The organism is Micromonospora sp. MGP-C2 (assembly GCF_057766525.1).
The window spans coordinates 3,749,492-3,862,246 of record NZ_JBYMEN010000002.1; the positions used below are offsets into that span (position 1 = coordinate 3,749,492).

The 112,755-nt window shown below is 70.9% G+C and carries 111 protein-coding genes, 1 tRNA gene, 2 pseudogenes and 1 riboswitch (2 of these 115 only partly in view); of the genes and pseudogenes, 57 read left to right on the forward strand and 57 right to left on the reverse strand.

The annotated features are described in order from the left end of the window. On the forward strand, nt 1–684 hold the 3' portion of the coding sequence (locus AC3CF1_RS17080; RefSeq protein WP_488450819.1) for a GNAT family N-acetyltransferase. Its footprint begins 252 nt before the window's first position; only the last 684 of its 936 coding nucleotides appear in the window; the start codon falls outside the window, past its left edge; its stop codon occupies nt 682–684. A 78-nt stretch (nt 685–762) separates the two neighbouring features. Further along, nucleotides 763–1,011 carry a hypothetical protein gene (locus tag AC3CF1_RS17085; protein WP_088950419.1) on the forward strand — a complete coding sequence of 83 codons (249 nt, stop codon included), beginning with the start codon at nt 763–765 and terminating at the stop codon, nt 1,009–1,011. A 56-nt stretch (nt 1,012–1,067) separates the two neighbouring features. Here AC3CF1_RS17085 and groL read toward each other — a convergent pair whose 3' ends face one another. The 3 genes from groL to AC3CF1_RS17100 form a co-directional block, all read right to left on the reverse strand. After that, the gene (gene groL, locus AC3CF1_RS17090) at nt 1,068–2,690 is read right to left on the reverse strand and encodes a chaperonin GroEL (protein WP_030490078.1); all 1,623 of its coding nucleotides are present in this window, start codon (nt 2,688–2,690) and stop codon (nt 1,068–1,070) included. Between the two features lie 272 nt (nt 2,691–2,962). Continuing rightward, on the reverse strand, nt 2,963–4,099 hold the full coding sequence (locus AC3CF1_RS17095; protein WP_488450820.1) for a hypothetical protein: 1,137 nt from the start codon (nt 4,097–4,099) through the stop codon (nt 2,963–2,965). A 96-nt stretch (nt 4,100–4,195) separates the two neighbouring features. Next, nucleotides 4,196–4,399: a cold-shock protein gene (locus AC3CF1_RS17100; protein ID WP_088950422.1), complete on the reverse strand. Its 204-nt coding sequence runs from the start codon at nt 4,397–4,399 to the stop codon at nt 4,196–4,198. A 338-nt stretch (nt 4,400–4,737) separates the two neighbouring features. On the opposite strand from AC3CF1_RS17100, the gene AC3CF1_RS17105 reads away from it, so the two are divergent. Continuing rightward, nucleotides 4,738–5,268, forward strand: a complete 531-nt coding sequence (locus AC3CF1_RS17105; RefSeq protein WP_354981756.1) for a GNAT family N-acetyltransferase — start codon at nt 4,738–4,740, stop codon at nt 5,266–5,268. A gap of 171 nt (nt 5,269–5,439) precedes the next feature. On the opposite strand, the gene paaN is transcribed toward AC3CF1_RS17105, so the two are convergent. The 4 genes from paaN to AC3CF1_RS17125 all read right to left on the reverse strand — a co-directional run bounded on the left by paaN (nt 5,440) and on the right by AC3CF1_RS17125 (nt 11,024). Then, a complete protein-coding gene (gene paaN / locus AC3CF1_RS17110; RefSeq protein WP_172862118.1) occupies nt 5,440–7,113 on the reverse strand; it encodes a phenylacetic acid degradation protein PaaN in 1,674 nt (557 codons plus the stop codon). A gap of 99 nt (nt 7,114–7,212) precedes the next feature. Next, nucleotides 7,213–8,232, reverse strand: coding sequence for a GNAT family N-acetyltransferase (locus AC3CF1_RS17115; RefSeq protein ID WP_330465016.1), 1,020 nt, complete (start codon nt 8,230–8,232; stop codon nt 7,213–7,215). Between the two features lie 323 nt (nt 8,233–8,555). Next, a complete protein-coding gene (thrC, locus tag AC3CF1_RS17120) occupies nt 8,556–9,842 on the reverse strand; it encodes a threonine synthase (protein WP_210925457.1) in 1,287 nt (428 codons plus the stop codon). Between the two features lie 10 nt (nt 9,843–9,852). Continuing rightward, a riboswitch (SAM riboswitch) is annotated at nt 9,853–9,988 on the reverse strand. Nucleotides 9,989–10,055: 67 nt separating this feature from the next. Further along, nucleotides 10,056–11,024 carry a DMT family transporter gene (locus AC3CF1_RS17125; RefSeq protein ID WP_488450821.1) on the reverse strand — a complete coding sequence of 323 codons (969 nt, stop codon included), beginning with the start codon at nt 11,022–11,024 and terminating at the stop codon, nt 10,056–10,058. A gap of 91 nt (nt 11,025–11,115) precedes the next feature. Between AC3CF1_RS17125 and AC3CF1_RS17130 the strand changes: the two genes are divergently transcribed. Continuing rightward, the gene (locus AC3CF1_RS17130; RefSeq protein WP_088950428.1) at nt 11,116–11,421 is read left to right on the forward strand and encodes an ArsR/SmtB family transcription factor; all 306 of its coding nucleotides are present in this window, start codon (nt 11,116–11,118) and stop codon (nt 11,419–11,421) included. Between the two features lie 76 nt (nt 11,422–11,497). Here the strand turns inward: AC3CF1_RS17130 and AC3CF1_RS17135 are convergent, their stop codons facing one another. Next, the gene (locus AC3CF1_RS17135; protein ID WP_396683707.1) at nt 11,498–11,959 is read right to left on the reverse strand and encodes a DoxX family protein; all 462 of its coding nucleotides are present in this window, start codon (nt 11,957–11,959) and stop codon (nt 11,498–11,500) included. Nucleotides 11,960–12,413: 454 nt separating this feature from the next. On the opposite strand from AC3CF1_RS17135, the gene AC3CF1_RS17140 reads away from it, so the two are divergent. Next, nucleotides 12,414–13,112 carry a DUF4232 domain-containing protein gene (locus AC3CF1_RS17140; protein WP_355160292.1) on the forward strand — a complete coding sequence of 233 codons (699 nt, stop codon included), beginning with the start codon at nt 12,414–12,416 and terminating at the stop codon, nt 13,110–13,112. 9 nt (nt 13,113–13,121) lie between these two features. Here AC3CF1_RS17140 and AC3CF1_RS17145 read toward each other — a convergent pair whose 3' ends face one another. Further along, nucleotides 13,122–14,018, reverse strand: a complete 897-nt coding sequence (locus tag AC3CF1_RS17145) for an ABC transporter permease (protein ID WP_088950431.1) — start codon at nt 14,016–14,018, stop codon at nt 13,122–13,124. After that, nucleotides 14,018–16,882, reverse strand: coding sequence for an alpha/beta fold hydrolase (locus AC3CF1_RS17150; RefSeq protein WP_488450822.1), 2,865 nt, complete (start codon nt 16,880–16,882; stop codon nt 14,018–14,020). The genes AC3CF1_RS17145 and AC3CF1_RS17150 overlap by 1 nt, the downstream gene beginning before the upstream one ends. Before the next feature lie 373 nt (nt 16,883–17,255). Between AC3CF1_RS17150 and AC3CF1_RS17155 the strand changes: the two genes are divergently transcribed. The 8 genes from AC3CF1_RS17155 to AC3CF1_RS17190 all read left to right on the forward strand — a co-directional run bounded on the left by AC3CF1_RS17155 (nt 17,256) and on the right by AC3CF1_RS17190 (nt 26,527). Continuing rightward, a complete protein-coding gene (locus AC3CF1_RS17155) occupies nt 17,256–18,428 on the forward strand; it encodes a hypothetical protein (RefSeq protein ID WP_354981763.1) in 1,173 nt (390 codons plus the stop codon). Beyond that, nucleotides 18,415–20,982 carry a sensor histidine kinase gene (locus tag AC3CF1_RS17160; protein WP_488450823.1) on the forward strand — a complete coding sequence of 856 codons (2,568 nt, stop codon included), beginning with the start codon at nt 18,415–18,417 and terminating at the stop codon, nt 20,980–20,982. Before AC3CF1_RS17155 ends, AC3CF1_RS17160 begins: the two co-directional genes overlap by 14 nt. Next, entirely contained in the window at nt 20,979–21,452 is a 474-nt protein-coding gene (locus tag AC3CF1_RS17165) for a roadblock/LC7 domain-containing protein (RefSeq protein WP_088950435.1), read from the forward strand. The genes AC3CF1_RS17160 and AC3CF1_RS17165 overlap by 4 nt, the downstream gene beginning before the upstream one ends. Then, nucleotides 21,449–21,934 (forward strand): DUF742 domain-containing protein, encoded by a 486-nt coding sequence (locus AC3CF1_RS17170; RefSeq protein WP_088950436.1) that lies wholly within the window; start codon nt 21,449–21,451, stop codon nt 21,932–21,934. Before AC3CF1_RS17165 ends, AC3CF1_RS17170 begins: the two co-directional genes overlap by 4 nt. Next, nucleotides 21,912–22,673 (forward strand): GTP-binding protein, encoded by a 762-nt coding sequence (locus AC3CF1_RS17175; protein ID WP_355159298.1) that lies wholly within the window; start codon nt 21,912–21,914, stop codon nt 22,671–22,673. The genes AC3CF1_RS17170 and AC3CF1_RS17175 overlap by 23 nt, the downstream gene beginning before the upstream one ends. Before the next feature lie 38 nt (nt 22,674–22,711). Next, complete coding sequence (locus AC3CF1_RS17180; RefSeq protein WP_488450824.1) at nt 22,712–23,239, forward strand: hypothetical protein; 528 nt, start codon at nt 22,712–22,714, stop codon at nt 23,237–23,239. A gap of 36 nt (nt 23,240–23,275) precedes the next feature. Next, nucleotides 23,276–25,501, forward strand: a complete 2,226-nt coding sequence (locus AC3CF1_RS17185) for an AAA family ATPase (protein ID WP_488450825.1) — start codon at nt 23,276–23,278, stop codon at nt 25,499–25,501. 102 nt (nt 25,502–25,603) lie between these two features. After that, nucleotides 25,604–26,527, forward strand: coding sequence for an SMP-30/gluconolactonase/LRE family protein (locus AC3CF1_RS17190; protein WP_328533362.1), 924 nt, complete (start codon nt 25,604–25,606; stop codon nt 26,525–26,527). 65 nt (nt 26,528–26,592) lie between these two features. On the opposite strand, the gene AC3CF1_RS17195 is transcribed toward AC3CF1_RS17190, so the two are convergent. The 9 genes from AC3CF1_RS17195 to AC3CF1_RS17235 form a co-directional block, all read right to left on the reverse strand. Beyond that, nucleotides 26,593–27,102, reverse strand: a complete 510-nt coding sequence (locus AC3CF1_RS17195) for a GNAT family N-acetyltransferase (protein WP_355159303.1) — start codon at nt 27,100–27,102, stop codon at nt 26,593–26,595. Between the two features lie 149 nt (nt 27,103–27,251). After that, a complete protein-coding gene (locus AC3CF1_RS17200) occupies nt 27,252–28,139 on the reverse strand; it encodes a hypothetical protein (protein WP_355159305.1) in 888 nt (295 codons plus the stop codon). Then, nucleotides 28,108–28,707, reverse strand: a complete 600-nt coding sequence (locus AC3CF1_RS17205) for a DUF3618 domain-containing protein (RefSeq protein WP_210927095.1) — start codon at nt 28,705–28,707, stop codon at nt 28,108–28,110. The genes AC3CF1_RS17200 and AC3CF1_RS17205 overlap by 32 nt, the downstream gene beginning before the upstream one ends. Nucleotides 28,708–28,729: 22 nt before the next feature. Beyond that, the gene (locus tag AC3CF1_RS17210; protein ID WP_488450826.1) at nt 28,730–29,125 is read right to left on the reverse strand and encodes a phage holin family protein; all 396 of its coding nucleotides are present in this window, start codon (nt 29,123–29,125) and stop codon (nt 28,730–28,732) included. Beyond that, nucleotides 29,122–29,757: a hypothetical protein gene (locus AC3CF1_RS17215; RefSeq protein ID WP_488450827.1), complete on the reverse strand. Its 636-nt coding sequence runs from the start codon at nt 29,755–29,757 to the stop codon at nt 29,122–29,124. The genes AC3CF1_RS17210 and AC3CF1_RS17215 overlap by 4 nt, the downstream gene beginning before the upstream one ends. 177 nt (nt 29,758–29,934) lie before the next feature. After that, nucleotides 29,935–30,348, reverse strand: a complete 414-nt coding sequence (locus AC3CF1_RS17220) for a DUF3263 domain-containing protein (RefSeq protein WP_488450828.1) — start codon at nt 30,346–30,348, stop codon at nt 29,935–29,937. Between the two features lie 111 nt (nt 30,349–30,459). Next, the gene (locus AC3CF1_RS17225) at nt 30,460–31,476 is read right to left on the reverse strand and encodes a DUF2705 family protein (protein ID WP_406083040.1); all 1,017 of its coding nucleotides are present in this window, start codon (nt 31,474–31,476) and stop codon (nt 30,460–30,462) included. Next, a complete protein-coding gene (locus AC3CF1_RS17230) occupies nt 31,473–32,483 on the reverse strand; it encodes an ABC transporter ATP-binding protein (protein WP_488450829.1) in 1,011 nt (336 codons plus the stop codon). Before AC3CF1_RS17230 ends, AC3CF1_RS17225 begins: the two co-directional genes overlap by 4 nt. Before the next feature lie 121 nt (nt 32,484–32,604). Then, nucleotides 32,605–33,390 (reverse strand): DeoR/GlpR family DNA-binding transcription regulator, encoded by a 786-nt coding sequence (locus AC3CF1_RS17235; RefSeq protein ID WP_088950447.1) that lies wholly within the window; start codon nt 33,388–33,390, stop codon nt 32,605–32,607. 200 nt (nt 33,391–33,590) lie between these two features. On the opposite strand from AC3CF1_RS17235, the gene AC3CF1_RS17240 reads away from it, so the two are divergent. From AC3CF1_RS17240 to nagA, 3 genes are read left to right on the forward strand one after another with little or no spacing between them, the layout of a single operon-like run. Then, nucleotides 33,591–34,520, forward strand: coding sequence for an SIS domain-containing protein (locus AC3CF1_RS17240; protein ID WP_488450830.1), 930 nt, complete (start codon nt 33,591–33,593; stop codon nt 34,518–34,520). Nucleotides 34,521–34,575: 55 nt separating this feature from the next. Then, nucleotides 34,576–35,541 carry an ROK family protein gene (locus tag AC3CF1_RS17245; protein ID WP_488450831.1) on the forward strand — a complete coding sequence of 322 codons (966 nt, stop codon included), beginning with the start codon at nt 34,576–34,578 and terminating at the stop codon, nt 35,539–35,541. Continuing rightward, on the forward strand, nt 35,538–36,647 hold the full coding sequence (gene nagA, locus AC3CF1_RS17250; RefSeq protein WP_488450832.1) for an N-acetylglucosamine-6-phosphate deacetylase: 1,110 nt from the start codon (nt 35,538–35,540) through the stop codon (nt 36,645–36,647). The genes AC3CF1_RS17245 and nagA overlap by 4 nt, the downstream gene beginning before the upstream one ends. Nucleotides 36,648–36,945: 298 nt before the next feature. On the opposite strand, the gene AC3CF1_RS17255 is transcribed toward nagA, so the two are convergent. Beyond that, a complete protein-coding gene (locus AC3CF1_RS17255) occupies nt 36,946–38,157 on the reverse strand; it encodes a DUF4032 domain-containing protein (protein WP_371409795.1) in 1,212 nt (403 codons plus the stop codon). A gap of 132 nt (nt 38,158–38,289) precedes the next feature. Between AC3CF1_RS17255 and AC3CF1_RS17260 the strand changes: the two genes are divergently transcribed. After that, nucleotides 38,290–39,027: a phosphatase PAP2 family protein gene (locus AC3CF1_RS17260; protein WP_488452093.1), complete on the forward strand. Its 738-nt coding sequence runs from the start codon at nt 38,290–38,292 to the stop codon at nt 39,025–39,027. An 11-nt stretch (nt 39,028–39,038) separates the two neighbouring features. Next, on the forward strand, nt 39,039–40,277 hold the full coding sequence (locus AC3CF1_RS17265; protein WP_488450833.1) for an APC family permease: 1,239 nt from the start codon (nt 39,039–39,041) through the stop codon (nt 40,275–40,277). Nucleotides 40,278–40,304: 27 nt separating this feature from the next. Here AC3CF1_RS17265 and AC3CF1_RS17270 read toward each other — a convergent pair whose 3' ends face one another. From AC3CF1_RS17270 to AC3CF1_RS17310, 9 genes are all read right to left on the reverse strand, one after another. Continuing rightward, nucleotides 40,305–41,090, reverse strand: coding sequence for an ABC transporter permease (locus tag AC3CF1_RS17270; protein ID WP_088950453.1), 786 nt, complete (start codon nt 41,088–41,090; stop codon nt 40,305–40,307). Further along, nucleotides 41,087–42,076, reverse strand: a complete 990-nt coding sequence (locus AC3CF1_RS17275; protein WP_488450834.1) for an ATP-binding cassette domain-containing protein — start codon at nt 42,074–42,076, stop codon at nt 41,087–41,089. Before AC3CF1_RS17275 ends, AC3CF1_RS17270 begins: the two co-directional genes overlap by 4 nt. A gap of 30 nt (nt 42,077–42,106) precedes the next feature. Next, nucleotides 42,107–44,977 carry an AfsR/SARP family transcriptional regulator gene (locus AC3CF1_RS17280; RefSeq protein ID WP_488450835.1) on the reverse strand — a complete coding sequence of 957 codons (2,871 nt, stop codon included), beginning with the start codon at nt 44,975–44,977 and terminating at the stop codon, nt 42,107–42,109. A gap of 70 nt (nt 44,978–45,047) precedes the next feature. Next, a complete protein-coding gene (locus AC3CF1_RS17285; protein WP_328849004.1) occupies nt 45,048–45,569 on the reverse strand; it encodes a GNAT family N-acetyltransferase in 522 nt (173 codons plus the stop codon). Next, nucleotides 45,566–45,856 carry a type II toxin-antitoxin system TacA family antitoxin gene (locus AC3CF1_RS17290; protein WP_238683057.1) on the reverse strand — a complete coding sequence of 97 codons (291 nt, stop codon included), beginning with the start codon at nt 45,854–45,856 and terminating at the stop codon, nt 45,566–45,568. The genes AC3CF1_RS17285 and AC3CF1_RS17290 overlap by 4 nt, the downstream gene beginning before the upstream one ends. 81 nt (nt 45,857–45,937) lie before the next feature. Further along, complete coding sequence (locus tag AC3CF1_RS17295) at nt 45,938–47,161, reverse strand: tetratricopeptide repeat protein (RefSeq protein WP_488450836.1); 1,224 nt, start codon at nt 47,159–47,161, stop codon at nt 45,938–45,940. 49 nt (nt 47,162–47,210) lie between these two features. Beyond that, a complete protein-coding gene (locus AC3CF1_RS17300) occupies nt 47,211–47,342 on the reverse strand; it encodes a hypothetical protein (protein ID WP_488450837.1) in 132 nt (43 codons plus the stop codon). Between the two features lie 150 nt (nt 47,343–47,492). Then, on the reverse strand, nt 47,493–47,891 hold the full coding sequence (locus AC3CF1_RS17305) for a hypothetical protein (RefSeq protein ID WP_488450838.1): 399 nt from the start codon (nt 47,889–47,891) through the stop codon (nt 47,493–47,495). Nucleotides 47,892–47,956: 65 nt separating this feature from the next. After that, nucleotides 47,957–49,921, reverse strand: coding sequence for a potassium channel family protein (locus AC3CF1_RS17310; RefSeq protein ID WP_488450839.1), 1,965 nt, complete (start codon nt 49,919–49,921; stop codon nt 47,957–47,959). Between the two features lie 95 nt (nt 49,922–50,016). Here AC3CF1_RS17310 and AC3CF1_RS17315 point away from each other — a divergent pair, with 95 nt between their 5' ends. The 4 genes from AC3CF1_RS17315 to AC3CF1_RS17330 all read left to right on the forward strand — a co-directional run bounded on the left by AC3CF1_RS17315 (nt 50,017) and on the right by AC3CF1_RS17330 (nt 54,016). Next, entirely contained in the window at nt 50,017–50,499 is a 483-nt protein-coding gene (locus tag AC3CF1_RS17315) for an MSMEG_6728 family protein (protein WP_088950458.1), read from the forward strand. Nucleotides 50,500–50,530: 31 nt separating this feature from the next. After that, nucleotides 50,531–52,084 carry an FAD-dependent oxidoreductase gene (locus tag AC3CF1_RS17320; protein ID WP_488450840.1) on the forward strand — a complete coding sequence of 518 codons (1,554 nt, stop codon included), beginning with the start codon at nt 50,531–50,533 and terminating at the stop codon, nt 52,082–52,084. Nucleotides 52,085–52,151: 67 nt separating this feature from the next. Beyond that, complete coding sequence (locus AC3CF1_RS17325) at nt 52,152–53,360, forward strand: hypothetical protein (RefSeq protein WP_488450841.1); 1,209 nt, start codon at nt 52,152–52,154, stop codon at nt 53,358–53,360. A gap of 212 nt (nt 53,361–53,572) precedes the next feature. Further along, nucleotides 53,573–54,016, forward strand: coding sequence for an HNH endonuclease (locus tag AC3CF1_RS17330; protein WP_328369597.1), 444 nt, complete (start codon nt 53,573–53,575; stop codon nt 54,014–54,016). A 70-nt stretch (nt 54,017–54,086) separates the two neighbouring features. Here the strand turns inward: AC3CF1_RS17330 and AC3CF1_RS17335 are convergent, their stop codons facing one another. The 3 genes from AC3CF1_RS17335 to AC3CF1_RS17345 form a co-directional block, all read right to left on the reverse strand. Then, a complete protein-coding gene (locus AC3CF1_RS17335; RefSeq protein ID WP_488450842.1) occupies nt 54,087–55,616 on the reverse strand; it encodes a serine/threonine-protein kinase in 1,530 nt (509 codons plus the stop codon). 135 nt (nt 55,617–55,751) lie between these two features. Further along, nucleotides 55,752–56,519 (reverse strand): enoyl-CoA hydratase/isomerase family protein, encoded by a 768-nt coding sequence (locus AC3CF1_RS17340; protein ID WP_488450843.1) that lies wholly within the window; start codon nt 56,517–56,519, stop codon nt 55,752–55,754. 66 nt (nt 56,520–56,585) lie between these two features. Beyond that, entirely contained in the window at nt 56,586–58,973 is a 2,388-nt protein-coding gene (locus tag AC3CF1_RS17345; protein ID WP_488450844.1) for a M4 family metallopeptidase, read from the reverse strand. A 167-nt stretch (nt 58,974–59,140) separates the two neighbouring features. Here AC3CF1_RS17345 and AC3CF1_RS17350 point away from each other — a divergent pair, with 167 nt between their 5' ends. Then, the gene (locus tag AC3CF1_RS17350; protein ID WP_354981782.1) at nt 59,141–59,710 is read left to right on the forward strand and encodes a hypothetical protein; all 570 of its coding nucleotides are present in this window, start codon (nt 59,141–59,143) and stop codon (nt 59,708–59,710) included. Here the strand turns inward: AC3CF1_RS17350 and AC3CF1_RS17355 are convergent. The 4 genes from AC3CF1_RS17355 to AC3CF1_RS17370 form a co-directional block, all read right to left on the reverse strand. After that, complete coding sequence (locus tag AC3CF1_RS17355) at nt 59,698–60,342, reverse strand: histidine phosphatase family protein (protein WP_488450845.1); 645 nt, start codon at nt 60,340–60,342, stop codon at nt 59,698–59,700. The two genes, AC3CF1_RS17350 and AC3CF1_RS17355, sit on opposite strands and share 13 nt — an antisense overlap. Nucleotides 60,343–60,410: 68 nt before the next feature. Beyond that, entirely contained in the window at nt 60,411–61,082 is a 672-nt protein-coding gene (locus tag AC3CF1_RS17360; RefSeq protein WP_355159324.1) for a DUF998 domain-containing protein, read from the reverse strand. An 11-nt stretch (nt 61,083–61,093) separates the two neighbouring features. After that, entirely contained in the window at nt 61,094–61,513 is a 420-nt protein-coding gene (locus AC3CF1_RS17365; protein WP_088952055.1) for a VOC family protein, read from the reverse strand. A 35-nt stretch (nt 61,514–61,548) separates the two neighbouring features. After that, complete coding sequence (locus AC3CF1_RS17370; protein ID WP_355159326.1) at nt 61,549–61,950, reverse strand: helix-turn-helix domain-containing protein; 402 nt, start codon at nt 61,948–61,950, stop codon at nt 61,549–61,551. 132 nt (nt 61,951–62,082) lie between these two features. Between AC3CF1_RS17370 and AC3CF1_RS17375 the strand changes: the two genes are divergently transcribed. Continuing rightward, nucleotides 62,083–62,739 (forward strand): type 1 glutamine amidotransferase domain-containing protein, encoded by a 657-nt coding sequence (locus tag AC3CF1_RS17375; protein ID WP_231927158.1) that lies wholly within the window; start codon nt 62,083–62,085, stop codon nt 62,737–62,739. Here AC3CF1_RS17375 and AC3CF1_RS17380 read toward each other — a convergent pair. The 3 genes from AC3CF1_RS17380 to AC3CF1_RS17390 are packed head-to-tail and all read right to left on the reverse strand — an operon-like array spanning nt 62,732 to nt 64,247. Beyond that, complete coding sequence (locus AC3CF1_RS17380; RefSeq protein ID WP_488450846.1) at nt 62,732–62,857, reverse strand: hypothetical protein; 126 nt, start codon at nt 62,855–62,857, stop codon at nt 62,732–62,734. The two genes, AC3CF1_RS17375 and AC3CF1_RS17380, sit on opposite strands and share 8 nt — an antisense overlap. 17 nt (nt 62,858–62,874) lie before the next feature. Next, nucleotides 62,875–63,033, reverse strand: a complete 159-nt coding sequence (locus AC3CF1_RS17385) for a hypothetical protein (protein ID WP_328369570.1) — start codon at nt 63,031–63,033, stop codon at nt 62,875–62,877. Then, nucleotides 63,030–64,247, reverse strand: coding sequence for an MFS transporter (locus tag AC3CF1_RS17390; protein WP_488450848.1), 1,218 nt, complete (start codon nt 64,245–64,247; stop codon nt 63,030–63,032). Before AC3CF1_RS17390 ends, AC3CF1_RS17385 begins: the two co-directional genes overlap by 4 nt. A gap of 273 nt (nt 64,248–64,520) precedes the next feature. Here AC3CF1_RS17390 and AC3CF1_RS17395 point away from each other — a divergent pair, with 273 nt between their 5' ends. From AC3CF1_RS17395 to AC3CF1_RS17405, 3 genes and pseudogenes are all read left to right on the forward strand, one after another. Then, nucleotides 64,521–64,958, forward strand: coding sequence for a CGNR zinc finger domain-containing protein (locus tag AC3CF1_RS17395; protein WP_488450849.1), 438 nt, complete (start codon nt 64,521–64,523; stop codon nt 64,956–64,958). A gap of 325 nt (nt 64,959–65,283) precedes the next feature. Further along, nucleotides 65,284–65,337 (forward strand): annotated as a pseudogene (locus tag AC3CF1_RS17400) (hypothetical protein); the annotation flags it as partial. 74 nt (nt 65,338–65,411) lie between these two features. Continuing rightward, nucleotides 65,412–65,570, forward strand: a pseudogene (locus AC3CF1_RS17405) (IS481 family transposase); the annotation flags it as partial. Nucleotides 65,571–65,640: 70 nt separating this feature from the next. Here the strand turns inward: AC3CF1_RS17405 and AC3CF1_RS17410 are convergent. Next, the gene (locus AC3CF1_RS17410; RefSeq protein ID WP_488450850.1) at nt 65,641–66,069 is read right to left on the reverse strand and encodes a hypothetical protein; all 429 of its coding nucleotides are present in this window, start codon (nt 66,067–66,069) and stop codon (nt 65,641–65,643) included. Nucleotides 66,070–67,794: 1,725 nt separating this feature from the next. On the opposite strand from AC3CF1_RS17410, the gene uppS reads away from it, so the two are divergent. From uppS to AC3CF1_RS17430, 4 genes are all read left to right on the forward strand, one after another. Continuing rightward, a complete protein-coding gene (uppS, locus tag AC3CF1_RS17415) occupies nt 67,795–68,577 on the forward strand; it encodes a polyprenyl diphosphate synthase (RefSeq protein ID WP_488452094.1) in 783 nt (260 codons plus the stop codon). A gap of 261 nt (nt 68,578–68,838) precedes the next feature. After that, nucleotides 68,839–69,180, forward strand: a complete 342-nt coding sequence (locus AC3CF1_RS17420) for a hypothetical protein (RefSeq protein WP_488450851.1) — start codon at nt 68,839–68,841, stop codon at nt 69,178–69,180. A gap of 1,545 nt (nt 69,181–70,725) precedes the next feature. Continuing rightward, nucleotides 70,726–72,522, forward strand: a complete 1,797-nt coding sequence (locus AC3CF1_RS17425; protein ID WP_488452071.1) for an IS481 family transposase — start codon at nt 70,726–70,728, stop codon at nt 72,520–72,522. 126 nt (nt 72,523–72,648) lie between these two features. Further along, the gene (locus AC3CF1_RS17430) at nt 72,649–73,212 is read left to right on the forward strand and encodes an HD domain-containing protein (protein WP_488450852.1); all 564 of its coding nucleotides are present in this window, start codon (nt 72,649–72,651) and stop codon (nt 73,210–73,212) included. Here AC3CF1_RS17430 and AC3CF1_RS17435 read toward each other — a convergent pair. Both AC3CF1_RS17435 and AC3CF1_RS17440 read right to left on the reverse strand, forming a co-directional pair. Continuing rightward, nucleotides 73,200–73,670, reverse strand: coding sequence for an NUDIX domain-containing protein (locus AC3CF1_RS17435; protein WP_488450853.1), 471 nt, complete (start codon nt 73,668–73,670; stop codon nt 73,200–73,202). The two genes, AC3CF1_RS17430 and AC3CF1_RS17435, sit on opposite strands and share 13 nt — an antisense overlap. 4 nt (nt 73,671–73,674) lie before the next feature. Further along, a complete protein-coding gene (locus tag AC3CF1_RS17440; RefSeq protein ID WP_488450854.1) occupies nt 73,675–74,433 on the reverse strand; it encodes an XRE family transcriptional regulator in 759 nt (252 codons plus the stop codon). A 176-nt stretch (nt 74,434–74,609) separates the two neighbouring features. Between AC3CF1_RS17440 and AC3CF1_RS17445 the strand changes: the two genes are divergently transcribed. The 14 genes from AC3CF1_RS17445 (at nt 74,610) to AC3CF1_RS17510 (ending at nt 83,552) form a co-directional block, all read left to right on the forward strand. Continuing rightward, complete coding sequence (locus AC3CF1_RS17445) at nt 74,610–74,930, forward strand: hypothetical protein (protein WP_112681382.1); 321 nt, start codon at nt 74,610–74,612, stop codon at nt 74,928–74,930. A gap of 235 nt (nt 74,931–75,165) precedes the next feature. After that, the gene (locus AC3CF1_RS17450) at nt 75,166–75,594 is read left to right on the forward strand and encodes a DUF3307 domain-containing protein (RefSeq protein WP_328533118.1); all 429 of its coding nucleotides are present in this window, start codon (nt 75,166–75,168) and stop codon (nt 75,592–75,594) included. 35 nt (nt 75,595–75,629) lie between these two features. After that, nucleotides 75,630–75,812 carry a hypothetical protein gene (locus tag AC3CF1_RS17455; RefSeq protein ID WP_488450855.1) on the forward strand — a complete coding sequence of 61 codons (183 nt, stop codon included), beginning with the start codon at nt 75,630–75,632 and terminating at the stop codon, nt 75,810–75,812. 104 nt (nt 75,813–75,916) lie between these two features. Further along, nucleotides 75,917–76,855, forward strand: a complete 939-nt coding sequence (locus AC3CF1_RS17460; RefSeq protein ID WP_488452095.1) for a hypothetical protein — start codon at nt 75,917–75,919, stop codon at nt 76,853–76,855. Between the two features lie 83 nt (nt 76,856–76,938). Further along, nucleotides 76,939–77,808 carry an FtsK/SpoIIIE domain-containing protein gene (locus AC3CF1_RS17465; RefSeq protein WP_488450856.1) on the forward strand — a complete coding sequence of 290 codons (870 nt, stop codon included), beginning with the start codon at nt 76,939–76,941 and terminating at the stop codon, nt 77,806–77,808. Beyond that, nucleotides 77,805–78,014 (forward strand): hypothetical protein, encoded by a 210-nt coding sequence (locus tag AC3CF1_RS17470; protein ID WP_488450857.1) that lies wholly within the window; start codon nt 77,805–77,807, stop codon nt 78,012–78,014. The genes AC3CF1_RS17465 and AC3CF1_RS17470 overlap by 4 nt, the downstream gene beginning before the upstream one ends. Before the next feature lie 83 nt (nt 78,015–78,097). Further along, complete coding sequence (locus tag AC3CF1_RS17475) at nt 78,098–78,538, forward strand: DUF6197 family protein (protein ID WP_488450858.1); 441 nt, start codon at nt 78,098–78,100, stop codon at nt 78,536–78,538. Next, nucleotides 78,535–78,834: a hypothetical protein gene (locus AC3CF1_RS17480; RefSeq protein WP_488450859.1), complete on the forward strand. Its 300-nt coding sequence runs from the start codon at nt 78,535–78,537 to the stop codon at nt 78,832–78,834. The genes AC3CF1_RS17475 and AC3CF1_RS17480 overlap by 4 nt, the downstream gene beginning before the upstream one ends. A 20-nt stretch (nt 78,835–78,854) precedes the next feature. Continuing rightward, nucleotides 78,855–79,235 carry an RRQRL motif-containing zinc-binding protein gene (locus AC3CF1_RS17485; RefSeq protein WP_488452096.1) on the forward strand — a complete coding sequence of 127 codons (381 nt, stop codon included), beginning with the start codon at nt 78,855–78,857 and terminating at the stop codon, nt 79,233–79,235. 70 nt (nt 79,236–79,305) lie between these two features. Continuing rightward, nucleotides 79,306–80,007 carry a hypothetical protein gene (locus AC3CF1_RS17490; protein WP_488450860.1) on the forward strand — a complete coding sequence of 234 codons (702 nt, stop codon included), beginning with the start codon at nt 79,306–79,308 and terminating at the stop codon, nt 80,005–80,007. Beyond that, nucleotides 80,004–80,270: a hypothetical protein gene (locus AC3CF1_RS17495; RefSeq protein WP_488450861.1), complete on the forward strand. Its 267-nt coding sequence runs from the start codon at nt 80,004–80,006 to the stop codon at nt 80,268–80,270. The genes AC3CF1_RS17490 and AC3CF1_RS17495 overlap by 4 nt, the downstream gene beginning before the upstream one ends. Continuing rightward, a complete protein-coding gene (locus AC3CF1_RS17500; protein WP_488450862.1) occupies nt 80,270–82,081 on the forward strand; it encodes a replication initiator in 1,812 nt (603 codons plus the stop codon). Before AC3CF1_RS17495 ends, AC3CF1_RS17500 begins: the two co-directional genes overlap by 1 nt. Nucleotides 82,082–82,113: 32 nt before the next feature. Next, a complete protein-coding gene (locus tag AC3CF1_RS17505; protein ID WP_196929226.1) occupies nt 82,114–82,311 on the forward strand; it encodes a helix-turn-helix domain-containing protein in 198 nt (65 codons plus the stop codon). Then, nucleotides 82,311–83,552: a tyrosine-type recombinase/integrase gene (locus AC3CF1_RS17510; protein ID WP_488450863.1), complete on the forward strand. Its 1,242-nt coding sequence runs from the start codon at nt 82,311–82,313 to the stop codon at nt 83,550–83,552. Before AC3CF1_RS17505 ends, AC3CF1_RS17510 begins: the two co-directional genes overlap by 1 nt. Before the next feature lie 73 nt (nt 83,553–83,625). On the opposite strand, the gene AC3CF1_RS17515 is transcribed toward AC3CF1_RS17510, so the two are convergent. Next, nucleotides 83,626–83,702 (reverse strand) — tRNA-Thr (locus AC3CF1_RS17515). A gap of 351 nt (nt 83,703–84,053) precedes the next feature. On the opposite strand from AC3CF1_RS17515, the gene AC3CF1_RS17520 reads away from it, so the two are divergent. Further along, nucleotides 84,054–85,145, forward strand: coding sequence for an ABC transporter ATP-binding protein (locus AC3CF1_RS17520; protein ID WP_088950475.1), 1,092 nt, complete (start codon nt 84,054–84,056; stop codon nt 85,143–85,145). Between the two features lie 168 nt (nt 85,146–85,313). Next, complete coding sequence (locus AC3CF1_RS17525; protein ID WP_328849017.1) at nt 85,314–85,910, forward strand: hypothetical protein; 597 nt, start codon at nt 85,314–85,316, stop codon at nt 85,908–85,910. A gap of 49 nt (nt 85,911–85,959) precedes the next feature. On the opposite strand, the gene rlmB is transcribed toward AC3CF1_RS17525, so the two are convergent. Both rlmB and cysS read right to left on the reverse strand, forming a co-directional pair. Further along, the gene (gene rlmB / locus AC3CF1_RS17530; RefSeq protein ID WP_328849018.1) at nt 85,960–87,093 is read right to left on the reverse strand and encodes a 23S rRNA (guanosine(2251)-2'-O)-methyltransferase RlmB; all 1,134 of its coding nucleotides are present in this window, start codon (nt 87,091–87,093) and stop codon (nt 85,960–85,962) included. Continuing rightward, nucleotides 87,093–88,508 carry a cysteine--tRNA ligase gene (gene cysS / locus AC3CF1_RS17535; protein WP_179781235.1) on the reverse strand — a complete coding sequence of 472 codons (1,416 nt, stop codon included), beginning with the start codon at nt 88,506–88,508 and terminating at the stop codon, nt 87,093–87,095. The genes rlmB and cysS overlap by 1 nt, the downstream gene beginning before the upstream one ends. Nucleotides 88,509–88,571: 63 nt before the next feature. On the opposite strand from cysS, the gene AC3CF1_RS17540 reads away from it, so the two are divergent. Continuing rightward, on the forward strand, nt 88,572–89,369 hold the full coding sequence (locus AC3CF1_RS17540) for an IclR family transcriptional regulator (protein ID WP_354981790.1): 798 nt from the start codon (nt 88,572–88,574) through the stop codon (nt 89,367–89,369). Nucleotides 89,370–89,991: 622 nt separating this feature from the next. Here AC3CF1_RS17540 and AC3CF1_RS17545 read toward each other — a convergent pair. Continuing rightward, nucleotides 89,992–90,183, reverse strand: coding sequence for a hypothetical protein (locus AC3CF1_RS17545; RefSeq protein WP_488450864.1), 192 nt, complete (start codon nt 90,181–90,183; stop codon nt 89,992–89,994). Between the two features lie 186 nt (nt 90,184–90,369). On the opposite strand from AC3CF1_RS17545, the gene AC3CF1_RS17550 reads away from it, so the two are divergent. After that, on the forward strand, nt 90,370–90,993 hold the full coding sequence (locus AC3CF1_RS17550; protein WP_488450865.1) for an endonuclease domain-containing protein: 624 nt from the start codon (nt 90,370–90,372) through the stop codon (nt 90,991–90,993). Between the two features lie 182 nt (nt 90,994–91,175). Here AC3CF1_RS17550 and AC3CF1_RS17555 read toward each other — a convergent pair whose 3' ends face one another. From AC3CF1_RS17555 to AC3CF1_RS17565, 3 genes are all read right to left on the reverse strand, one after another. Beyond that, entirely contained in the window at nt 91,176–92,879 is a 1,704-nt protein-coding gene (locus AC3CF1_RS17555) for a S8 family serine peptidase (RefSeq protein ID WP_354981792.1), read from the reverse strand. A gap of 97 nt (nt 92,880–92,976) precedes the next feature. Beyond that, nucleotides 92,977–93,699, reverse strand: a complete 723-nt coding sequence (locus AC3CF1_RS17560) for an HAD family hydrolase (RefSeq protein WP_355159342.1) — start codon at nt 93,697–93,699, stop codon at nt 92,977–92,979. Nucleotides 93,700–93,778: 79 nt separating this feature from the next. Next, nucleotides 93,779–94,744 carry an EamA family transporter gene (locus AC3CF1_RS17565; RefSeq protein WP_355159337.1) on the reverse strand — a complete coding sequence of 322 codons (966 nt, stop codon included), beginning with the start codon at nt 94,742–94,744 and terminating at the stop codon, nt 93,779–93,781. An 85-nt stretch (nt 94,745–94,829) separates the two neighbouring features. Between AC3CF1_RS17565 and AC3CF1_RS17570 the strand changes: the two genes are divergently transcribed. Further along, on the forward strand, nt 94,830–95,375 hold the full coding sequence (locus AC3CF1_RS17570; RefSeq protein WP_354981794.1) for a CGNR zinc finger domain-containing protein: 546 nt from the start codon (nt 94,830–94,832) through the stop codon (nt 95,373–95,375). Here the strand turns inward: AC3CF1_RS17570 and AC3CF1_RS17575 are convergent. Together AC3CF1_RS17575 and AC3CF1_RS17580 are read right to left on the reverse strand one after the other, a co-directional pair. Further along, the gene (locus AC3CF1_RS17575) at nt 95,342–95,923 is read right to left on the reverse strand and encodes a GNAT family N-acetyltransferase (RefSeq protein WP_354981795.1); all 582 of its coding nucleotides are present in this window, start codon (nt 95,921–95,923) and stop codon (nt 95,342–95,344) included. The two genes, AC3CF1_RS17570 and AC3CF1_RS17575, sit on opposite strands and share 34 nt — an antisense overlap. Nucleotides 95,924–96,098: 175 nt before the next feature. Beyond that, nucleotides 96,099–96,422, reverse strand: coding sequence for a DUF397 domain-containing protein (locus AC3CF1_RS17580; RefSeq protein WP_354981796.1), 324 nt, complete (start codon nt 96,420–96,422; stop codon nt 96,099–96,101). 288 nt (nt 96,423–96,710) lie between these two features. Here AC3CF1_RS17580 and AC3CF1_RS17585 point away from each other — a divergent pair, with 288 nt between their 5' ends. Continuing rightward, nucleotides 96,711–97,001 carry a hypothetical protein gene (locus AC3CF1_RS17585; RefSeq protein WP_088950483.1) on the forward strand — a complete coding sequence of 97 codons (291 nt, stop codon included), beginning with the start codon at nt 96,711–96,713 and terminating at the stop codon, nt 96,999–97,001. 17 nt (nt 97,002–97,018) lie between these two features. Here the strand turns inward: AC3CF1_RS17585 and AC3CF1_RS17590 are convergent, their stop codons facing one another. The 5 genes from AC3CF1_RS17590 to AC3CF1_RS17610 form a co-directional block, all read right to left on the reverse strand. Then, on the reverse strand, nt 97,019–98,428 hold the full coding sequence (locus AC3CF1_RS17590) for a class II fumarate hydratase (protein ID WP_199176986.1): 1,410 nt from the start codon (nt 98,426–98,428) through the stop codon (nt 97,019–97,021). 35 nt (nt 98,429–98,463) lie between these two features. Beyond that, on the reverse strand, nt 98,464–101,445 hold the full coding sequence (locus AC3CF1_RS17595) for an AfsR/SARP family transcriptional regulator (protein WP_371409945.1): 2,982 nt from the start codon (nt 101,443–101,445) through the stop codon (nt 98,464–98,466). Nucleotides 101,446–101,702: 257 nt separating this feature from the next. Then, nucleotides 101,703–103,370: a fumarate hydratase gene (locus AC3CF1_RS17600; RefSeq protein ID WP_354981797.1), complete on the reverse strand. Its 1,668-nt coding sequence runs from the start codon at nt 103,368–103,370 to the stop codon at nt 101,703–101,705. 126 nt (nt 103,371–103,496) lie between these two features. Further along, nucleotides 103,497–104,942: an outer membrane protein assembly factor BamB family protein gene (locus tag AC3CF1_RS17605; protein ID WP_371409946.1), complete on the reverse strand. Its 1,446-nt coding sequence runs from the start codon at nt 104,940–104,942 to the stop codon at nt 103,497–103,499. Between the two features lie 70 nt (nt 104,943–105,012). After that, nucleotides 105,013–105,516 carry an Lrp/AsnC family transcriptional regulator gene (locus AC3CF1_RS17610; RefSeq protein ID WP_099849060.1) on the reverse strand — a complete coding sequence of 168 codons (504 nt, stop codon included), beginning with the start codon at nt 105,514–105,516 and terminating at the stop codon, nt 105,013–105,015. 139 nt (nt 105,517–105,655) lie between these two features. Between AC3CF1_RS17610 and hppD the strand changes: the two genes are divergently transcribed. The 6 genes from hppD (at nt 105,656) to AC3CF1_RS17640 (ending at nt 111,445) form a co-directional block, all read left to right on the forward strand. After that, nucleotides 105,656–106,861: a 4-hydroxyphenylpyruvate dioxygenase gene (gene hppD / locus AC3CF1_RS17615; RefSeq protein ID WP_488450867.1), complete on the forward strand. Its 1,206-nt coding sequence runs from the start codon at nt 105,656–105,658 to the stop codon at nt 106,859–106,861. Between the two features lie 11 nt (nt 106,862–106,872). Beyond that, a complete protein-coding gene (locus AC3CF1_RS17620; protein WP_354981799.1) occupies nt 106,873–107,580 on the forward strand; it encodes an RDD family protein in 708 nt (235 codons plus the stop codon). After that, on the forward strand, nt 107,577–108,605 hold the full coding sequence (locus AC3CF1_RS17625) for an RDD family protein (RefSeq protein WP_354981800.1): 1,029 nt from the start codon (nt 107,577–107,579) through the stop codon (nt 108,603–108,605). Before AC3CF1_RS17620 ends, AC3CF1_RS17625 begins: the two co-directional genes overlap by 4 nt. After that, complete coding sequence (hisC, locus tag AC3CF1_RS17630; RefSeq protein ID WP_099849068.1) at nt 108,602–109,705, forward strand: histidinol-phosphate transaminase; 1,104 nt, start codon at nt 108,602–108,604, stop codon at nt 109,703–109,705. The genes AC3CF1_RS17625 and hisC overlap by 4 nt, the downstream gene beginning before the upstream one ends. Before the next feature lie 296 nt (nt 109,706–110,001). Further along, nucleotides 110,002–110,394: a hypothetical protein gene (locus AC3CF1_RS17635; protein WP_488450868.1), complete on the forward strand. Its 393-nt coding sequence runs from the start codon at nt 110,002–110,004 to the stop codon at nt 110,392–110,394. 130 nt (nt 110,395–110,524) lie between these two features. Beyond that, a complete protein-coding gene (locus AC3CF1_RS17640) occupies nt 110,525–111,445 on the forward strand; it encodes a hypothetical protein (RefSeq protein ID WP_488450869.1) in 921 nt (306 codons plus the stop codon). A gap of 542 nt (nt 111,446–111,987) precedes the next feature. Here the strand turns inward: AC3CF1_RS17640 and AC3CF1_RS17645 are convergent. Then, nucleotides 111,988–112,755: the 3' portion of an outer membrane protein assembly factor BamB family protein gene (locus tag AC3CF1_RS17645; RefSeq protein WP_354981804.1), read on the reverse strand. It continues 489 nt past the right edge of the window; only the last 768 of its 1,257 coding nucleotides appear in the window; its start codon lies beyond the right edge, outside the window — the gene reads right to left on this strand; it ends in the stop codon at nt 111,988–111,990.

Below are 112,755 nucleotides of genomic sequence, written 5' to 3' on the forward strand. Positions count from 1 at the left end.
GCGGTCCGTGCGGATCAGCGCCGCCGGGGCGTCGGCCGGGCGCTGCTGCGGCGGGCCGAGCAGGTGCTGGCCGAGCGCGGAGCGACCGAGGTGCTGCTGGCCGGGAACCCGCCGTACTACGCGTGGCCGGGCATCGACGTCCGCTACACCCCGGCGGTCTGCGCCGCCCTCGCGCTCGGCTACCAGCAGGACCGGACCGCCTGGAACATGACCGCCGACCTGTCGTACGACGGGTCGGCGGCACTGCGGTCCACCGAGGCGGCGGAGCGGCGGCTGGCCGATCAGGGCGTGACGGTGCGCCGGGCGGCGCCGGCGGATCTCCCGGCGTTGACCGCGTTCGCCCGGTCCACCTTCGGCGGCACGTGGGACGGCGAGTTGGCCGGGTCGGTGGGTCGTGACGGCGCCGGCTGCCACCTGGCGGAGCGGGGCGGCGAGGTGCTCGGCTTCGCCGCGTACGGGTCGTCCCGGCCGAGCTGGTTCGGGCCGATGGGCACCGCGCCGGAGGCCGAGGGGTCGGGCATCGGTGGTGTGCTGCTGCGGCGCTGCCTGCGCGACCAGCAGGCGGCGGGGCTGACCAGGGCGGAGATCGGCTGGGTGGGGCCCGTGCCGTTCTACTCGGGCAGCGCGGGTGCCCGGATCGAGCGGGTTTTCTTCCTGTACCGGAGGACCCTGCCGGTGGCATAACCGGGGCAAAGGGGACATTGATCCATTCGCCCGCGTCGGTCATCGACGCCCCCTACCGTTTCGGTAGAGGAGGCAGCCATGACCACGGATGACGACCAGACCGAGGACGGCCCGCCGATCACCTGGAAACCGGTCGGCGAACTCCCCGGCCAACTGCCGTTCGACCGGCTCGACTACGGCGACGCCGAGCAACTGGCCGAGATGACCACCGACGACGGGTCGGCGGTCGTCGAGGAGTCACGGGAAATGGTGGACGAGCCGATCAAACTGCTTCCGCCGTACGACCGGGCACAGAAGCGGCGCAACCAGCGCCCACTGCCGACCTGACGACGAACGGGGCGGACCGCATCAGCGGCCCGCCCCGTTCCGTGTCGGAACTGGACTCAGAAGTCCATGTCCCCGCCACCCGGGCCAGCCGGGGCAGCCGGGGTCTTCTCCGGCTTGTCCGCGACAACTGCCTCGGTGGTGAGGAACAGCGCCGCGATGGAAGCGGCGTTCTGCAGCGCCGAGCGCGTCACCTTGGCCGGGTCGATGATGCCCGCGGCCAGCAGGTCGACGTACTCGCCGTTGGCGGCGTTGAGGCCGTGACCCGCTTCGAGGTTACGGACCTTCTCCACCACGACGCCGCCCTCAAGGCCGGCGTTGACGGCGATCTGCCGCAGCGGGGCGTCCAGCGCGACCTTGACGATGTTCGCACCGGTCGCCTCGTCGCCGACCAGGTCGAGCTTGTCGAAGGCGGTCTTGCCGGCCTGGACCAGCGCGACGCCACCACCCGGGACGATGCCCTCCTCGACGGCGGCCTTCGCGTTGCGAACGGCGTCCTCGATGCGGTGCTTGCGCTCCTTGAGCTCGACCTCGGTGGCCGCGCCGACCTTGATGACCGCAACGCCGCCGGCCAGCTTGGCCAGCCGCTCCTGCAGCTTCTCGCGGTCGTAGTCGGAGTCGCTCTTGTCGATCTCGGCCCGGATCTGGTTGACCCGGCCCTGGATCTGCTCGGCGTCACCGGCACCGTCGACGATGGTGGTCTCGTCCTTGGTCACCACGACCTTGCGGGCGCGGCCCAGCATGTCGAGGCTGGCGGCGTCGAGCTTGAGGCCGACCTCCTCGCTGATGACCTGGCCACCGGCGAGGATGGCGATGTCGGTCAGCATGGCCTTGCGGCGGTCACCGAAGCCCGGCGCCTTGACGGCGACCGACTTGAAGGTGCCACGGACCTTGTTGACCACCAGGGTGGCGAGGGCCTCGCCCTCCAGGTCCTCGGCGATGATCAGCAGCGGCTTGCCCGACTGCATGACCTTCTCCAGGATCGGGAGCAGGTCCTTCACCGACGAGATCTTGCTGTTGGCGATCAGGATGTACGGGTCGTCGAAGACGGCCTCCATACGCTCCGGGTCGGTCATGAAGTAGGCCGAGATGTAGCCCTTGTCGAAGCGCATACCCTCGGTGAGCTCCAGCTCCAGCCCGAAGGTGTTGCTCTCCTCGACGGTGATGACGCCTTCCTTGCCGACCTTGTCCATCGCCTCGGCGATGATCTCGCCGACGGTGCTGTCGCCAGCGGAGATGGAGGCGGTGGAGGCGATCTGCTCCTTGGTCTCGACGTCCTTGGCGAGCTTGGACAGCTCCTCCGAGACGCTCGCGACCGCGGCCTCGATGCCCCGCTTCAGGGCCATCGGGTTGGCGCCAGCGGCCACGTTGCGCAGGCCCTCGCGAACCAGGGCCTGGGCCAGGACGGTCGCCGTCGTCGTGCCGTCACCGGCAACGTCGTCGGTCTTCTTGGCGACCTCCTTGACCAGCTCAGCGCCGATCTTCTCGTACGGGTCCTCGAGCTCGATCTCCTTGGCGATGCTCACACCATCGTTGGTGATGGTGGGGGCACCCCACTTCTTCTCGAGCACGACGTTGCGGCCCTTCGGGCCGAGGGTCACCTTTACGGCGTCGGCGAGCTGGTTCATGCCCCGCTCGAGGCCGCGGCGAGCCTCTTCGTCGAAAGCGATCATCTTGGCCATACGGCGTTGTCCTCCTGGACACTCACGGGCCACCCGAGATGTGTGCCCCGGATGGGCCGCCTGGTGTGCGCACCTAGGGACGTCGCCACCTGGCGACGACGACGTCCTTCGGCCGGGCCGGATAGCCCGCGACGACCGGCCATGTGCTGCCCCGGTGTCTCCACACCGGCACAACCTGGCCCCACCGTCCCGACCGTTGGCACTCACGGTATGCGAGTGCCAATGACTTGTTTAGCACTCTCCCCTGCCGAGTGCAAGCACGATGGGGCCGCTCAGCCGAGTTCCGCGGCCAGTCCGGGAGTGTTCACCGGCGCCTCATGAGCGCGCTGCTCGGCGTACGTGACCAGCAGACCGATCATCTGGGAGAGGTGGGCCGGCAGGGCCAGCACCGCGGTGATCCCGATCACCACCACCGCCCCGACCGCGCTGTCCGGGGACGCGAAGGGATCCGTACCGAACGCCGAGGTGCCAACGCCCTCCAGCGCGCCGGGGATCACGGTGCCGACGATCACCGCCAGGGCAACCAGGGCCACCCGACCGAGCAGCAGGCCGAGCCGGTCGTGGAACATCCGGAACGACCGGCCGATCGGGTTGTGGCGCTCGAAGAGGTAGACCGGGCCGGCCATGCTCAGCGCGAACGCCAGGTAGATGCCGGGCAGGACGCAGAAGCAGGCACCGATGCCGACGAGCAGGCTGATCAGCAGGGTCCACCCCCACAGCCCGAGTGCCCGACGGATGCCGTAGCGCAGCGCGGAATCCAGGCTGCCCGGCTGACCGGCCGCCTGCTGGGTGATCACCCAACTGCCGGCAGCCCACCCGACGGCCTGCAACAGCCCGACCAGCACGCTGCCGCCGATCAGCAGGACCAGGAGGCTCACCAGCTCCACGGCGAAGTTGTCCGGCAGTGCGGCGGTCGTGCTCGTCTCGGCCTCGGCGGCCCACCTCGCCGACGGGTCCGCCCCGAGAGAGATCACCGAGAGCACCGCCGCGGGCAGCACCTGGGTGAGCAGCATGATGGGCACCAGTTGCCGCCAGCCCCGGCCCAGCGCTCCCCAGCACCGGCTGAACCAGCCGGCCAGGCCGGCACCGGGTGGAGTGACCAGGGGGTCGTTCGGGTCGTACCCGTAACCCGGCGGGTACCAGTTGACCGGCGGCCCCGGATGCCATGGCTGCGGACCGTAGGGCCCCGCTCCAGGCGGGTAGCCCCCGGTGGGCGGGAACACCCACCCCTGCTGCGGCTGACCGGCCGGGCCCCAGGCGCCCTGCGCAGGATCCCAACCAGCCGGCGGGACACCCGGCACGGAGCCAGGCGGCTGACCGGCCGGGCCCCACGCACCCTGCGTGGGGTCGGACGGGCCTGGCTCACCCTGCCCGTAGGGCGGGGTGGACGAGGGTGGCTGGTCGGTCATGAACGCTCCTCAGCATCGGCTGGAACGGTTCACGATCTTCCCGGCTGCGCGCCCGTGCCGCCAGCCCCCAAGGCGGCGGCCGACCGGTGCGAACGGTCAGGCGATGACGCGTACGTGCTCCGCCTGGGGGCCCTTCTGGCCCTGGGCAATCTCGAACTCGACCCGCTGGCCGTCGTCCAACGCCTTGTAGCCGTCCATCTCGATGGCGGAGAAGTGAACGAACACGTCCTGACCGCCGTCGACGGCGATGAAGCCGTAGCCCTTTTCGGCGTTGAACCACTTGACGCTGCCCTGTGCCACGGTGCCACTTCCCTCACTCTGCGCGGTGCTGCCTGACCCGGCGCACGGAGCGGCCGGGCGCCCTCGGACCACCGCCCCGGCAATCGATGACCGCCATTGAAACAGGTGACCGAAATCGCACGCTACACGAGGACTGACAGCCGCGCACGACCACAAATCGGGCATGGCCCTGATCGCTTCCACACCAGCTCCGGCCGCACCGGTCGACCCGACGCGGCGACCCGGCGGATTCATCGACGTGAGTGCCACCGGGGAAGGAGACGAGGCTGCGCCGCGAGCCGGTGAAGATCGGGCCCGACCCGAAAAATGCCGTTCACCCCCTGTGATAGGCATGCGGCATGACCACCGATACGGGCTCGACAGCCGTTCGTCGGGCGGAGATCCGCCGGGGCCGGCCGGAGGACGCCGCCCGGATGCGGGCGCTGCGCCTGGAGATGCTCGCGGACGCACCGTTGGCCTTCCTGGAGACCCTGGCGGACGCGGCGGCCCGACCGCACAACGAGTACGCCGCACGGGTCGCGTACACCTCGGCCGGCCCGAACAACGCGCAGTTCGTCGCGGACCCGGGCGGCCGGCTGGTCGGGCATGCCGGTGGCACGGTCACCCCGGACGAGCCCGGGCTGACCGTGATCTACGCCGTGTACGTCACGCCGACCTGGCGGGGCAGCGGCCTTCTCGGCGACCTGATCGACGGGGTGGCCGACTGGTCCCGGGCGTGCGGCCGACCGGAGCTGCTGCTGGAGGTCGTGGTCGGCAACGACCGCGCCTACCGGGCGTACCAGCGGCTGGGCTTCAAGGACACCGGCGTGCGAGTCCCCCACCCCAAAATCCCAGCCCTGAACGAGCTACAGATGCGCCGACCCGCCTAGAACAGAGAACTCATCCCAAGGCAGAGCCACTGAGATGCCCTAAAAAAGCCCGCAGCGACGTCACCGCCGTGCCCACAAAGGGTTTCCGGGGCAGCCCGACCCGCGCAGGGATCAAGCCTGACCGCCCGGAGCGGGTCGGGCTGCCCCGGAAACCCCCACCGCAACTAAAGATCAGACATGACGCCGAGACTGAACGATCCGGAACCGGTTGGCCACATAAGCCCCATCGGTCAACGCCGAGTTGGCCGCCGCGTTGGCCCCGCTGCCGTGGAAATCGGAGAACGCCGCCGACTGGTTCACGAAGACCCCGCCGGTGAGGTTGCAGGACAGGTGCACCCCGACCTCGACCGCGACCGCCTCGGTGGCGTCCAGCACCGCCTCGTCGGTGGAGTAGACCCCGGCGGTCAGCGCGCCCTTCTCGCCGACCGTCCGGCGCAGCAGCTCCAGGCTCTGCGCTGTGGAGTCGGTGGCGATGGCGAACGAGATCGGCCCGAACCACTCCCGGCCGTACGTCTCCGCGTCGTCCGCCGCCAGCTTCACGATCGTCGGGGTACGCACCACCGCATCGGCGTACGCCGGGTGCGCCACGACCCGCGACTCCAGCACCGGCTCGCCGACCTTGGTCACCTCGGCCAGCCGCTCCAACACTCCGTCGTTGACGATGGCGCCGGTCAGCTCCACGCCTCGCGCCGGATCGGCGGTGAGCTTGCCGACCGCTGCGGCGATCCCGCCGGCCACCTCGTCGAAGCTCTTGTGCCCCTGGTCGGTCTCGATGCCGCCGGCCGGGATGAGGATGTTCTGCGAGGTGGTGCACATCTGGCCGCTGTAGAGGGTCAGCGTGAAACCGAGGTTGCGGCACATGCCGGCGAAGTCGTCGGTGGAGTCGATGACGACCGTGTTCAGACCGGCCTTCTCCGTGTAGACCGAGGCCTGCCGGGCGTGCGTCTCCAGCCAGTCGCCGTACTCGGTGGAGCCGGTGAAGTCGACGATCTTCACGGAGCGGTGCAGGGCCAGGTCACTGGCGAGCTTCTCACCGGGCGCCTCGGCCGCCAGCATGATCAGGTTCGGGTCGAACCCGGCCTCGGCGAGCACCTCCCGGGCGTACTTCACGGTGATGGCCAGCGGTAGCACCGCGCGCGGGTGCGGCTTGACGATCACCGGGTTGCCGGTGACCAGCGAGGCGAACAGCCCGGGGTACGAGTTCCAGGTCGGGAAGGTGTTGCAGCCGATCACCAGCGCCACCCCACGCGGCACCACGTGGAACGTCTTGGTCATCCGCAGCGGGTCACCCTTGCCGGCGGCCTTCTCCCAGCCTGCCGTGCCCGGGTGCCGGGTCATCTCGGCGTACGCGTAGGCCAGCGCCTCCAAGGCCCGGTCCAGTGCGTGCGCACCGCCGGCCTGGAAGGCCATCACGAACGCCTGCCCGCTGGTGAACTGCACCGCGTTGGCCAGCTCGAAGATGTTCTTGTGCAGCCGGTCGAGGATCTCCAGGCAGACTCCCACCCGGGCCTGCGGGCCGGCGTCGCGCCAGGCCGGCAGCGCGGCGGAGGCGGCGCTCACCAGCTCGCCGGGGCCGGCGTGCGGGTAACGCACCGCGAGCTCCACCCCGAACGGGCTCGTCTCGGTGGCGACCCGGTCGCCAGCGCCCGGCTGGTCGAGCGGGAAGTCCCCACCGAGGTACGCCTCGAAGGCGGCCTTGCCGTCGGCGGCGGCGGTCTCGCCGTACACCCGGGGGCTGGGGGATTCGGGATAGGCGGACCAGTAGCCCCGCTCCGTGATCGCGGTCAGCGCACGGTTGAGGGTGTCGGCGTGCCTGTCGTACAGGGGCTGCGGGGTCTCCGTCATGCCCGCCATCATGCCTCAGCCAGGTCCGCGAGCAGTAGCGCGAATGCCCGGCTGCGGTCATGCACGAGGACCGGCCACCAGCAGTAGCGCCGATACCCGTCAGAGGGTGAGCTGCCAGTTGTTCCAGGCGTCCACCGGGCGGAAGCCGAGTTGCTCGTTGATCGCCACCATGTAGCTGTTGCTGGCGGCGTTGAAGGTGTCGATGACGCGGACCGTCGGCTCGTGGGTCAGCAGGTGGTGCAGGTTCTCCGCCTTGGCGATGAGACCGAGCCGGTGCCCACGGTGAGCCGGGTCGACGATGGTGATCTGCTGGTAGGAGTGCCAGTCGGTGGAGGCGCTCACGTCCAGCAGGGTCCAGGCGACCAACCGCCCGGACGCCTCGTGGCGCATCCCGAGGTGGTAGCGCCGCCGACCCCGGGCGTCCAGGGCGCGCTCGGTGCCACGGATGCGCTCGGCGTCCACCTGCTCCGGGTCCCACTGCACGTCGCCCATGGGCGCGTCCATGAGCAACCGGCCATCCAGGTAGGCGATGTCCGCCACGTACTCCTGCGGGGTGGAGCCCTGCCAGCAGACCGACTGATAGCCCTCCGCCCGCGGCCGGGCCTCGGCCAGCGCCGCGCGCAGGGCGATCCGGTCGATCGCGTCGACGTCGAGGCGGCGACGCACCTCGGGCAGCGCCGACTGGGCGCCGGTGGTGGCGGCGAACGCGTCTCCCGCCGCTGATCGCGCCGGCCCGTCGGGCAGCGCGGAGACGGTCATCGCGACGACCCGCTTGCGGCCGCGCTCGCGGAGCAGGCGTACGCCGTACTCGTGCAGCGCGCGACCGACACCCCGGCGCCGCAGCTCGGGATGCACCGTCAGCTCGGCGGTGGCGTTGTCGGTGTTGTCGAGCTGCGGCAGGTCCAGCTGGAGGTAGCCGGCCGGCGCGCCGTCCAGCCGGGCCAGCGCCCAGAGCGATTCGGTGCCGGGCATCGGCGTGTGGAACAGCGCGTCGAAGCGGCGTCGGCAGAAGGGTGGGAAGTCCGGCAGGTCGACCTCGGTGGCCGCCGCGCCGATCCGGTACGCCTCGTCGACCGAGGTGCGGTCGGCGCCGTCGAACGACGCGATGGTGATGCTCATGCGGTGAGCGTGCACCGTACAAAAGCGATCGGGCCAGCGAATTACTCGCTGGCCCGATCGAACGTTGGTCGGGAGGGACACTCGCACAACGCCTCCGGCGTTGGGTCGCAAGAACTTCAAAAGTCTTCGGCGAAATGCCCTCCCGCACGGAGCATCTTGCGCCGTCCGGTTCCTGCCGTCAAGTCCGTAGCGGCGGGTTTTCCACACTCACAGCTAAAACCCAGTTACGGAGTGATCGACTCGGTTTCACTGAAGTCGGGGTGTCCAGTCAGCCCGGACACCCCGATTTCCGTAAACCCGAGTGGATCAAGACCGGCAGCGGGTCAGCCCAGGAGGCCGGCGTCGCGGGCGGCGCGCAGCGACGGCTTGATGTGGTGGGTAGGCCCAACCTGACCGGCCACCGCGTCGATGGTCTTCAGACCCTCGCCGGTGTTGAACACCACGGTCTCCGCCGTCGGGTCGAGCCGGCCGGACTCGACCAACTTGCGCAGCACCGCCACTGTCACCCCACCGGCGGTCTCCGCGAAGACGCCGGTGGTGCGGGCCAGGTCGCGGATGCCCGCCCGGATCTCGTCGTCGTCGGCGTACTCCATCCAGCCGCCGGTGCGACGGACCGCCTCCAACGCGTAGAGGCCGGCGGCGGGGTCGCCGATGTTGAGCGACTTGGCGATGCCGGTGGGCTTGACCGGGGTGATCGTGTCGGTGTCGGCGTGCAGGGCCGTGGCGATCGGGTTGCACCCGGCGGACTGCGCGCCGAAGACCTTCCAGCCGCCGGCCGGCGCCTCGACCAGACCGATCTCCACCAGCTCGGAGAACGCCTTGTCAATCTTGGTGAGCAGCTCGCCGCTGGCCATCGGGATCACCACCTGCGCCGGGATCCGCCAACCGAGCTGCTCGGCCACCTCGTAGCCGAGCGTCTTGGAGCCCTCCGCGTAGTACGGGCGGACGTTCACGTTGACGAACGCGGTGTCCTCGAACTCGTCGGTCTCCACCAGCTCACCACAGAGCCGGTTGACGTCGTCGTACGAGCCGTCGATGGCGACCAGCTCGCCCCCGTAGACGGCAGTGGTGATGACCTTGCCCTGCTCCAGGTCACTGGGAATGAAGACCACCGAGGGCACCCCGGCGCGGGCGGCGTGCGCGGCCACCGAGTTGGCCAGGTTGCCGGTCGACGCGCAGGCGAACCGGGTGAAGCCGAGCGCCTTCGCGGCGGTGAGCGCCACCGAGACGACCCGGTCCTTGAACGAGTGGGTGGGATTGGCGCTGTCGTCCTTGACCCACAGCTGCGCGGTGATGCCCAGCTCGGCGGCGAGGTGCGGGGCCGCCACCAGCGGGGTCAGCCCCGGGTCGAGGGTGACCCGGCTGGCCGGGTCCTGACCGGCGGGGAGCAGTGCGGCGTACCGCCAGATGTTCTTCGGCCCGGCCTCGATCTGCTCGCGGGTGACCGTCGCCAGGGCGGCCGTGTCGTAGTCGACCTCCAGCGGGCCGAAACACTCGTAGCAGGCGTGCTGGGCGGCGAGCGGGTAGCGCGCCGAACAGGCGCGACAGACCAGGGCGCGGGCGGGGCTGGCGGAGGTGTCGATGCCGGAGGCGGCGAGCGTCGACGTCATGTCGAGAGTCCTCTCATCTTTCCCCGCATCGCACGGTGCGGCGGGGACGGAATTGGCACCTGCCCCGCGGGTCGCTCAGCGGTGAGCGCGCGGGGTGGTTGCCGGGGCGTCGTCGGGCCGTATCCCTCAGCCCCTCTGGATGAGGTATGCAGTTGTGTCGTCGAGTCTAGGCAAAGCCGGGCGCGGCCTCCAGGGCAGATCCCAGGTAGTGGGTCAGCGGACGCTCACCGCCGCGGGGTCGGTCACCGCGATCGGGTCCGTGACCGCTGTGGCCCGGGGCAGCGCCGAGCCTCGGGTCCGGGGCCGGGTGGCGAGGTTCGCGGCGACCAGGGCGGCGATCGTGATGGCGGCCCCGACCAGCTCGATCGGCTCCGGGCGGTAGCCGCGGGCGATCTGCACCGCGAACGTGGTCACCGGGACCAGGTTCATGAACAACGCGGCGTTGGCGGCACCGAGTCGCTGCACGCCGGTGTTCCAGGCCAGGACCGCGACCACGGCGCCCAGGATCACCGCGTACGCCAGTTGCGGGGTGACCGCCACGAGGTCGGCGGCGGCCGGAGCGTGCTGCCAGCCGACGGCGTCGGCGCCGATGCTCGCGGCCAGCATGGCGGCCGTGCCGGCGAGTGCTGTCAGCGTGGTGAAGCGCAGCGGCGACCACTCGCCGAAGCGGCTGGCACCGTGCGTGTAGATGCCCCAGCCGAGCACCGCGCCGATCATCATCAGCCCACCGAGACCGAACTGACCGAGCCCGCTCAGGCTCCCGCGGGTGATCACCAGGCCGACACCGAGGAGCGCCACCAGGGAGAGACCCAGCAGGAGCGGCTTCGGGCGTACGCCGTCACGGGCCCAACGGACCAGTTGGGTGATCACGGGGGTGGTGGCCACGAAGAGCGCGACCTGCTGCGGTGCGGCGTGTTCGAGGGCCAGGCTGGTGAGCAGGTTGAAGCCGGCGAAGCCGACCACTCCGAGCACCACCACCTCGGCCGTCCGGCCGCCCGACCGCAGCGCGCCGGCACCCTCACGGAGCAGGAGGACGGCGACCAGGATGACGGCGGCGAGAAGGTAGCGGGCAGTGGTCAGGTTGAGCGGGTCGACCCGGGTCAGCGCGCTGGCCAGGACCGGGAACATCACTCCCCAGGCGAGCACGGCGAGCAGCGGGTAGGCGGCGGCGCGGGATCGCATCGTCAGCTCCAATGTTCGAGTATCGTCGAACCAACGGAACCGACAGTAGGAGCTTGTTCGATAATTGTCGAACAAGGGTTACACTGGTCACATGGAGCCGCACGAACCCGAACTGACCGCCGTACCGGTCACCGCCGTGCTGGCCGCACTCGCCGACGACGTGCGGCTGCAGATCGTCCGGGCGCTCGCCGAGGGCGGCGAGGCGGCCTGCGGCAGCTTCGACTTCGGCGTCTCCAAGGCGACCCGCAGCCACCACCTCAGGGTGCTGCGCGAGGCCGGCCTGACCCGCACCCGCGCCGCCGGCACCAGCCGCCTGGTCCGACTCCGACGCGACGAGCTGAACAAGCTCTACCCCGGCCTCCTGGACGCTGTCCTCAGCCCTCGCCCGCCGGCCTGATCCCGCCACCACCGTCGCCGAGCGCGTCGCCGGAGCCCTCTCGTCGAGGCCCCGGCGACGCGCGGCGCGCGTGCGGTCAGACAGCCACCGAGCTGGGTTCGACCGCCGAGGCGGGCGCTGGTGCCGACGGGGAGTCGGTGCGACGCCGGGCGAGCAGCGTGTCGAGCGCCCAGGCGCCCGGACCGAGGGCCGCTATCAGCAGGAACGACCAGCAGAAGAGGGCGGACAGCTCGCCCCCGTTCTGCATGGGCAGCAGGTGATCCGGCTGGTGCACCACGAAGTAGGCGTACGCCATCGAGCCGGATGCCAGCAGAGCGGCGGGTCGGGTGAAGAGCCCGGCCAGCACCAGCGCGCCGCAGACCAACTGGATCAGGGCGGCCCACCAGCCCGGCCAGGTGCCGAGCGGTACCGCCTTGCCGGTCATCGGGTTGCCGCCGAACAACCCGAAGACCGAGGTCAGGCCGTGCAACGTGAACAGCAGGCCGATCACGATGCGGAACAGGGACAGGGTCGGCCCGCCGAGCCGAGAGACGTTCATGGGACCTCCATTGAGGTGAATGGATGGATCCCGTCCATCGTGACGCATGGTTACATCGAAGTTAATAACTTCCTTGCTGGTGGGAAGATCCCCGGTTGAAATATGTCGGCGCTACGCCCGCCAGCGACGAGCAGGCGGGCCGGCGAGTTCGTCGCGCCGAGGCTCTGAGCTGCGGCTGAGCAGGAAAACCGACCTCAGCAGGGCGTCGGTCGGTCCATGGGAGCGCTCCCGAATGACGGTACAGCCCACCAGGCCCTACGCGCAGCCCGCCAACCCGCCGCAGATGCGGACGGCCGACCGACCCCGATGATCCACTCGGCTTCCTCGAAAGCGCGGTATCCCGAGGCCAGGATGCCCCGGGTTCAGGGAAACCGAGTCGATCAAAAGCGGCTCGGCGGCCGGGGACGGGCAGGGTGGGCAGCGACGGGACGCCTCCATGCGCGAGGATCGGTGGATGATCTCCCGCGAGATGACAGCACGACGGGCCGGCCGGTCGCTCGCGGTGTTCGCGTCAGCGCTGGCGCTCGGCGCCTGCGCACCCGGCGATCATCGCGGCCAGTCCGGGGATCCCCCGAGCCCGCCGCCGAGCGCACCCGGTGTGTCGACGAGCCCGTCCGCGAGCACCGACCCGCTGGCCGAGTGCCCGGCCTCCGGCGTCCGGATCCGGTCGACCGGGTCGGACGCCGCGATGGGGCTTCGCGCCCTCGGCCTGGAGCTGGTCAACTGCGGCGACCGCCCCTATCAGCTCAACGGGTACCCGGTGCTGCACGTCTACGACGAGCAGCGCGAGCCGATCATGCTGCGCGTGGTCAACGGCGCCAAGGAGATCACCTCGGGCTTCGACCAGCCGCCCCGGAAGGTCACTCTCGCCCCGAACGAGCGGGCCACCGCCGTGGTGCTCTGGCGCAACCTGGTCACCGATTCGACAGTGGTGGCCAGCAACGGGGAGTTCCTGACGGTGGCACCCGCGGCCGGCCAACCGCCCCATGAGGTCGACCCGGACGGGCCGGTCGACCTGGGCAACACCGGCCGGATCGGCGTCAGCGCCTGGAAGAAGGCCGACCCGTCCACGCCGGCACCGACGCGCCCGGCCCCGCCGCCGCAGCCCAGTGCCGTGCCGTCGTCGGTGAGCCCACCCGACAGCCGGCTGTGAGCCGACCCGCTACGACGTGATGTCCTTGCGGGTGAAGCGCCAGAACGCCAACCCCCAGAACAGCGTCGCGTAGCTGATCGCCGAGATGCAGCCGCGTACCACGTCGTCGGTCTGCACCGGGGTCGAGAGCAACCCCAGCCAGGCGGTGCTGAAGTGGGTGGGCAGGAAGTCGCGTACCGCGCCCAGGGCGGTGATCTGGTCCAGGATGCTGGACAGGATCCACAGCAGCACCGCACCACCCACCGCGCCCAACGCGGCGTCAGTGGTCACCGACAGCAGGAACGCCAGCCCGGCCACCACCAGGAGTACGACCGCCAGATAGCCGAGCACCGCCAGCAACCGGAGCAGCCCCTCGGTGGGTTCCAGCTCGGCGGCGACAGTGCTGCGCAGCGGCGACCAGCCGTAGCGCAGGGTCCCCGCCAGCAGCGCGGTGCCGGCCAACAGGATCAGGGCCAGCCCCGAGTACGCGAGCGCGACCACCAGCTTCACCGTCAGCAACCTGGCCCGAGGCACCGGGATCGCCAGCAGGTAGCGCAGGCTGCCCCAGCTCGCCTCACTGGCGACGGTGTCGCCGCAGAACAGCGCGACCACCACCACCAGCAGGAACGACGCCGAGACGAAGATCGAGAACAGGGTGAAGTTGAGGCCACCCGAGGTGGCCAGCTCGACCAGGCTGGAGAACTCGTTGCGACCGTTGTCGTCGTCGCCGCCCGAGTCGAACTGGAACGCGATCAGGATGATCAGCGGCAGCAGCACCATGAACCCGAGCGCCAGCTGGGTGCGCCGCCGGGACGCCTGCCGCCGGAACTCCGCCGCGAAGGGCATGGTGGCCGACGGCCGGTAACCGCGGGCCGCACCGGCCGGGTCGGTCACGCCCAGCGGCGTCTCGACGGAAGAGCCTGCCATCACCGGTCACCGCTTCCCCGAGAGTTCTCGCCCACCAGGGCGAGGAACGCGTCCTCCAGGCGCCGCCGGGGCACCACCCGGTCCACTCCGATGCCGGCGCGCACCAGCTCGGCCACCACCTCGCTGCGGGCCGTGCCGTTGGTGTCGACCACCAACTGGCCGTCGCTCTCCGGCAGGACCCGGACCCCGTGCAGCCGGTCCAGCACCGCGCGCGCCGCCACCGGGTCGGTGACGTCGAACAGCACGCTCGGCGACTCGCCCACGATCTCCTCCACCGGCCCGGACGCCACGATCCGGCCCTTGTTGACCACCACCGCGTGCGTGCAGGTCTGCTCCACCTCGGCCAGCAGGTGGCTGGAGACCAGCACCGCGCGCCCGTCCGTGGCGTAGCGCTGGAGCACCCGGCGCATCTCGGCGATCTGCGGCGGGTCGAGCCCGTCGGTCGGCTCGTCCAACACCAGCAGCTCGGGAAGACCGAGCATGGCCTGGGCGATGGCGAGGCGCTGACGCATCCCGTGGCTGTAGTTCTTGATCTTCCGGTGCACCGAGTCGCCCAGCCCGGCGATCTCCAGCGCCGCGTCGAACTGCGCGTCCTCCCACGGCCGTCCGGTGGCCCGCCAGTACGCCTTGAGGTTGTCCAGACCCGACAGGTGCGGCAGGAAGCCGGGGCCCTCCACCAGCGCGCCGATCCGGGACAGCACCGGCGAGCCGGGCACCAACCGGCGACCGAAGACGTAGATCTCCCCGGCGGTCGGCTGGGTCAGCCCCATCAGCACCCGCAGGGTGGTGGTCTTGCCGGCGCCGTTCGGCCCGAGCAGACCCACCACCTGACCCGGGTGCACCTCGAAGTCCACGTTCGACACCGCGACGAAGCCGTCCGCGTACTCCTTGCGCAGTGCGCGCACGGCCAGCGGGGTGTCCGCGTACTCCGGGTGCACCGAGCGGTCCTGGCGGCGGTGCCGGCGGCGGACCACGGCGACGACCACGACGAGCCCGACCGCGATGGCGGCGAGCAGGCCGGCGAGCACCCAGCGCCAGAGCGTCGCGGCGGTGGGGATCGGCTCGCCGCTGACCGTGGGCAGGGTGACGGCGCCGTCCACCGCCACCGTGTAGACGGTGGGCTGGGCGGGCGTGGTGTACGCCTGGTCGGAGGTGGCCACGACGAGGCGCAGCCGGTGGCCGGCCTCCACCCGTCGGACGATCCCGGGCAGCGTCACGGTTACCGGGCGGGCGTCCTGCACCTGCTGCGGCAGGCCGGTGAGCCGGATCGGGGCGACCAGCCCGTTCGGCAGGGTGGCCGCGCCGTCCGGGTCGACGTCGTAGAGCTTGACGAACAGCACCGCCTCGCCGGTGGGTGACGCGGCCCGCACGGTGACGGTCGGCGTACCGGCAACGTCCACCGCCTCGGTCAGCGGCGTCGACTCGAACCGGGCATGCTGGCCGGGCACGTCACCGGCCACGCCGTCCAGCAGGGAGGCGAGCCCGCCGGCGAACGGGATCGAGGAGATCGCAGCCGGGTTGCCGTTGGGCGGGTTGGCGATCGGCTGGGCCGGGCCGGCGACCGGGATCTCCCGGCGGGCGTTGCCGGTCAGGCCCGGGTAGTCGGCGCGGCGGAAGCCGGTGGCGACGAGACCCCTGTCGAGCGCGTCGAAGCCGGCGATCCGCGACCAGGTGAAGTCGTCGCCGGGCGCGTCGCCCTCGCCCTTGACGTAGTGGTCGAGCCACTGGACGGTCAGGAACTTCACCCGGTCTTCGTCCGAGCGGGGTCCACTGCCACCGTCGTGCCCGCCGGTGAACCAGGCGACCCGCACCGGGGTGCCGGCGGCGGCGATGCCGCGCGCGTTGGCGTCCGCCTCAGCGAGCGGGAAGAGGGTGTCCGCCTCGCCCTGCACCAGCAGGGTGGGTGCCTTGATCCGGTCCAGGACACCCGCCGGGCTGGACCGGCGCAGCAGGTCCACGGCGGCCTGGTCGGCCTGACCGGTGGTGGCGATCCGCAGGTAAGCGGCGCACACGTCGGCGGCGAACCGGCCGCAGGACGGGTCGGCGGCACCGGCCGGGGCGCCACCGGGACCGGTGCCCGGGCCAGCGCCCGGTCCGGGGCTGGGCGGACCGGCCGACTCCGGGGCTCCCTGCGGCTGGGCGGCGGTCGCACCGGACAGCCCGGCCGGCCCGGAACCCACGTTGCCGCCGCCACCGAAGAACAGACCGGCCCAGCCCTTCTTGAACACGCCCTCGGTCGGCGCTCCGCCGGTGCTCTCCGGCAGGAAGGCGCGCGACAGGTCGTTCCAGGTGATCATGGGGACGATCGCGTCGACCCGACTGTCCTGGGCGGCCAGCAGCAGTGCCAACCCGCCGCCGTACGAGCCGCCGACCACACCGACCTGCGGGTCACCGGCGGCGTTGGTGCGCACCTCCGGCCGAGCGGCCAACCAGTCCAGCAGCCGTTGAGCGTCGCGCACCTCGTGGTCCGGGCTGTCCAGGTGGATCTCACCGCCGCTGCGGCCGAAGCCCCGGGCCGTCCAGGTGAGCACCGCATAGCCGCGCCCGGCGAACTCCTCCGCGTCGGAGCGCACCGACTCCTTCGTGCCGCCGAACCCGTGTGCCAACAGCACCGCCGGCACCTTCCGCCCGGACGACGCGTCGTCGGGCAGGTAGAAGGTCGTGTCCAGGTCCACCGGCTGGTCGCCGGACGGTCCGGAGCGGACGGTGAGCATCGCGCTTTCGGTGCGTACGCCCGGCCCCTGCGGCCACACCGCCCAGGTCACGGCGGCGGCCAGCAGCACGACGACCGCCGCTGCGGCGATCGCGCGACGGCGGGTGGGCAGGGCACGCCGGAACCACGCGGCCGGCGACGGCGATGTCATGCGGCACACGGTACGGCCCGCAGCCTGAGCGTTGGCTGAGATCCGCCGTACGTCCGTCCGGTTGCCCCGATCGGTGTCCAGATGGGTGCGAGCGCGCAACGTCGGACGCGGCACAGTGAGTTGACTTCGGATTCCGTGAATTCCGATCTATGCCGGATATCCACCTCGATCCCTCCATGTCACACCCATCGACGAAACAAAGTGGGCCGGAGGCGCGGACAAATGCTGACATTGCTCGAACTGACGCGAACCTGACTCGCCGACTGAGGTCTGACCGGTAGGCGGTTCGATTAGTTTTCCGGTCCGGTGCACGGGACTTTTCGGCTGACCCGAGACCGCGCCAATTCGCGCTTCCCCGCCGGAGGAGACACACATGACAGTCCCCGCGCCGCGGGCCCGTCGACGGCCGTCCACGCTGGGCCGACTGCTGCCGCTGCTGCTCGTCGGGGCACTACTGGCGCCCGTGGGTCTGCTCGTCACGTCTGCCTGGCGGCAGACCAGCGACGATCGGACCCTGGCCGCCCGCGAACGACTCGGCGTGCAGTACCTCGGTGCCCTGGCCGGGGTCACCGACGCCCTGGTCGAGGCCCAGTCGGCCGCGGTCAGCGGTCGCCCCGTCGCCCGGGAGCCGTTGGACCAGGCGGTCGAGAAGGCCGCCGCGGTGGACGCCCGCATCGGCGTCGAGCTGCTCAGCCAGGAGCGCTGGGCAGGGGTACGCGCCAAGCTGGAAGCACTGCGCGGCCGCAGCCCCGCCGACCCGGAGTCCGCCTACACCGCGTACGGCGAGGCTGCCGACCTGCTGCTGGCCCTGCACCGCAAGGTCCGGGAAAGCTCCGGGCTGGTACGCGACCCCGCAGTGGACTCCTTCTTCCTCCAGGACAGCGTCGGCGAGGAGCTGCCCGAGGCGGTGGTGGCCGCCGGCCGGCTCGCCGACCTGGGCACTCTGATCTCCCGCCGCCCCGCCGCCGAGCAACCCCGTGGCCTGATGGAGCTGACCGGCCTGCGGGTCACCGCCCTGGCGCCGGCCAACGACGTCGTGGACAACCTGCGCTCCGCCGTGGACGGCTCGGAGAGCACCGATCTCGGCGCCAACGTGCTGACCCCGCTCGACACCTACCAGCGCTCGGTGGAGGCGCTGGCCGCGTTCTCCACCCCCGGCGCCGGAGGCGTGGACCAGGGTCAGTTGGCTGCCGCCGGGCTCAACACGCACCGCGCGGCGCGCCAACTCCAGCCGGTCATCCTCGCCGAACTGGACGCCCTGCTGGTCGAGCGCATCGACGGGCTGGACCGGGACCGCTGGCTGACCATCGCCGCGGGGGTCGTCGCCGTGCTGTTGCTGGGCTGGCTCGCCGCGCTGCTGATCGGTGCGGGTCGCCGGGCCCGACGCCGGGCCGCCCTGGCCACGACCCACACGGAAGCCCCCGACACCCCGTCCCGGGCAGACCCCTGGCAACCGGCCGCCTCCGAACCGCGAGAGCTGCAGCCGACCGGCGCGCTCCGGGCCCCGGAGACCGCGCAGTGGGGGGCGTTCGATGCTGCTCGGTAGGCTCCGCATCCGCGGCAAGCTCGCTCTGCTCGTGGTGATCCCGCTGCTCAGCATGGTCGGCCTGGCCGTGCCCGTGATGCTCGACCGGGTGGCCGCGGCACAGCGGGCCGGCGACACCGCCGACCGGGTACGACTCGCCAGTCGCGTCGGCAGCCTGGTCCAGGACCTCCAGCAGGAACGCATCCTCTCCGTCGGTTTCCTGCTCGGCCGGGTCGACCGGAGTGAGCTGATCCGCAAGTCCGCCGACGTGGACGACCGGGTGGCCGACCTGCGGGCCGACGGGAGTGACGCGCTGACCGACCGCGTCGACCGCGCCCTGGACGGTGTGTCCAGCCTCAGCGACCTGCGCACGGCAGTGCTGGCCCGGGCCGCGAACCCCGGGCAGGTGATGAACGCGTTCGGTCCGGTCAACGTGGGCATGATCGACTCGCTGCGGCTGGCGTTCGGTGTGGACACCGAGACGCAGGCGGGCCGTCAGGTGCTCGCCCTCGACGGGCTGCTCCGCGCCGACGAGGGCCTGGGCGCCTGCGCCACCCTGAGCGTGCTCGTCAAGGTCATCGGCAGCCCGGACACCAGCGCGGCCTACGTGGCGTGCATCGCCGCGCTCCAGGTCGACAGTCGGCGCTTCCGCGCCCTGATCACGCCCGAGCAGCTCGCGGTGGCCCAGCTCAACGACGCGGCGGTGGCCGCGCGTACCAGCCCCGACTTCCTGGTCACCAGCGCCCGGGACCCGGCCGGCGCGGTCCGCGACGTGCCGATCGAGGCGCTCTTCCCGGCCGTCCGCACGATGATCCGACTCGGCCAGTTCGTCGAGAAGAAACTGGTCGCCGACGTGCTCACCGAGGTGACCGCCGAGCAGCGCCGGGCGCTGACCGCCGCGTACCTGGTCGGTGCCGCGACGGTGCTGATCCTGATGCTGGTGGTGATGCTCAGTGCGGCGGTCGCACGGACGGTGGCCCGACCGTTGACCCGCCTCACCCGCTCGGCCGACCGCGTCGCCCGGGTCGCCGAGGCCGAGCTGGTCCGGGTCGCCGACGACGAGACGGAGAGCCCACAAGCGGTCCGGCTGGAGCCGGTGGACGTCCGGGCCAACGACGAGATCGGCGACCTGGCGCGGGCCTTCGACCGGGTGCAGACCACCGCCGCGCGGCTGGTCGAGCGGCAGGTCGCCGGCCGACGCAACGTGGCGCAGATGTTCGGTCACGTCGGGCGGCGCACCCAGAACCTGGTGGGCCGGCAGATCGCCCTCATCGACCGGCTGGAGCAGCAGGAGGCCGACCCGGGCCGGCTGGAGCACCTGTACCGCCTCGACCACATCTCCAGCCGGCTGCGGCGCAACGCCGGCAGCCTGGTGGTGCTCTCCGGCGCGGCCGGGGCCGACGCGCACACCGCGCCGGTGCCGCTGGCCGACGTCGTCCGGTTGGCGCTGGGCGAGATCGAGGACTACACCCGGGTGGAGGTGCGGGTGCCGGCGGGCATCTCGGCCGCGCCGGCGGTGGTCGGTGACCTCATCCTGGCGCTGGCCGAGCTGATGGAGAACGCCACAGTCTTCTCCCCGCCGCACACCCGGGTGCTGGTTGCCGCCGAGGCGTCCGGCCTCGGCGCCCGGATCACCGTGGTGGACCACGGCATCGGCATGGGCGAGCAACGGCTGGCCGAGGAGAACGCCCGGCTCACCCGCCGGGAGCGGCTCGACCTGGCACCGACCGAGGTGCTGGGCCTGTTCGTGGTGGGCCGGCTTGCCCGTCGCCACGGCTGGGAGGTGGGCCTGACCGCCACCGGCGGCGGTGGGGTGACCGCACACCTGGAGATCCCGTCGGCGTCACTGGTGCTGCGCCGCGCCGACCGGGCCGGGGCCGCCGTGGCCCGGGCCGCCGTGCCGGCACGGGACCGACGTACGGCCACCCCGGCGGTCGACGACCACGACACGCGGTCCCTCGCGGCGGCCGTCGCCGCGCCGGCCCGCTTCGACTCGGACCTGCTCAGCCGAGCCACCCGCAGCCTGGAGGCCGGCCCGTCCTGGAACGCGTTCGGCCCCGGCCAGACGGAGCAGGTCGCTCCCGCACCCCAGGCGCCGGAGCCGTCGGGCACGCCGGCCGGACCGCGGGTCCGGCAGCGGGTGCCCGGGGCCAGCCTGCACGCCACCGCCGCGCCGACCCGGCCGGTGGACGCCACCGGCGCGGACCCCGCCGCCGCCCGCGCCCTGGTCGAGGCGTTCCAGGCCGGGGTACGCCGGGCCGAGGCCGCATCCGGTGTCCGGTCGACCATGCCGGACCCGAGCGTGACCGTCGACCTGCCGAGCACACCGGGCGGCGCCGGCCCGACGGTGACGGACAACGCGGGACCGTCGGATGGCACGTCGGGTCGGGGCCGGCTGAGCCGGCGGGTGCCGGGGGCGAACCTGACCGCCATCCCGGCCTGCCAGCCGCCCAGTACGCACCTCGGTGACCCGGCCGAGGTCCGAGATCAGATCAGCGAGTTCGAGGAGGGCGTCGCCCGCGCTCTCCGCGAAGTCAGCCCAGACCACCGGAACGAAGAGGGATCATCACGGTGACCAGCCCCTTCCTGCACGACAACGTCGACCAGAGCCCGACCGGCGCCATCGGGGACCTCAGCCCGGAGGCACGCACGTTCAACTGGCTGCTGGACTCCTTCACCTCCAGCACCGCCGGGGTGCTGGAGGCGATCGCGGTCTCCTCGGACGGCCTGCTGATGGCCATGTCGGCGATCAAGGATCGGTCCAACGCCGAGCGGTTGGCCGCCGTGGTCTCCGGAATGACCAGCCTCGCCGGTGGGGCGGCCAGTTGGTACGCGCTCGGCGGCCTGAACCGGGTGATCGTCGACATGGCCGACGGCTATCTGCTGATCAGCGCGATCAGCAGCGGTTCCGTGCTCGGGGTCGTCGCGGACCGGTCGGCCAACCTGGGCACCGTCGCGTACGAGATGACGCTCTTCGCCGGGCGGGCCGGTGGCGCCCTGACCCCGCGGTTGATCGTCGAGTTGAAGAACGCCGTCCAACAATGACCCCCGAGGTCGCCGGCGAGGATCCGGACCCGGACCCCCGGGTCCGGATCCGCCCGTACCTGCGCGCGTTCTCCCCGACCGGGGAGAGCGTGGCGGCACCGGCCCTGCCCGAGCCGGAGGAGGGTGGCGGTGGGCCGGCCGGTCCCCGTCCATTCGTGCTCACCTCAGGGCGGGTGGCGGGTGCCGATCCGGCGATCGGGCTGGAGACGCAGGTGACGGTCCGCCCGGACAGCGGCTGGTGGAGCAGCCCTCCCGGGGTCCTGATGGCACCGGAGATCCAGGCGATCATCGCGCTCTGCGCCGAGCCGATCTCGGTGGCCGAGATCTCGGCCCGGACCCGACTGCACTTCGGGGTGACGCGGGTCCTGGTCGGTGACCTCCGGGCGGCCGGGCACCTGGACGTGCACGTCACCGACACCGACGATGCTCTCGACCCCAACCTCATCCTGCGAGTGATTGATGGACTCCGTGCGATCTCCTGAATGGCCGGTCGCCCCGCTCGGCGGGGTCGCCGCGAACAGCGCCGCCGCCCGGTACGGCATGTCATCGGGCACCGGGCCGATCGTCGGTCGGGCCGGGCCGCCGTCGAGCGCTCCGCCGCCGCCGTACCAGCCTCCGTCCGCTACGCGGGCGTCATCGCCGCCGGCCGGAAGACCCGCCGCGCCGCCGGTCCCGGTCAAGATCCTGGTTGCCGGCGGCTTCGGGGTGGGCAAGACGACCACAGTGGGCGCGATCTCGGAGATCGCGCCCCTGACCACCGAGGCCGAGATGACCACCGCCGGGATCGGCGTGGACGACCCGGGCGCCCGATCATCCAAGACCACCACCACTGTGGCCATGGACTTCGGCTGCGTGACCATCGACCGCAGCCTCAAGCTCTACCTGTTCGGCACCCCGGGGCAGTCCCGGTTCGGCTTCATGTGGGACGACCTCGCCCGGGGTGCGCTCGGCGCCCTGGTGGTGGTGGACAGCGCCCGGCTGGACGACTGCTTCCCTGCGATCGACTTCTTCGAGCGGGCCGGGTTGCCGTTCGTCGTCGGGGTCAACGCCTTCGACGGGCGGCTGGCCCTGGAACTCGGCGAGATCCGCTGGGCGCTGGCCATCGGCGACCACGTTCCCCTGGTGCAGTTCGACGCCCGGGACCGGCTCTCGGTGCGGGACGCCCTGCTGGTCGTCCTGGACCGTGCGCTGGACCGGGCTACGCGGGACCGGAGGGCCTGAGCTGACCGGCTCCGGCCGTGGCGGGAAGGAGGTCTGTGGTGAGGGGTGACCTGGACGAGACGCTGGCCCGACTGGCCCGGCGCGAGGAGGCGCTACGCCGGCGGGTCAACGACCGTGCCGACACCACACCGCCCTCGGGTCAGCCCGAGCTCGCGCGCGGCGACGAGCGCGACGAGGTGCCGGGCAGCAATGGTCCCCGCCACGCGGGGGCGGACCCCTCGGCCGACGTGGCCGGTTGGGGGCCGGTCGAGGAGGTGGCCGAGGCGGTGCGTCAGATCGTCGGCGCCCACCCGGGGCTGGCGGTGACCGTGCACGTGGAGCACGCCGGGCGGACGTACCCGTTGCGGGTTTCCTGGGACGGGCCGGACGTCACGGTCGGGCCGGTGCCCCCGGCGGCACCGCCGGTGGCACCGGTGACACCTCCACCGACCTGGCCGCTGTCCGGCCGGACCGTTCCCGGCTGGGCGCCCGGCCCGAACGGGTTGACCCCGGACCCGGCGGCCCGGCTGGCCGAGCTGATCCGACGGGACCCGTCGCTGTTGGACGAGCTGGATCCGCGGCGCTGACCGGCAAGGCTGGCTGTCGGCGGCTACGGTCGGGCAGTGGCGCAACCCGACCTGACCTTGACGGCGAGCCTTCGGCCGGCCGCGCTGGACGCCCGACGGGGCATCGTCCGGCTGCACCCGGAGGCGCTGACCGCGCTGGGGCTGCGCCCCGGCGACCCGGTCCGGCTTGTCGGCCGCCGGGAGACAGCCGGGATCGTGGCGGCGGCGGCGCCGGGCGCGAGCAGCGCCCTGCTGTACGCCGACGACCTGATCCTGGGCAACCTGGGCCTGCGCGACGGCGGTCAGGTACTCCTCACCCCGGTGCCGCTGACCCCGGCGGGCCGGGTCGTCCTGGCCGGCCCGGTGGAGGTGGTCGCGGCGGTCAGCCCGGAGATGCTCCGGCTCGCACTGCTGGGCAAGGTGCTCACCGCGGGCGACGACGTGTCGCTGCTGCCGCAGGACGTGCTGCCGGACGCGTCGGTGCGCAGCCTGGTCGAGGCGGCTCGACGCAGCCTGGCCAACACGGTCGGCTTCGCCTGGACCAGCACCCTGCTCACCGTGGTCGCGATCGAACCGTCGGCCGGCGCTCTGGTCACCATGAACACGGTGATCGCCTGGGAGCATGGCGCGACCACCCACGGCGGGCCCACCCCGGTCGACACCGCGCCGGGCCGGCCGCGCGGGGCGACCGACGCGACGCCGGCGGCCGACGTGCCGGACGACGCGCCGGACGTCGACGAGCTGCCCGGGCTGCGGGCCCAGGCCGAGGAGCTGACCGAACTGCTCGACCTCGGCTTCCACCACCGGGAGGTGCTGGGCCGGCTGGGCACCACCATCTCGTTGGGCGTGCTGCTCGTCGGCCCGGCGGGCTCGGGAAAGTCGGCGCTGGTCCACGCCGTTGCCGCCCGGGTCGGGGCCCGCGTCCATCCGCTCTGGGCGCCCGAGGTGGCCGCGTTGACCAACCAGGCCGCAGCCGACCGGATGCGCGGCGCGGCGGCGAAAGCCCGGGACGGCGGGCCGGCCGTGCTGCTGGTCAGCGACGTCGAGGCGCTCGCACCGGCGGAGAGTCCCGGCCCGGTTGCGACGGTGTTCCGCCAGGTGCTCACCGAGTGCATTCGAGCCGGCGTCGCCGTGGTCTGCACCACCAGCCGACCGGAGGCGGCCGATCCCGCACTGCGTGCGCCTGACCTGCTGTCGCTGCGGATCAGCATCCCGCTCCCCGATCAGGCGCTGCGCCGCGAACAACTCACAGTGCTCACCCGGCAGGTGCCGTTGGCCGACGACGTCCGGCTGGACGAGGTGGCCGCGCGTACCCCCGGGTTCGTCGCGGCGGACCTGGCCGCGCTGGTCCGGGAGGCCGGGGTACGCGCGGCGCTGCGGCAGAAGTCCGCCGAGACGCCCACGGTGTCGATGGCCGACTTCAGCGCTGCACTGGAGGTGGTCCGACCGACCACGATGGCTGCGTCCACACTGGATCTGGCCTCGGTGACCCTCGACGACGTGGGTGGCCTGGACGAGGTCAAGCAGACCTTGACCGAGTCGGTGCTGTGGCCGTTGACCTACCCGGACACGTTCGCCCGGCTCGGGGTGCAGCCGCCACGCGGCGTGCTGCTCTACGGGCCGCCAGGCTGCGGCAAGACCTATCTGGTGACCGCGCTGGCCGGGTCGGGGCGGGCCAACGTGCTGTCGGTGAAGGGCGCGGAACTGCTCTCCAAGTGGGTCGGCGAGAGCGAGCGCGCGGTCCGGGAGCTGTTCCGCCGCGCTCGCGAGGCGGCTCCCACCCTGATCTTCCTGGACGAGGTGGACGCGCTGGCCCCGGTACGCGGCCAGGCCACCGACGGTGGCACCACGGACCGGGTGGTCGCCGCGCTGCTCACCGAACTGGACGGGGTGGAGACGCTGCGCAACGTGGTGGTGGTCGGCGCGACGAACCGGCCGGACCTGGTCGACCCGGCGCTGCTGCGACCAGGCCGGTTGGGACGGCTGGTCTACGTGCCACCGCCGGACGGGCCGGCCCGCTCGGAGATCCTGCGGGCCGCGTCCCGACAGGTGCCACTGGCCCCGGACGTCGACCTGGCTGCCCTCGGCGACGAGCTGACCGGCTTCTCCGCGGCGGACTGTGCGGCGCTGGTCCGGGAGGCGGCGCTGGCCGCGATGCGTGAGTCGCTCGCCGCCGCCACGGTGACCGCCGAACACGTCGCGGCCGCGCGAGCGCGGGTACGCCCGTCACTCGACCCGGCCCAGGTCGCCTGGTTGGCCGCGTACGCCGCCAACCGGGAGTGATCAGAGAAGGACAACCTTTCGCAACATCCCGAGCGTTCCTAGGACGTCACTTTCTTCAGTGGAGTCATCCACTGCGACGTCAGGCGGTGTTCCTTGCGTAAGTTGTCCTCTCTCCTCCTCGTCCCCCTGGTGGCGGCGGCGACCCTGGTCACGGTTGGTGCACCGGCGACCGCTCATCCGGCGAAGCCATTCCCGGCTCGGATCGCCCTGCCGAACGGATTCACCCCCGAAGGGCTGACGATCGGTCGCGGGACGACCGTGTACGTGGGATCTATTTTGGACGGAGCGGTGTGGCGGGGCGACTTACGCACCGGCCGCGGGTCGGTGCTGATCCCCGGCACACCGGGCACCGACAAGGCGGGCCTCAAGCTCGACCCGCAGGGCCGACTCTGGACAGCCGACTTCTCCGGAGGCGGCGCCAGCGTGTACGACGCGGGCACCGGCGCCAAGCTGGCCCACTACCAGTTCACGGATGAGCCGGGCAGCTACGTCAACGACCTGGTGATCACGGACCGGGCGGTCTACTTCACCGACTCGGGCCGGCAGGTCCTGTACGTCGTACCGCTGGGTCCGGGTGGTCGCCTGCCGGCCCCCACCGCGTTCCGGGTCCTTCAGCTCACCGGCCCGGCCGCGACGCCGGACGTCTACCACAACGGGATCGTGGCGCTGCCGGACGGGGATCTGTTGGTCGCGCAGATGCTCAGCGGCCAGCTCGTGCGGGTCGACCCGCGCACCGGCGGCAGCCGCGTCGTCGACCTCGGTGGCTACTCGGTGGAGCGGGCCGACGGGCTGGTGCTGCGGGGGCGCACCCTCTATGTGATCCGCAACCTGACCAACGTCATCGCCGTGGTCCGGATGAACGCCGGCTACACCGCCGGGGTGGTCCAGCGGGAGATCACCGGCCCGCAACTGCGGTCGCCGGCCACCGGCGACCTGCTCGGCTCGGCGTTGTACGTGGTCAACGGCCGGTTCGACGTGGAGTCGACGCCGAGCACCGACTACGACATCGTCCGCGTGCCAGCCTGATCCAGGCGGTCGGCGGTGGCCCACCGCGGTCGCCGCCGACCAGGGTCACCGTCGACCGGCCTCGCTCAGAGCGCGGGCGGCGTCGAGTCGAGGCAGATTTCGGCGCGCACCTTTCCGCCGTCCTCGCGCAGCTTCGCGCCGCATTTCTCGAGTACGGAGACCGCGCCGAAATTGTCCCGGGTCGTCTCCGCCACGACGGCCCGCATGCCGGCCCGTGCGGCCTCGTTCAGCAGCTCGCGCAGGGCGACGACGCCGATCCCCTGGCCCCGGGCCGAGCGCCCGAGCCACATGCCGGTCTCCACCGTGCCGGGCTCGTCACAGCGAGTCATCCGGACCATGCCCATGACCTCGCCGCCGACGAGGATCGCGTACATCTGGGAACCGGTCGGGCCGTCCAATCCACCGAAACTGGCCCGGTGAAAGTCCCGGAACGCCTCCCGGCGGGCGAGCGACCAACCTGCGGGCGCCTCGACCGGAGGCATCACGTCATCCGGCTCGGCCTCGGCAGCCGCTACGGAGAGCAACGGCTCCAGGTTCTGCTCGTCCACCGGCTCCAGCCGGACCGCACCCGCCACGTGCCGCAGTCTGCCGGCCTCAATGGTCGAAGTCCACCCCATTGGGCATCCAGTGGCGGTCCGGTCAGTCGTACCGGCCGGTCGGGCGGCGTGGGTGTTCCTCCTCACGCTCCGTTGTCACCCGTCGGGGTAGAAAATTTCTGATCCGCCTACTCGAACTCGCAGAACACCACCGAGGCGTCGTCGGTGGGCTTGTGCCGGCGCAGCCGATCGGGGTGGTCGCGCTCGGCGGCCCGGACCCGGTCGATCAACCCGCCCGGCCCGTCGGTGCTCAGCAGGTCCAGCAGACCGGCCCAGTCGGTCAACCCGAACTGCTCGACCGCGCTGGACGCGCCGTCACTGAGCAGCGCCGCCCGGCGTACCGCCGCCGGGCCGTGCCGTGGCAGGGTCCCGGTCACCGCGTGGAAGGCCGCGTCGGGGTCGGCCGCCGCTACCCAGTAGCCGTGGGTGCGGTTCATCCGCTCCCGCTGGACGCTCACGGCGTGCCGGAACCGGGTGACCGGGTCCGCCCCACCACCCGGCACGGCCGCGACCGTCTCCCGCAGCTCCGCCATGGCCGTGTCCAGCCGGTTGTCGGTCACCACGCTGACCTGGCCGCCGGTGTCCAGGACCAGTGGACTGTCGCAGAGCACCAGGTAGTCCACCTGGTCGCCGCAGTCACGCAGCAGGCAGACCGTGCTGGACGGGGTGCCCGGATGGTCGAGGTCGCACTGCCCGCCGTGGTCGGCGCGTACGGCGAGGATGGCCGCGGCCAGGTTGCTGGTCAGCCGGGCCGCCGGGCGGACCGCCTCCGCCACACCGATCCGGGCGGCCAGGTGCCGGACGTACCACTCCGGCCCGTGAACGCAGCCGGTGTCGAAGCCGTCCGGCACTGTCGCGCCGTCCAGGACGCCGACCAGCGGACCGAACCGGAAGACCAGGTCCTCGTTGACCGGCCGGGCCGGGGCCGGCGCGGACGCGGAGCGAACCCGCATCACCCGCCCCGGCCCCGACGCGTCCATCGGGTCAGCGCTGCCGAACGTCGTCGGCGGCCGCATGCGCCTCTCCCTGCACCTGACGGGCGGCCGAGCGGCCCTGGTCGCCTACCGCCGACATCCCGTGCTGGGCGCTGGCGCGCACCGACTGTGCCGCCTGCTGTGCGGGCTCCCGCAGGTTGTCCTGCACCTGGTGGCCGACCTGACTCGCCTGCTCACGCAGCTGATCGGAGTGCTCGCTGACCATGTCGCGGGCCCGTCCGGCGAGTTGCCGCTCGCGCCCGCTCGGCGGGATGAGCGAGGCAGCCAGCAGACCGACGCCGAAGGCGACCAGGCCAGCGGCCATCGGGTTGCCCTGAGCCCGCTCGCGGGACTGCTGCCCGAGAGAACGGGTCTCGTCGCGGACCGAGCCAGCCGCGTGGGACACCCGCTGGCCGGTCTCCTGGCCCATGTGACTCGAGCTGCCCATCATCTTCTCCTTCGCTCGGGTGAACGCATCCCGGGCCTGCCCGGCACGGTCACCGGCGATCCGACGCGGGTTGACCTTGTCAGTCAGCGCGTCGACGTCATAGCTCAACTCGGTGCGGGTGGTCTCGATCTCCCGCCGGATCCGATCCGGATCACTGGACATGATCTGTCTCCTCCCGATTCGTTCACCGACCCCGCAGGGCGTCCGGCAACTCCCGGGCAGTCTGTTTCGTCCGGGGCAGAACCGCACGCGCCCGCTTCAGCTGGGCCCGGGCGTTGATGAAGAGACCACCGGCAACGGCGGCCCAGAGGACCGCGACGATCAACGCCGCCCACCCCTGGTCCATCGTGTTGGACAGCCCCCACCAGAGGGCGTACGACACGAAGAGCACCGCCAGGAACCCGGCCAGCCCGGCGCCGCCGAACATGCCGCCAGCCTTGCCGGCCTGGCTGACCTCTTCGCGGAGTTCGGCCTTGGCCAGCTCGACCTCCTTGCGCACCAGGGTGGACATGTCCCGGGTCACATCGCCCAGCAGCTCGCCGACCGAGGCCTGGGTCCGTTCCTTCTCGGGGGCGCTCACGGGGCCACCCCACCCGGCAGGTCGGACGACTGTCGGCCGGCGGGCGAGACGTTCTGCGCCCGTGCCGTACCCACGTAGGGCTGACCAGTCTCCGCCGGCGCGGCCTGCGGTTGCGACGGCCCGCCGGCTGCGCTGCCCGTTCCACCGTTGCCGGAGGCCGACGCCGTCAGGCCGCGGGTGAGCCGCCCGACCAGCAGTCCAGCCACCGCCGCGCCCGCGAGGAACGTCCCCGGGTGGCGGCGCGCGTACGTGCGGACATCATCTAGCACCTCGCCGGGCTCGCGCTCGTCGAGCCACCCGGCGGCCTGCTGGGCGGCGTCGGCGGCCTTGCGCACCACCTGACCGGCGAGTCCGGAATCGCCGTCCCGTTCGGCCATCGAGCTGAGGTTCTGACCCAGGTCGCGAAGTCCCTCAGCGGCTCGCCGCTGCTGCGTCTGCGCCTGGTCACGAAGCTGCCCAGTAGCCTGGCCGGTCAACTGCTGGGCCTGCCGCCGTGCCTCGGCGGCCACCTGCCCGCCCTGTTCGGCAGCGGTATGTGCGACCTGACCCCCGGCCTGGGTGGCCTGCTGGCCGACCCGGGAGGCCTCCTGTCGAGCCTGTTGGGCTCTGCCGCTCTGGTTCGTAGCCGTCATCCTCCGCTCCCTTCCTGAGTCCGGGGCCGCGTGGCGACCTCGGAACGCCTCCCGCCTACCCGCCTGGTCGACCGGCATGCGGTTCAGCCGTCCGGCCTGGCCCGAGGATCGGCGACGGAGGCAGCAACGCGACAAAAGGAAGGAATCAGACGCCAGGGCGCCAAGGGAGTAACGCGGTCAGCGGCGCCGGTTGCGGGCGCGCGACGAGCGCAGGCGGCGCAGCCGGCCGATCAGCAGCGGCTCGGCGGCGAGCGCGGCCGGGTTGTCCAACAACCCGTTGAGCAGTTGGTAGTACCTGGTCGACGAGATCCCGAAGGTGTCCCGGACGGCCTGCTCCTTGGCGCCGGCGTGCCGCCACCACTGCTGCTCGAAGGCGAGGATGGCCCGCTCCCGCTCGGTCAGCCCGGGCTGCGGATCAGCGGGCGGCGCGGGCTCGTCGATGGTGTCGGCGGACAGCGCCGACTCGTCGGTGGTCTCGATGGACGGCGCCGGCCGGGGAGTCGGGACGATCGGCCCGGCACCACCCGCCGCGTCACCCGGACGAGCGTCGGTGGACGGCTCGGGAGTGGCGGGGGTGGCGTCGGCGGACATGTCGCTCAGCCTAGTCAGCGGCGACCAGGGACGCAGCAAGCGGCGCGGCCGCTCCGCACCGTCGGGAAACCCCGACGGCCGGGCCGGCCGCGCCGCGTCACTTCGGTCAGGTCATGAGATGTCGCGGCGACGCATCGCCCAGAGCGCCGCCCCGAGGATCACCACCACCCCGACCGAGAGCAGGACAGAGGACTGCTGCCAGGTGATGTCCAGAGTGTCCGGCTTGCACTCTCCGTAGTAGGTCGCGTTGCAGGAGTTCCAGTCCTGGAGGGTGACGGTCTTCGTCATCCAGGCCAGCGCGTACGTGGGCAGCAGGAATGCCTCGGCCCAGCGCACGTTCGCCATCGCCAGCAGGATGCCCAGGCCGAACTGGCCGACCACCATCAACGCCACGACACCGCCGAGTGCCATCGCGGTGTGCCGGCCCAGCGACGCCAGGGCGAAGCCGATGGTGGTGAGGACCAGCACCAGCACCACACCGCGCAGCCCGGTCAGCATGAACGACTGCCAGACACCCGAGGTCATCTTCTCGGTGCTGCCCCGGAAGGACGCGACCGCCCAGAACCCGGCGAACCAGAGCACCGCGGCGGGCAGCGTGACCGCCAGGATGCCGGTCAGCAGCGCGGCCAGCTTGGTGAGCAGCACGGTGAGCCGCTTGGGCCGCCAGAGCAGCAGATTCATCATGCCACCGGTGCTCCACTCGGCACCGACGAAGGACGCGCCGATCACGAACCCGACCAGGGCGAGGATCGCCGCGAACGGGATCAGCGTCTCGTCGAACGTCTCCCGGAAGTCGAACGTCGAGGGCAGGAACCACTGCGCCTCGATCTGGTCCCGCGACGGCGGCGTGATCATCGAGCAGTCGTCCGGGTAGCGGCCGTCGTTCGGCGTGCCGGCCGTCTTGGCCTGCTCGCACGCGACGCGCTCCTGCTCGATGTAGCGCACCTGCTCCTGGTACTGCTGGTCGGCCTGACGCTCAGCCCGGGCGAGCTGCTCGGCGCCGAGCTTCTGGTTGCTGAAGAAGACCCCGATCACCACCGCGGCCAGCACCAGCAGACCGAGCAGTGTCATGTACCGGCTGAAACGCCGCTTGGTGAGCCGGCGCAACTCCGTCCGAAAGAGGCTCACGCGCCCCACCCTCCTCCGGCGGGGCCGGGCTGACCCGCCCCGCCGACCTTCATGGACTCGTCGACCTGCCGGTGCTGACCGGGGACCGGCGCGGTGGCGGTCAGTTCGAGGAAGACGCTCTCCAGATCGACGGCGATCGGCGCCAACTCGCTGACATAGAGGTTCTGCTCGGCGAGCAGCCGTGTCACCGAGGCCGGCTTGTCGACGCCGGCGAGCATCAGGTGGTCGGGGTGCTCGGCAACCTGGATCCCCGCCCGGGTGAGCACCTCGGTGGCCGCCGGCAGGTCGCTGACCGCTTCCAGCCGGATCCGGACCGCACTGGACGAGTGCTGCGCGAGCACCTCGTCGACCGGGCCGAAGGCGACCCGCCGACCCAGCGAGATGATGGTGACCGAGTCGCAGATCAGCTGGATCTCGCCGAGGATGTGGCTGGACAGCACCACTGTCATGCCGGATTCGGCGAGGGTACGCATCAGCGTGCGCATCTCCCGGATGCCGCCCGGGTCGAGGCCGTTGGCCGGCTCGTCGAGGATGAGCAGCTTCGGGTTCTTCAGCAGGGCCGAGGCCACGGCGAGCCGCTGCTTCATGCCCAACGAGTACGTCTTGACCCGCTCACCGGACCGGTCGCGCAGCCCGACGAGTTCCAGCACCTCGTCGACCCGGGTGGCCGGCACCTCGCCGGCACCGGCCAGCAGGGACAGCGTGTCCCGTGCTGAGAAGTGCGGGAAGAACTGCGGGCTCTCCACGATCGCGCCGACCTGGCCGGCGACGGCGGGCAGCGCGTCGGGCACCTCGTGCCCGAGCAGTGACATCCGCCCTCCGTCGGGCCGGATCAGGCCGAGCAGAGTACGCAGAGTGGTCGTCTTGCCGGATCCGTTGGGGCCGAGGAAGCCGTGCACCTGCCCCGCGTCGACCCGCATGTCGAAGCCGTCGAGCGCGTTGCGGGTGCCGCGTCGACGACTCTTGTACGTCTTACGTAGACCTTCGATCTCCAGGACAGCTGGCAAGCTGCACCTCCCCCGATGGGTGGGCGTGACAGGCGACACCATACGCGGTATGCAGACGGCCGCAATACGCGGTATGCATCGACGCGCCGATCGGGCTACTTCATCGACGGAACGTGACGGCTCAGGCGCAGATGACCTGTACGCCGGCGGCGCGGAACCCCTCCACCACCGTCGGGTCGGCACCGGAGTCGGTCACCAGCGTCTCCACCCGTTCGACCGGGCAGATCCGGGCGAAGGCGTGCCCGCCCAGTTTGGACGAGTCCGCGATGATGACCACGCGCTTGGCCCGGGCCACCATCAGGTTGTTCATCGCCGCCTCGCCCTCGTGGTGGGCTGCGGCGCCGAGCTGCGGGTCGATCGCGTCCACGCCGAGCAAAGCGACGTCCAGGGTGACCTCGCGCAGCAGCGCCCCGCCCAGCGGGCCGACGAGTTCGAACGACTTCGGGCGCACCACCCCGCCGGCCACCACGACCTTCATCCGGGACCGGACCAGCAGCTCGTTGGCGATGTTGAGCGCGTTGGTCACCACGGTGAGCTGGGCACCCTCGGCACTGGTGTTGAGGTCCGGCCGGACGGCGAGGGCCCTCGCGACCTCGGTGCTGGTGGTGCCGCCGTTCAGGCCGACCACCGTGCCCGGCGTGACGAGCGCTGCGGCGGCAGCCCCGATGCGCTGCTTCTCCGCCGAGTGCTTGGCCGTCTTGTAGCGCAGGGGCAGGTCGTACGAGACGCCGTTGGCGACCGCGCCGCCCCGGGTCCTCGTGATCATCTGCTGCTGGGCGAGCTGGTCGAAGTCACGCCGGATGGTGGCCTGGGAGACGTCGAGCCGCTCGGCTGCCGCCTCCACGCTGACCCGGCCGTTGTCGGTCAGCATTTCGAGCAGGGCGTTCCATCTGGCGTACCGGTCCACCGCGGGGGCCCTCCCAGTAACTGCACGGACGGTGATTGATTGCGTGCACACTAGTGCGCGAAACTAGGCTGGCGCAAAAGACTGACCTGCGCGATCGGCTGGTCGGTTGCCACGGCCACCCGCGTTCGCGCAGAATAACGCGCGAAATGCGGGTCTAACGAGCCGTATTGCGCACCGGCCGCCCCTGCGAGGAGTTTCCCATGGCGTACGTGGACGCGGAGATCGCGAGCCAACCCGACTGTTGGCGGGAGGCCGCCGAGCTGGCCGACGTCGTACGCGGTGACCTGCCGCGCCCCGGTGAGCGGGTCGCCGTCGTCGGTTGCGGCACGTCGTGGTTCATGGCGATGGCGTACGCGGCCCGCCGCGAGCAGGCCGGCCAGGGCGAGACCGACGCGTTCCAGGCATCCGAGTTCCCCGCCGGCCGCCAGTACGATCGACTGATCGCGATCACCCGCTCCGGCTGCACGACGGAGGTGCTGGACCTGCTCGCCGCGCTGCGTGGGCGTACACCCACCACCGTCATCGTCGGCGACCCGGCGTCCCCGGCGGTCGACCTGGCCACCGCCACGGTCGCCATGCCCTTCGCCGACGAGCGGTCGGTGGTGCAGACCCGCTTCCCGACCACTGCCCTGGCCCTGCTCCGGGCCCACCTGGGCGACCCGGTGACCGCGCTCGCCGCCGACGCCGAGGTGGCCGTGCGCTCCCCGCTGCCGATCGACCCGGCCACCATCGGGCAGGTCACCTTCCTCGGTCGGGGGTGGACGGTCGGGTTGGCCCAGGAGGCAGCGCTGAAGTGTCGCGAGACGGCCACCTTCTGGGCCGAGGCGTACCCGGCGATGGACTACCGGCACGGCCCCATCTCGGTCGCCGCGCCCGGCCGGCTGGTCTGGGCGTTCGGCGAGCTGCCCGAGGGTCTCCCCGAGGACGTGGCCGCCACCGGCGCCGCCTTCGTGCACAGCCGCAGCCACGGTTGGCGCACGGTGCTCGGCAGTTGGTCCGCCGGTCGCACCCCGGTCGACCCGATGGCCGACCTGATCCTGGCGCAACGCTTCGCTGTCGCGCTCGCCACCAGCCGGGGTCTCGACCCGGACGCGCCCCGGCACCTGAGCCGGTCCGTGGTGTTGGCGTGAGCGCGAGGAGTGAGCCGGGTTTGCGAGCCCCGCAGTCGCGAACCGAGCTGGCCCAGTGAGCGACGCCGTGGACGCCGACCAGGTGGTCGTCGCGCTGGACGTGGGCGGCACCGGCATGAAGTGCGCCCTGGTCCGGCCGGACGGCGTCACCGTACGCACCGAGCGGCACCCCACCAACGCCAGCCGCGGCCCGACGGCAGTGGTCAGCACGATCCTGGACGTGGCCGAAGGGCTTGCCGAGAAGGCCCGCGCCGACGGCCTCACCCCGATCGCTGTCGGCATCGCCGTGCCCGGGGTTGTGGACGAGGCACGCGGAGTCGCGGTCTGGTCGGCGAACGTGGGCTTCCGGGACGTACCCCTGCGGGACCTGGCGGTCAAGCGGCTCGGCCTGCCGACGACGCTCGGCCACGACGTGCGCGTCGGTGGTCTCGCCGAGGCCCGGCTCGGCGCCGGGCGCGGCACCGGGCACGTGCTGTTCGTGGCGATCGGCACCGGCATCGCCGCCGCGCACGTCGTCGACGGCAGAGCCGCCGTGGGTGCCCACGACGCCGCCGGGGAGATCGGCCACATCCTGGTCCGACCCGCCGGCCCGCGCTGCGGCTGCGGTCGACCCGGCTGCCTGGAGGCGATCGCTTCGGCCTCCGCGATCGGACGCCGCTACGCCGAACTCGCCGGTGCGACAACTGACGCCCCGGTGACAGCCGCCGAGGTGGCCGAGCGGGCCGCGGCCGGCGAGCCACTCGCCGGCGAGGTCTGGCAGGAGGCCGTCGAGGCACTCGCCGACGGCCTTGCCACCGGGCAGGCGCTGTACGACGTGGCGACGATCGTGCTCGGCGGCGGCCTGGCCCAGGCCGGCGACCGGCTGCTGACCCCCCTGCGGGCAGCGCTGCACGAGCGAATGACCTTCCACCGGGAGCCGCGGCTGGTCGCGGCTGCCCTCGGCGACGAGGCCGGCTGCCTCGGTGCCGCCCTGCTCGCCCTGGACGCCGTTCGCGTCCGTGACCACCAGGAGAAACGATGACCGTACGGGTGAACGGCCGCGTGGTGACCCCGACCGGTGTCATCCGACAGGGCTGCGTCGAGTGGGACGGGGATCGGATCACCGCGGTGGCCGAATATCCCTCGGTCCGCGACGGGCACTGGATCCTGCCGGGCTTCGTCGACATGCACACCCACGGCGGTGGCGGGCACACCTTCACCACGGGGGATGCCGCCGAGGCTCGGGCGGCGGCCGACTTCCACCTCGCGCACGGCACGACCACCCTGCTGGCGAGCCTGGTCAGCTCGCCCTTCCCGCTGATGCGCGCGGCCACCGAGGCGTTTGCTCCCCTGGTCGACGAGGGTGTGCTGGCGGGCGTCCACTTCGAAGGGCCCTACCTCTCCTCAGCACGGTGTGGCGCGCAGAACCCGGAGTACCTGCGCGACCCGTCGACCGACGAGCTGGCCGAGCTGATCCAGCTGGGCCGGGGTGCGGTCCGGATGGTCACCCTCGCCCCGGAACGCGACGGCGCACTGGAGGCGATCAAGCTCCTCACCGCGCAGCGGGTGGTGGCGGCGGTCGGCCACACCGACGCCACGTACGAGCAGACTCGCGCGGCGGTCGCCGCCGGCGCCAGCGTCGGCACCCACCTGTTCAACGGCATGCGTCCCGTGCACCACCGCGAACCGGGTCCGGTGGTGGCCCTGCTCGATGAGCCCACCGTGATCTGCGAACTTGTCGCCGACGGGGTGCACCTGCACGACGGCATGCTGACCTTCGCGACCGCGACCGCAGGCCCGGACCGGGCCGCGCTGATCACCGACGCGATGGCCGCCGCGGGGATGGCAGACGGCGAGTACGAGCTGGGCGGCCAGGCCGTCACCGTGACCGACGGGGTGGCGCGACTGGCCCGTGACGGGTCGATCGCCGGCAGCACCCTGACCATGGACGCCGCCCTGCGGCACGCCGTGGACGCCGGGATCCCGATCTCGGACGCCGCGCGGATGGTGGCCACCACCCCGGCGCGGGCCATCGGCCTGGGCGACCGGGTCGGTGCCCTCCAGGTGGGCCTCCGCGCCGACCTGGTGGTGCTGGACGCCGACCTGAAGGTGGTCCGGGTGCTGCGCCGAGGCTCCTGGGTGGACTGACGCCGAGCCCGTCGACCACGCTCGTAGCGGTGGGGAGGTGACCGGCCCCTGTTGCGGCCGTCCACTGCGGCCACCTGTTGCGCAGCCTGTAGAGCTGCCCCGGATATGGGGCAGGCGGCGCCGGAAGCCCCGGCGATCGTGGAGAACCGTCCGCGCGGACCGCGCGGACGATCGATGTCGGCACATGGCGCATCACAACTGCCCCATATCCGGGGCAGCTCTACAGGACGTCAACACCAAGCTGCCGACTCCGGCGTTACGGAAGCGAGCGCAGGTCGGGCCAGCCGCGGGGCGAAGGTCAGTTGAGGCTGGGGACTTCCACGCCGAGGATGGCCTGCTCGTCGGGACGGTGCACCAGCACGTCGGCCAGGTACGACTGGACCGCGTGGCGCATCCCGACGTCCCGGCCGGCCTGCTCGGAGAGCAACCATTTGTGCTCGATGATCTGCGCGAACAGCTCCTGCGGCTCCAGCTTGCGGCGCAGGTGCGCGGGAACGGCCCGGACCACCGGCTCGAAGACCTCGGTGAGCCAGCGGTGTGCGGCCTGCTGCTCGTCGGTCAGGTCGCTCTCCGCCCGATAGGCGTCCAGGTCGTTGAGCAGCTTGCGCGCCTGATTCTCCTCGGCGTCCAGACCGGTCAGCCGCAGCAGCCGCCGGGTGTGGTAGCCGGCGTCGACCACCTTCGGCCGGACCAGGTAACGCCCGTCGTCGATGGACGACATGGCCACCTCGGCCACGTCGAAGCCCAGCTCGTTGAGGCGGCGGATCCGGCCCTCGATGTCGTGCCGGGCCTCCCGCTCGACGGCCTGCTCGTAGGTGATCTCGTGCCACAGTCGCTCGTAGCGCTGCACGACCTCCTCGCAGACCACCTCGGGGTCGATGGACTCGTGCAGCAGGCCGGCGGCTTGGAGGTCCAGCGCCTCACCGAAGATGTTCACCCGGGCGATCTCCAGGTCCTCACCGCGCTGACCGTTGGAGAGTGAGTTGTGCAACGCGCCCGTCTCCGCGTCCACCAGGTAGGCGGCGAACGCGCCCGCGTCCCGGCGGAACAGCGTGTTCGACAGCGAGCAGTCACCCCAGAAGAAGCCAGTGAGGTGCATCCGCACGATCAGGGCGGCGAGCGCGTCGAGCAGCCGGCTCATCGTCTCCGGCCGCAGGGTGTGCGAGAACAGCGCCCGGTACGGCAGGGAGAACTGGAGGTGCCGGGTGATCAGCACCGATTCGAGAGGTTCCCCGTCCTCGGTCTGCCGGTCGGCGACGACCGCCACCGCCTCGACCGAGGGAAAGTCGATCCTCTCCAAGGCCCTGAGCAGGTCGTACTCCCGCTCAGCGATCCGCTCGCGAGTCTCCTTGAACGCGTACACGTAGTCACCGAGCCGGACGAACCGGACGATGTGTCGGGAGATGCCCTGCGGCAGGGCCACCAGGTGTTGGGCAGGCCACTCCTCCAGCGGTGTCGACCAGGGCAGGTCGAGCAGCGCCGGGTCCACGAGGGCAGACGTGATCCGCACGGGCACAAGCATGACGCCTCGCCCCCCGCATCCGCCTCACATCGTGGTTGGGCCCACAGCGCCGAACACCCCGGCCTGGCGCCGGGCCGGTAGCGTGGTCGCGTGCTCAAACCCACGGCGGTACGACGTGACCTGCGGCTACGGCCCGTCCGCCCGGCCGGCTGGTGGTTCGACGCGCTGCTGCTGGTCGGTCTGGTCGGGTTGACGGTGGCGCTCGCCGCCGACCAACTCTTCGGGTTGGACCGGGCGGTGGCCGACTGGGCCGACGGGCACCGACCGACGGTCGCCTACTGGGTGGCCCGGGTATTCAACCTGCTCGGCCAGGGCACTCCACTGACCCTGATCGCCGCAGGGTTGGGCGTGCTGCTGGCCGTCCGGCTGCGGTCGGTGCGGCCGATCCTGCCGCCGGTGGTCGGGTTCGTGCTGACCTACCTGACGATCGGCCCGCTCAAGGTCTGGACCGCGCGGGCGGCACCGAGCGCCAGTGTCAAGGAGCCCTTCCTGCCGCCCGAGCAGACCCTGCCGCTGTTCCACGACGACCTGCCGGTCCGATTCGCCCAGTCGTACCCGTCGGGGCACGTCGCCAACGCCATCGTCTGGTACGGCGTCATCGCGCTGCTGCTCGCCCCGCTGGCCCGCAGCTTCGGCCGCCAACTGCCCGCCCGGCTCGTCACCGTGATCCGCATCGTGCCACCGCTTGTCGTCCTCACCACCACCACCTACCTGGGTTGGCACTGGCTGACCGACTCGGTGGCCGGGCTGCTGCTGGGCCTCCTGCTGGACCGGCTGCTGCACCGGGTGCCCTGGGACGACATACCGCTCCCCCGCCGGCTACGCGATTGGGACCGGCCGTTCACCTCGTACCCCTAGGGTTTCGGTCCGTGGACCAACTGTCGCGGCGGCTCGGCGTACCCGATGCGGTTGTCATCGGGTTGGGCTCGATGCTCGGCGCGGGCGTCTTCGTGGTCTTCGGCCCGGCCGCGGCGGCGGCCGGCGGCTCCGGGTTGCTGCCCGCGCTGGTGCTGGCCGGTTTCATCGCCTTCTGCAACGCGACCAGCTCGGCGCGGCTGGCGGCCCGCTACCCGGAGTCCGGCGGCACGTACGTCTACGGTCGGGAACGCATCGGGCCGTTCGCCGGGTTCCTGGCCGGCTGGGGGTTCGTGGTCGGCAAGACGGCGAGCTGCGCGGCGATGGCGTTGACCATCGGGGCGTACCTGTGGCCGGGCCAGGCCCGGTTGGTCGCGGTCGGCGCGGTGCTCGCGGTGACCGGGGTGAACCTGCGCGGCATCGGCAAGACGGCCACCGTCACGAAACTGCTGGTGGCGCTGGTGCTCGCGGTGCTGGCCCTGGTCGCGGTCGTCGGAGTGGCGGGCGGGCCGGTGCACCTGGATCGGCTCGGTGAGCCCGGCGGCTCCGCCCGGGGTGTGCTCACCGCCGCCGGGTTGCTGTTCTTCGCCTTCGCCGGGTACGCCCGGATCGCCACGCTCGGCGAGGAGGTCCGCGATCCGCAGCGGACCATTCCCCGCGCGGTGCCGTTGGCGCTCGGGGCGGTGCTCGCGATCTACGTGGTGTTGGCCGTGGTCACGCTCGGCGTACTCGGCGCCGACCGGCTGGCCGGGTCCGCCGCGCCCCTGGTCGACGTGGTGACCGCCGCCGGGCTGCCCGGCCTGGCCTGGGTGGTCCGCGCCGGGGCCACGATCGCGGTCGTCGGGGTGCTGCTGTCCCTGGTCGCCGGAGTCGGCCGGACCACCCTCGCGATGGCCCGCCGCCGCGACCTGCCCGGCGCGCTGGCCGCCGTGCACCCCGTGCACCGGGTGCCGCACCGCGCGGAGCTGACGGTCGCCGCCGTGGTGATCGTGGTCGTGCTCCTCGGCGACGTACGGGGGGCCATCGGCTTCTCCAGCTGCACGGTGCTGGTCTACTACGCGATCACCAACGCGGCGGCGCTCACACTGGGGCGGGAACCCGGTCGGCGGCTGCCGGTGCAGGTGCTCGCCGGCCTGGGGTTGGTCGGGTGTCTACTGCTCGCGGTCAACCTGCCCGTGACCAGCGTCCTCGCGGGCTTCGGTGTGCTCGCCGCTGGCGCCGCCTGGTACGCGCTGCGCCTCGCGCGCCGGTGACCTGAGCGGGCCACCGGCGCGGGGGTGTCAACGGCTCAGGCGTCGGTAGCGGCGCACCGCCAGCGGAGCGAACGTCGCGATCAGCAGCACCGGCCACAGCACCGCCAACAGCATGGCGTGCTCCGCCGGCCAGGAGTCGCCACCCAGACCCGGGTTGCCGAACAGTTCGCGGATCGCCGCGACGGTGGCCGACAACGGGTTCCACTCCGAGATCGTCCCGATGACCGGGGGCATCAGCTCCGGCGACACGAAGACATTGGAGATCGCGGTGAGCGGAAACGCCGCCGGGAAGACGATGACGCCGACGGTGTCCGGGCTGCGGACCAGCAGCGCCAGGTAGATCCCCATCCAGGTGATCGCGACCCTCAGCAGCAGGAGCAGCCCGACGGCGAGCAACGCCTTGCCCACACCCTCTCGCCACTGCCAACCGACGAGCAGGCCGCAGACCAGCAGGGTGGACATCTCCAGCAGGGCGCGCAGCAGATCGGCGGCGCTGCGGCCGGTCATCAGGGCGGACCGTGCCATCGGCATCGACCGGAACCGGTCGACGACACCCCGGCTGAGGTCCAGCGCCACGCCGGTCGCGGTAGCGCCGAGGCCGTACAGCATCGTCATCACGAAGACCCCGGGCAGCAGGAACTCGCGATAGTTGCCACCACCGGGCACCTGCATGCCGCTGCCGAACACGTACCCGAAGACCAGCACGAACATGATCGGCAGTGAGAAGTACAGGATCACCTCCTCCGGCTGACGGACGACATGGATCATGTTTCGCCTGGTCATCGTCCAACCGTCGGCTACCGCAGTGGTCATGCCACGTCCGCCTTTCGTCCGGCGCCCACGGGTTCGCGGGCCTCGTCGGGACGATGCCCGGTCAGGTGCAGGAACGCCTCGTCCAACGTGGCGCGCCGCAGGCCGATGTCCTCGACCGCGATCCCCGCGTCGTCCAACGCCCGCACGACGTCGACCAGCCCGGCGACCCGGTCGGCCACCGGCACGCTGAGTTGCCGGATCTCCGGGTCACGCTCGGGCTCCGCGCCGCAGATCGGCGCGACGATGCCGGCGGCCAGGTCCAGGTCGGCCGCATCGCGCACCACCACCTCGATCCGGTCGCCGCCGGTCATCGACTTCAGCTCGTCCGGTGACCCCTCGGCCACCACCCGACCGGCGTCGATCACCGAGATCCGGTTGGCGAGCTGGTCGGCCTCCTCCAGGTACTGGGTGGTGAGCAGCACCGTCGTCCCCTCGGTGACCAGGGCGCGGACCAGGTCCCACACCTGGTTGCGGCTGCGCGGGTCCAGACCGGTCGTCGGCTCGTCGAGGAAGAGCACGCGCGGCGTACGGATCAGGCTGGCGGCGAGGTCCAGCCGACGGCGCATCCCACCCGAGTACTCACCGGCGGAGCGGCTCGCCGCCTCGGCAAGCCCGAACCGTTCCAGCAGTTCGTTGGCGCGTTGCCGGGCCTCCCGCCGGCCGAGCCGGAACAGGCGGCCGAACAGTTCCAGGTTCTGCCGACCACTGAGGGTTTCGTCGACCGCGGCGTACTGTCCGGTCAACCCGATCCGGGCCCGCACCTCGTCCGGCTGTCGCAGCACGTCGAACCCGGCCACGGTGGCCCTGCCCGCGTCGAAGCGCAGCAGAGTGGTGAGGATCCGTACGGCCGTCGTCTTTCCCGCGCCGTTGGGCCCCAGCAGCCCGTACACAGTGCCGGTCGGTACGGCCAGGTCGAACCTGTCGAGCGCGCGGGTGGGGCCGTACCGTTTGCCCAGACCCTCGGCGACCACCTCGTATGTCGTCATGACCCCACGGTGCGGTCAGGCGCTGACGGGTCACGCACCGTCCGCTGACGGCAGCGCACCAGGCCTGCTCGCGGCTTCGGCCTTCTCCTGCTCGGTGATCTCGTCGAGCACGAGGATGATCTCCGACCGGGTGGCCTCGCCGACGTACCAGCCGGTGAGCCCGCCGACCAACGCCTCCTCGCAGAGCCGTCTCGCCTCGACCAGATCGCCGCGCAGCCGGGCCACCTGGGCGAGGCCGAGGCGAGCGCTGGCCACGAACTCGGGCGCGCCGCTGCGCTGCGCCAGGAGCAGCGCACCGGCGAAGTCGTCCCGTGCTGCGGCGAGGTCACCGGCACGCAGCCGGATCTCGCCCCTGGTCCGCAGCATGTCGGCCTGGTCGACGGCCGACCCGAGCGCCTCGACCAGTCCCATGGCCTCGTCCATGTGGGCGCCCGCCGTCTCCGGGTCACCCTGCCAGGCAGCAAGCTCGCCGAGCGCACCGAGTGTGATCATGCAGCCCCACCGGTCCCCCGTGCTCCGGAAGCCGTCGAGCGCGGTGGCCAGCGCACTCCTGGCCCGGTCCCACTCGCCACTCCACATCAGCGCCGAGCCGCTTCCCATCGCGCCGAGCGCGTTGATCCACACGTCCGGGCCGACCAGTCGCCTCAGCTCCCGCATCAGCTCCTCGACGTGCTCGGCGCCGCCGGTCGGCGGCCCGGTCGAGATCCCCGACAGATACAGCAGGAACGGTTGTCGAGGCGGCCCGTCGAGGCTGCGGATCACCGACCGCTGCGTTCCGAGCGACGGCAGGTGACCGGCACCGGCGAGCGAGCTGTTGTAGACGCAGAGGGCGAACTCCTCGCTCAGCCCCGGCGGCGCTTCGGCCCCCAGCAGGTCGAGGACGTTGGCGGCCAACCGGGCCGCTTCGCCGCGCATGCCGCGCAGCCACCAGTAGAACGACAGGGCCGCGACCAACCCGGCCGCGTCGGGCGCGTCACCGGCCGCGGTGGCACGGCGCAGGGCTGCGTGCAGGTTGTCCCGCTCGGCGTCGAGCCGCCGCAACCAGTGCAACTGTTCGGCTCGCCGAAGGTGGTCGCTGGCGGTCCAGGCGAACTCCAGGAAGTACGCGGTGTGCGCACGACGTAGCTGGTCGGCCTCGCCGGCCTCGGCGAGACGTTCCGCGCAGAAGGCACGCACCGTCTCCAGCATCCGGTAACGGCCGCCGGTCAGCTCCACGAAGGACTTGTCGGCCAGACCGCTGAGCGCGTCGACGAACTCGGCGCTGGGAAGGCCCGTGACCCTCCCGGCGGCCTCCAGCGTGGCGCCGCCAGCGAAAACGGTCAGCCGGCGGGCCAGTCTGCGTTCGGCATCGTCGAGCAGGTCCCAGCTCCACTCGACCACAGCCCGGAGCGTGCGGTGTCGGGGCGACGCCGCCCGGCTGCCCATGGACAGCAGCCGGAACCGGTCATCCAGACGGGAGGCCACCTCCGCGACGGGCAACGCCCGCAGCCGCGCGGCGGCCAGCTCGATCGCCAACGGCAGGCCGTCGAGGGTGCGGCAGATCCGCAGCACCACGTCGACGTTGGCCTCCGTGACGGTGAAGTCGGGTGCGACGTCGGCGGCCCGTTGGGCGAAGAGGCTGACCGCGGCGTAGTCGTCGGCATTCTCCGTCGACGCGTCGGGTGGCGGCAGGGTGAGCCCGGACAACGGGCACAGCGCCTCGCCGGCCAGCCCGAGCGGCTCGCGACTCGTGGCCAGCACCCGCAGCGCCGGGCACGCGCCCAGCAGTCGTGCGGCGAGCCGGGCCACGTCGGCGATGACGTGCTCGCAGTTGTCGAGCACGAGCAGCAGCCGCCGCTCGGCCAACGCCTCGACCAGTCGGTCGGTTGACTGCCGGCCCGGCTCGGCCGGGGCCCGCAGACCCGCGTCACGCAGACCGAGCGCGCTCAGCACCGCCTGTGGCACGTCCGACCCGTCGGCCAGTCCGGCCAGCTCGACGAAACGGACGTCACCGTGGACGCGTCCCGCCGCCTCGATGGCCAACCGGGTCTTGCCCGCTCCCCCGGGGCCGGTGAGGGTGACCAGCCTGCGCTGGCCGAGCAGCTCCCCAACGCGCCTGAGCTCCTCCTCCCGCCCGACGAACGTGGTGAGCTGGCTCGGCAGCGCCTGCTCGGCCGCCTCGCGTTCCTCACCACGCAGCACCGCCAGGTGAACGGCAGCCAGCTCCGCCGATGGGTCGACACCGAGCTGATCGGCCAGCGTGTGCCGCGCGTCCTCGAACTCGGCCAGCGCCTCCGCAGGCCGACCCAGTGCCGCCAGGGCCCGCATGAGCTGGCCGCGCGAGCGCTCCCGCAGGGGATGCGCGACGACCAACTCCCGCAGCTCCGCGATGAGCGCGCTCTGTGCGCCCAACGCCAGCTCCGCCTCGATCCGATCTTCGACGGCAGCCAGCCGCAGCTCGTCCAGCCGGGCCGCCTGCGCGGGCGCGCCGGCCGCGCCGACGGCATCGGCCAGGGCGGGACCCCGCCACAACTCCAGCGCCTCGCGCAACACCGCCGCCGCCCGGGGCCAGTCGCCGTCGACGAGCGCGCGGCGTCCCGCCGTGGCGAGCCGTTCAAACCGGTACGCGTCGACATCGTCGGGATCCACTGCCAGGCGATAACCGGCCGGGTGAAACTCGACCGGGTCGTGCTCGGCGGGCAGGGCCTGACGCAGCCGCGACACCTGGGACTGGAGCGCGTTGGCCGCTCCTCGCGGCGGATGCTCCCCGTACAGGCCGTCGATCAGCCGCTCGGCGGAGACCACCCGACCCGCGTCGAGCAGGAGGAGTGCCAGCAGTGCGCGCAGCCGCGGACCGCCCACGGGGACCTCTCGCCCGTCGGCCAGCACCACCTGGGTCGGACCCAGGATGCGGAAACGCATGTCAAGGATTGTCGCCCACTGCCGACCGGTTCCTGCTGACCCGATCCGCCGACCTTGCGGATCTGGGGGGTCAGCCGCTGAGCGCGCGGCGAAGATCCTTCATCAACAGCAACAGGTGCATGGGGTCGGTGGGGCTGGCCTCGAACTTAGCTAGCCGCTGGTAGAAGTCGCGGGCGGCTTCCGTCTCGCAGTGTATGAGCACCGCGCGTACGCCGATGACCTCGGAGGCGGCAGCTATCCGCCGTAGTGCGTCGACCACCAGGGCTCGACCCAGCCCGACACCCTGGGCGCTGCGGTCGACCCCGAGCCGAGTCAGGATCACCACCGGCTGGTGGTAGCGGCCGGCCCCCTGCTGCAGGCGAGGCGAGGCATCGGCGGGGGCGACGCTACCGGCAGCCAGGGCGTAGTAGCCGGCCACTCGCTGATCGGGGTGCTCGTTGTCCCGCACCACGTACACCCGGGACAAGCCCGCCCGGTGGGCTTGCAGGGCATGCTCGGCCAGCCACACCGACTGAGCGCGGGAGCCGCAGTCGAACCCCGCAACCGCGAACTCGGCCGACAGAGGCTCGACCACGGAGAAGCGGGAACTCACAGTGGCGCACCATCAGTCGGCGGGTCGAGCACCGTCGGACCGGTCAGCAGTTCCCGCAGCCCGGCGACGTCCTGCGCCGGCCCCTGCAACGCCTCGTCGAAGACCCGCCACGCGTCCTCGTCCAGCAGGAACGCCCGCCGGTCGGCGAGCACATCCGCCGCTGCTTCGGTCGCCGCCTTCAACACGAACGTCGACACGCTGTCGCCGGCCGCTTGACTGGCCGCCTCCAGCAACGCCTTCTGCTGCTCATCCACCCGCAGGTGCAGCCGCTCCGCCTTCGCACTCACAGAACGAGTGTACGCACAACGTACGCCACCGCAAGTCGACTACCTGACTAGCGCCTTCCAGCTTCGGGACCACACGTGGACTCAGCATCCTTGTGCGAGGAATACATCCGCATCGAGCGGTCGGCCCGCCAAGCGAGCAGCCTCTCGAACCTCTTCGGATGTCATCCGTGAGACGAACTGGTGCGCCTCGTGCACTCCGTCCCCGCTGCCCTCATTCAGCATCGCAAGGAACCAACGCAGACTCTGCACCAGATTTACGCTCGTACCGACGCCGTCCCGGTACCAGCCGCCCACGACGAACATGCAATTGACCTGACCCGCCTTGGCGCCGACCAGATACCACTCGAGTGCTTCTTCATCGAGGTCAAGGAAGGATAGATGGTTACCAAGAATCGCGTACGCCTCAGCGATTTTCGCCTCCGCTGCCACTCTTAGCCAGTGCACAGCACTCGAAACGTCGACTTCAAGAACGTGGCCGTTGGCGTAATGCAGACCGAGATTGAAGGCAGCTATCCCGTCTCCGCCCTCCGCTGCCGCACGATAGAGCTGCACCGCCCGCTCTTGGTCAACTGCAACACCCTGCCCTCGCTCCAGAAGGTAGGCCAGAGTTCGCTGAGCAACTACATCGCCCTCAGAGGCGGACTGGTCCAAAAAATCTATCGTCTCCTTCGGAGCGTCGACATATAACATGAAAATCACGCCCAACATCGTACGCGCGTGAGTATTTCCGAGTTCAGCCTGCGCCTTAAGCACCGGGCATAGGCGAAGCAGTTCGTGGATGGCCGACTCATTACCCGCGCCTGCCGACTCGAGATACCAGCCTGCTGCTTGAACCGGATCCTGGCGGTGATACGCGAAGAGCTTGCCCAGATCGGCAAGCGCTTCCCGCTGCCCCAGTTCAGCAGCAGCACGCCAAGCTTCCTCCGCCTTATCAAGATCCGGAGCACCACAACCCTGACCCGTCGCGTACATGAGGCCGGCCATCCGAAAGCCATCCGCATCTCCGCGTTCAGCCGAGCGTTCGTACCACCTCAATGCCGCAACCTCGTCGGCCGCCAAGCCGCGGCCCGTTGCATACAAAGCCCCGAGGTTGTATGCCGCGCACGCGCTACCTTTTTCGGCTGCCTCGCGATAGAGTCGGGCGGCCAGAAATGGGTCTTCGCTCCGCCCATCCCCATTGCTAGCCATTTGCGCGAGCAACAGCAGAGCCCTGCCGTCACCCTCGGCTTGCTGCAGCTTCGCCCAAGCAACATGGAAATCTCCACGGTGAAAGGCCAATTTACCGAGCTCATACACGTCCGTCATGAAATACCACCACCCATTGGGCCGACCTCGATTAATCGATAAGCGCAGCTCATTGGGGTGCCACTTGCCACGTTCCGTCCGGGCGGAAGATGTTGGTGAGCCACGTCAGCGGGAACTCCCCGGCCGGCCGGACCACGTCGGCCGGAACGGCGACGGTCAGACCGAAGACAACAGCCACCATGAATGCGACACGTCGTGTGTCACTGGCAACGGATCGGCTCATGGCCGGCCCCTCCCCCGTGAAGTGAAATTACCAACGCGGAGTGTGAGGGTTCTTCGATCATGGACACAAGATGGCCGAACGGCCAATCCTGAGAGAAGCCTTGGAGTGTCAGTCCTTGCCCGACGCCAGCGCGGAGACCACCTCAACGGCCTTGCGCTGCACGGATTCCGGGTCGGTGGCCTGCTCGACGACCACATTGGGGCCGGGCGTCGCGGGACCGAAGGCGACGAATCTCGCCGAGGGGAACCGCGCGGCTGTTGGAGGGACCGCCTGCACGGGCGCGTCGCCGACGGCCAGGATCACGCCGCAGCGACTCTGCACCAGACTCGCGAGGAACGTCTCGGCGTTCTCGCCCGTCTGCGGGCCGTCCACTTCGAGGAACTGCACCTTCACCAGGGTCGCGAGGGACGCCTTCTGCATGCCCGTCCACACGGGACGGACGACGGCCGCGCCGCGCCGCAGTCGTTGCGCGTCCCGGGCTCCTCGGCCCACCCCACCACCAAGCACGGGCGCACCCTACTCGGCCGCCGTCGACAGCGGGAACCCCACCGACCGGCATCGCGCCGGGCTGGTCACCCCGACTCGCCGGGCCCTTCTGGTTGGCGGATCACCTCGACCTCGGCGGGCGTGCCGCCGTTCGTCGCCGGTACCGCGGGTGGCACCGGCACGGGACCCGCCGCGCCGGCCGGGGAAGCGGCGACGTGCCACTCCGCCGACCCCGGCACCGACCTGGGTGTCGACTGCGGCTCCCCGCCGGGCCGGGGAAGAATCGGGCCGGAACCAGCAGGCGGCGCGCAGTGCCTGGTCAGCCAGTCCAGTCCGCGCCGCCGGGCGACCACTGTCAACCGGTCGCCCGCGAAGATCACCTGGCGAGGGTCGAGGTCCTTCCACCAGATCGTCTTGCCGCCACCGGCCGGGGTCCGGGCGATCAGCCGGACCTGCCCGTCCCGGTTGACCATGCCCAGGGGCCGGCCGTCCAACTCGGAGCCGGCGGCGACCGGCACCTCGGCGACCGGCAGCGCGTGCCGGTCGACCGGAATCGTGGTGATCACCGCCCGTTCGGTGAGGGCACCGATGAAGGCCGGGGCGGCCAGATAGGAGACCGACCGGGAGACGCCGAGAGCGAAGGTCTCCTCCACCCGCTCGGCGAAGTCACCGTCGAAGAACCGCAGCACCACCCGCAGGTCCCCACGAAGATCACGGGCCGCGAGCGCCGCCTCCAGGTTGGCCACGTCGTCGGTGGACGCCACCACCAGCGCCTGACAGTCGGCCACCGACGCGGCGACCAGCGTCTCCGGCAGCGAGGCGTCACCGACGATCAGCGGCACCTCCAGCTGACGGGCCAGGGCGGCACCGCGCGGCTCCGGGTCCTTGTCGATCGCCACCACCTCGACGTCGTACTCGCGCAGCTGCGCCATCACCCGGGTGCCGACGTTGCCCAGGCCGATCAGCACGACGTGCCCGACCCGCGCGGGTTGCAACTGGCCCGTGTGCAGGGCCAGTCGTGCGTTGACGATGCCGTCCACCACGACGGCGGTGATCAGCGGGATCAGCGCCAACCCGGCCAGGTTGAGCACGACCTGCATGATCTGCGCGCCGGCTGGCTTGGTGGTGTCCGGGTCGGCGCCGCTGAGCGTGGTCACCAGCGTCAGGTACAGGGCTTCCAGTGGGGAGGCACCCTCGGTGCGGGAGATCAGCGCCCCCAGCACCGCGATGACCGCGAGCACCAGCATCACCGCGACACCGATCTTGCGGGTCGCGAAGCCGCGTACCGCGCCCAGCAGCACCGCGACCGGACGGCGTCGCCGGCGGGCCCGGACCAGTCGACGGGCGGCGACCTCGGTGCCGGGCGGCTGCCCGGTCGCCTCGGCGAGCACCAGGTCTGCGCCAGCCTGCTCGGCCGGAAGCAGCTCCACCCCCTGCCCCTCGGTGAGGTGGGCCAGTGCGCAGACCACGTCCTGCGGCCGGACGTCGGCCCGGCGGGCCACCCGCAGCGTCTTGTCCCGGTGCTGGAAGGAACTTGGGTCGACCTCGCCGAGCGCGGCGGCCACGAAGGCCGGCGCGGCCATCTCGGCGTCGGAGAGCACCTCGACCGATGCCTTGAGCAGCTTGCGCACACCGTCGGCGAGGGTGCCGTTGAACATTCGCAGCACCTGGCGGACCCGCTGGTCGACAGCCTGGGCGCAGAGTGCGGCGTGCAGGTTGCCCACGTCGTCCTGGTGCAGCAGGGCCAGCCCGGACGCCCCGGCCAGGCCGGCGGCCTCGAAGGTGGCCACGTCCAGCCGATCCGAGCGGACCACCCGGACCCCCCGCAGCGCCGCCACGTCCGGGCCGTTGCTGCGGTAACGCTCCGGCACCACGACTGTCACCCGGGCGCCACCCGTCGGCAGCTCGGATTCGAGCATCGCCCTGGCCACGTAGTAGGCGAGCGCGTCCTTCCCGCAGATCACATAGTGCGGGCGTGGATCACCGACGGAGCGCAGCCGCCAGTTCCACTCGACCGCCCGTCGCGCCCGGTCCCGCCACGGCTCCGCCATGCCCGGATCGTAATCAGCACGGCCACGGTGGGCGACCCCGTCCGGATCATCCCCCGGCCAGGCATGCCCGCCCTGGCGACGGGTAGAGCAGCGACATGCAGACGTTCCTCCCGTACCCGGACTTTCTGGCCAGCGCCCGGACGCTGGACCAGAAGCGGCTGGGCAAGCAACGGGTGGAGGCCATCCAGGTGCTGCGCGGGCTCACCCGACCCGGGTACGGCTGGCGCAACCACCCGGCGGTGAAGATGTGGGCCGGGTACGAGGAGGCGCTCACCCGCTACGGGCTGGACATGTGCGCGGTGTGGACCGAACCGGGGCGGGCGGACACCTGTGCCACCACGATGACCGTCGACCTCGCCGCCGCCTGCGGGGCCGGTGTCGTACGGACCCAGGACGAGCTGGCCCGGGACGGCGAACTACCACCGTGGCTGGGCCGCGACGACCTGCACCTGAGCCACCGCTCGTCGCTGGTGCGCAAGGACCCGGCGCACTACCGGCCCCTCTTCGGTGACGACGTTCCAGCAGACCTGGAGTACGTCTGGCCCGCCTCCGACCGCGCGCGCCGATGCCTGGAGTAGGGGAGACTGGGGCCCGAGGAAGGTAGGTGCCATGGCGCTGTCGCAAGTGGTGGGTCGGCTCATCGGCGTACGCCAGCACCTGGTGGACCCGGGCGGCGGTGGCGCGGACCGCGTGCCGCGACCGGCCACGGCGGTGGTGGTTGGTGGCGGCATCGCCGGCATGTCGGCGGCGGTGGTGCTGGCCGAGCGGGGTGTGGCGGTGACGGTGCTGGAGGCGGCGCCGACGCTCGGTGGTCGACTGGGCGCCTGGCCGGAGGCGCTCGCCGACGGCAGCCAGCAGAACGAGCACGGCTTCCACGCGTTCTTCCGGCAGTACTACAACTGGCGGTCGATTCTCCGCCGGGTCGACAGTGACCTGGGTTTCCTCAAGCCCATCCCGGGCTACCCGATCCTCAGCGAGCAGTGGCCGACCGAGGAGTTCGGCAAGCTGCCGCCGGCACCGCCGACGAACCTTCTCGCGTTGCTGTTGCGCAGCCCCAGCCTGCGCCTGGCCGACCTGCGACTGATGGATCGGGACGCCGCGCTGCCGCTGCTCAGCTACGACCCGGTACGCACCTACGCCGAGTTGGACGGCACCACCGCCGACGAGCTGCTGGCGTCGCTACGACTGCCGGACCGGGCGCGGGCCATGCTGTTCGAGGTCTTCTCGCACTCGTTCTTCAACCACGAGGCGGAGATGTCGGCCGCCGAGATGGTCGCCCAGTTCCACTTCTACCTGCTCGGCAACCCGGAGGGGCTGGCGTTCGACTGCCCCGACGAGGACTACGCCACGGCGATCTGGGAGCCCCTGACCCGGCACGTCGAGAAGCACGGCGGCCGGGTGCTGACCAGCTCCGCCGCGACCGGTGTGCACCGCGACGGCGACGGCTGGCGGGTGACGACCACCGACGACGGCAGCCACCCGGCCGGTCACGTCGTGCTCGCCGTCGACCCGCCGGCGCTCGCCGCGCTGGTCGCGGCCTCCCCGGACCTGACCGGGCAGGCACCGGAGCTGGCGGCGCGGATGCCCGCCTTCGGCCAGCCCGGCCCGCCGTACGCGGTGGCGCGGTTCTGGTGTGACGGGGACGTGGCCGCCGAGCGGGCGGTGTTCAACGGCGTGTCCCGGCAACCCACTCTGGACTCGGTGACGCTCTACCACCGGTTGGAGAACGAGCCGCGGCGCTGGGCGCGGCAGACCGGCGGGTCGGTCATCGAGCTGCACGCGTACGCCTGCGAGCCCGGCGTGCCGGCGGAGGAGCTGGCCGAGCGGATGCGCCGCGAGCTGGTCGCGCTCTGGCCGGAGGCCGGCGACCTGCGGGTGCGCGAGCTGCGGGCCCGGGTCGAGGCGCAGGCCCCGGCGTTCACGCCGGGCAGCCACGCCTGGCGACCGGGGGTACGCACCGACGCGACCGGCGTCTACCTGGCCGGGGACGGCATCGCCACGGACTTCCCGAGCGCGTTGATGGAGCGCTCGGCGGCGACCGGGATCATCGCCGCGAACCACATCCTGCGCGCCGAGGGCGCCTCGGCCGAGCCGGTGCGCTCGATCCGACCGCGTGGACTGCTCGCCGGCCGCAGAGCACCAAAGCGACAAAACGCACCATAAGCATCGGCACGCTGTCGTACGCTCGATTGATCAACCGTCGATCGACCGGGCGGGAGGGTAGCGGCAGATGTCACCACTGCACCGCGTCGGCGCGGAAAGCGGCCCGCCGAACGACGAGATCGGCCGCGACGACGCGTACCCCCTGATCCGCGACGAACGCGCGTGCATCGTCACCGCGCTGCGGCTGGGCTGGTGGATGGCGGACGCCTACCACCACGGGCAGCACGCGGAGCTCGGCGCTCCCGTGGAGGCCCGACCGGCCGTGCCTCCGGCCAAGCTCTCCAACCTCACCGAGATGTCCGCCCACCGCCGGATGCGGATGTACCTCGACGGGGTGGACGTCGCCCTGGCCCAGATCGCCGACCTCACCCGGCACAACGGGCCGGTGCCCGACACCGCCTCCGCCCGGGCCCTGCTCCCCGACCTGGACCGGGCCGACCCCGCAGACCCGGTACCCCTGCTGCTCGCCCTCGACGACCTCAACGTGGACGTGCTCCGCTGGACGATGGCCACCAACCACCGGGTCGGCCTGGCCTATCGGCTGGGCCGATCGGTGGCCGACACCGTCCGAGCCGGCGACGCCGCCCAGTTGCTGAGGCAGTTCGGTGGGCGGCAGATCCAGATCCGCCGGTGGTTGGACGAGCTGGCCACCGTCCTGCCGCCGTACTCGGCCGCGGTGGTGCGCCGGTCACTCGCCGCCTGGTCGAGCGCTGTCGACCGGGCCGGCCTCGGGGACCCGGCCGTGCCGGCGCCCGCCGAGCTGAGCCGGGCCCTGCGCGGCCAGGGCGACCTCTGGCGCGACGTGCTCACCGGCGGCCTGCACCCGCGCGACCTGCTCGACGAGGAGGACTACGCGGTGATCGCCAGGAACCTGATGATCCGGGACCGGCGGCTGGTGGCGCAGGCGGCACGCGGCATCTTCTGGCCGGTGCTCGTACCCGTGCTGTTGGTGCTCTTCGCGGTGGTCGGGGTGAGTGCCGCCGCGGCCGCCGGCTCACCGGCCACCCGGGCCACCGTCGCCCTGGTGGGCCTCGGCGCCGGCCTGGCCGCGATCTGGCGGTCGGTCTCGGGCCCTGCGCTGGCGGTCGCCGGTGAGGTCAACCGACCCCTGCTGGACAGCGAACTCACAGTGCGGATGGCCCTGCGACTGAACCGCCCACTGACCACCGCCCACATCTCGACGGACGCCACCACCCCCACCCGCCGCCAACGACGTTCCGACGAGGCCAGCCGATCGAAATCCGTTGCCCGTCTGTCCCGTCCCGGCCTACCGTGAGCGCGCAAGGTCAACCACCACCGCGGGAGCAGCTCATGGCGATGTCGCACGTCACCATCGTGCCGTCGACGCTGCCCGGCGGCGGTTGCCGAGCGGAAGGTCCCCGGGCGGGCCGGCTCGACTGACGCGTATCCGTACGCGCTGAGCCGCCCCGTCCGACAGCCGGACCGGGCGGCTCTTCGCTGTCCGTCAGCCTCTGGAAAGGAGTCCCGGTGGACGCCGTCCTCGTCATCAACGCCGACCTCGGCCCGCTGCACCGGGTCACCGTCCAACACGCCGTCCGAATGCTCTGCCGTCGGGTGGCCGAGATCCACGAGGCCGAGCCGGACCGGGTGATCGGGGTCTTCCCGATGCCCCGGGTGGTGCGGCTGGTCCGCTTCGTGGTCACCCGGTGGCGGTTCAACTCCGGGCCGGCCTGGTCCCGGGCCGGGGTAATGCGCCGCGACGGCAGGTGCTGCGCGTACTGCGGTGGGTCCGCCTCCACGATCGACCACATCCTGCCCCGCTCGCGCGGCGGTCGGAACACCTGGCGGAACACCACCGCCGCCTGCTACGCCTGCAACCAGCGCAAGGGTGACCGGACGCCGTCGGAAGCGGGCATGCCGCTGCGCCGGGAGCCGGTCAACCCCGGGTGGGGGGCGCTGGCCGGGCGATGACGGACCGGCCGGCGGGAACGGGGGGCCGCGTTCCGGGTACGTCCCGGGCGCGGCACCCGCCGGCCCCCGGTCAGACAGCGCGTTCCCTGACCCTCGATTTCGGGCTGCCGCCGGGGCAGCGCACCCGGATCTCACTGCGGTGCTCGGAGGAGACCAGCTCGACCTGGATCTGCTTCGCCGGGCCCGGGTCGTACGCCTCGACCCGGAACCCGGGCACGAGCGTCACCGCGAGCACCTCGACGGACTTCCCGACGCAGCGAATGGTGACCGTCCCGCCTCGCGCGTCCACGGACGCACCCGAGCCAGGGGTGGGGGTGGGCGTGGGCGCAGCCCTGGTCGGGGTCGGCCCGGGGGTGGTGACGGTCGGGCTCGGCCTGGCCCGAGGGGCTGACCGGGAAGCGGGCGCGGTGCTCCCGGCCGGCGGGACGGCGGCCGGTCCGGTGTCGGCCGGCTCCTCACTGCGCGGCATTCCCACAGTGGTGGTGCCCGGGCCGATCCCCGTCGAGGACCCCTTCTGCCCCAGCCGGCGGTTGTGCGAGTCACCGAGCGACCCGGCAATCGCCACCGCGGCGATCACCGCGCAGCTGACCGCCAGCACGGCCCGCCCCCGACGCCATGCTCCTCGCCGGGAAGTGGACCCGGCAGCCGCCTCGCCCGGCTCGACCTTCGGCCCGGCCGGCTCGACCTTCGGCCCGGTCGGCTCGCTCGCATCGGCGGGCGTGTCGCCGGGCTGCTCGGTCCCGTCGGCCGCCGGGTCGACAGCGCCGGCCGCCTCGACCACGGCAGTCGCTGCGCTGGCGGCGGCGAGCAGGATGCGGGTCGCCTCGACGGCCGGCGGCCGGTCGACGGGGTCGCGGGCCAGGCACCAGCGGTAGAGCCGGTGCACCTCGGGCGGTACGCCGTCGACCGGGGGCAACGGATCCGGCTCGACGTGCGTGTGGGCGCGGAGCATCCCGGTCTGCGCCTCGGCGGGCCACGGCAGCCGGCCGGTGAGCACCCGGTGCAGCAGCAGGCCGAGGGCGTACACGTCGCAGGCCGGCAACACCTCGCCGGCCTCCAGTCGCTCCGGGGCCAGGTAGGCCGGGGTGCCCAACAGTCGACCCTCGAAGTCGATCTCCGACTCACCGGCGGCCGCCGCGATGCCGAAGTCGAGAACCTTCGCGCCGGTGGGCGTGAGCATCACGTTGCCCGGCTTGATGTCGCGGTGCACCAGATCCTGGTCGTGCGCGGCGGCCAGCGCGGAAGCCACCTGGGCGCAGACCCGCAGACCCGCGCGGGGCGGCAACGGCCCGGCCGCCAGCCGTTGTTCGAGGGTGTGACCGCCGAGCATCTCCATCACCACGAACGGGACCTGGGCACCGTCGACCAACGACTCGCCGAAGTCGTAGACGCTGGTGACATGCGGGTGCGACAGACGGGCCGCGGCCTTGGCCTCAGCCCGGATCCGCTGCCGCGCGTTGTGGTCGGTGGCGACGAGCACCTTCACCGCGACGTCCCGTTCGAGCACCTCGTCGTACGCCCGGTGCACCGCGGACATGCCACCACTGCCGAGGCGTTCCAGGAGCCGGTAGCGCCCCGCAAGCAACTGATCACGCTGCACGACCGACAGCCTGCCGTACCGACCGGCGGCGGGCCACCCCGGATCGAGGTGTTGCGATAAGTGCTCCGCCGGCTGGATGCCGATGTTCTGCCCACCCACAGCGACACCGACCGCAAGCGCGACGGCACAGACTGGTCAGTCGTCGGCCGGTTCCCGCCAGGCGAAGCGGGGCGTACGCCGCTCGGCCATCGCCGCGACCCCCTCGCGGGCCTCGCCGGTGGTCGCCACCTTCCGGTGCCACCAGGCGATCCGCGCGGGCCCGGCACGGTCGTCGATGATCTCCTTGGCGGCGGCGACGCTCAGTGGTGACCGCTGGGCGATCGTCATCACCAGTTCGTCCACCCGCCCGGCGAGCCGATCGGCAGGCAGCACCTCGTCGACCAGGCCGATCCGCAGGGCGCGCTCGGAGTCGATCAGCTCGGCGGTGAACAGCAGATGCTTGGCGGCGGACGGGCCGACCAGCCGGGCCAGCCGGCGCGTCGTCGGTGCCGGATAGACCAGACCGAGCCGGGCCGGCGGTACGCCGAACCGGGCGTCGTCCGCAGCGATCCGCAGGTCGCAGGCGACCGCGAGCTGAGCGCCACCCCCGACGCAGGCGCCTCGGATGGCTGCGACGGTCGGCTTGGCGAAACTGGCCAGCCGCTCCTCGGCGGCCACCGCGATGCTGGCGTCGCCGGCGTCCAACAGCTCGGCCAGGTCGCCGAGGTCGGCACCCGCGCAGAAGGCGTCGCCCGCGCCGGTGAGCACCAACGCCCGTACGCCCGGGTCGGGTTCCAGCCGGTCGAGCAGTTCGGGGAGCTGACGCCACATGGCTGCGGTCATCGCGTTGCGCCGGGCCGGGTTGTGGATCACCACGGTTGCGACCGGTCCGGTCACCTCGACGGTCAACTCCGCGTCCGACATACGGCGACCATAACGGCGCGGGCCCAGCGGCCACCCCGAGGGGCGGTCGCTGGGCCCGCGGTCAGGTCAGGAGACGGTCAACGCGGTGTCGTCGACCACGAAGGACGTCTGCAACGAGGAGTCCTCGGTGCCGGTGAACTTCAGGTTGACGGTCTGGCCGGCGTACGCCGCCAGGGAGAAGGACTTCTGGCTGTAGCCGGTGGCCTTGTTCAGGTTCGAGTAGGTCGCCAGCGTGGCCAGAACGGTTCCGCTCGAGTTCAGCACCTGCACGTTGAGCTTGTCGTAAGCGACGCTGGTGGTGGTCTCGGCCGAGTCGATGTGCAGCCAGAAGCTGAGCGCGTACGACGAGCAGCCGGCCGGCAGGCTCACCGACTGGGCGAGCGTCTCGGTGCGGGTGCTGCCGTACCCGTTCAGCCATGCCTTGTACGACCCGGTGCGGGCGGCCTGGCCGCTGGCACTGGTGATGACGCCAGAGCTGGCGGTCCAACCGGTCGCGCCGGACTCGAAGCCCGGGTTGGCCAGCTTCTGCCCCGGCGCGGTGCAGCCACCGCCGGTGCCGTTCACGGTGAGCCGGTAGGTGGCGCTGCGGGTGACCGCGCCCGCACCGTTCACGGTGATCGAGTAGGTGCCGGGCGGGGTGCTCGCCGTGGTGCTGATGGTGAGGGTGGACGAGCCGCCCGAGGTCACCGAGGCGGGGCTGAACGCGGCGCTGGCCCCGCTGGGCAGGCCGGACGCGGAGAACGTCACCGTCTGCGCCGAGCCACTGGTGGTGGCGGTGGACACGGTGGTGGAGACCGCGCTGCCCGGGTTGACCGAGCCGGCGGTCGGCGAGAGCGCGACCGAGAAGTCGTTGCCGGTCGAGCAGGCCGAGTCGCTGCCGGCCACGTTCACCGCGGTCCAGGCGGCCTGCACGGCCTTGTACTCGGTGGAGCAGCTTCCGTACAGGTCGGTGGCTGCCCGCAGGCTGTACGCGCGGGAGGTGTTCGCCGGGTTGCTGGTGCTGACGTACGCCGTGTTGGACGTGAAGTAGACGTCCAGCGCCCGGTACCAGATCTTCTCGGCCTTGGCCCGGCCGATGCCGGTCACCGCGGGGGCGGAACCGCAGACCGGGGAGGTGCCGTACGAGGTGGCGCCGGTGCCCTCGGCCAGGTTGAAGAAGAAGTGGTTGGCCACGCCGGAGGAGTAGTGCACGTCCTTGTTCTTGGTGCTGGTGGACCAGCAGCTGTCGGACGAGCCGTCCAGCGACGGGTTGTACATGTAGCGCAGCGGCGTGCCGTTGTTGTTGATGTTGATCTTCTCGCCGACCTGGTAGTCGCCCGGGTCGCTCGGCGCGGCGGCGTAGAACTCCACCATGTTGCCGAAGATGTCACTGGTGGCCTCGTTGAGGCCGCCGGATTCGCCGGAGTAGACGAGGCCGGCCAGCGCTTCGGTGACACCGTGGCTCATCTCGTGCCCAGCCACGTCCAGCGAGACGAGGGGGCGGGAGTTGCTGGAGCCGTCACCGTAGGTCATCTGGGCGCCGTCCCAGAAGGCGTTGACGTAGTTGTTGCCGTAGTGCACCCGGCTCGGCACGCCGGAGCCGTTGCCGAAGATGCCGTTGCGGGCGTGCACGTTCTTGAAGTAGTCGAACGTCTTCGCCGCGCCGAAGTGCGCGTCCACGCCGGCGGACTGCCGGTTGGAGTTGGCCCCGGTGCCCCACGCGTTGTCCGCGTCGGTGAAGGTGGTGCAGCTCGACGTGCCGTTGTTCATGTCGCAGGTACGGCCGTTGCCGTGCGACGGATCGATCATCTGGTAGGTGCTGCCGGAGAGCGTCGTGTCGATGCTGACCGCGCCGGTGTAGATGCCCTGGCCGCTGCCGACCACCGACTCGATCTCGTCGTACGACCCGACGGTCGTGCCGGTGGCGGCGTCGGTGATCACGTGCAGCCGGGACGGGGTCTGCCCGTCGGGCTGCCACCCGCTGACCACGGTCTCCCAGGCCAGTCGACCCTGCCCGGAACTGGCGTCCACGAACAGCTCCGGCGTGCCCACCGCCTCGGCCTTACCGACGAACCGGGCGCTGGCGGCCTTCTTCGCGGCCGCCGCGGTGGTCCTGGCCGAGGTGGCGAGGGTCAGCGGCGCGGCCAGCCCCACCGAACTGCCGGCGTACGTGCCGTTCGGCGCGGTGTGGATGACGAAGTCACCGCCGTACACCCGTAGGCCCTGATAGGTCCTGGTGTAGCGGGTGTGGGCCGCGCCGCTGGGGTCCACCTTGGTGCTGCGCACCTGGTAGGACTCGGCGCTCGAACCCTGGACGGCGCCGGGGTTCGCTCGTAGGACGGTTGCCGCTCGGGCCGCGGCGGAGGCGTCCGGCGCGGGAGAGGTGGGCGGGGCCGCGTGCGCCGTGGTGACGACGCAGGTCAGCAGGCCGCTGGTGAGCAGCACTGCACTGACGGCGGCAAGAGCTCTTTTCAAGTGCGCTCCTGAGAGGAGAAGGATGTGACGGAGGTAGTCACGCATGTAGATATAGCCATGTGTTGAAGAAAAGAGAAGCCCTGAACCGATGTCAGGCATCGACATTGGCCGAACGGATGAGGGGCTTGACGAGGGAACCAATACCTGCCCCAGCACGTCCGACGGACATGAGACCCGTCTCGACAGCCGGCGTCACGTTCGCCCTACTGGTCGCGCTCCTGGCCGGCTGCACCAGCACCGACCGCACCGGCGCCGCTCGTGACCAGCCGCCGACCAGCGCCGACCCCGCCCCGACCGGGCCGGCCACCGACGCCCCGCCGACGCCAACCGCGGGCCCCGCCTCCACGTTGCCGACCGGGCCGCCCGCCACCGATAGCGCGCCGACGCGGGTGATGCTGCTTCGCTCCGGCGGCTTCGCCGGCCGCGCTGACACCGTGACCGTCGAACCGGACGGCCGGTGGACGGCTGTGGACCGCGCCGGCGGGCGGCGTACCGGCCAACTCAACGCCGCCGACCTCGGCCGGCTGCGCGGGCTTACCGCCGACGCCCGGCTGGCCGCCGAGGCCCGCCAGACGGCCGGCGCGACCATCTGCACAGACGTGTTCAGCTACCGGCTGACCGTCGGCACCACCGAGATCGGGTACGACGACTGCCCCAGCGACGACGCGCAACAACTGCCGGCCACCCGCGCGCTGGTCGAGCTGCTGCTGCGGGCCACCGGCACTCAGACCACGTAGTCCGGAGGCAGGCCGGTTGCACGCAGCTCCGGCGGCAGGTGGGCCACGTCGTTGAGGGCGATCAGGTTGGGTGGGCCACCGGAGCTGTACCGGATCACCGTCAACCCCGCGTTGTGCAGGTTCAAGCCCAGCCATCGCCGCTCCGGCGCGTCGAGGGCGTGCCGCACCAGCCAGGCGATCAGGAAGGTGTGCGTCACGACCAGCTCGCGGACCGGCTCGCCATCGGGAGCCTCCCCGGGGACCGGGCCGGCGAACCGCCGCACGGCCTCCGCCGTCACCCGCGGCCCGTCGGCCCGCTCGGCAGCCGAGAACTGCGCCAGGAATGTGGCGTACGCGGGCGGCAGGCTGGCCGGGTCCGTGTCGTGTGGGAGGTGGTCGCCGGCCAGCTCCGTCGCGTACACCGGAGCTTCGGGCAGCGACCTGGCGATCAGCTCGGCGGTTTGCGCGGCCCGGCGCAGCGGTCCGTGGTGGACGGCGGCGAACCGGCGGCCTCGCAGGCGCTCGCCGAGCAGCGTGGCCTGCTGCTGGCCGCGCTCCGTCAGGCCGGTGTCCGGTTCACCCGCATCCGACTCCCGCAGCGCGGTCAGGTCCTGCTCGGCGTGTCGGGCGAGGTACAGCAGGCGAGTCACCATGCCGCCCACCTCAACACACCGGGAGGTGCGGGCTCCACCCCGCACCTCCCGGGCCTGCGTGCGTCAGCTCAGTCGGCCTGGCCGGACGCCGCTCGCGCGAAGGTGACCGACACCCACAGCCAACCGGCCGTCACCGCCAGACCGAACGCCACCATCACGGCCGGCGCCGGTCGGACGATCAGGGCGACCCAGGTCACCGCGAAGAAGACCCCGATCACCAGGCTGTACGCGGCTCGACCACGTGCCCCCTGCCGTGCGGCCCGACGGCCCGCCACCACGGTCGCCGCGATCAGCGACACGAAGGCGACCGCCGCCACCAGGAAGTGCAGGCCGCCGTGCCAGCTGATCTGACCGGCGCCCCGGGGCGTGCCGACCGGGAACCCGTCGGCCGGGTCGGCGCTGAAGATCGCCGCGCCGATCAGGCCCAGCCCGTACAGCGCGAGCAGCCGGGGAAGCCAGACCGACCCGCCGCCTCCGCCGGTACGGCGGCGCAGCGCGTCGGCGGCCAGCGCGCAGAGCGCGCCGGTGACCAGGAACGTGACGATCTGGATCCAGCCCAGCTCGCCGGTGCTCAACACGCTGACCGGATGCCGGCGAAAGTCGAAGCCGTCCCGGGTCGACGCCTGCACGATCGCCGAGCCGACGAAGATCGGGCCGGCCAGCACACCGCCGATCAGCAGTGCGCGGTCCCGACCGACAGCGGCCGGTCCTACCAGCGGGAAAGGTGCGGCCTGGCTCATCGTCGGCTCCCCTACGCCCGTGGGAACATCTGGCCGATTCGGATCCGGTTGCCGAACGGATCCCGGATGCCGAAGTCGATCCCGTACGGGCGCTCGGTCGGCTCGTCGGTGATCTCGACGCCCTTCGCCACAAGATCCTCGTGCGTCTTGCGGGCGTCGTCGGTGGTCATGAAGAGGTACCCGCCGAGGGCACCCTTGGTGAGCAGCTCCCGGACCTGCTCGGCGGTGGCCGGGTCCAGTGCGGGCGGGCCCGGCTTCTCCAGCAGGATCTCGCGTTCCGGGTCGCCGGGGAGGTTGACCGTCAACCACCGCATGAAACCGAGGTCCTGGTCGGTGTTGACCTCCATGCCGAGCTTGTTGACATAGAAGTCAAGCGCGGCGTCCTGGTCGAGGACGTAGATCTGGGAGCGGCTGATCGCGTTCATCGTCATGCCCATGACGCTAGAGGTAGACCGTGACCTGCGGCTTATCCAAAACTGCTGGGTCGGGTCCACGCTTTGGCGAAGCACGACGGCACATTGGCCGCCGCGACGCGGTGCCGCCGGAAATCCGAGGGCGACTCCCCGACGATCTGCCGGAACGTACGGCTGAACGTGCCCAGGCTGCCGAAGCCGACGGCATAGCAGATGTCCGTCACGTCCCGGTTCGACTCCACGAGCAGTGCCATCGCGCGCTCCACCCTGCGGCGTTGCAGGTAGCGGTGCGGGGTCTCACCGAACGTGGCCCGGAAAGTCCGGATGAAGTGCGCCTCAGAGACGAGCGCGATCCGGGCCAGCGCCGGGATGTCCAGCGGCTCGGCGTACGCCCGGTCCATCGCGTCCCGGGCACGCAGCATCGCCCGGTTCGACTCCTCTGCCGCGCGGCTCATCGGCCCCCGTCCCGCCCTGCTCGTTGCCCGGCCCCAGGCTACCGCCGACCCCGGTGACCCGGCTTTCAAACCCGTCTCCGCTGTGACATCGGCCTATGGCCGGGACGGACCGGCCACGCCAGCATGGAGGGCATGACTCGTGCACTCATCGCCCTGACCAGTCACTCCGAGCTGGGCCGCACCGGCCGCTCGACCGGCTACTACGTCGGCGAGGCCGCCGAGCCGTGGGAGGTGTTCCGGGCCGCTGGCTACGACGTAGACCTGGTGTCCGTGGCCGGCGGCGAGCCGCCGGTAGACGGCCGGGACGAGAACGACAGCACCCAGAACGACTTCCTCGCCACCGCCGGCGTAACGGACACCCCGAGGGCCGCCGACGTCGACCCGGCCGGGTACGACGTGATCCTCTTCGCCGGAGGTCACGGCACCATGTGGGACTTCCCCGACGACCCCGACCTGGCCCGCATCGCCCGCTCGGTCCACGAGCGCGGCGGCGTGGTGGCCGCCGTCTGCCACGGTCCGGCGGCGCTGGTGAACCTGACCCTCACCGACGGCTCCCGGCTCGTCGCCGGCAAGCGGGTGGCCGGCTTCACGAACAGCGAGGAGGCCTCCGTCGGCCTCACCGACGAGGTGCCTTTCCTGCTCGCCGACAAGCTCACCGAGGCTGGCGCGCAGCACGTACCGGCGCCGGACTTCACCGAGCACGCGGTGGTCGACGGCCGCCTGGTGACCGGTCAGAACCCGCAGTCCGCCCGCGCCGTGGCCGACGCCGTGGTGAAGCTGCTCAGCTGATCGCCGGTCGGATCCGGTAGTCGTCTGGCGGGCCGGTGGCACGCAGCTCGGGCGGCAGGTCGGTGACGTCGTTCAGCGCGACGAGCGTCGACGGGCCGTCCGAGCTGCGACGGATCACGGTCAGCCCGCCTCACCTCACATCGTCAACAGTCCCCCGTTCCGGGTCTCGTCCTTGATCGCGACCAGGTTCGCCACCACGTACGCGGGGATGTCCAGCGGCTCGGCGTACGCCCGGTCCATCGCGTCCCGGGCACGCAGCATCGCCCGGTTCGACTCCTCCACCGCGCGACTCATCGGCCCCCGTCCACTCCGCTCGTCGCCTGGCCCCAGGCTACCGCCGGTGCCTTCGCCGGTCGGGTAGCGCGCCGCCGCCCGGTGAAAGCACCGGCGACCATCATCAGAGCGACGACGCCGAGCAGCGCGCCGAGCAGCACCGTGCTGCGCACACCGTGGCTCGGTAGCGCGAGGCCGGCGACCAGGGCGCCACCGGTGATGCCGACGTTGACGGCGGCAGAGACGGTGGCGGCGGCGAGGTCGGAGCGCCCGGGCGCAACCTCGAGCACAATGCCACCGAGTACCGCGGTGAACGCCGCGAACGCCAGCCCGGCCAGGGCGAGCAGGCCCACGGCAGCCGCCGGACGGTGGCCGACCGCGTACAGCCCGAGCAGTGCCACCGACTGGAGCGTGACGGTCGCAGCCAGGGCGAGCCACGGGCTGCGGTCCACCACCACTCCGACGGCGAGGATCCCGAGCACGCTGGCAACGCCGCGCACCAGCAGGATGACCCCGACCGCCGAGGCGGCGAACCCGCTGACCTCGGTGACGAAGAGGGCGACGTAGGTGTAGCCGGCGATGGCACCGGCGGTTGCCAGGATGGCCACCGCGACCAGCAGCCAGAAGCGGTAGACGTCGGGTGTCGCGCCCCGGGCGGCATGTCCCTCGTTGGGTGGCGTCGACGGCAGGAGCGAGGCCACCGCGACGAGCACGATCGCGCCGAGCCCGGCCACCGCCAGGAACGACACCCGCCAGCCGGTGCGTTCGCCCAGCCAGGTGCCCGCAGGCACGCCCAGGACCAGAGCGACGCTGCCGCCGGCGAACACGATCGCGACCACCCGACCGCGCAGTCCGGGTCGGAACAGCTCGGCCGCGGCCGGCACTACCACCGCCCAGAACAACGCATGGGTCGCCGCGGTTGCCATCCTGGCCGCCAGCAGCAGCGCAAACGAGCTCGCGAACACCGTGATCGCGGTGCTCACCACGAAGCCGGCCAGGAGCGCGGACAGCAGTCGCCGACGGGGGACTCTCCTGGCCAGCGCCGTCAGCGGGATCGAGGCGACGACCACCACCGCGCCGTACGCGGTGACGAGCATGCCCACCTGCGACGGCGAGACGGCAAGGTCCGCGGCCATCGGGAGCAGCAGCCCGATCGGCAGCGCCTCCGCTGTGGTGTAGAGGAACGTCCCGCCCGACAAACCGATCAGTGCTCCCACTGCTCGCCTGTGGCCCATCCGACCCTCCCCTTGTTACCGGCTAAATCACGTACGCCAGAAACAAGCTAGCGATCCCCCTTGCCGACGGTCAACTGGTAAAGTGGGTTTTGATGGAAACAGTCGAGGGCGTCACGCGGATGAACCTGGTGGGCGGCAACCTCGCCCTGGACTTCATCAACACGCGCTCCGGTCCACCCGTCGGGCTCCCGGACGACGACGTGCTGACCGGCTATCCGGAGCTGGTCGCCTGGGGGGTGCACGCGGGCGCCCTCACCCAGAGAGGCGACAGCTTTGCGCCGGCTGTCCCGCAACGACCCGGAAGGCTCCAGCGCTGCCTTCTCGCGAGCGCTGCACACCCGCGACTACCTCGACGAGGTGTTCCGGCCGCTGACCGTTGGAGAAGCCCCGACCACGTCTGCGCTGGCCCGGCTGCGTGACGACGAAGCGGACGCGCTCGGCCACGCGCAACTTGAGCACGGCCGCACGTTCGACTGGGTCTGGCGAGACGACCACACGCTTGCCCGACCTCTGCGGCCGGTGGTGCACGCAGCGGTCCAGCTGCTCACCACCGGTGCGCTGGACCGGATCAAGGGATGCGGAGGCTGCCGCTTCATCTTCAACGACGAGAGCAAGAACCGCAGTCGCCGCTGGTGCAGCATGGACGACTGCGGAACTGCCGAGAAGATGCGCCGCTACGTCGCCGCGCGTCGCACGCGCGCGACGCAGTGAGCGCGCTGCTGCCAGCGGGAAGCGTGGTGGATACCCGTTGCTGTCGACAGCCCACAGCGCGCTCGCGCCGGCCGCACCAGAACGCCTGATAACCGCTGTAACGGTCGCGGTGCATTCGGGCAGGATCATCGGCCGTGACACTTGTCCTGCCGCCGCGCCTGACAGCCTCGGCTCAGAGCTTGCGCGAAGCCGCTCACCGACGCGGACTACGCACCGTCCAGCTTCGCACTTTCGAAGTACCCGCCGGGTTGCGTGCTGATCACCTTCATGCGGGACCAAGCTTCGCCGACGTCGTCGTCGTGGACTTACCCGCCGCGAGATCACCTTGGTCGGCATCGGCGAGGCCTATGAACTCCGGCGACCGGCGTTCATCAAGTCGCCCAACGACAAGAACATCCCGGCGATGATCTACACCGATGGCTCCCGCCTGCCCGGCCCGTGCGCACCGGAAACCGCGGCAAGAACTGGGCACCGAAAGTCGGGACCGCGTTCGTGCCCACCGTCATCGACGACCATTCCCGCGTCGCCTACGTCGAGATCCGTGAAGACGAGAAAGCCATGACCGCCGTCGACGTCCTCCGCAACGCCGTCGCCCGGTTCACCGCACGTGGCGCTTGACCTGGGAACGCGGTCCGCCATCGTCCCTGCTCGTCCGCTGACGTCCGCATCGATCGTCACTCAGTTAGTCACCCGCCGGACCCGTCGTCTGATCGCTGACGGCGGATCGAGTCACCGAGCGCCACGCGTCGAAGGCCCAACTGAGGTCGGCCGTGTCGGCGCTGGTGAAAACCGTCTCTAGGTACGTCGCGTCGATGAAGTTGTAGCCGTAGAGGCTGAACTTGACATCGCCGTCTTGGCGGTAAAGCCACGCGGCACGGTGACCGATCCCGTCTCGGCCACCCTCGCCGACCTTGCCTGTCGGGTTCGGCGGCAGTTCGGCATCGAGCGAGGCGATGATGTCGGCCCCATCGGCGCAGCGCCACGGGCTTCCTGACACCACCCGCAACGTGCGGCCAGGAACGCGCCACGTTGTGACCCCGTCTTTGGCGCGCTCCCGCACCCAGGCAGGCGAGAGCTCGATCCACCAGCCGTTGCCCAGAGACCTCCGCACGCCTCAAGTGTGGCCCACGGCAGGTGTTCTCACGAGCGGCCATCGACTACGTGAGAGGAGACGCTTCGTCCCGAAGGAACGACCACCCCGCGACACCAACCTCGACGCCATGCGTCAGGCGCCCGGCAAGCTCGACAGGAAGCTCTCGTGAGTGCCGTTGCTGTCAACCGGTCGACTCACCGCAGAGCCGGTTGGGAAAAGCCTGATGGAATTGGAGCCCCCGGCCGGGATCGAACCGGCGACATCTCGCTTACAAGCTCTGTGCACGTCGTCCGCGCTCGTCCGGGAACGGCCGCACGCTCGGAGCTTCGTCCATGCCCGGACTCGTCAGCGTGCCGCCGTCCGGCGCGGTTGCTGTCAGCGCTGCTGTCGACAGCCAATCTGCCGACGAGTTGTGCCGACCTCCGTCGGGGGGATGCGGACGCAAGCTGTCGGCCAGTGCCAGGCGGTGGCGAATCGCGTCGACAAGCAGGTCTCGGCCGTCGTCGCCTGACGTTCGGGCTCGACCCGTATCAAGGCTCACGCTGCCTTCTCGCTGCCTCGCCGCACGGGGCATAGGAGGGGCGGCCGTCACCGCCCCTCCTACCGACCTATTTCAGAACCATGGTCAACAATCCCGTCAGGGCGGCAACCGTCGCCGCGACCCCGCCCAACACCCCGGGCGCTGTCTTCAGGTAGGCCAGGATCACCGCGTGTCGGTCCCTACCACCGTTGTCCCCTGCTTGCGCCCCTGATACCGTCGCCAATTGACGACACCCCCTTGTGTAGCCGCACTTGAGTGGAGAGTCACCAGCGACGCCCGGTCTAGGCCCCGGGCGTCGCTTGCTTTTGGGTGAACTTCACCCTTGTAACTCGCCGAGGTCGGCATCAGTCTCAGCCGACACGTGAGCAAGGGTCAAGTTGGCCGGCGTGTCCGGCGCGTCACCCGCATCCCAATTGGAAGCGTGGAAAACGGGCCGACGAATGCCCCCGAAGCCATGTTGCGCAGCCACCGAAGCGCCGGGAGCAGAACCTTGCACAATCTATTAGCGGGCGCGCGCCCCGACGCGCGCCCGGACGCGCGCCCGGACGCGCGCGGGCGCGCGTGTAGGAAGCCGGGCCAAGACAACAAGTTGGAGTGACGCAAATCACATTTAGCTACCCTCGCAAATGCATTGATACCGCACCCAGGTTCAACGACCGAAAGGCTGCGCCCATCCCGATGCTCCTGTGGATGTCAAGCTCCGTCGACCGGCTCCTAGCGGAGCTTGACCCCTTCGTCCCGAAGGAACCACCAGCCGGCTGTGAGCTGCACCAGCAGCAGTGGTTAGCTGTCCGAGCAGTCCGCAGGAGTCCACGGACGTCCGGCGTCGCTCGCGCCCGTCGTCACCCAGTTGGTCACCCAGCCTGCGTCAGACGTTGAAGCGGAACTTAGAGCCGCTAGGCCGCCACCAGCGGGAACGGCCCTCGGCACCTGCTCACGGGGCGTCTCCGGCTGCCATTGTTGGTCGCTGGCTGACGACGTTTGACAGTGTCTTGTGCCCCCTGTGTGCCCCACGCTGCCAGGATCGGTCAGACGTACCTCAGCCTTGCCCGGCACTGCTCAGCGGTTCCGCCGAAGTACGGCGTGTTCCGGCCGGGTACGCCGCCTTGGCTACTTCGGTGGCTACTCAGCCCCGCTGGGGGTCGTCTCATGCATGAGCAGCCGGGCCAACGCCAGCGCCGATGAGGTGGTTTCCTTTGATCATGATGCAGCCCCTACGCCGTGCCGCCTACCGGCTCTACGCCCACCGCCTGCGCATGCAGCTCGGCGGTAAGTCGCTGCCACGGCACGTAGCCATGGTCATGGACGGCAACCGCCGGTGGGCCAGGCAGGCGGGCTTCGATGACCCCGGAGTCGGCCACCGGTACGGCGCAGAGCACATCCACGAGGTACTGGCCTGGTGCGCCGATATGGGCATTCATCACGTCACCCTGTTCGTCGCCTCTGTCGACAACATGCGTAAGCGGGCATCCGAAGAGGTGGAGAACCTGATGCGGATGATCGAGGAGGTCGTCGCGGAGCCGCTCCTCCGTCCGTCCAACCCCTGGCGGCTCCATTTGGCCGGCCGCGCCGACGTCCTACCCGACTCGACACGCCACGCGCTGAAACTCGCGGAAGACGCCACAGGTGAACGCGGTGCCGACTTCCACCTCACGGTCGCCATCGGCTACGACGGCCGCGAGGAGATCGTCAGCGCAGTCCGTTCTCTCCTCGATCAGGAAGCACAAGCGGGCGCCACACTGGAAGACGTCGCGCAGCGGCTAACCGCCGACGATCTCGCGGCGCACCTGTACACCGGCGGTCAGCCCGACCCTGATCTCGTCATCCGTACCAGCGGAGAACGGCGCATGTCCGGGTTCCTACTCTGGCAGGCCGCCTATTCCGAGCTGTACTTCTGCGACGTGTACTGGCCAGGCTTCCGAAAGATTGACTTCCTCCGCGCCCTGCGCTCCTACTCGGCCCGCAGCCGACGATTCGGAGCGTGACCAGCTCCACCTGGCCAGCGGTGACCGGCTCGGTCATCCGCCGCCATCTTGCCGGTGTCCGTGCAGCCCTGACGACTCCTTGACCCCCAGGCAACCAACACGATCTCGTGAGCTGGCATAGGACGAGCGCTGAGCAGTGAACACCGTCCGACATCATCCCCGCACGTCCGTGTGTGTCCGTCGCGGTCGTCACTCAGTTAGTCACTCAGCCCGTGCTCCCCGATGTACAAAGCCAGGTCCCGATGCAGCACCATGAACGTCATGGATCAGGAGACTGCGCGCCAGCGGTGGCACCAGGAGCACGTGGCATCCTGGCTCCAGCTCATCGCCACTCTCCAGAGTGAGAACTGGCAGGCGCATCTGACCTGTGCGGCAGCTCCAGTGCAGGTGGAAGGCTCTCTGCCAAACGGTGAGCGCTTCTACTTCCGCGCCCGCCACAGCGATGTGTCGCTGGGCATCGGACGCGACGACCCCGCCGACATCCCCGAGTGGGAAGAGAGCGAATCGCACACGGAAGCCAGCTGGCTACCAGCAGCCGAGGGCGAGACCATCATCAGACGGCTTGCTTTCCGCTACGCACAGCAGAGCAACCCGACTGAGTGAGCACCGTCAGTTTGGAAGGTGCCGAGCATCAGCTTGGGAATCGGTTGTGCTCATGGCCCACGGCGCTACTGGACCTTTGCGCAAGGCGAATAAGGAACTAGAACGCGTCGGGCGCTTGGCCGCTGGTAGCCCTTGCTGCCCTCTAGATCGGGCACGGGTCGGGCACGACGCGATTCGAGTGAGCCCACAAGGATGGCTTTGGGGGCTCCGAGCTGCGACCCAGAGCCCCCACATGCGGCCCTTACCCAGTCCACGCGTTGAGCCAAGCAAGCGGTCCGTCGACCCGAGTATGGGTTCGGGGTTGTAATGAGTCAACGCTAGAAGCCTGCTCACTGGGTCCGAGATAGGCGATACACGACGGATAAATAGACCGCAACGGGGGGCATGGGCTGTGACCTTGGTCACAGCTCTACTTCAACGCTTAGGTGCCGTTTTCGCAGCTCAAAGCCGTTGGGTGCGGAGTGGGGGTGCTGTCCTATGCGTGTGGTATGGACAGACGTCTTGGTGACCCCCGACCGGCTCGGACTTGGCGGCAGCTATCGCATACTGAGTCTCGCTCCGGTCGGACTGCGAATCTGGCCAGGGCACTTACCCAGTCCACGCGTTGAGAAAGAGGTTCGGCCTCGGTGAACAGGAAGCCCATCAGCGGGTGCATAGTCATCCCGCACAGCGAAGTCACCGCCCCCGTCGCAGCCGTCGTCGTAGTCCTGGTCCTCACTTGGGTAGCCACCACCTTCATGAAGCTGACCGGCGCTGAGGTCGCGGCCATCATGGTCGCCACTGCCGCTCTGCTTCCGTCGGTGCGTAAGGAGGCCACCAAGAGGTCAAGGCGTTAGAGCAGTAACGCCAGACCGACGGCGTAACGCCATCCCGTCTGCCGTCGACCCGCCCTCAGGGGAGCGGGCCACCGCCCGGCCCGCCACGTCAAGCGGACCTTGACACAGGTTCGGACGCTGGCGGGCCGGGCGGTGGTTTGCTCGGCTTGCCCGGGTCGACGGCGGGCGGGATGGCCCGCGCAACCACCACGGACCGCAACCCGCCGACGGGTCTTCAACCATCTCGGAGCCCGAGCGCCCCCGCCGGAGGCGCAGTAACCGCAATACCGCGACCACCGCCAACGCTGACGCGGCCGGCGTGCGCTCACTCACGCCGCGCGGTGCTGGGCGCGCGGCCCGGCCGGCTGCCGGCCACCACCTCACTCATCAACGGCCTGTCGTGCTGCGGCGGCCCCTTGGGCTTCCCGCTTTCGCGCCAGCCGCCGGGCGTGTTGCGTGGCCGGAGTCGGAGCGCCAGCGGAGCGACGGACGCGCGCCCAGGCGGCGGCGCGTGCGGCCCGCTCAGGGCCGCCTTGAAGACGTACAGAAACTTTGAACCACTTCGCCGGCAGCTCGGCTGTCCTCCGTCGGCTGATGTGCGACACGCGTCCGCCAGGTGATCTGCGACGGTGGTCGGTTTCGGCACTCTGGGCCGGACGTCTCCGCGGGACGTCGGGACTCGGGGAGGCCGGGATTGGCGCTGGTTGTCTTGTCGGTTGTCGAGCAACGGTTGGATGCGGTCCGTGCGGTGTTGGCCGGGTCGGATGTGACAGAGGTAGCGGCCAACTGTGGGGTGCATCGGTCGACGGTGCATCGGTGGGTGGGTCGGTATCTGACTGAGCAGTTGGCCGGGTTGGTTGACCGGTCGCATCGGCCGCACTCCTGTCCGGGGCAGGTGGCGGAGGCGGTTGAGGTCGCGGTGGCGGAGATGCGCCGGGAGCATCCTCGGTGGGGATCGCGGCGGATCCGGTTGGAGATGCTGCGCAGGCCCGGCCCGTGGGCGGTCGATGAGTGGGTGGTGCCGTCGGAACGGACGATCGACCGGATTTTGCAGCGACAGGGTCTGCTGCGGGTCCGGCCCCGGAAACGACCGAAGGACTCGTATAAGCGGTGGGAACGGCCCGCTCCGATGCAGTTGTGGCAGATGGACATCGTCGGTGGGGTGCAGCTGGTGAACCCGGCCACGGGTGTGCTGCGGGAGGCGAAGCTGGTCACGGCGGTCGACGACCACTCTCGGTATTGCGTGATCGCGAAGGTGGTGGAGCGGGCCACCGGCCGGGCGGTGTGTCTGGCCCTCGCGGAGGCCCTGGCCCGTTTCGGGGTTCCCGAGGAAATCATCACCGACAACGGCAAGCAGTTCACCGACCGGTTCGGGAAGTACCGGCCCCGCACCGGTGAGGTGCTGTTCGACAAGATCTGCCGCCACAACGGCATCACGCACCGGCTGACCGCACCCGCTTCACCAAACCAGAACGGCAAGGTCGAACGGTTCCACGGCACCGTCCGGCCCGACTTCCTCGACACCGCCGAGGCGTTCACCAGCCTGGCCGAGGCCCAGGCCGCGGTGGACGCATACGTGCTGCACTACAACACTGACCGACCCCACCAGGCCCTCGATGCGAAGACACCGGTCACCCCGGCTGACCGATTCCAGCCGATCCCGGCCCAGCAGCGGGCACTGGTCGATCTGTGGCTGCCACCCACTTTGGACCCGCTCTCCTCCACCCCGCTCCATCAGCCCTCGACCGACCCTGAGCCCGTCCAGGTCCAGCCGCCGGCGGTCGAGCCGGGTGGGCCGGTGGAGTTCGACCGGGTCGTCCCGGCGTCGGGCAACCTGATGGTGTGCCAACGCCAGTTCTGGATGGGCACCCACCGCGCCGGCATGGTGGCCCGGATCTGGGCCGACTGCGACCTGATCCACGTCCTCATCGCCGGCATCCGGATCAAAACCGTCCGTTCCCACCTGAGCGTCAACGACCTGGCCACCCTCACCCGCCAAGGCGCCACCCCAGCCGGGCCGTCACCTCTGCCGCCGATCGAGGACGGCGACGCCATCGAGGTCGAACGCTGCGTCAACCGAGGCGGAGGGGTCTCGCTGGGCCAACACATCGTCCTAGCCGCCGAGATCCTCGCCGGCCGACGCGTCGGCATCCGCATCGAGCCGACCCTTCTCATGTTCTACGACCTGGACACCCGCGAACTCCTGCGCACCCGCGCCAACCCGCTGCGCCCCGAACAGATGAAGCGCCTACGCGGCGCCCGACCAGCCGGGCCACCACCACGACCCTCGGTCGAACCCGTCCGAGTGCAACGGCGGGCATCCAACAGCGGCATCATCATGGTCGCCGGCCAGAAGGTCGCCCTCGGCCGGCTACACCGGCACCAGACCGTCACCGTGACCGTCTCCGAAACGACCCTGGCCATCGAACTCACCGACGGCGACACCAAAGTCATCCGACGCACCACCACCCAGCCAGTCCGTAGCATCAAAGGCCAGCGACCGCGGATCGCTACCTCAGTTTCCTAGACCACCCGTCGCACATCACCTGGCAGAGCTACGTCGCGCATCAGCTGACGGATCACACGCCGGCAGCTCGGCCGGCACCTGAACACGGGATGGCGAGCGGACCGGGTGCCTCCGTACCCTGGCGATATGGCCGACCTCGTCGACACCGCTCGGGAAGTTGCACGACGCCTCCTGGAGACACCGTTGCCCCGTCGATGGAGTCACGTCCAGGCGGTCGCTGCCAAGGCGGACCGGATTAGCGGAGCAGTCCCGAGCGAGGATCGTGAGGTGCTCGTAGCGTCGGCCTGGCTACACGACGTCGGTTACAGCCCTGACCTGGTCGACACCGGCTTCCACTCGCTCGACGGTGGCCGCTGGCTACGCCGTGAGCACTTCAATGAGCGGATTGCCGCCTTGGTCGCTCATCACTCCTGCGCCTGGTTGGAAGCTGACGAGCGTGGCCTCGGTGAAGCCCTGGCCGCCGAGTTCCCTCGAGAGGAAACCGCGGTGACCGACGCCATCTGCTGCGCAGACATGACGACCGGGCCGGATGGCCAGGATTTCGAGGTGTTGGACCGGCTAGCGGAGATCCGTTCGCGATACGGGCCTGAGCACCTGGTGACCCGATTCATCGGCCGGGCCGAACCGGAGATGGTCGCTGCCGTGCAGCGAACTCAGCGCCGGCTCTCCGGCGTCCATCAGCCGATGTAGGGCTCCGGACGTTCCTCGTAGCCGTGGGTGATGCGGAGCAGGGTCGACGGGTGGATGTCGAGCGCGGCCAGCTCGTCGCGGGCCACCCACCGGACGTCATGTGACTCTTCGCTCGGCGTCGGTGTGCCGCTGACCGGTATGGCGCGGAAGCAGAGCGAGAACTGCTGTCGTACCTCGCCGTCTGAGTACTCGATGACGTGACCGGGGTCGGAGTAGACGCCGACCATCCCGAACACTTCGACGCGGATGCCGGTCTCCTCGTGAGTTTCCCGGACTGCTGTCTCTGCGACCGACTCGCCAACTTCCTGTCCGCCGCCGGGCAGGGACCACAGGCCGTTGTCGGTCCGCTGGATGAGCAGCACCCGTCCGCGATCGTCTCGTGCGAAGACGGAGACGGCGACGACGATGCTGTTGGCCTTCGGCGCGCTCGGGTCGTGGTAGTGCTCGGTTCTTGCCATGCTCTTAGGCTGCCATCTCGCCGCGTGGCTGAGTCGTCGAGGCAGCTAGGACCCGGTCGAAGCTGTCGGCGTACGTGCCGAACAGATCGCCCCCGTTGAGCCTGCGCAGATGCATCACGGGCGCATGTGGCGCCGGAAACCCGAGCACGTGCATGTTCACCAACATCTCGTCATCGAAGCGATAGATCGAGTTGTACAACGTCGTGTCGTGGTAACGGACCTTCACCCCGGGCGCATCGTCAAGCCGGTTGTAGTACTGCTGAACCTGGCGGATCTTCGCCGCCATCACACCCGGCAAACCTTCCTCGATGCTCTTGCGCTCGATCGCCCCGCTATTCGGGTCCCCGAGCAGGATTGTCACCGTGACGCCGTCAACAGCCTTTTGACGCAGAGTGTCGATCAGCCTGCGGTCCTGCTCCACGAGGAACAGGCCGGCGTAGGCCAGCACGTCGATTCGCTTCTCCGCGCGTTCGATCAGTCGACGCCATAGGTCGTACGGCACGGCAGAGCGCCGGGTGTAGAGCTGCACCAACTCGCTCTGCCCAATCCTCGACGCCTTCTCGGGGGTCACCGCGTCTGGCCACAGGTACGGCACGTCCTCCCGCACCATTGCCGCGATTGCGTGCCGGTGACGCGGGTACGGCGTCCGGTCCTGCGTGATCCACCGTTCTACGGTCTTCGCGTCAACCCCGATTTTCTCGGCCACAGCGACCGGCGTCAGGCCGTTGCGCAGGATGGCATCGCGGAGCCGGTCGTTTGGCATCGTTCCTCCTCAAGGGACGACTAGGGACGCATTCATCGTAACCAAGACGTCCCATAGTCGTCCAGCTCATCGGATGGGTTGTCCCTAGCTTTTCGGGAGCCTTATCCGCAGAGGCCACGAGCAACAGTCCACCGGGGACTAGCTCATTACCTGGCCCGAGACCCAGGAGGTTTGTTGTGAAGCTGTACGTGGACACCCAGAGCAAGCAGGTCCAGGTGACGAAGGACCCGGAGCCGAAGAACGACCAGAACGGCAATCAGCGGTCGGAGAAGAACACTGGCCGGCTCATGTGGTCGACCCAGGTCTTCGTGCTCGACGAGACTGGCGGCGAGATCATCACCATCACCACGGCGGGTGAGAAGCCGGGCGTGACGGTGGGACAGCTCGTCGCTGTCGAGCAGTTGGAGGCTATTCCGTGGGCGACCAACGGGCGTAACGGCGTCGCGTTCCGTGCGATCACGCTGAAGCCGAAGGCTGGTAACTCGGCGGCTAAGTAGGTCCCTCGCTCACCGCGCTGTGTGAGCCCTGGTGTCTGAAAGCACGAAGCGGCCTGATGGTCGGCTGATCCATCGATGATTCGTCCGGAGACGGTTCTGGTTCGCACGTTTCCGGCCGGTGACCACGTCAGGTGGTCACATCCCACAAGGCACGGGGTCGGTACTGGCTCGCATACCTGCCGGCCCCGTCTGCCTTTCCAACCTGTCTGCCCTCGTCATAGGGAGTGGTTGTCTCATGCTCGTTTCCGCCATCGTGTTCGCCGTTGTCGCGGCGACCCTCTACGCCGGTCACCAGGTGGCCGATCACGTTCTCGGTCAGTCCGACAAGCAGGCCGCGCACAAGGCCGCCCCGGGTTGGGACGGCTGGCGTCATCTGTTGGGCCACGTGATGGCCTATCACCTCGTGGTGGTGGTCATGCTGGCCATCACCATCGCCGCCCTGGACCTGCCCGTCACCGCTCTCGGGCTTGCCGCTGGGCTCGGCTTCTCCGCCGTCTCGCACGCGTTTCTTGACCGGCGGTGGCCGGTGCGCTGGCTGCTCACTCACACCGGAAGCGGCGACTTCGCCGACCGTCAGGCCCCGATCTGCGGGATGTACCTGGCCGATCAGTCCCTGCACGCGGCGTGCCTCTGGGCGTCCGCGCTGCTCATCGCCTGCCTCTAAGAACCCCTCACTTCGAGCAAAGGGAGATCCCTGCCATGGGCAAGAAGTACCTGTTCAGCGAGGACGACAACGGTCGTGTCCGTGAGGTCAAGGTCGACCCGAAGCACCTGGACAAGCAGCTCCGTGAGGAGCGCGCCGCTGGGCGCACCCCGACCGTCCTCGACGAGGACGACCGCATCCGCTTCGGCCTGCTCGGCAAGAAGCTGCGCAATCGCTGACCTCGGTCAGCTCTAGGAAACGAGCGCGGGGCCGGTACTGGCTCGCAACCTGCCGACCCCGCTCTCTCCAACCCATCCAACCCAATTGCTTGGGAGGACGTGTCATGTCCAAGTCTAGCCCTCGCCGGTTCGCCGGCAGGTCAACCGGAACGGTGACGGTCATCGAGGCCAAGGTTCACCGTTCCTCGGCCCGCAACGCCCGCATGGCGTTCATCCTCACGGCGGTCATCGTCGGCCTTCTCTCGGCCGTGGTGGCCGCTTCCTCTATCCACCCGATCCTCGCCGTCTTCGTCGGCGCGCTCATCGGCGTTCCAACCGGCGGGCTCGTCTGGCTGCTCGTACGGATCTGGCCGGTGATCCGGCTGCTGTGGTGGTGGACCCCCGAAACCACCCTCGCCGTCTTGCTGCTCACCGCGTGGGTGCAGCTAGCCAACCACACCCCAACCGTGGTGACCCTGCTCGTGGTCGCCCTGGTCGTCGGCGTCCCCGCCGCCATCCGCCCGGTACGCCGCCAGGTCATCGCCTGGACCTGGTGTCTCGTGGTGAGGCATCGGCTGCGTGTCTGCTTCGCGCAGTTCATCATCGCCAACCAGTCCGGTTCGCTGCCGCTGATCCTCTGGGCACGTCCCACCCCGGTCGGCGAACGAGTCTGGGTCTACCTGCGCCCCGGCTTGTCCGCCAAGGACCTGGAAGGCCGCCTCGACAAGATCGCGGTCACCTGTCACGCCTCGACGGTGCTCATCGAGCGCGCTTCGGAGAACAACGCCGCCTATCTGCGGTTCGACATCAAACGCCGTGAGGTGCTGACCGCCCACGTCGGTTCTCCGCTGGTCGACGTGATCGACCCGACCGCGCCCGTCTCGGCGTCGCCGCTGATGGTCCCCACCGCCCTGGACCTGCCGGACGTCGAGGCTCCGACGATCAGGATCCCCGCCCAGGGCAAGCCCGACAACAAGAAGCCGGCCGCAACGACGGCCAACGGCAGCAAGCCCGCGGCTTCCTCCGCGTCGCCCGAAGCAGACGACGTCTCCGACTGGATCTGACCCCAACCCAACCACCGGATGCGAGGAGCCATTGCGGCTCGTTCGTGTGGCTTCTCGCGTCCACAACGCCCAGGAGGGCACTGATGACCACCACGATTCCCACCACCGCCGATGCGGTTCCGGTGGGTCCTGGCCTGTCGATGTTCGACCCGATCTTCATCGGGATCGACGAGTTCGGCCAACCCGTCTACCTGGACGTCATCTACCGCAACCTGCTCACCGCAGGCGAACCCGGCGGCGGCAAGTCCGGGCTCATCAACAACATCTGCGGCCACGCCGCCCTGTGCGACAACACCCGCCTGGTGCTCTTCGACGCCAAACTCGTCGAACTCGGCCCCTGGCGCGACCTCGCCGACGCGTTCATCGGCCCCGACATCGACCAGGGCATCGACGTGCTGCGTCGCCTCCTGATCGTCGCCACCAACCGCTACGCCTGGCTCCTGGCCAACCGGCGCCGCAAGCTCGCCGACGGCGACGGCATGTCCGTCATCGTCACCATCATCGACGAACTCGCCATGTTCTCCACCGTGCTCGGCACCAAGGCACAGCAGGAAGAGTTCTCCACCCTCCTGCGAGGGCTCGTCTCCCTCGGTCGGGCCTGCGGCATGCCCGTCGTCGCCGCGACTCAGCGCCCGTCGTGGGACATCATCCCCGCCTCGTTGCGGGACCTGTTCGGCTACCGGGCCGCATTCCGGTGCACCTCGCTGAACAGCTCCAACATCATCCTCGGACAGGGCTGGGCCGAGCAGGGCTACACCGCCTCCGACATCAGCCCCACCAACCAAGGCGCGGCCTACCTCCTGGCCGAAGGCGGCGTCCCCCGCCGCATCAAAGCCGCCTACCTCACCGACACCGACATCTACAACATCGCCGACTACGCCGCCTGGACCCGCCGCCCCACCGGCACCAGCACCCCCACGGTCAACCCCACCGAATGGGAGATGGCGGCATGACCACCCGCGAACGCGCCTACGCCCGCGCGAACAACCAGCGGGCCGCCCAGTTCACCGAACTGTGGATCACCGGCAGCCCCGAGGACATCGCCGCCATGGTCCAGGCCGTCGCCCGCAGTGGGCGACTCGTCTACCTCTCCGCACCCACCCAGATGCCGGGTGACGACAACCGGCACCGCCGCTACCTGCGGCTACGCGCCCGATAGCACGGCCGACAGGACCGGATCTGCCTCGCAAGCTTCCCGGTCCTGCCGACCTCCACCAACAACCTCGAAAGGACGTGGTTGCCATGAAGGCTACCCAAAACCCACCCGCACCGATCCAGGTCACACCTGCTGATCTGCTGCGGATGGCTGCCCTCTACCTGCGCCGGCACGGCTGGCACCAGGGCACCTACTACGCCCACACCACCGACAACCTCACCCCGCCGGCCTGTGCCGCCGGGGCCATCGGCATCGCCTGCGCCGGACACACCGTCGAGCACTTCTCCCAGCTCGACCCCGACGCCCTCGCCGACTACCTCGCCGCCCTAGGCGTGTTCGTCGACTACCTCGACACCACCGCCCCGGTCTTCCACATCGACGAGGACGGCTACCTCCTCGACGAGCACACCTCCCCCTACTCGTGGAACGACGACCCGGCCCGCACCGCTGAGCAGGTCATCACCGCCCTTCAGGCGGCTGCCACCGAGTGGGACTCCCTCCGCAAGGCGGAAGGGGAGACGCGATGAATACCGTCAAGAAGCCCTTGACGTCCATTCCGCGCCAGCGGCGTCGGGACGTCGTCGAGAACGACGCCTTCGCCGGCTTCGCCAAGCGCATCATCCGCGCCCACGGCCGACGCGTCGCCACCGGAGACGTCGAAGCCCTCCGCGACCTCATCGCCCTGTCCTCCGTCATTGATGACGCCATCGGTGAAGCCGTGATCGGCCTGCGGGCCTGCGGCTACTCCTGGGCTGAAATCGGCTCCCGTCTCGGCATCTCCCGCCAAGCTGCCCAGCAGCGCTGGGGTGGTGACAAGCCATGACCGATCTACGCCGCGTCGACCTGGACAACCTGGCCGAGCGCACCGGTATCCGGGTCGAGTTCTACGACCCGCTCGGCACCCGCTACGGGTTCCCCACCTTCCCCTATCAAGGCGCACCCACCGGCCTGGCCACCCTGCGGCAACTCCGCGCCGCCGGCCTACGTCCGGGAGGGCATGACCCGGTCGCGCAGATCTATTGGCGACACCGCAAAAACAGGCGGGTCGCCTACCTCTACCGCACTGACCTCGCCGCGCCCAAGCGCACCGCTACCCCGGCGCAGCGGGAGGCCATCGCAAAAGCCCTGCTCGCTCGCCGGACCTGCCGGCACTGCGGGCAGGTGAAGCCCTACTACATCCCCCGCCGCTACGGCTGCTGCCTCGACTGCCACGGAGGCCACTAATGGCTGTCCTGATCACCTTCGCCGTCATCCTGCTCATCGGCATCGCCATGGCCTACATGGGCGGCATCCGATGAACCGCGAACCGGCCGGCACCCGCCTGGAGGGCCTGGTCCTGGTCCTCATCCTCATCACCGTCGGCGGCTCCGCCGGAGCCGCGTCCTTCACCCACGTCCACGACTGGACCATGGCCAACAGCCCCGACAACACCCCGGGATGGTTCGGCTGGGCCAACGCCGTCATCTCCGAACTCGTCCCCATCGCCGCCCTGCTCACCATCCGCCGACGCCGCCGCACCGGCGCACCCATCGGCTACCCGATGGTCCTGCTCATCGCCGCCGCCGGCCTCTCCCTTGCCGCCCAACTCGCCGTCGCCAAACCCGGACCGTCCGGGTGGCTCCTCTCGGCCGTTCCGGCGCTGGCGTTCATGGCCTTGGTCAAACTTGTCCTCGCCCCCGCACCCGCCGCGCAACCCATGACGGCTCCCTCTGAGCCGGAGCAGCCGATCCGGGTTCAGGCGGCCGAGCAGGTCACCACCGAGCCGGCACCACCGGCCGCCATCACTCCGGCCCCTGCGCCGGAACCTGTCACCACACCGGCCTCGGAGCCGGTCGAGGTCCCCGCTCACCTGCTGCCCACTGCCCGCTTCGCTGCCGTGCAGCACGAACAAGCCACGGGGCAACCCATCACCCCTGCCGAGCTGGCCGACCGCCTCGACGTCAGCACGGTCATCGCCGGGAAGCTCCTCGCCACCATTCCCCGGGGTGCCCGATGACCATCGTCTTGGTCGACATCGAGCAGGTCACCCACACCTGCCCCGCCTACCCCGACGCCCACCCGTTCGACATCCGCCGAACCCTCATCGACGTCATCCCCGGCGGTCCCTGCCGGGCACCGGTCACCATCCACTGCGGCGACACCACCGCCCTGATCCCGTGCCGCCGGCACGAGCCGGTCAAGCGCCAGTGCGGCGCCTGCCGGGTCATCGTCACCGAACGCACCATCACCACCCGCCACCTCACCGAGGTACGCGGCTGATGGCCTCGACGCTGGACCTCACACCCCAGACCGCTCTGGCCCGGGGTGTGGGCTCGAACGCCGACACCATCCCCGTCCACGACTACACCGCCACTGGTTCCGCCTTCACCCGCGCCACCCAACCCGACTACTTCGGCTGGCTGGAACACGTCCGCGCCGCCGCCGGCTGCACCCGACCCATCCGCCTCGCCGGCCAGCTGCTCACCGTCGACTCGTCAACGGGCAGGGTCCTGGACCAGCGGCACACCGACGCCATGCCCGACGCCGCGATCTACACCGCCTGCGGCAACCGCCGCGCCACCGTCTGCCCCGCCTGCGCCCACACCTACCAACGCGACGCCTTCCAACTCCTGCGCGCCGGCCTCATCGGCGGCAAAGGCGTCCCCGACACGGTCACCCAGCACCCGGCGGTGTTCGCCACGTTCACCGCGCCGTCCTTCGGCACCGTGCACACCCGCGCGGTCAAGCGGCACACCTGCGGCAACCGCAAACGCTGCGACTGCCGGCCCGACCCGTGCCACGCCCGCCGGGCCAGCGATCCCGCCGCCGGGCTCTGCCCTCACGGTCGACCCGCCGTCTGCTGGGCGCGACACGAGCCGGGTGATGCGATGCTCGGGCAGCCGTTGTGTCTGGACTGCTACGACCACACCCACCAGGTCGTGTGGAACCTGTTCTCCGGGGAGCTGTGGCACCGCACCAAGCAAGCCGCGGAACGATGGCTGGCCAAACTCGCCCGCCGCCGGGGCATCCTCCGCGTCCAGGTCGTCACCGCCTCCGGCAACACCCGCACCGTCGCACCGGTTCGGCTGTCGCACGGGAAGGTGGCCGAGTTTCAGGCACGCGGGGCGGTGCACTTCCACGCCCTGGTGCGCCTCGACGGCGTCCACCCTGAGGACTCAACCGCCGTCATCCCTCCGCCGCCCGGGTTCACCGTCGCCGACCTCGACGACGCGATCCGGGCCGCCGTCGAGCAGGTCGCCTTCACCACCCCGACCCACCCGGACCAGCCCGCTGGCTGGTCGATCGCGTGGGGTCACCCGGGCAAGGGCCTCGACATTCGACCCATCAGCCTCACCGGCGACGGTGAGGTCACTGACAGCATGGTTGCCGGCTACCTTGCCAAGTACGCCACCAAAAGCACCGAGGTAACCGGGCACCGCTCCGTCAGGCTCGACGCCGATTCGATCGGCGACTACGCCGACCCCGACGGCGACCACACCGCCCGCCTCATCGACGCCTGCTGGCACACCGGCCGACCCACCGGAACACCCGTGCCGCTCTCGGAGAGGCCCCGGGACCACCGGCCCCGGCCTGGCTACGTGAAGCGCTGGGAGTGCCCCGACTGCGGCACCCACACCCGCTACGCCGCCTGCCCCGTCTGCGTCGCCCAGCGTCAAGCCGCCCTTGACACCCAACCGGCCAGCAGACCACAGGCCACCAATCCCTACGCCCGGCTACGGCGCTGGGCGCACATGCTCGGGTTCGGCGGCCACTTCCTCACCAAAGCCCGCCGCTACTCCGTCACCTTCCAACTCCTGCGCGACACCCGCGTCACCTACCGACGCCACGAGCACGAGCACCAGGCCGACGAGCAATCCGGCACTCTCCGCGCCGTCGACCACCTCGACGACGACACGACGCTCATCGTCGGCACCCTCACCTTCGCCGGAGTCGGCTGGCACACCACCGGAGACGCACTCCTCGCCAACACCGCCGCCGCCCTCGCCCGCGAACGACGAACCGCCGGCCGCGAAGAACTCGCCCACGAACTCGGCACCACCCCGGCCGGCACCGCGCCGGCCGCCGCTTGACCCCCGCCGCGCCGCACGAGGAAGGCCAACCGATGGACGCCCCCACTTCGATCACTCCTCGCGTGCTGCGCGTGGAGGAAGCCGCCCGAGCGCTCGGCATCGGTCGCTCGCTCGTCTACGACCTGATCCGTTCCGGTCGCCTCCGCTCCTTCAAGGTCGGAAGCCGCCGGCTGATCCCCGCCGCCGCCATCGACGAAGTCATCACCACGCTCACGGAAGAAGCTGCCTGATGCCCAGAGAGCCCAAGCAACGCCAGTCCGCCGCTCGTCGCAATCCCAACGGCGAAGGCTCGATCTATCAGCGGTCCAGCGACGGTCGCTGGGTCGGGCAGGCATACGTACTCACCACCGAGGGCACCCGTAAGCGCAAGTTCGTCTACGGCGCGACCTGGGAAGAAGCTCACATCAAGCTCGTCGATCTGAAATCCCGCTCGCAGCGGGGCATTCCGGTTCCCGACCGGACCTGGAAGCTGGCCGACTATCTGCCGTACTGGCTGGCTGCCTACGTCAGCGACCTCAAGCCCACCACCGCCCGGGGTTACGAAAGCGCCGTAAGGCTGCACCTTGTTCCGGCACTCGGCACTAAGCGTCTCGACGGGTTGCAGGTCCAGCACGTCAAGGCGTTCATGGACGAGTTCCGTCGCAAGTGCCTCTGCTGCACCAACGGCCTCGACAAGATTCGACCCGCTGAACGCCGCTGTTGCTCGGTCGGTCGCTGCTGCCAGCACTACCCCAGCGCCCGCCAGATCCAGTTCGTGCACGCGGTGCTGCGCAACGCGCTTCAACACGCCATGCGAGAAGAGTTGGTGTCGCGCAACGTCGCCAAGCTGGTTCGTATCCCGTCGCCTCGCTACAAGGTTGGCAAAGGGCTGTCCGTCGATCAGGTACGAAAGATCCTGGCCGCCGCAGCCGGTCACCGGCTCCACGCGCTCTATGTCGTAGCGGCGACCATGGGTCTGCGTCGAGGTGAGTTGGTTGGCCTCCGGTGGTCGGATCTCGACCTGGACGAGGGCACGCTACGGGTGCAGCAGACCGTCCAGCGGGTTGCCGGGCAGCTCCACGTCCAGGACGCCAAGACCGAAGATTCGGAGGCGGTGTTGCCTCTGCCCGAGGTCACCTGGCTCACTCTTCTCGAACACCAGGAACGGCAGCAGGCAGAGCGAGCCGCCCTCGCCGAGGTGTGGGAGGACCACGATCTCGTGTTTCCCTCGGAGCGGGGCACTCCGATGGAGCCCACCAACCTCAGCCGCTCCTTCGCCCGGCTCCGGGAAACCGCCGGCCTGCCTGGTGTCCGCCTACACGACCTGCGGCACACCGTCGTATCGCTGCTGATGGAGTTGGGCGTACCGCCGCACGTCGTTCAGGCCATCGCTCGGCACGCCGACGTGAAGATCACGCTCAAGGTCTACGCTCACGCCAACCTCGACGCGATGCGTCAGGCTCTCGGCAAGCTCGACGGGAAGCTCTCGTGAGTGCCGTTGCTGTCAGCGTTGCTGTCAACCGGTCGACTCGTGGCAGTGCCCATCGGGAAATGCCTGATGGAATTGGAGCCCCCGGCCGGGATCGAACCGGCGACATCTCGCTTACAAGGCGAGTGCTCTGGCCAGCTGAGCTACAGGGGCGCGTGCGTCGAGGTCAGCATAGCGAGTGACGTCCGGATATCCCGCTCGCGATGCCTCCCGAGCACGGGAAACGTCAACAACCCGACGCCTGTACGCCTTTCCGCCGCCCGGCCGTGTGTCGATTGATGTCCGACCGTGCCGGAGTGACCGGAATGTGTAATCCGTCTGTCACGTTCGACGCTCCCCGACCTTGGCAGCAAGGGGAAACACGTTTACGGTTCACACACGGACGACAGCCCGGCGCCCCCGCGTGACCGAGCCGCCGTCCGCTGACCGGCACGGACACGCGCCGGTTGCTCCTTCACTCGGATCGTCCGGCACGTTCCTGCCGGTGAAAGGAAGCGCTTCACCATGGCTACGGTCACCTATTCCAAGGCGTCCCGGGTCTACCCGGGCCAAGAGCGTCCCGCCGTCAACGAGCTGGACCTCGAGATCGGCGACGGCGAGTTCCTCGTCCTGGTCGGCCCCTCCGGTTGTGGCAAGTCCACCAGCCTGCGGATGCTCGCCGGCTTGGAGGACGTGGACGCCGGCTCGATCTACATCGACCAGCGTGACGTCACCCACCTTCCTCCGAAGGCCCGCGACATCGCGATGGTCTTCCAGAACTACGCGCTCTACCCGCACATGACGGTGTACGAGAACATGGCGTTCGCCCTCAAGCTGCGCAAGACCTCCAAGTCGGAGATCGACCGGCGGGTCAAGGAGGCGGCGGCGCTGCTCCAGCTGGAGGAATACCTCGGCCGTAAGCCGAAGGCGCTCTCCGGTGGTCAGCGTCAGCGTGTCGCGATGGGCCGGGCGATCGTCCGCGAGCCGCAGGTCTTCCTCATGGACGAGCCGCTGTCGAACCTCGACGCCAAGCTGCGTGTGCAGACCCGTACCCAGATCGCGTCCCTGCAGGCCAAGCTGGGCGTCACCACGGTCTACGTCACGCACGACCAGGTCGAGGCCATGACCATGGGTCACCGGGTCGCGGTGCTGCTCGACGGTGTCCTCCAGCAGGTGGACACCCCGCGGGCGCTCTACGACACCCCGGCCAACGTGTTCGTCGCCGGCTTCATGGGCTCTCCCGCCATGAACATCAAGACCGTTCCGCTGAACGAGCAGGGCGCCGAGTTCGCCGAGCTGCAGATCCCGCTGACCCGGGAGCAGGTCGCGGCGGCCCGCGCCGAGGGTGGCGACGGCAAGGTCACCGTGGGCTTCCGCCCGGAGGACTGCGAGCTGGTCAGCCCGACCGAGGGCGGCATGCCGGTCGTGGTCGAGCTGGTCGAGGACCTCGGCTCGGACGCCAACGTCTACGGCCACGCCGCGCTGGGTGGCAACTCGGAGCGCTTCGTCGTCCGCACCGACCGGCGCACCATGCCGAACATGGGTGACACCGTGTTCGTCAAGCCGGTCGCCGGTCGCAGCCACGTCTTCCACGCCGCCACGGGTGGCCGGATCTGACGTAACGCCTCACCGACGGGGGCGGTCCGCTTCGGCGGGCCGCCCCTTTCGTCGTACCGGCAAGGGCTCTTCACCCTGCGGAGCCAGCGCGGAGGTGGCTCTGTGGGGTGACTCGGCACGGCGGCTCTTGCTCGTACCGTCACGGCGACCCGAGCCCGAGGAGACGCCGTGCCCACCGTTCCCGCCCAGTCCACTGCTCACCCGATCGCGCGTGCCCGGCCGTACCAGGTGGTTCGCCTGGCGGGCCGCAGCCTCGCCTACTGCGCGACGCTGGTCCCGGTCGCCGTACTCGCGCTGGTGACCGCCCCGCTGGGCGGGGCCGGCGCCGCCGTCGCACGCTGGCGTGCCCTGCGTACCGGGCTGCTCGGGATGCCACCGGCGGCCGCGCCCGGCCGGCGGCCCGGCACGGTCGCGGTGCTCGGCCACGCGCTGCTCAGCCTGCTCCTCGGTGCCGTGGCTCTGCTGCCGCTCGGCGTCCAACTGCTGATGGTGCTGCGCGGCGCGCTGTACGGCCTGGTGGACCGGGGGCCGTACGACGATTCCTGGGGTGGTCCGACCCGGGCCGGCGCGTGGGTGGCGCACTTCCTCGTCGGCCTGCCGATCACGGCTGCCGGGTTGGCCGCTCTGATCGGCATCGCCGCCGTGCACCAGCGGCTCACCCGACGCCTGGACGGGGAGCGGGGTCCGCGCTGGCTGATCCCGGCCGTGCTGCTGATGGCGCTCGCCGGGGCGCTGCTCTTCGTCGCGTGGACCCGTCAGATCTGACGGCGAAGCCCCCTCCCGCGCTGGGCGGAAGGGGGCCTCGTCGACGTGGTTACAGCTCGGCGGAGCGTCGGCGGGCGACCTCGGCCAGGGTGACCGCGGCGGCCACGCTGGCGTTGAGCGACTCAACCTCGGAGATCATCGGAATGCTGACGGTCAGGTCGCAGGTCTCCCCGACCAGGCGGGACAGCCCGCGCCCCTCGGAACCGACGACCACCACCAGCGGACCGACAGCGGCCTCCAGGTCGTACAGGTCGGTGTCACCGTCAGCGTCCAGGCCGACCACCATGAAGCCGGCGTCCCGGCACGCCTTCAGCGACCGGGTCAGGTTGGTCACCTGCGCCACGGGCACCCGCGCGGCCGCGCCGGCGCTGGTCCGCCAGGCGGTCGCGGTGATTCCTGCGGCACGTCGCTCGGGTACGAAGACACCCTGCGCGCCGAACGCCGCGGCAGACCGGATCACGGCACCCAGGTTGCGCGGGTCGGTGACACCGTCCAGCGCGACCAGCAGGGGGGCCTGCTGCTCCAGGGAGGCGGCGACCATGTCCTCGAAGGGCTGGTACGCGAAGGGCGGCACCTGCAACCCGACGCCCTGGTGCAGCACCCCGCCGGTCATCCGGTCCAGCTCGGCCCGGCTGATCTCCAGGTTGGCGATGCCCCGGTCGGCGGCGGTCCGGATGATCTCGTTGATCCGGTCGTCCATGTCGATGCCCTGGGCGGTGTAGAGCGCCGTCGCCGGGACGTTGGCGCGCAGCGCCTCCAGCACCGGGTTGCGCCCGACCAGCAGCTCCGGGGAGTCCTTGGACGGGTTGGACTTGCGCCCCGGCGCGACCCGGGGGCCGGACCGGCCGGTGGGCTTGCCGCCCCGACCGCCGCCGCTGGCGCCCCGACCGACCGGTACGCCCCGACCGCCGCCCCTGCCCCAGGTGGTGTCCTTGCTGCCCGGCTGACCGATCTTCGGGGCGCGCCCCTCCTCGGCAGCCGCGCGGCGCTCCTTGTCCTGCTTCCAGGCGGTGCGCTGGGGCAGCTTCTCGGTGCCCGAGTAGCCCTTGTGCCAGGGACGCTCGTCCGCGGGCAGGGTGCGACCCCGCCCGGCCAGGGAGTCCTTGTTCTTGCCGCCGGTGCCCTTGGGGGCGCTTGCCTTCGACGTCAGTCGCCGGCCACGGCGCTGCGAGTTGCCGGCCATCAGTCCTGCTCTCCAATAGTCCAACGGGGGCCCTGGGGGGTGTCCTCGACCACCACGCCGGCCAGCTTGAGCTGGTCACGCACCGCGTCGGCGGCAGCCCAGTCCTTGCGGCCCCGGGCCTGCGCGCGCTGCTCCAGGGCCAGCGCGATCAGGGAGTCCACCACGGCACGCAGATCATTCGATCGGCCGCCACCGGTCCACGCCGGGTTGAGGGGGTCGATCCCGAGGATATCCAGCATTGCCCGTACCACGGCCAGGGTGGTGCGGACGGTCACATCGTCACCGGCGCTCAGCGCGGTGTTGCCGTCCCGGAGGTGCTGTTGCAGCACGGCCAGCGCGGCGGAGGTGTTGAGGTCGTCGTTCATCGCCGCGACGAAGCCGGCCGGCAGCTCACCGGGCTGCCCGGCGCCGACCCGCTCGGCCGCCCGCTGCACGAACCCCTCGATCCGGCGGTACGCGGTGGCCGCGTCGCGCAGCGAATCCTCCGAGTAGTCGATCACCGAGCGGTAGTGCGCGGCGGCGTAGTAGTAACGCAGCTCGACCGGCCGCACCCCGAGCGAGTCCACGTACGCCAGGTCGAGCGCGTTGCCGGCGGACTTGCCCATCTTGGCCCCACCGATGCTGAGCAACCCGTGGTGCACCCAGTAGCGCGCGAATGGCAGCCCGGCGGCCTTGGACTGCGCGATCTCGTTCTCGTGGTGCGGGAACGTCAGGTCCAGCCCACCGCCGTGGATGTCGAACTCCGGGCCCAGATACCGCCAGCACATCGCCGAGCACTCGATGTGCCAGCCCGGACGACCGAGCCCCCACGGCGACGGCCAGTAGGCGTCCGCCGGCTCGTCCGGTTTGGCACCCTTCCAGAGCGCGAAGTCGCGCGGGTCCCGCTTGCCCCGGTCCGGGGCGTCCCCGGCCGACTGCATCGCGTCCGGGGACTGACCCGACAGCGACCCGTACGCAGGCCAGGACGCCACATCGAAGTAGACGTCGCCGGAACCGTCAGTCGCCGGGTACGCGTGCCCGTCGGCGATCAACTTCGTGATCAGCTCGTGCATCTCCGGGATGTGCCCGGTGGCGCGCGGCTCGTAGGTGGGGGGCAGCACGTTCAACGCCCGGTACGACTCGGCGAGAAGCAACTCGTTGACGTACGCGATCGACCAGAACGGCCGACCCTGCTCGCCCGCCTTCACCAGAAGCTTGTCGTCGATGTCGGTCAGGTTGCGGATGAAGGTGACCTCGTAGCCGGCGGCCAGCAGCCAGCGGCGCAGCACGTCATAGTTGACGCCAGAGCGAAGGTGACCGATGTGCGGCGGGGCCTGAAGAGTGAGACCACACAGGTAGACCCCCACCTTGCCGGCTTCCCGCGGGACGAAGTCCCGCACCGATCGGGTGGCGGTGTCATACAGGCGTAGCGTCACCGCACAAGGGTAGCTGTCCGTGCCTGTCCGGGTCCGGCGGTGCCGGGTCGTACGCTGCCAGGCGTGGATGCGACCGCACGCTCGGGTGAGACTCCGGCCAACCCCAGCGGCCCCGCTGACGCCGTCCCTGGACAGGCGGGCGCGGCGGGGCATGTCAATGCGGCCGGACAGGCTGGTGCGGCCGGACAGGGCGATCGGGTTGTCGGGCGGGCTGACGCCGTTGCGGGACGGGCCGTTGAGACGTCGCAGACCCTCGACCGGGGTCTGCGGCTGCTGCACCTGGTCGCCGACGCCTCGGGCGGTCTGACCGTCACCGAGGCCGCCAACCAGCTCAACATCGGTCGGGCGGCCGTCTACCGGCTGGTCAGCCCGCTGATCGGGCACGGCATGCTGCGCCGCGACGGCGACGGCAGGCTGCGCCTCGGGGCCGGGCTGCTGCACCTGGCCCGACGGGCCCAGCCATTGCTCGCCGAGGGTGCGCTACCCGCGCTGCGCCGCCTCGCCGAGCAGGCCGGAGCGACCGCGCATCTGACCGTCGTCGAGGGTGGCGAGGGCGTGGCCCTGGCCGTGGTCGAGCCGAGCTGGACGTCGTTCCACGTCGCGTACCGCGCCGGGGCACGGCATCCGCTGGACCGAGGGGCGGCGGGCCGGGCCATCCTGGCCGGTCGAGCCGGGGATGCGGCGCCGGTGAGCAGCAGCGGGGAATTGCAGGCCGGGGCGTACGGGGTGGCTGCGCCGGTGCTCGGCGTACCCGGTCTGGAGGCCAGCGTCGGCGTGGTCGCGCTCGCCCCGCTGGACGTCGACACGATCGGTCCCCAGGTGCTGGCCGCAGCCACGGCCATCACCAACGCCCTCCGCTGACAAACGAACCATCCGCCTGTTCCGACCAATTGCGGGCGGGCTCGCGCCCCGCTTGATCAACTCGGATTCCTGAAACTCGCGGTATCCCGGTGCCGACGACACCTCGACTTTCATGAACGCGAGTGGATCACAGCAGCACGATCACCAACTCGTCACAAGTTTCGCGGGCAGTTGGCTCGTCTGAGCCCCGCCTGGGGCCGACTGGGGCGGATGGCAGCGCCCTGGAGACTGCCGGCCGAGGGCGTCGCCCGCGAGGTGCAGCCACGCCTGCCAGCCGACGATCGCGTCATACCACGATCGCCGCACGGATTTTCGGTTGTCCACAGGGTCGGACGGCCGCCCGGGGCAGGTTGTCCACAGGGGTTTCGGCGGTCCGAGGATGGTCGGCAGGCTGCTCGGCATGCCACCACGTCCGCACCGCCCCGACGCCCTGACGTGGCGGGTCTTCCGCGGCTCCGATGCTGTCCGGGATGGCCTGCTCACCGAACATCAGCTGCGCAGTGCCGCCTGGCTGCGGCTGCGCCAGGACATCTACGCCGACGCACGGCTCGACCGGGACCACGCCCTGGCCTGTCGCGCCGCACTCCTCCGACTCCCGCCCGGGGTGGTGATCGGAGGCCCGTCAGCCGCCTACCTGCACGGTGTCGAACACGCCGCCGCCTTCACCGACGACGTGCACGTTCTCGTGCCCCGGCCGATGCGGATCGGCCCACAGCGCGGCCTTCGCGTGCACGTCAACGCCATCACCCCGCTCCTCGACGACGAGATGGACGAGATGCCGGCCCTCGCCGCGCCGCCACCGGCCTCGCGCCACCCACCAGCAACATGGGGTCCGCCGGACGCAGAACGTTCGCCGGAGACAGGACGATCACGTGACGTAGCGCGCCCATCGCGAACCGGGCTCCCCACGGGAGCAGGGCGCCCGCCGACCATCGGAGCACCATCACGCCCAGCTCGGCAGCCTGCCCGACCGGAAGCGGTGACGGCCAGGACGGGCAGCATGGCGATCACCAGAGCGGACAGCGTCGTGGTCGCCAGACCGGGCGACGGGGGCGGAGCGGGCGTCACGTCCCAGCCCAACTGGGACCCGAGCGGCGCGATCCCCCGCTCCGACCCGGGGCGGGCCGCCTGGGAAACGGCAGTGTGGCTTGACCCGATCCCGGCAGTCGCCGTCGTCGACTCGCTGCTTGGGCAGGGGCTGACCGATCGCGACACGTTGGCCGCACTGGCTGCCCGCAACGCCGAGCGGCCTGGTGGGCGGCGGGCACGATGGGTCTTCGACCTGGCTGACAGCGGAGCCCAGTCACCGCCGGAGTCACACCTGCGCGTAAGGCTGGTGCTCGGTGGGCTGCCACGGCCGGTCGTTCAACATCCGGTATGCCTGGCCAGCGGCGTTGTCCTGCACCCCGACCTGGCGTGGCCGGAGTATCGGGTCGCAGTCGAGTACGACGGCAGGTGGCACTCCGACGCAGATCAGCTGCACCGGGACCGCCGTCGGCTCAACCTGCTGGTCGGCGCGGGTTGGTTGGTCCTGCATGTGACGAGTCGACGGCTGCACGCCGAGTTTCCGGCGGTGCTCAGAGAGGCGCGCGACGCGCTGGTCAGCCGCGGATGGCGACGGTGATCCCCGACCTGTCCTCGATCGACTCGGGTTCCTGGAAACCGTGGCATCCATCGACCCCCGACACCCCACCTTCAAGAAACCCGAGTCGATCAAGGCGAGGAGCGGAGCCGCGCACACCGACACCACCGCGCACACCGACAGGGCCCGGTCGACGATTGTCGACCGGGCCCCGAGGTGGTGCTTTACGGGCGGGCGTTCGGCTTGAGCGGGGTCTTCACCGCCGCGTAGGCGTCGACGATCCCGTAGCCGTAGAAGCCGTTGAAGTTGACTCCACCGGCGCAGTAGGCGTCGTAGGTCTCGTCCCGGCCCTCGTTGCGGTACTGCTGGAGGCGCGGCTCCGGGCAGGCGTGCTCGGCTGCCGTCCGGTACAGGTGCTGCTCGACCAGGTCCGGCGACATCCCGAAGCCGCCCCGGCGCTCCGGCTTGCCGTACCGGCTGACGATCAGCGCGGCGACGCCGGCGGCGTGCGGGGACGCCATCGAGGTGCCCTGCAGGTAGGTGTAGTAGCCACACTCACCGTTGGCCTTGCACTGCTTGAACACGCTCGTTGCGACGCGCGGATCGATGTTGCCGTCCGCGTCCACCTTGGGGTCAGGGATGGTGAGGGAGATGGGCTCCTCCTGGAGCACCTTCAGCGGATAGCTGGAGAGGATCCGGTTGCCGGGGGTGTTGTACGTCGGGGTCCCGAAGCCGTCCCGCGCGAATCCACCGGGCGCGGCAACCGAGGTCTGCTCGGTGCCGTAGTTGGAGAAGTCCGACTTCTTGCCGGACGGGCCGACCGACGACACACCAATCACGTGTGGGCCTTCGGTGGGCATGTCCCAGCAGCTGTTGTTATCGATCGGCCGGGGGTACGGGTCGGCGCCGTAGTCCGGGCTCGTGACGTCGGTCCGGGGTGCGCCCAGGTCCTCGTTGTTGTTGCCGAGCGCACCGACGAGGGTGACGCCCTTGTTGTGAGCGAAGATCAACGCCCGCTTCATCGCCTTGATGATGGCCCGCTGTTCGGCCTGGTCCTCGGGCGAGTCGGCAGGGTTGGCGGTGCAGTTGTAGAGCCACGGGTCCACGTAGAACGACATGTTGACCACGTCGATCCCGGACCGGCCGGCGTAGACCAGGGCGTTGACGACCGGGTCGAGGAAGAAGTAGCCGGAGTCCTGGCCACCCTTGAGTTCGACCAGCGAGACGTTCGGGGCAACGCCGGAGAGGCCGAAGCCGTTGGCCGCGGCGCCGATGGTGCCGGCCACGTGGGTGCCGTGCCCGCCGTCGTCGGTGCCGACCGGGTCGAGGCAGCTCGGCACCTCACAGGGGCCGTCCACGTCGGTCAGGTCGGGCGCGAAGTTGCGCGACAGCGACCAGTTGAAGTTCGGCGCGATGTCCGGGTTGCTGGCATCGACGCCCGTGTCCAGTACGCCGACGGTCACGCGACGGTCGCCGGGCTCGATCTTGCGGGCCTTGTCAGCCCGGATCATCTCCAGGCCCCACAGCTTGTCGTCGAGCGGGTCCATCTTGGCGCCGCGCCGGGCTGCCGCCCCCGCCGGCGCCGCCGTCAGGTTCTCCTGCTCGACGCGGTCCAGCTTCGGCTTGCGGCCGATGGCCTTCTGCTCGGCGGCGCCGAGCAGCGTCGGGGCGGCGTTCGCCCTGGCCGCGAAGTCGGCCCGGTCACTGGTGACCTGGAACATGCCGACCTCGTCGGACCGCGACACCACCGTGCCGCCGGCTGCCCGGATCGCGGCGACCGCCGTGTCGGCGGCGACGCCGTCCTCGGCGACGACGGTGAAGGTGCGGGAGTCGCTTGGCGCGGCGCTGGCCGGTACACCCAGCCCCGAAGCCGTAAGTGCCAGCACTGCCGCGGTTGCGACAGTGCCGACGGTGAAGCGTTTGCTCACCACATCAGATCCTCTCGTTGAGGGACGTGGCAGCCATCACACAACGCCCAACGGGTTTACGCCAGATGAACGTCCGTTATGTCGATGAATCTCTCTTTCATCCGCGCAGCTCGATACAGGCTTCCACCCGGTCGGACGACACCGTAGGTAGATCGACGAGCACCGCCGGCAGCTCCGCGAGGGTGGACACTTCGGCGTCGGGCGTGCACCCGGCGGGGCGGGGCAGCCCCTGCCGGTTCAACCACACCGACCGCAGGCCGGCCCGCTGGGGTGCCACCACGTCGTGTTCCCACGAGTCTCCGACGTACACGATCTGCTCGGCCGGCACCCCGGCCGCCGCGACCACCGCTGCGAAGAACTCCGGCGCCGGCTTCTTGGGCAGGCCGTTCACGTGCGCGTACACCTCGAAGGCGAACTCACCGGCGAGCCCGCACCGTTCGGTGCGGCTGTTGCCGTTGGTGGCGAATCCCAGGGTGTACCGGTCGCGCAGTGTGGCCAGCGCCGGTGGCACGTCCGGGAACGGTCGGGTGAGGGCGAACCGGCGGGCGAAGAAGAGGGTCGCGACCTCGTCCAGGTGGTCGTCCAGTCCGGCGCGGGCCAGCGACCGGGCCAGCGCGGCCCGGCGGATCTCCACCACCGGCGCGGCCTTCATCTCGCCGAAGACCGCGCCCCAGTCCGACTCCAGTTCAGCGAGCGTCACCTCGGCCGCCGCCGGGATGAGCCGCCGCATCTCGTCGAGGACGGCCACCAGCCCGCCCGTCACCGCCGGCCGCAGATCCAGCAGGGTTTCGTCGGCATCGAACACCACAGTGGTCAGCACGCCACCCACTGTCCCACCGACCACCGACCACCGACCGCGGCCGCCGAGCACCAGCACAGTCACCAAGCACCGAGCACACTCACCGACCGGCGAGCACCAGCTCCGGCTCGGTCGACACCCGCGCGGACGCCGCCGGTGTCCCGCGCAGTTCGTCGAGGCGTACCAGCGCGACCCCGGCAATGATCATCGCGCCGCCGAAGAGCTGCCAGCCGGTGGGCAGCTCGTTCAGGAACAGCCAGGCGATCAGCACCGCGAAGAGCACCTCGGTCAGCCCGACGAACGACGACAGGCGGGGGCCGAGGATCCGGGTGCCGGCGATACCGGCGAGGTATGCGATGACGGCGGCCACCAGCGAGAGCCCGGCGATGGGCAGTAGCCAACTGGTGGGTTGCCCGGCGAAGGTGACCTCGCCGAAGGTGGCGTGCAGCGGCAGCAGACCGGTCAGCCCGACGAGGAGCAGGACGGCGGCGCCGACGGCCATCCCGCCGCTGGCCAGGGCGACCGAGGGCAGCCGTGGGTCGACCCGCCCGGCGAGCACGAAGTACCCGGCCAGGCCGATTGCCGCACCCAGTCCCCAGAGCACACCGACCGGGTGGAAGTCGGCGGTGCCGGCGAGGTCGAGCACGAACGCCAGCCCGGCCAGGGCGGCTACCGATCCGGCCACGGTGAGCCGGCGGGGTCGCTGCCCGTGCCGCACCCACATCCAGCCGACGACGAGGATGATGCCGAGGTATTCCAGCAGCAACGCGACACCGACCGGCAGGTAGCGCACGGCATTGAAGAAGCAGACCTGGGCCAGCGCCACCCCGAGGAGGCCGAACAGCCCGATGGCCGTGGCGTTGCTCCGCAGCACGGCCCACCTGCCCCGCAGCGACAGCAGGGCGGGGATCGCCAGCACCAGGGCGGCGATGCCGACCCGGGCGATCACTGCGGACCCGGCCGACCAGCCGGCGTCGATGAGTGAGCGCGCGAAGGTGCCGGAGGTGGCGAAGGTGACTGCGGAGAGCAACGCCAACGCGGCGCCGGCAGCAGGTCGTGAGTGCATGTCGCGCTCCTCGGGACGGCACCGTGTCATGAGCAAACTATCCTTGTGCCCGTGACGTTAGGCGGAAGCCATGACAGGAGTCAAGATGCTATTTGCTCATGACACTGAATGTTCCCTGATCGCCGCCGCCGCGCTGGTCAACACGACGGGTCGGGACGGCGAGCAGCTGCCCGACGTCGCCGCGTTGGACGCGTTCTTCGTCCGCTACTCCTACAGCGGGCGACACGAGCACACCGACGCCGAGTTGCGCGCCGTCCGGGAGTTGCGGCCCCAGCTACGCCGCATCTGGTACGCGGAGCCACCCGAGATCGTCGCGCTGGTCAACGGCCTGCTGCTGGAACACAGGGCGCTGCCCCAGCTCATCGAGCACGACGACGAGCCTTACCACCTGCACGCCGTACCCCGGGACGCGCCTCTGGCCACCCGGATCGCGGTGGAGGCGGCGATGGCGATGGCCGACCTGGTTCGCGCCGGTGAGCTGCGCCGGCTGCGGATCTGCGAGTACCCGGACTGCGACAGCGTGGTCGTCGACCTGTCCCGCAACCGGTCGCGGCGGTTCTGCGAGGCCGGTTGCGGCAACCGCGCCGCGGTGACCGCCTACCGCGCCCGCCGGGCGGCGGGTCGATCCTGAGCGGCTGCCCACTCCTCGGCCCGCAACTCGTACTCCACCTCGCCGTGCTCGGTGCCCGCAATCGGGTGGTCCCACTGAAGGTGGAAGGTCCGCAGGTAGCGCAACCCCGCCTTCGCCATCACCCGCCGGGACCGCTCGTTGACCGTCATCGTCTCGGCCCAGACGCGACGCACCCCGACGGTGTCGAAGGCGTACCGGACCAACGCCCGCGACCCCTCCGTGGCCAGCCCGAGCCCCCACGTCGAGCGCCGCAGCCGGTAGCCCAGCTCAGCCTCGGTGCCGTCCGCCGACGGGTCGAGCGCGAACCAACCCAGGAAGTCGTCGGTCCCCCGGTCGAGCGCCGCCCAACGGCCCAACCCGGGATGCCGCTCGTACTGGGCCAGCAGCCTCGGCAACTGCTCGTCGCGGACCGTGGCCAGCGGCGTGGCCACACCACCGCTGAGGAACCGCATCACCTCGGGATCGCTGTCCAGGTCGACCAGCGCGTCCACGTCAGCCATGGTCAACCGCCGAAACCGCAGCCGCTCGGTGCAGGGCAGGTCACTCATGACGGGATCATCCCGCCGCCAAACCCCACCGTCGAGCCGTTTACCCGCGCCTGTCCGCAGGCAAGATCCGCGCAACATCCGGGAAGTTGCTGCGTCAGGCCGCGACGAGGCAGCAACTTCCCCGAAGTTGCGGGCAACCAACCCCGCGACCACCGTCGCGGGCGAGGCGGTCGCGTCAGCGCGGGGGCGCGACCACGAAGAGCCGCCAGGAGTACGCGTCGACAACCAGCACGGGCCCGTCCAAGTCCTTGCTGTCTCGCACCCCGACCACGTCCCCGAGATTGGTCGCCACCTCGACGCACTGGTCATTGGAACCGCTCCGGCTGCTCTTCCGCCACGAAGCTCGGGTCAGTTGCTGGCCCAGCTCGACGGCGCTGACCATCGACGCCGAGTAGTTGACCGCCTTGGCCAGCTCGTCCTGACTCCAGCCCCGCCGCGCCCGGGCCCGGCGCAGCTCCGCGACCAGGAACGCCGCCGCCGTCATCTGTCCATCGGCCATGCCGTGCCGCCCCTCCACCCCGCTGACGATCAACTCCAGTCGGCCGCCAGCGGCGGCGCCACCCGAAACAGGGCGACTGTGACGACGCGGCCAAACCCTTCCGACCGTAGTCGCCTGATCACCAGACTGTGAAGTGCGGCGCCGCTCCCCGTCCCCCGGGTCTGTCGGCGCCGCACGGGACCGCCCGCTCCCCCGGCCGGGCGGTCCCACCTCCGGTGGAAAAGGGATGAGCGAGGGGCGAACGGGGCCGATGCCACAAACGATTCAGCTCCAAAGGAAGGCAGCAGCATGTCCCGGACCGCCCCGGACAACCGCGCCACGACGCCCTGTCGTCCACACCTGCCGTTGCGCCCGCTCTGGCTGTGCCGGGTCTGCGCCGCACCCTGGCCCTGCCCGGTCGCGCGGCTCACCCTCCGCCAGGAGTACGCCGACGACCGGGTCGGGTTGAGCGTCTACCTGTGCGCGGTCCTGCACGAGGCGGCCGCCGACCTGTACCGGCTCAACCCACACGACGGCCCGGAGCCCGCGGCGCTCTTCACCCGCTTCCTCGGCTGGGCCAGACCACGCGACACCCGCTGAGCCGGGCAGGCCGGTTGTCAGGGGTGGGTCATCCGCAGCAGGTCCAGCGTCTCGTCGAGCTGGGTCTCGGTGAGCTTGCCGGAGTCGACGTGCCCCCGGGAGATCACCACCTCGCGGATAGAGGTCTGCTTGGCCAACGCCTCCTTGGCGATCGACGCGGCCTCGTCGTACCCGAGGTAGCGGTTGAGCGGGGTGACGATCGACGGCGACCCCTCGGCGTACGCCAGGCAGACCTCGGCGTCCGCGACCAGGCCGACCACCAGCCGGTCGGCGAACAGCCGGCTCACCGCGGAAAGCAGCCGGATCGACTCCAGCAGGTTGCGGCCCATCACCGGGAGCATCACGTTCAGCTCGAAGTCGCCCTGCGAGCCGGCGAAGCCGACGGTTGCGTCGTTGCCGATCACCTGTGCGCAGACCTGCCGCATCGCCTCGGCCACCACCGGGTTGACCTTGCCCGGCATGATCGACGAGCCGGGCTGGAGGTCGGGGATGCGCAGCTCACGGAGGCCGGCACGGGGACCGGATCCCATCCAGCGGATGTCATTGGCGATCTTGTAGAGGCCGATCGCCACGGTACGCAGCTGCCCCGAGGTCTCCACCAGCGCGTCGCGGGCGCCCTGCGCCTCGAAGTGGTTGCGCGCCTCCGACAACGGCAACCCGGTCGACTCGCGCAGCTTGTCGATCACGGCGGCGGCGAAGCCGAGCGGGGTGTTGATCCCGGTGCCGACGGCGGTGCCACCCAGGGGCAACTCGGCCAGTCGGGGCAACGAGCCCTCCAACCGCTCGATGCCGTAGCGGACCTGCGCGGCGTACCCGCCGAACTCCTGGCCGAGCGTGACCGGGGTGGCGTCCATCAGGTGCGTACGCCCGGCCTTGACCACCGTCTCGAACTCGGCGGCCTTGGCCTCCAACGCCGACGCCAGGTGTGCCAGCGACGGCAGCAGGTCCTCGACGATGAACTGGGTGGCAGCGAGGTGGATCGAGGACGGGAAGACGTCGTTGCTCGACTGGGAGGCGTTGACGTGGTCGTTCGGGTGCACCGGCGACCCCAGCTCCCGGCTGGCCAGGGTGGCGATCACCTCGTTGGTGTTCATGTTCGACGACGTGCCGGAGCCGGTCTGGAACACGTCCACCGGGAACTGGTCGTCGTAGCCGCCGTCGGCCACGTGCGCGGCGGCGGCGGCGATCGCAGCGGCCACGTTGGCGTCGATCACGCCCAACTCGCCGTTGACCTGTGCCGCCGCCCCCTTGATCTGCGCGAGCGCCTTGATCTGGGCCGGTTCGATGCCCCTGCCGGAGATCGGGAAATTCTGCACCGCGCGTTGGGTCTGTGCCCGCCACAGCGCCTCGGCGGGCACCTCCACCTCGCCCATCGAGTCGCGTTCGATCCGGTAACCGGTCGCCTCTGGAGTCGTCACGCGTACCATCCTGCCGCGCCCGTGGCCGACTCGCAGATGATCCGTCAGCCCAACTCGGCCAGCAGCCGTTCCACCTCGTGCTGCTCCGGTGACTCGATCTGGCGGAACAGGGAGAGCGCCCGGAACCAGTGCGACCGTGCCGCAGCCGGGTCGGTGTCCCGCAGGCAGCGGGCGATACCGTCCAACGCCCCGGCCTGCTCGTGCGGGGCGTTCATCCGGACGGCATCGGCGAGCACCCGCCGGTGCAGGTCCACCGCGCTGGCCACGTCCCCCTGGTCGAGCAGCGCACGGGCCAGCAGGTTGCGTGACACGCTGGCGGCGATGCGGTCGCCGGACTTGGCCACGGCGGCGAGCGCCTCGCGGTGCAGCGTCGCGGCCTCCTCCGGCCGGCCCAGGATCCGCTCGATGCTGCCCAGCTCGTTGAGGACCTCGCCCTCGCCGAAGCGGTTGCCCTGCCGGCGCTTGAACTTCAACGCCAGCCGCAGGAACCGGCGTGCTCCCGAATAGTCGCCGAGCCGGGCCCGCACCGCCCCGAGGTGACCGAGGGCGTTGCACAGGCTGCTCATGTCGCCGGTCTCGCGGGCCAGGCGCAACTGCCGGCGCGAGGCCAGCCGCGCCTCCGGGTAACGACCCGATGCCAGCAGCAGAAACGCCTGATTGTTGAGCATCGCGATGACCTCCGCGGGCTGGTCACCGCCGGAGACGAGCGACAGTGCCGCGGCGGAATGGGCCATGGCGGGAGCCAGTTGCCAGTTCGCGCCGTACGCGACGGCCAGATTCCGGCGGACCGTCGCCTCACCACGCCGGTCGCCGAGCCGTTGACGCAGCCGGAGCGCGACCTCCATCAGTTCAATGGCCTCCGGGAACCGCCCGAGCCGGAAGTAGCCCGAGGAGAGGTAGTTGCGCACTGTGGCGATGGCTCCCGCGTCGCCGAGCTGCTCGGCGGCGCGCAGCGCGACGGTGTGGGTGTCCACCAGCTCGTCCAGGTGGCCGTGCCTGAACAGATAGAACCAGGATGTGCGGGCCAGCTGCCAGCAGCGTTGCAGGTGCCCCTCGTCGGCGGCCAGCCGCACCAGCGCCGGAAGCGCCGCGCGGTTGGCGTCGAACCAGGCAGCATCATCCGAGACGGACGCCCGCACCAGATCGGCTCGGGGAGGTTCCGGCAGCACCAGGGCGGACCGACTGGCGACCGGCTCCATCCGACTGGCGATGGCGTGGGCCACGTGCAGGTAATGATCAAGGAGTCGGACGGTGGCGGCCGTCCGGCTCGCTGCGGTCTCGCCGGTCTCCAGCAGTTGTCGGGCGTATTCGCGCATCAGGTCGTGAAAGCGAAAACGGCCGGCTTCCGGCTCGTCGACGAGGTGCGCGTCGACGAGACTGTCCAGCAGGTCCTGGGCGTCCGGCAGCAGCAGGTCGGCGATCGCCGCCGCCGCCCGATCGTCGAAGAAGCCCCCTGGGTGCAGCGCCAGCAGCCGGAACATCCGCTGCTGGTCGAGGTCGAGCTGTGCGAACGACAGAGCGAAGGCCTGCCCGACGGAGCGTTCGCCGGCCGACAGCTCGGTCAGGGTGTCCCGTCCGGTGGCGAGCCGGTCCGCCAGGTCGCGGACCCGCCACCGGGGACGGTGGGCGAGTCGGGCCCCCGCCAGCCGGATCGCCAGCGGCAGGTGCCCGCAGCGGGTGATCACCTCGGTGGTCGCCTCCGGCTCGGCGGCGACCCGGTCGGCGCCAACCACCCGTCCGAGCAGCTCCACCGCTTCCTCGGGGTCGAGCACGGCCAGCGACGACGGTTTGCCGCCGTCCAGCCCGGCGAGCCGGCGGCGGCTCGTGATCAGGGTGAGGCTGTCCCGACCGCTGGGCAGCAGCGGCGCGACCTGAGCGGCGCTGGCGGCGTTGTCGAGCACCACGATCGCCCGCCGTCCGGACAGTTTGCTCCGCCACAGGGCGGCGCGTTCGTCAGCGTCGGCGGGTATCCGGTCCCCGGGGACACCGAGCTGGCGGAGCAGCGCGGCAAGGGCAGCGGCCGGCGGCAACGGCTCCCGTTCGCTGTGCCCGTGCAGGTCGATGAAGAGGTGCGCGTCGGGGTAACGGTCCGCGAGCGCCGTGGCGACGTGCACGGCCAGCGTGGTCTTCCCGCTGCCCGCCATGCCGTCGACGAGCTGGATTCGGGCGTCGTCTTCCTCGATCTCCTTCACCAGTCGGGCGAGCGTCTCCTGCCGTCCGATGAAATCGTTGATCGCCCTGGGCAGTGCCCGGACCGGAGCGAAGGACCACTCCTCCGAACCGGTGACGGCCAGGTCTCCAGCGAGCACCCGTTGGTGCAGCTCCTGCAGCTCGGCACCTGGTTCGATGCCCAGCTCATCAGCGTAGAACCGCCGGCCGTCGCGATAGACCGCGAGCGCGTCGGCCTGACGCCCGACCGAGGACAGGGCCAGCATCAGTTGGCCCCGCAGTCGCTCCCGCAACGGGTGCTGGTCGACGCTCTCGGCCAGTTCGTCGATCAGCTCGGCGGCCCGCCCGAGGCGCAGCTCGACGTCGACGCACTCCTCAAGCGCGGTGAGGCGCTGTTCGTCGAGGGTCTGTGCGCGGCGACGGACGCTGCGGCTGGGGATGCCGCTGAGCGCCGGCCCGCGCCAGAGCGCCAGGGCCGCGTGGAACCGCTCAGCCGCCTCGGCGAACCGGCCGGCCGCGACAGCGGATCGGGCCTCATCGACGCCACGGGCGAAGGTGTCGGCGTCCAGGTCGCTCGGGGCGATACGGACGCCGTACCCGGCCGGGTCGGTGACGATGATCTCCGGTGCCAGCCCCAGCTCGGCGAACCGTCGCCGCAACCGCGACACACAGGTCTGCAGCTGGGCCCGGGCTGTTGCGGGCGGACGCTCCTCCCAGACCGCGTCGACCAGCTCGTCGACGGGCACCAGCCGGCCGGAGCGCAGCAGCAGCATGGCGAGCACGATCCGGTCCCGGCCGGCGGTGACGGTGGCCTCGCCACCGCCGACGCGCAGAGGCCCCAGGATCCCGAACCGCATCTGCTCCCCCGCCGTGATCTGCAACTTGCAGCAGCGTAACCCGGTGGTCACACATTGACGCATTCCGGTGATAGCGATGTGAGAGCGGATCGACAGGGGTGCACATCAGACTCGCACCGGGTTGTCGGTGACGGCATCCGACGGGGGCGGTGCGCCCGCCCCACCCCAGCGGGGCGGGCGCACCGATGTCGGCAGAGCACGGACGACAGAGGGGGTGCCGGGCGAGTTCGCCCGGCACCCCCTCGCGTACGTGTCGGTCAGCGGCGGCCGACGGTGAGCACCGGTTTGGTGACCTCGGCGAAGAAGTCGTTGCCCTTGTCGTCGACAACGATGAAGGCGGGGAAGTCCTCCACCTCGATCTTCCAGACCGCCTCCATGCCCAGCTCCGCGTATTCGAGCACCTCGACGTGCTTGATGCAGTCCTGGGCGAGGCGGGCCGCGGGGCCGCCGATCGAGCCGAGGTAGAAGCCGCCGTTCTGCTGGCAGGAGCGAGTCACCTGACCGGATCTGTTGCCCTTGGCCAGCATCACCTGTGAGCCGCCCGCGGCCTGGAACTTCTCCACGTACGCGTCCATCCGGCCGGCGGTAGTCGGGCCGAAGGAGCCGGAGGCGTAGCCCTCGGGGGTCTTCGCCGGGCCGGCGTAGTAGACAGCGTGGTCGCGCAGGTACTGCGGCATCGGCTCGCCGGCGTCCAACCGCTCAGCGATCTTGGCGTGCGCGATGTCCCGGGCCACCACGAGCGGGCCGGACAGCGACAGCCGGGTCTTCACCGGGTACTTGGACAGCTCGGCGCGGATCTCGTCCATCGGCCGGTTCAGGTCGACCCGCACGACCAGCTCGGCGTCGAGCGAGTCGTCGGTGACGTCGGGGAGGAACCGGGCGGGGTCGGTCTCCAGCCGCTCCAGCCACACACCCGACGGGGTGATCTTGGCGACCGCCTGCCGGTCCGCCGAACACGAGACGGCGATGGCCACCGGGCAGGACGCACCGTGCCGGGGCAACCGGACCACCCGCACGTCGTGGCAGAAGTACCGGCCGCCGAACTGGGCGCCGATGCCGAAGTTGCGGGTCAGCTCCAGCACCTCCGCCTCCAGCTCCAGGTCACGGAAGCCGTGCGCGCTCATCGAACCCGAGGTGGGCAGCGCGTCGAGGTACTTGGCGCTGGCGTACTTCGCGGTCTTCAGGGCGTACTCGGCGGAGGTGCCGCCGATGACGATGGCCAGGTGGTACGGCGGGCAGGCGGCGGTGCCGATCAGCCGCAGCTTCTCCTCCAGGAACTGCATCATCCTCGTCGGGTTGAGCAGCGCCTTGGTCTCCTGGTAGAGGTACGACTTGTTGGCCGAACCGCCACCCTTGGCCATGAACAGGAACTTGTACGCGTCGGGGTGCCCGTCCGGGTCCTCGGCGTACAGCTCCACCTGGGCCGGCAGGTTGCTGCCGGTGTTCCGCTCGTCCCACATGGTCAGCGGGGCGAGCTGGGAGTAGCGCAGGTTGAGCTTGGTGTAGGCCTGGTAGACGCCCCGGGAGATGGCCTCGGCGTCCCCACCGTCGGTCAGCACGTGCCGGCCGCGCTTGCCCATGACGATCGCGGTGCCGGTGTCCTGGCACATCGGCAACACCCCACCGGCGGCGATGTTGGCGTTGCGCAGCAGGTCCAGTGCGACGAACCTGTCGTTCGGCGAGGCGGCCGGGTCGTCGATGATCGCCCGAAGCTGGGCCAGGTGCGCGGGGCGCAGGAAGTGCGCGATGTCGTGCATCGCCTCGGCGGTCAGCGCGGTGAGCGCGGACGGCTCCACAGTGAGGAACCGGCGGCCCCCCGGGCCGTGTACGACGTCCACGCCCTCGTCGGTGACCAGGCGATAGTCCGTCTGGTCGGGGCCGGTCGGCAGCAGAGGGGCGTACGAGAATGCGGCGGCACTGCTCATGAGCGGCAAGCCTAGGGCAGACCGGTCGATCACTCCCACCCGCCGGGCGGGTCCTGGGACGTCGCTCTCATCGCCTCGGGCCCGCCACGCCTCCCCGCCGTCCGGATCCGCTGGTGACTCGCCCGCTCAGCCGTCCTTGCCGCCGTCCGGCTCGGGGCAGAGTTCGCCCTTCGGCCCGCAGTCGCCGTTGTTCGACCCGCCCGGCCCGGTGCCACCCGGCGCGGGATTACCGCCGTCGCCGGGCGGTCGGGCGGGCGAGCCCCCGGCCGCACCGAAGCGGACGTACCCGATCTCCCGCCCCTCGCCGACGATCATGCCCTGCGACCCGACCGCGAGGGCGTTCGCCGAGGTGCGCAGGACGGCCAGTTCCCGGCCGGTGCGCGGGTCCAGTGCGGCCAACCGGGACGGCTTCTCGTCGGCGACCACCGCCGCGTACGGGGTGAGCGCGGCACCGGCCTTGCCGCTGGCGGGTCGAGTCCACAGCACCTTCTCGGTGCCCAGCTCGTGGGCGGCCACCGACCGCTTGTCGGCCGCCCGGAACACCGCCAGGCGGTCGTCGACCGCGATCAACTTGGTGCCCGAGCCGCCGACCCAGAGGAGCCGCCCGTCGTACCCGTCGATGACTGCCTCGCGGCCGTCCGGGCCGACGCCGATCAGCACGTTCCGCGCGCCCTGCGGGTCTTCGCGCTGCACGCAGCCGGCGGAGTCGGCGGTGCGCAGGTTGACCCCGGCCCGCTGCCAGGCCTCCTGCCCGGTCGCCGGGTCCCGCGCGGAGATGGCGAAGTAGCAGGTGCCGTCCTGGGATCGGGCGGCGATCCGCAGCATCCGGCCGCCCACCACGGACAGCCGCTCGTCCCGGCCGGGTTCGACGTTCTGCAACACGCGACCGGTGGCGGTGTCGACCACGTGCACCCGGCCGTCCACCGGGAACCCGAGCAGCGGTGGCGCGGGTTCCGCCCCGGCCACCCCGTCGTCGATCCGGGTGTTGGTGAGCCGGCGGGTGCCGCGCAGGCCAGGGTTGTCGGCGAGCAGGCCGCTGTGCACACCGGGCAGGAACGCCGTCCAGAGTGGCGTGGTGCCGCGCGGGTCCCAGGCGCTCAGGGTGCAGTCGGTGGCGTCCGTGCAGCGGGCGTCGAGGAGCAGGTTGCGGTACGTCCACACGGCCACCGCGTCGTCGTCGCGTCGCCGGGTCACCCCGGTGGCCGGGTCGAGCAGCTCGTACCCCTTGACCAGGAGCTTGCCCACGGCGACGACCGGGTCACGGTCGCCGCCGGCGACCGCCGACCAGTCCGCCTTGCGCTCCCACAGCTGGGTGCCGGTGGCCAGGCTGCGGGCCTCCACCCGGGTGCGCTGCTCGACCACGACGGAGTCGCCGGCGATGGTCACGCTGCGCGGAGTGCCGCCGACCCGTTGCTGCCAGACCACGTCGGGCTCGGAGATGGGTTCGCTGCGGTCCACCCAGTCCCACAGGCCGGGGAAGGGGTTCCACACGCCGGTCGCGGCGAGGGCGACGACCACGGCAAGGCCGAGCAGCAGCCCACCGCGCACGCTCCCCTTCGCCACACCGCACACCGTAGCCACGATCACGGATCTTCCGTACGCCCGCGCCGCCGTGTCGCCACGCTTTCTGGGCTCGGAGGTGTTAGAGCGCCCTTCCTTCGGCCCGAACGGCGCTCCGCACCAACGGAAGCGTGCGGTAGGGGATCTGCTCGGCCAACGCGATGATCGTGGACGCCCGGGTGATGCCGGCGGACGAGACGATCTGGTCGATGACCCGTTGCAGGTCGGTGTTGGAGCGGGCCACGATCCGGCAGAGCAGGTCGCTGGAGCCGGTGATGGTGTGCGCCTCCAGCACCTCGGGGATGGCGGCGAGGTGGGCGGTGACCGGATCGTGGCCGTGCCTCTGGCTGATCTCCAGGGTGACGAAGCTGGTCACGCCGAACCCGATCGCGGCCGGTGAGATCTCCGGGCCGAAACCCTGGATGACCCGCCGCTCGACCAGCTTGTCCAGCCGGGCCTGCACGGTGCCCCGGGCCACGCCGAGGCGACGGGAGCACTCCAGGACCCCGATCCGCGGTTCCTCGGCGAGCAGTTCGATCAAGCGCACATCGAGCCCGTCGAGCTGTACATTCTGCTCACCATTCATGGGTGCCAACCATACCGAATGCACAACCTGACCAGCAATTCCGCCAACAGTTGCCCACCCGGTGCCGGGCCAGCGATCCTCGCCACAAGAACCGACCACGGCGGCCCACAAGGCCGGCCGGTACGCGAGGGAGCCCACCATGACCCAGGCGATCGACCGACCCCAGTCGACCGAGGACGTCGACGTCGACCGGCTCGTCGGCGCAGTCGATCACGACATCAGCCACGACCCGTTCCCGGTCCGGGGCCTCGACCACGTGCACTTCCTGGTCGGCAACGCCAAGCAGGCCGCCCACTACTACTCCACCGCGTTCGGCATGACCTGCGTGGCGTACCGAGGCCCCGAGCAGGGCTACCGGGACCACGCCCAGTACGTGCTGACCAGCGGCTCGGCCCGGTTCGTGCTGACCGGCGCGGTGCGCCCGGACGCCGACGGCTCCGAGCACGTGGCCCGGCACAGCGACGGGGTGAGCGACATCGCGCTGGAGGTGCCGGACGTGGACACCGCGTACGCGCACGCCGTCGCGCAGGGCGCCACCAGCGTCGTCGAGCCGCACGAGGTGACCGACGAGCACGGCACGGTCCGGATGGCCGCCATCGCCGCGTACGGCGACACCCGGCACACCCTGGTCGACCGGTCCCGCTACACCGGCCCGTTCCTGCCCGGCTTCGTGGCCCGTGGCCCGATCGTGAACCGGCAGCCGATGATCGACGCGGGCATCCAGCCGAAGCGCTTCTTCCAGGCCGTCGACCACGTGGTCGGCAACGTGGAGCTGGGCCGGATGGACGAGTGGGTCGAGTTCTACAAGCGGGTGATGGGCTTCTCCAACATGGCGGAGTTCATCGGCGACGACATCGCCACCGACTACTCGGCGCTGATGAGCAAGGTCGTGGCGAACGGCACCCGCAAGGTGAAGTTCCCGCTCAACGAGCCGGCGATCGCCCGCAAGAAGTCGCAGATCGACGAGTACCTGGAGTTCTACCAGGGGCCTGGCGCCCAGCACATCGCCGTCGCCACCAACGACATCCTGGCCAGCGTCGACGCGATGCGGGCCGCCGGTGTGGAGTTCCTGGACACCCCGGACTCGTACTACGAGGACCCGGAGCTGCGCGCCCGCATCGGCAACGTGCGGGTGCCGATCGAGGAGCTGAAGGCTCGCAAGATCCTGGTCGACCGGGACGAGGACGGCTACCTCCTCCAGATCTTCACGAAGCCGGTGCAGGACCGCCCGACGGTCTTCTTCGAGCTGATCGAGCGGCACGGCTCGCTGGGCTTCGGCAAGGGCAACTTCAAGGCGCTCTTCCAGGCGATCGAGCGGGAGCAGGAAGCCCGCGGCAACCTGTAACACTTGCGAGCGTGACGCAGCCTCCGTCGTACCCGACGCCGCCGGTCGGTGGGCCTCAGCCCGCCGCCGGCGCCGTCGCGCCGCCGCCCGGACCACACCCGCAGGGGTACGCCGCGCCGCCGCAGTACGCTCCACCCGGGTACGCCCCGCCGCAGTGGCACGCCGGACCACCCGGCCCGCTGCCCCCGCCGCTGAGCCCGGGCGGTCAGCCGCTGGCCAGCTTCGCCGACCGGCTGCTGGCCTGGCTGATCGACACGGCGCTGGCGACCGCCGTGTCGCTGGCGTTGTTCAGCCCGTTCTTCGTCATCCTGTGGCTGCGGATGTTCAGCGAGATGACCCGGACCAACCCGGACGGGACCTTCGTGGAACCCGACCCGGCCGTCTTCCTCGTGGACTTCTTCCTGCCGATGATCCTGCTCCAGTTCGGGCTCATCGTGGTGATGCTCGGGCTCTACTGGCTCTACCACGTGGAATACCTCAAGCGCCGCGGTCAGACCCTCGGCAAGAAGGTCATGAAGCTGCGTGTCGTGCCGCTCGACCCGACCCGCACGCTCAACCGGGGAATGGCCGGGCGACGGTGGGTGGTGCAGTACCTCGCAGGCTCGCTGGTCCCCGGGAGCAGCTACCTCGATGGGTTCTGGCAGCTCTGGGACAAGCCGTGGCAGCAGTGCCTCCACGACAAGTTCGCCGAAACGGTCGTCGTTAAGGTGTCCTCGTGAGTGTGCAACCCGGCTGGTACGTCGACCCCGCCGACACCGAGACCCGGCGCTACTGGGACGGCGAGGGTTGGCTCGGCGCGCCCATTCCCGTTGACGCCACCCCGCCGGACGGCCCACCGCCGCCCGAGCCGGTCACGCCGCCCGAGCCGCCCACGCCCCCAACCTCCGGTCCGACCTCCCCGGGGCCCGTCGCACCGGGCTGGCCGCCACACCAGGGCCCACAACCCGGACCACAACCGGGGTACGGCCCGACGCCGGGTCACGGCCCGGGCTGGGGGCCGCAGGCCGGCGCGCCCGGTTGGGGTCCGCAGGGCGGCCCTCCCGGCTGGGCCCCTCCGGGTGACCAGTCCGCCGGGACGCCTCCGGCCGGTCAACCCGGCTGGGCGCCTCCGGCTGGTCACCCCGGCTGGGTGATACGACCGCCCGAGCCTCGGCCGCACGGCCTCAGGCTGGCCGGTTACGGCCGCCGGCTCACCGCGCGGCTGATCGACCTCGCGCTTCTCCTCGCACTGAACGTGGTGGTCAACGGCTGGTTCGTCTGGCGCTGGGCACAGGAGTGGGCACCGTACTGGCAGGAGTTGTTCCGGCGCGCCGCGCGCGGCGACACCTCCGCCGAGGGACTGCCCGTTCCCGGCGAGCAGGCAGGGTCGCTCCTCGTGGTGATCCTGCTGATCGCCACCGCGCTGTGGCTGGCGTTCGAGGTGCCCGCCATGGCCGCCGGTGGGCAGACCGTCGGCAAGCGGGTGATGCGGATCCGGGCGGTGCCGATGGCCGCTGACCAGCCGTTGGGCTTCGGCCGGGCGCTGAGCCGGTGGAGCACGCTGGGCCTGCCGACGCTGCTCTGGTACTGCGCCGGGATCGGCCTGGTGCTGCAATTCGTCGATTCCCTGTCCCCCCTCTGGGACCACCCCCTGCGCCAGGCGCTGCACGACAAGCGCGCGCAGACGGTGGTCGTCGAAGTCCCCTACCGCCCCGCTTCCGCCCCCTCGAACGACCGCGACCAGCCCCCGGGAGACACCCCATGACCGACTCCGGACGTCACCAGCCGGCGCTGCGGCTGACCCGCGCCGACCTGGACGCGTTGCCCAACTACGTGCCGGGGCGCAGCCCTGCCGACCTGGCTCGGGAGTTGGGCCTGCCGGAGGCCATCAAGCTGGCCAGCAACGAGGTTCCCTACGGGCCGCTGCCCGGCGTGGTGGAGGCGGTCACCGAGGCGATCACCACCTCGCACCGCTACCCGGACATGGGCGTGGTCGCGCTGCGTGACGCGCTCGCCCAGCGGTACGGCGTGGACGCCGACCGGATCGCCACCGGCTGCGGTTCGGTGGCGCTGGCCGAGCACCTGGTCCGGGCCACCTGCCTGCCCGGCGACGAGGTGCTCTACTCGTGGCGGTCGTTCGAGGCGTACCCGATCATCGTGGCGACCAGCGGCGCGACCAGCGTGCGGGTGCCCAACGACGCCGGGCACGGGCACGACCTGGCGGCGATGGCCGCGGCGGTGACCGACCGGACCCGGGTGATTTTCGTCTGCAACCCGAACAACCCCACGGGTACGGCGTTGCGCCGAGCCGAGTTGGACCGGTTCCTCGACGCGGTGCCGGACGACGTGCTGGTGGTGATCGACGAGGCGTACCGGGAGTTCGTCACCGACCCGGAGGTGCCGGACGGGCTCGACTACCTGGACCGGCCCAACGTGGCGGTGCTGCGCACGCTGTCGAAGGCATGGGGGCTCGCCGGGCTGCGAATGGGCTGGTTGGTCGCCCAGCCGGTGGTGGCCGCCGCGATCCGCAAGGTGGCGACGCCGTTCTCCAGCAGCACGGCGGCCCAGGCCGGTGCGCTCGCGGCGCTGACCCAGGCGGCCGAGATGGAGCGCCGCTGCGCCCTGGTCGTCGCCGAGCGGGACCGGGTCACCGAGGCTGTCCGCAAGTTCGTGCCGGACCTGCCGACGAGTCAGGCCAACTTCGTCTGGCTCCCGCTGGCCGACCGCGCGGTGGCGTTCGGCAAGGCGTGCGAGGCGCGTGGCGTGATCGTCCGGCCGTTCGCCGGGGACGGCGTCCGGGTCACCATCGGCACCCCGGCCGAGAACGACGCGTTCCTGGCCGCCGCCGAGGCGGCGCTGACCTGAGCGTCGACCTGGTGTGACCAACCAGTGACATAAGGGGCGTTTGTCCTGTTTGGGGTGTTCTTACCCCTATCTTCCGAAGTAGCCGGTTGTGCGAGGACGCACACCGGCTCACTTCGAGAAAACGGGGTAACGAACAGTGCGTACTGCCAAGATCTGTCTCGCCGGGGCGGCCGCCGCCACGATGGTGGGAGTCCTCGCCGCACCGGCCGCTGCCGCGCCGACCGACACCACGACCACCACCTTCGAGGTGCTCGTCGGCACCCTCGACATCGACGCGCCGGCCGCCGCCGACCTCGGTGACGGCGCCCGGCGGCACCATCACCGGCCAGCTCGGCACGGTGACCGTCACCGACTCCCGGGGTGCCACCAACGCGTCCTGGGTGGCCTCGGTGACGGCGACGGTCTTCCAGACCGGCGGCGCCTCACCGCCCGAGACGATCCTTCCGGAAGAGATCAACTACTGGTCCGGCCCGTCGACGGCGTCCACCGGCGACGGCACCCTCACGCCGGGACAGGCGGCCGCCGGCGACGCCGATCCGCTGTCCAGCGTCACCCCGCTCACCGCGTTCACCCACTCCGGCGGCACCGGCGGCAACACCGCCAGCTGGAACCCCACCCTGGTGGTCAACGTCCCGCTGGACAGCATCGCGGGCGTCTACACCGGCACGGTGACGCATTCGGTGGCGTAGCCCCCGGGGGCGGTCGACCATCGCGGTCGCGCTCGCTCTGTTCTGCCTCGCCGGTCCGGGTCTGTCGACCCGGGCCGGCGCGGTCGAACCGGACGCGGGGTCGGACGACGGGGCCATCGGGATCCGGCTGTTGGAAGCCCCGGCCGACCGCCGCACCGATCCTCGGGCGCTGCGCTACGTCGTCGACCACCTACCGCCGGGCACCACCATCAATCGGCAACTGTTGATCGTCAACCGCACCGACGAGACCCGTCGCGTCGACGTGTATCCGGCAGCCGCGACCCTGGAAGCCTCGGCGTTCCGCTTCGGCGAGGGTCGTGCCGAGAACGAGCTGACCTCCTGGGTCACCCTCGACCAGCGCGCGGTGGAACTGCAACCGTGGGGCGAGGCCCGGGTCCGGGCGACCGTCACGGTGCCGCAGACCGCCTCGAAGGGCGAGAGGTACGGGGTGATCTGGGCGTCCACCGCTTCGGCACCCCGGGCCAGCGGTGAGGTGACACAGGTCCACCGGGTCGGCGTCCGGATGTACCTCGACATCGGGCCCGGCGGCGAACCGGTCTCCGACTTTTCGATCGGTGAGGTACGTCCCGCCCGCGGCCCGGAGGGTGACCCGTCGGTGACCGTCCAGGTCCGCAACACCGGCGGCCGCGCCCTCGATCTGACCGGCACGGTCTCCCTGACCGACGGTCCAGCCGGCAGCCGGGCCGGCCCCTTCCCGATCGGGCAGGGCGTCACGCTGGCACCGGGTAGCGCCGGGCAGGTCGTCGCCCGATTCCCGGTCGAGTTGCCGAACGGCCCCTGGAAAGCGGAGGTGAACCTGGAGAGCGGGCTGGTGAAGCGGAACGTCACCGCACAGATCCAGTTCCCCGGTGCGGGTCAGGTCGGAGAACGGGGCAGCGTCGTCAGCCGGATCGTGTCCGGCTGGGCCGTGGGGGCGGCCGTCGCGGGCCTGCTGTTGGTCACCGGTCTCGCAGTGCTGGCCCGCCGATCCCGGCGATCCGGTCGGCCGTCAGCCGGCCGGCCGGGGGAGCGGATCCGCGCCGGCGGCTGACAGCACGCCAGCGACCGCACGGGCCGCCGGCCTGAGGGCACAGGCCGCCGGCCGGAGGCCGCACGGGCCTGGCCGGGGAGGCTCAGGTCAGACCGGCCGCCTCCGGCGGACAGCGAGCCAACCGACGAGGAGCAGACCCCCGCCCAGCCCGACGAGCAACAGTGTCGACCCGCCCGGGCCGGTGACCGGCAACTGACCACCGTGGCTGGGCGTGGGTTGAGGAGGGTCGGGCGTGGGAGTGGGTGGAGGCTGGGTCGGTGTCGGTGTCGCCGGCAGGATCTCGAAGGTGACGCCGGTGTCCGCCGACTGGCTCGGCCCGGACGGCGCTGATCCCGCGCGCCGACGCGGGGTCGGCGCTCAGCACCGGCGGGACCGCCAGCACGAGGCTCGCGGTTGCGGCGAGCGCGCCGCCCGCGAGGTAGCTGGCTGCTGTCCGACCCATGCGCCGACCCCTTTCCCGGAAACCTGAACCATGAAAAACCTACCCTTTCTGGACAAAGGGTATGGGCTGGTCGAGGGTTCAGGTGCCGAAGACGCCACGATCAGGTGGCAGCCAGGATCACCGCTTCGCCGGTGTAGTAGTAGCGCTGGTCGTCACCGTCCGGGTCGACCGGCTTGCGGAGTCGTTCGACAGCGACGTAACCGTCCGCCGCCGCCACCGCCCCGGGGGCCCAGCCGGTCCCGTCCGAGCCGACGTTGAGCAGGAAGCGGGACAACTGCGTACCCGTCGCCGGATCCAGCGTCACCAGGTCGTTCGCCTCGGTCAGCAGGTGCACCCGGCCAGGCTGCGCGGCCAGCACCCGGGCCGCACCCAGGCCCTCGGACCGCCACAGCTCCGTGCCGGTGGTCGCCGACCGGCCCACCGCGACCCCGTCGAGCACGACAACGGCCTGGTCACCGACCAGCACCGCGCCGGCCGGATCCAGCGCCGGGGCGGCGACCGGCACACCAGCACCGAGCAACCAACCCCGGCCGCCCTCGTCACCCGGACCGGAGGTCCGCAGGGCCAGGCAGTCCGACTGGCCGGTGCGGCAGCCGAGGGGAGTCACCACCAACTCGTCCGGGCCACCCGGCGGTCGCCAGCGCTCGCGCACCACGCCGGTCGCGGCGTCCCGGAACTCGATCGTGGCCGGTCCGGCGCAGGTGTCCAGGCCGATCAGCTGTCCCGAGGAGCTGGTGCCGACGTCGCTGCGGCACCTGCCCGGCAGGTCGACCCGCCACAGCTCCCGGCCGTCGCTCAACTCGACCCCGCGCGCCTGGGCGTCCCCGCTGACCAGCAGCACCGTCCGACCGCCCGGAAGGTCGGCGAG

Coding starts and splice junctions, on each gene's coding strand:
- AC3CF1_RS17390 (WP_488450848.1), bottom strand. CDS start 64,247: ATGGGCCACAGGCGAGCAGTGGGAGCACTGATCGGTTTGTCGGGCGGG.
- AC3CF1_RS17455 (WP_488450855.1), top strand. CDS start 75,630: ATGGGCAAGAAGTACCTGTTCAGCGAGGACGACAACGGTCGTGTCCGT.
- AC3CF1_RS17585 (WP_088950483.1), top strand. CDS start 96,711: ATGTCCCGGACCGCCCCGGACAACCGCGCCACGACGCCCTGTCGTCCA.
- AC3CF1_RS17085 (WP_088950419.1), top strand. CDS start 763: ATGACCACGGATGACGACCAGACCGAGGACGGCCCGCCGATCACCTGG.
- AC3CF1_RS17315 (WP_088950458.1), top strand. CDS start 50,017: ATGCAGACGTTCCTCCCGTACCCGGACTTTCTGGCCAGCGCCCGGACG.
- thrC (WP_210925457.1), bottom strand. CDS start 9,842: ATGACGTCGACGCTCGCCGCCTCCGGCATCGACACCTCCGCCAGCCCC.
- AC3CF1_RS17275 (WP_488450834.1), bottom strand. CDS start 42,076: ATGACGACATACGAGGTGGTCGCCGAGGGTCTGGGCAAACGGTACGGC.
- AC3CF1_RS17385 (WP_328369570.1), bottom strand. CDS start 63,033: ATGAGTCGCGCGGTGGAGGAGTCGAACCGGGCGATGCTGCGTGCCCGG.
- AC3CF1_RS17175 (WP_355159298.1), top strand. CDS start 21,912: ATGGACTCCGTGCGATCTCCTGAATGGCCGGTCGCCCCGCTCGGCGGG.
- AC3CF1_RS17130 (WP_088950428.1), top strand. CDS start 11,116: ATGGAGCCGCACGAACCCGAACTGACCGCCGTACCGGTCACCGCCGTG.
- AC3CF1_RS17300 (WP_488450837.1), bottom strand. CDS start 47,342: ATGGTGGCTGTTGTCTTCGGTCTGACCGTCGCCGTTCCGGCCGACGTG.
- AC3CF1_RS17430 (WP_488450852.1), top strand. CDS start 72,649: ATGGCCGACCTCGTCGACACCGCTCGGGAAGTTGCACGACGCCTCCTG.
- AC3CF1_RS17135 (WP_396683707.1), bottom strand. CDS start 11,959: ATGAACGTCTCTCGGCTCGGCGGGCCGACCCTGTCCCTGTTCCGCATC.
- AC3CF1_RS17140 (WP_355160292.1), top strand. CDS start 12,414: ATGATCTCCCGCGAGATGACAGCACGACGGGCCGGCCGGTCGCTCGCG.
- AC3CF1_RS17465 (WP_488450856.1), top strand. CDS start 76,939: ATGACCACCACGATTCCCACCACCGCCGATGCGGTTCCGGTGGGTCCT.
- AC3CF1_RS17570 (WP_354981794.1), top strand. CDS start 94,830: ATGCTATTTGCTCATGACACTGAATGTTCCCTGATCGCCGCCGCCGCG.
- AC3CF1_RS17355 (WP_488450845.1), bottom strand. CDS start 60,342: ATGGTGACTCGCCTGCTGTACCTCGCCCGACACGCCGAGCAGGACCTG.
- AC3CF1_RS17295 (WP_488450836.1), bottom strand. CDS start 47,161: ATGACGGACGTGTATGAGCTCGGTAAATTGGCCTTTCACCGTGGAGAT.
- rlmB (WP_328849018.1), bottom strand. CDS start 87,093: ATGGCCGGCAACTCGCAGCGCCGTGGCCGGCGACTGACGTCGAAGGCA.
- AC3CF1_RS17155 (WP_354981763.1), top strand. CDS start 17,256: ATGACAGTCCCCGCGCCGCGGGCCCGTCGACGGCCGTCCACGCTGGGC.
- nagA (WP_488450832.1), top strand. CDS start 35,538: ATGACCGTACGGGTGAACGGCCGCGTGGTGACCCCGACCGGTGTCATC.
- AC3CF1_RS17375 (WP_231927158.1), top strand. CDS start 62,083: ATGACTCGTGCACTCATCGCCCTGACCAGTCACTCCGAGCTGGGCCGC.
- AC3CF1_RS17575 (WP_354981795.1), bottom strand. CDS start 95,923: ATGAGTGACCTGCCCTGCACCGAGCGGCTGCGGTTTCGGCGGTTGACC.
- AC3CF1_RS17440 (WP_488450854.1), bottom strand. CDS start 74,433: ATGCCAAACGACCGGCTCCGCGATGCCATCCTGCGCAACGGCCTGACG.
- AC3CF1_RS17470 (WP_488450857.1), top strand. CDS start 77,805: ATGACCACCCGCGAACGCGCCTACGCCCGCGCGAACAACCAGCGGGCC.
- AC3CF1_RS17240 (WP_488450830.1), top strand. CDS start 33,591: ATGGCGTACGTGGACGCGGAGATCGCGAGCCAACCCGACTGTTGGCGG.
- uppS (WP_488452094.1), top strand. CDS start 67,795: ATGATGCAGCCCCTACGCCGTGCCGCCTACCGGCTCTACGCCCACCGC.
- AC3CF1_RS17370 (WP_355159326.1), bottom strand. CDS start 61,950: ATGAGCCGCGCGGCAGAGGAGTCGAACCGGGCGATGCTGCGTGCCCGG.
- AC3CF1_RS17510 (WP_488450863.1), top strand. CDS start 82,311: ATGCCCAGAGAGCCCAAGCAACGCCAGTCCGCCGCTCGTCGCAATCCC.
- AC3CF1_RS17600 (WP_354981797.1), bottom strand. CDS start 103,370: ATGAGCAGTGCCGCCGCATTCTCGTACGCCCCTCTGCTGCCGACCGGC.
- paaN (WP_172862118.1), bottom strand. CDS start 7,113: ATGACGGAGACCCCGCAGCCCCTGTACGACAGGCACGCCGACACCCTC.
- AC3CF1_RS17310 (WP_488450839.1), bottom strand. CDS start 49,921: ATGGCGGAGCCGTGGCGGGACCGGGCGCGACGGGCGGTCGAGTGGAAC.
- AC3CF1_RS17480 (WP_488450859.1), top strand. CDS start 78,535: ATGAATACCGTCAAGAAGCCCTTGACGTCCATTCCGCGCCAGCGGCGT.
- AC3CF1_RS17215 (WP_488450827.1), bottom strand. CDS start 29,757: ATGACGGCTACGAACCAGAGCGGCAGAGCCCAACAGGCTCGACAGGAG.
- AC3CF1_RS17320 (WP_488450840.1), top strand. CDS start 50,531: ATGGCGCTGTCGCAAGTGGTGGGTCGGCTCATCGGCGTACGCCAGCAC.
- AC3CF1_RS17095 (WP_488450820.1), bottom strand. CDS start 4,099: ATGACCGACCAGCCACCCTCGTCCACCCCGCCCTACGGGCAGGGTGAG.
- AC3CF1_RS17340 (WP_488450843.1), bottom strand. CDS start 56,519: ATGTCGGACGCGGAGTTGACCGTCGAGGTGACCGGACCGGTCGCAACC.
- AC3CF1_RS17325 (WP_488450841.1), top strand. CDS start 52,152: ATGTCACCACTGCACCGCGTCGGCGCGGAAAGCGGCCCGCCGAACGAC.
- AC3CF1_RS17115 (WP_330465016.1), bottom strand. CDS start 8,232: ATGAGCATCACCATCGCGTCGTTCGACGGCGCCGACCGCACCTCGGTC.
- AC3CF1_RS17365 (WP_088952055.1), bottom strand. CDS start 61,513: ATGACGATGAACGCGATCAGCCGCTCCCAGATCTACGTCCTCGACCAG.
- AC3CF1_RS17105 (WP_354981756.1), top strand. CDS start 4,738: ATGACCACCGATACGGGCTCGACAGCCGTTCGTCGGGCGGAGATCCGC.
- AC3CF1_RS17170 (WP_088950436.1), top strand. CDS start 21,449: ATGACCCCCGAGGTCGCCGGCGAGGATCCGGACCCGGACCCCCGGGTC.
- hisC (WP_099849068.1), top strand. CDS start 108,602: ATGACCGACTCCGGACGTCACCAGCCGGCGCTGCGGCTGACCCGCGCC.
- AC3CF1_RS17350 (WP_354981782.1), top strand. CDS start 59,141: ATGAGACCCGTCTCGACAGCCGGCGTCACGTTCGCCCTACTGGTCGCG.
- AC3CF1_RS17435 (WP_488450853.1), bottom strand. CDS start 73,670: ATGGCAAGAACCGAGCACTACCACGACCCGAGCGCGCCGAAGGCCAAC.
- AC3CF1_RS17490 (WP_488450860.1), top strand. CDS start 79,306: ATGAACCGCGAACCGGCCGGCACCCGCCTGGAGGGCCTGGTCCTGGTC.
- AC3CF1_RS17590 (WP_199176986.1), bottom strand. CDS start 98,428: ATGGTACGCGTGACGACTCCAGAGGCGACCGGTTACCGGATCGAACGC.
- AC3CF1_RS17565 (WP_355159337.1), bottom strand. CDS start 94,744: ATGCACTCACGACCTGCTGCCGGCGCCGCGTTGGCGTTGCTCTCCGCA.
- AC3CF1_RS17580 (WP_354981796.1), bottom strand. CDS start 96,422: ATGGCCGATGGACAGATGACGGCGGCGGCGTTCCTGGTCGCGGAGCTG.
- AC3CF1_RS17420 (WP_488450851.1), top strand. CDS start 68,839: ATGGATCAGGAGACTGCGCGCCAGCGGTGGCACCAGGAGCACGTGGCA.
- AC3CF1_RS17270 (WP_088950453.1), bottom strand. CDS start 41,090: ATGACCACTGCGGTAGCCGACGGTTGGACGATGACCAGGCGAAACATG.
- AC3CF1_RS17150 (WP_488450822.1), bottom strand. CDS start 16,882: ATGACATCGCCGTCGCCGGCCGCGTGGTTCCGGCGTGCCCTGCCCACC.
- groL (WP_030490078.1), bottom strand. CDS start 2,690: ATGGCCAAGATGATCGCTTTCGACGAAGAGGCTCGCCGCGGCCTCGAG.
- AC3CF1_RS17360 (WP_355159324.1), bottom strand. CDS start 61,082: ATGAGCCAGGCCGCACCTTTCCCGCTGGTAGGACCGGCCGCTGTCGGT.
- AC3CF1_RS17125 (WP_488450821.1), bottom strand. CDS start 11,024: ATGCGATCCCGCGCCGCCGCCTACCCGCTGCTCGCCGTGCTCGCCTGG.
- AC3CF1_RS17520 (WP_088950475.1), top strand. CDS start 84,054: ATGGCTACGGTCACCTATTCCAAGGCGTCCCGGGTCTACCCGGGCCAA.
- AC3CF1_RS17205 (WP_210927095.1), bottom strand. CDS start 28,707: ATGTCCAGTGATCCGGATCGGATCCGGCGGGAGATCGAGACCACCCGC.
- AC3CF1_RS17495 (WP_488450861.1), top strand. CDS start 80,004: ATGACCATCGTCTTGGTCGACATCGAGCAGGTCACCCACACCTGCCCC.
- AC3CF1_RS17505 (WP_196929226.1), top strand. CDS start 82,114: ATGGACGCCCCCACTTCGATCACTCCTCGCGTGCTGCGCGTGGAGGAA.
- AC3CF1_RS17200 (WP_355159305.1), bottom strand. CDS start 28,139: ATGCGGCCGCCGACGACGTTCGGCAGCGCTGACCCGATGGACGCGTCG.
- hppD (WP_488450867.1), top strand. CDS start 105,656: ATGACCCAGGCGATCGACCGACCCCAGTCGACCGAGGACGTCGACGTC.
- AC3CF1_RS17450 (WP_328533118.1), top strand. CDS start 75,166: ATGCTCGTTTCCGCCATCGTGTTCGCCGTTGTCGCGGCGACCCTCTAC.
- AC3CF1_RS17475 (WP_488450858.1), top strand. CDS start 78,098: ATGAAGGCTACCCAAAACCCACCCGCACCGATCCAGGTCACACCTGCT.
- AC3CF1_RS17595 (WP_371409945.1), bottom strand. CDS start 101,445: ATGCGGTTCGGGATCCTGGGGCCTCTGCGCGTCGGCGGTGGCGAGGCC.
- AC3CF1_RS17550 (WP_488450865.1), top strand. CDS start 90,370: ATGGCGATCACCAGAGCGGACAGCGTCGTGGTCGCCAGACCGGGCGAC.
- AC3CF1_RS17145 (WP_088950431.1), bottom strand. CDS start 14,018: ATGGCAGGCTCTTCCGTCGAGACGCCGCTGGGCGTGACCGACCCGGCC.
- AC3CF1_RS17610 (WP_099849060.1), bottom strand. CDS start 105,516: ATGAATGGTGAGCAGAATGTACAGCTCGACGGGCTCGATGTGCGCTTG.
- AC3CF1_RS17280 (WP_488450835.1), bottom strand. CDS start 44,977: ATGCGTTTCCGCATCCTGGGTCCGACCCAGGTGGTGCTGGCCGACGGG.
- AC3CF1_RS17160 (WP_488450823.1), top strand. CDS start 18,415: ATGCTGCTCGGTAGGCTCCGCATCCGCGGCAAGCTCGCTCTGCTCGTG.
- AC3CF1_RS17460 (WP_488452095.1), top strand. CDS start 75,917: ATGTCCAAGTCTAGCCCTCGCCGGTTCGCCGGCAGGTCAACCGGAACG.
- AC3CF1_RS17500 (WP_488450862.1), top strand. CDS start 80,270: ATGGCCTCGACGCTGGACCTCACACCCCAGACCGCTCTGGCCCGGGGT.
- AC3CF1_RS17220 (WP_488450828.1), bottom strand. CDS start 30,348: ATGTCCGCCGACGCCACCCCCGCCACTCCCGAGCCGTCCACCGACGCT.